This is a genomic window from Bradyrhizobium sp. (genome assembly GCF_047605465.1).
GTDB lineage: Bacteria > Pseudomonadota > Alphaproteobacteria > Rhizobiales > Xanthobacteraceae > Bradyrhizobium.
The window spans coordinates 1-104,545 of sequence record NZ_JASGFS010000019.1 but is presented as its reverse complement, the minus strand read 5'-3'; the positions used below and the strand labels follow the sequence as shown (position 1 = coordinate 104,545).

Here is a 104,545-nt window from a genome sequence, read left to right as displayed (position 1 = left end):
AGCCGCCCTGCACCAGGAATTCGAGCGCGTTGTCGAAGCAGGCGGTGTCCGACTGACCTTCGTAGGAGATCGGCCAGAGCCGGTTGATGTCCTTGCCGTAGAGCTCGGAGCTCACCGAGGCCTGACGCGCGGCCATCCAGTTGGTGTTGCCGCGCAGCGTGTTGATCTCGCCGTTATGCGCGATCATGCGGTAGGGATGCGCCAGCGACCAGGCCGGGAAGGTGTTGGTCGAGAAACGCTGATGCACCAGCGCGAGCGCGCTCTCGAAGTCCGCTTCGTGCAGGTCGGGATAGTACTTGCCGAGCTGGTCGGCGAGGAACATGCCCTTGTAGATCACCGTGCGGCACGACATCGAGCAGGGGTAATAGCCCGCAAGGCCGCGGTCGCGGCGTTGATAGATTGCCTGCGAGATCGACTTGCGCAGGATGTAGAGCCGGCGCTCGAACTCGTCCTCGGTCTTGGCGGTGCCGTTGCGGCCGATGAACACCTGCATGCAGGCGGGCTCGGTCGGCTTCACGGTGACGCCGAGCGAGGAATTGTCGGTCGGCACGTCGCGCCAGCCGAGCAGGGTCAGGCCTTCCGCCTTGATCTGGTCGGCGATGATGCTCTTGATGACGTTGCGCCAAGCGGTGTCGCGCGGCATGAACAGCGCGCCGATGGCGTATTCGCCGGGCGCGGGCAGCGTGAAGCCGAGCTCCTTGGCCTTGCGGCCGAAGAAGGCGTGCGGGATCTGCACCAGGATGCCTGCGCCGTCGCCGGCGCGCGGATCGGCGCCGACGGCGCCGCGATGTTCGAGGTTGCAGAGGATGTTGAGCGCGTCCGAGACGATCTCGTGCGACTTCTTGCCCTTGATGTTGGCGATGAAGCCGACGCCGCAGGAATCCTTTTCCAGGCTCGGATCGTACAGGCCTTCGGCCGCAGGGCGCGAATTGTGTTCCTGAATCGGATCGGTCGTTTTCGACGCGACCGTCGCCGACAGCTCTTCTGCCACGATCTTTGCGCGCTCGAATTGCGACCCGTTCATTGTTCCTGTCCTCTCCATGCGGCAAGCTGCCTCACCGCCATCTTCGGCGCACCTTCGGCGTCCCGCGGCACCCGCTTCTGGGCCACCGCTCGTCCTCTGCGAGCCGCATTTTCTTAAATTCAGGCCAAGGCGTTCTTCGTCCCCGAGAACGGCTTTTCCTGTTGCCTTCCTGGCGCTCGAGAGCACCAACTTTCGTTGCAATCCCTATGCCGGAACCGCAAGCAAAATTGAGACAGTCTTCCTGTCCTAACCATCACCTTGCCAAATTTTTGTCTAGCACACAAGCGCGCGCAAGTCCCGATTCCTGGAGTGTCAATCACCGCTATCCGCATGGCGCGCGGCCCCGCTTTTGAAGCAAACGCGCCCCGATCCGGCCCCGACGCCGCCGGAATCCCGCATGAAGCTTCGGTTTAGCCCTTCGAACGGCGCGCCACGCCACAAGAAGCGAAAGAGCGTGGATCGTTCGGGGGCCTGACAGGAGCGTGTCGACCATGAAGTTTTTCACAGGATGTGTCGCCGCCGCCGCGCTTGCGCTGGGGGCAACGGCTGCCGAGGCACAGGTGCTGGCGAATGGGGCCGCGCGAGGTCCCTATGTCGCGGTATCCGATTTCGACGGGCCATACGCGCCGCCAGAGGCGCTGCCGCCACCACCGCCGCCGCGTTACGGCTACGGCTATGGCTACGAAGAGCGGGGGCCGGCCCCGGCGCTGCTGCCGTCGACGGAAGTCTATGCCGTGCTTCGCGAAAACGGCTTCTCACCGCTCGGCATCCCGCGTCTTCGCGGCAGCGTTTACACGATCGCGGTGATCGATCGCCGCGGCGACGACGGCAGGCTCGTGATCGATGCGCGGGACGGCCGCATCCTGCGCTTCATGCCGGCCGCGGATGCCTACGGCATGGCCCCCGCCTATGAGGAGCGTGCGGTCTCGCCTTACGGTCCGCAGAGCGCGCTGCCGCCGCCGACCGTGGTCCGCGGTGGTCCGCCGCGACCGCCAGCTCCGATCCCGCATGTCGCCAGCCGTACCGTTCCGCTGCCCAAGGCGGCTCCGCAACGGGCCGAGACGCCGATGGCGGCGGTCCGACCGGCCCCGACGGAACAACGGCAGACCCAGGCGGCGCCGCAAGCCCAGCCTTCGCAACAGCAGGCGGCCGCCGTGCAGGCCAAGCCTGCCGAGGCCACGCCGCAGACCGCCGCGCCGACCGTCGGACAGGCGAGGCCGGCGCCGACGATCCTGCCGACCCAGGAGATGCCCGCAGCACAAGGGTTGGACTAACCGCCTCCCGGGGCCGTCCCGGCGAAGGTCAGGACGACATCGCGGAAGCCCTCGATCAAATACGAGGCGCGGTCCCGGACGACGGATCTTCGTCCAGCTTTTCCGTATCGCCGCCTTTGGCGGGGGCACGGCGGGAAGCACTGCCAACACGAAAAAGCGCCCCGGGGCACCGGGACGCTTTCGCAACTTGGTCGGGAATTATGCGCTTAGGCAGCCGCAGCCGAGTTCTCGATCACCTGAGCGCTCGGCGTGCCGGCGTTGATGGCGATCTGGCGCGGTTTCTTGGCCTCGGGAATCTCGCGCACGAGGTCGACGTGAAGCAGCCCGTTCTCGAGAGAAGCGTCCTTCACCTGCACGAAATCGGCAAGCTGGAAGGCGCGCTCGAAGGCACGCGCGGCGATGCCGCGATAGAGCACTTCGTTCTTGCTGTTCTCGTTGGCGACTTTCTCGCCCTTGATCGTCAGCGTGTTTTCCTTCGCGACGATGGAGAGCTCGTCCTTGGAGAAGCCGGAGACCGCAACGGTGATGCGGTAGGCGTTCTCGCCGGTACGCTCGATGTTGTAGGGGGGATAACCGGGGCTGCCGTCCGAACCGGCCTGATCGAGCAGGTTGAAGAGACGGTCGAAGCCGACGGTGGAACGATAGAAGGGAGTGAGATCGTAGCTACGCATGGTCAAGTCCTCCATTGAGCGACTGTTGGTAACCCGCCCGCCAATCGGGCCGGGCTTTCGTCTGTGTGCAGCCTGATGTTCCGGTTCCGAAACACTGGTAGCGGCCTGCACGAAGGTGATATGGGTGACACGAGACGGCGTTCAAGAGGGCGGCACTGGCGCCTTTTCGACGCTCCCGCCCCTTGATTTGCAGCACTTCGCGCCCAAGCACTCCAATCATGACGCTGGTCTCGATTCCGTCCAATCCCGTTCCCGAAAACGTCGTCAGCGGCACCATCAAGACTCCCGATGGCGCCGAGCTGCGCTTTGCGCGCTGGGCGCCTCCGGCGAACCGCAAGGGCACGGTGTGCGTCTTCACCGGGCGCAGCGAGCAGATCGAGAAATATTTCGAGACGGTGCGCGATCTGCGCGACCGCGGTTTTGCCGTGGCGATGATCGACTGGCGCGGGCAGGGCCATTCCTCGCGCCGGCTGCGCGATCCGCGCAAGGGCTATGTTCGGGACTTCGCCGACTTCGAGGTCGACGTCGAGACCTTCGTGCAGCAGGTGGTGCTGCCGGATTGTCCGCCGCCGTTCTTCGCGCTCGCCCATTCCATGGGCGGCGCGGTGATGCTGCGGGTTGCGCATGCCGGCAAGCGCTGGTTCGACCGCATGGTGTTGTCGGCGCCGATGATCGACCTGCCGGGCCGCTCCACCTCGTTTCCGGTGCGGGCGCTGCTCAAGACGATGCGCCTGCTCGGGCAGGGCGGCCGTTACGTGCCCGGCGGCAGCGACCGCATCACAGGCCTCGATCCCTTCATCAACAATCCCCTGACCAGCGATCCCGTGCGCTATGCACGCAATGCCGCGATCCTGGAGGAGGATCCGACGCTTGGGCTCGCCTCACCGACGGTTGCCTGGGCCGACAGCGCGTTCAGCGCGATGAACACCTTCAAGGGCATGAACTACCCGTCCCAGATCCGCCAGCCGATCCTGATGCTGGCGGCCTCCAACGACACCGTGGTCTCGACCGCGGCGATCGAGGAGTTCGCCTATCATCTGCGCGCTGGCTCGCATCTTGTCATCGCAGGCTCGAAGCACGAGATCCTCCAGGAGCAGGATCGCTACCGTAGCCAGTTCTGGGCCGCCTTCGACGCGTTCGTCCCGGGTACGCCGATGTTCAAGTGAGGGCGCTCCGTCGCCGCGGTCTGCGTCGTTGCGAGCGCAGCGAAGCAATCCATAATCCTTCCGCGAACGGCCTCTGGATTGTTTCGCGGAGCCGGTCATCGGGCCGCGCCGCGCGCGGGCCCGCTTACCATGACGGTGCGAGCGGATTCCGGCCTCACAGCGTCTTGAGATACTCGATCAGGTCGTAGCGCTCCTGCTCCTGGAGCACGCGGCCGATGGTGCCATCCTTGCCGGGGCCCGGCGTGCCATCGAAGGAGTGGCCGGCATTGCTGTTGCCGAACTGCTCGGTGCCGTCAGACGCGCGCGTCGAGAAGCGCGATTGCCCGGTCTTGCAACTCTCACCGTCGGTGACCGCGAAGCCGACCTGCTTCGGATCGTAATCGCGACCGCCGCCCATGCAGAATGATTTGGGACGCTCGGCCGCGGGACTCAGCATCCAGTAGAGCGAGGGCACCGATCCGTTATGCAGGTAGGGCGCGGTGGCCCAGACGCCATTGAGCGGCCGCGCGCGATACCAGGGCCCCGGCTCCTTCTTGTCGGGCGGTTGCGGACCGGCATTCGGGCAGTTCTTGCGCTCACCCCACCAGGCCTTCTGAACCTTCGCGGGGATCTTCGCATCGTCCATCGCCTTGCGGCTGACGATGTCGACGAGCACCATCAGCCCAAGCGCGTACGGCATGTCGGTCGAAGAGATGTCCGGCAGATTGCAATTCCACCACGTATTGAGATTCTGCGTCGGATCGAGCTTGAGAAAGCCCGGTACCTGAACCGTCCGCGTCGCCAATATGCTGGCCTGGGCGGGGTCGGTCCCCATGCCCTTGGCGCTCTTCTGGACTTCGTTCAGGAATTTGTCGTTGCCGATCGTCTCCCACCGGGACGAGGACCAGATGCTCTGGTCCGGAAACTCGGTGTCGAACACGGGATCATTGACCGGCCCGAGATGGCATTCGGTGCAGATCTGCGCATAGAGCTTGCGTCCGCGCTTGACGCGGTCGCCGTCGATCTTCCACGCGGCATCGCCGAAGATGTCCGAAGGCCATTTCGGCGATGTCAGTCCGGAGAGCTGCTTCTTCGGGTACGGCGCCGACCCTTTCAGCAGATCCTCGATCCAATTCAGATTCTTGATGTCCATCGACGAGCGAAACAGCGCGTCCTTGGGTGTGTTGTCCGACAGATTGAGCAGCGCGGTCACGCCCAGCGCTTCGCCTGCGTTGCGGATCAGTGGTTGTTCAATGGAGGCGTCATATTGCGCGAATTTGAGCCAGGGCACGGTCCAGATCGGAGGGAAGCTGACCGGCGCGTCCTTGGCATGGAGGTTCTTCTCGAAGCCGCTGAGCCCGCTCAGCGTCATGTCCTGGGAGAAGACCTGATTGCCGATGCGGTTGAGCGCGTCGAGGCGGCCATAACCTTCCTCGGTGTCCTGCTGCTGCTCGTCCCGCTTCGTCTTCTCGTTGAACCTCGTCTTGCCGGCGATGGTTTTCGCGTAGGTCTTCTCCCAGTCGACCAGGAATGTCTCGATCGTACGCAGCTTCTGCTTCAGCGCATCGCGATCGGCATCGCCGGCCGAGGGGCCTAGTACACGATCTGCGAAGCGCGTGAAGCGGCCCGGCACGATGAGAGTGTAGGCGATCGAGAGGCCCGTCGTGATCTCGAGCTTCCTGAGGTCGGTCATCGCCGGGCCGCCGTCGAAGCGGATGGCGATTCCTTTGTAGTGGATCTGGCCGGTGTGGCAGGCGGCGCAGGTCAGGCCGATCCGGTCCTCTCCGACCTTGCCGGTCGTGGGATCGGGCACGCCGGTCATGCGCGCAAAGCCGACGGGCAGGCCGTCGACGTTTTCGGCCTGGGGACCCCAATCGACCGGTGGATCCCACAGTCGCGCCGGCACCGGCTTCGTCTTGTCGTAGACATTGGCATAGCCGAACCGGCGCAGCGTGGCGTCGTCGGTGTTGATCGTCTGCGGACTGGGGATGAAGCCGAAGCGCTGCAGATGGTCGCTGTCATGCAGCATCCCGGGCTTTGCGAAGAAATGCAGCCGCGGCTGCTCCAGCGCCATGAACCAGCTATAGGGCACCGGGAAAGTTGCCGTGCCCTGACTGACGTGATGAAACCAGTGGCGGTCTTCCAGCGACCAGTTCTGTTCGAGCCAGTATGCCGCCCGGGGTTCGACCTGCTGCGGCAATGGCGGCGCCACGAGGTCCCCGAGGATGCCGGGCAGCATCGGCTGGAATTGATCGGGAAAGCGCAGCGCCACGACGCCGAAGACGAAGAGCGCGGCCACCAATCCGCCGATGGCGCGGAAGATCAGCGAGGGCGGTGTGACCGGCTGGCTGGCGACCCGCTGGGTGATCCTGTCCGGGAATTTGCGCTCGTTGAACAAGGTCCTCACCTCGGCGACGCTGAGATAGCGGTCATCACCCCGGCCCTTGCCCATGATCTTGAGCAGGACCGGCCATTCGAACTTCATCAGGATCGGGTAGTACCAGCGCGCTTGATGGCCGGCGCGCTTGAGGTTGTCGTCCATGAAGGTCTGGATTTGCGATGCGTCGAGGCCGATCTCGGTGCCGCCATCGGGATCGGCATGAGGGCCCCCGAAACCGGCGAGCCGCGCAATCTCGTCCTCGTTGACGTGTCCGTCGACGCCGAGGATGCGTGAGCCGGCCCCGAGCTTGTCGAGTGGACCTCCGCGCAGCCTGTCGAGCTGCGCCCCCCAGAAGATGCTTTGCAGGATGTGGCAGGCGCCGTTGGCGATCAGTGCGACGCCACGGACCTGGATGCGCGCCGAGACCTTCTTCAACCCGGTCTCGCCGCTCGCATTGGCGATGGTCTGCGACAACGCCCTGAGCGGAACGGTCCCGCCGTCGACGAAGCCTTCGCCGACCAGGCCGCGCAGGAACGGGCAGGGATTGTTCGGCGAGACTTCGATTGACGGGTCGAAGGGCTTCGAGGCGGGGTCGTGCATGGCCCAAAATCCTGAAAGAAACGGCGAATCTTGAAAAACCGAGGCGCCGATAGAGCGCAGAAAGTCCTAACAAACCGACAGCGAGGGCACTGGAAGCTATACTACTTCAACGTGTGATGAAGTGTGGTCGAATTCACTGCGGTGTCAATAAACACGGGGGTGAAGCCGGAGCGCGGGCTACCGGCCTTCAGGATTCTGCGGCGCGTTTGATGTCGCTCTGGACCAGGGTCAGCTTGCCGAGCGGCACGCCCGCTTTCAGCAATCCCTCGCGGTAATGGTCGACGTCTTCGGACCGCTTCCAGTGGAAATTGCGCAAGTGGCGGTCGACGTTAAGGGTCGGGTAGTTGCCCATGAGCACGATGGTCGCCTCGCTCGCCTCGTTGCTCCGTCCCAGTTGCGCTAGCGCCGCGGCGCGGATCGCAAGCGCCTGCATGTGGTTCGGGTTGATGTAGAGCTGCTCGCGGGCCCACGACAGCGTCGCGTCATATTGTCCCAAAAGGTAATGGCTGAACGCGTTCAGCGCCGCCCATTGGTAGCGGGGGTCGCTGTTGTCGCGCTGTGCCGCCATCGAGAACAGCTCGATCGCCTGCCGGTGCTCGCCGATCACGAAATGGCAGATGCCGAGCACGCCGCGCGCGCCCATGTCGTAGGGGTTGAGGGCGACGGCACGCTTGGCGGCGTCCATCGCAGCTTCGTAATGCCCTTCCATGCCGTGAACCCACGACAGGATCGAGAATGCAAAGGACGAGCGCGGATCGAGCCGCACGCTGGTCTCGGCGAGATTCATCGCCTCGGCCCACATCTCGCGGGTGCCCTTGATCCAGCCGAACTGGATGCTCTGGATCTGGATCGTGGCGAGATAGGCATGCGCGATCGACAGCTTCGGATCGAGCGTGATCGCTTCCCTGAACAGGGCGATGGCCGAGCTCAGGTCTTCCTTGGTCTGCCGGTAGTAGTGGGACAGTCCCTTGAGGAAGCGGTCCCAGGCCGTCACGTCGGTGGTGGGTCGTGCGGGCGCGGAGGCTTCGGCCCGGACGATCTCGGTCGCGATCGCCGCCGACAGGTTGGTCGTGATCTCGTCCTGCATGGCGAAGAGGTCGCCGATGTCGCGGTCGTAGCGGCCGGTCCAGAGCTGCTCGCCGGTCTCCGGTGCGATCAGCTCCGCCGTGACCCGGATCTTGCTGCCGGCGCGTCGCACCGAACCCTGTATCAGGTAGGTCGCGTCGATCTCGCGTGCGATCAGGCGGGTGCTGGCGTTCTTGCCCTTGAACGTAAAGGTCGAGTTGCGGCTCAGCACGCGATAGAAGGATTGCAGCGACAGCGCGTGGATCAGGTCCTCGGTCAGGCCGTCCGAGAAATATTCGTCCTGGGCGTCGCTGAGATTGGCGAAGGGCAGCACGCCGACGATCGCCGTCCGGTACGGCTGCGACAGCGTGGAAGCTTCTCTCAGTTCGGGCGCAAGCGTGGCCGCGCCCTCAGGCGTCCAGGTCCAGACCGGGACCGTATCCTTGATGTTCTTGAAGCGATGGTGGCCGGCATCGACCAGCGTCACGTTGAGATGCTTGCTCGCTTCCTTGTAGGCCTTGGCCGAGATCGCGAATCCGCCGGGGATCGCCACGGATTCGAGGCGGACGGCGATGTTGACGTCGTCTCCGAAAACCTCGTCCTCGTCGGCGATGACGTCGCCCATATGGATGCCGAGCCGGAACTGCATGGCGCGGTCGGCGGGTAGCTGGTGGTTGCGCTCCGCCATCAGCGTCTGCATCGCGATCGCGGCCTCGGTCGCGCCGACGATGGAGGGGAACTCCAGCAGGAAACCGTCGCCGGTGTTCTTCACGACCCGGCCGCCATGATTGAGGATGATGGGATGGATCGCGCTGCGATGGGCCTTGAAGGCGGCATGGGTGCCGGCCTCGTCGCTGCCCATCATGCGCGAATAGCCGGCGACATCGGCGCAGACGATGGCGGCCAGACGTCTTTCCATATCCATGGAGCTCCAAGGGGACAGGGACCGGCCACGGTGTGGCAGTCGCCGTGAATCCCGCATTTCAAGAACCCTGTCCTTATAGAGCAGATAGGCCCGCGCGGAAGTATGATCCGCAATGCAAATTCGAGGTAAATTCTACGCAATCCCTGCGGTGGACGGCGGAGCCGGGACCGATTAAGCGGAATTTGGAGCGCCCGATCGGGCGCCGAGGGCCCTGCTATGCTCGGTATTCACGAAATCTGGCTCTTCGTCCTCTCGGGCCTACTGCTCAACATCACGCCGGGACCGGACTCGGTCTACGTCATCGGCCGCAGCATGCAGATGGGCTGGCGAGGTGGCGCGGCGGCCGCGCTGGGTATCAGTTTCGGCTGCTTTTTCCATGTGGCGGGCGCAGCGATCGGTCTGTCGGCCCTGCTGATGGCCTCATCGACTGCCTTCTCGGTGGTGAAGCTGGTCGGCGCTGCCTATCTCGTCGTGACGGGGCTTCAGATGCTATGGACGCGGCCGGCGCTGGCGCTCGCGATCGACGAGCCGGTGCGGAGCTCGCTACGGCGCGTGTTCCTCCAGGGCGTCTTCACCAACGCGCTCAATCCCAAGGTCGCGCTGTTCTTCCTGGCCTTCCTGCCTCAATTCGTCGCAGCCGACTCGACCCACAAGCCGCTCGCCTTCCTCACGCTGGGCCTGATCTTCATCTGCACGGGAACGCTGTGGTGCCTGGTGCTGGCTGCGTTCGCGGCGAAGGCAGCGCACCGGCTTCGGAACTCGGAGGGCGCCATCGCCTGGGTCAACCGCGCGCTCGGCGGCCTCTTCATCTATCTCGGAATCCGCGTCGCCATGCTGGAGACGCGGTAACTCGTTCGAACGAATGATGGGGTCGCGCGGCTTGCCGATGAAAGCCGCGAGGGGGAGGTTTCTATGATTCGTGGAAGCTGTCTGTGCGGCGCCGTGCGTTTCGAGATCGACGCCGTGCGTGCGCTGACGCACTGCCACTGCGCCAATTGCCGCAAGCTGACCGGCGCGGCATTCGCCACCTATGCCCATGTCGATGCCGACAAATTTCGCTTCGTCGCCGGCGAGGACAAGACGGTGGCGTACGAATCCGCGCTGGGGAGCTTCCGCTATCGGTGCGGGACTTGCGGCTGCCTCACGCCTGGCAAGGCGAGCTACCTGCCGACGGTCAGCATTCCCGCCGGCCTGCTCGACGACGATCCGCAAGTCAGGCCGCGCCTCCACGTCTTCACCTCGTCGCGCGCGCCGTGGTGGACGATCCAGGATGACCTGCCCCAGCACGAAAGATGGGTGCCGGGCTACGCGCCGAAGTCGTAGGTCTTCAGACGAATTCCTTCGCCAGCGCGCTGCCGGCCAAATAGAGGCCGAGCAGGATCATCGCGATCAGGAACCAGCGGCGAAACGCTTCCGCCGGCATCCGCGCCCGCACCGATTGACCGATGAACATCCCGGCGAAGGCCATGGCCATCGCGATCGCGCCGGGAACGGCGTTGGCCGGGGTGAGCAGGCCGCTCGCGGTGAGGTTGAAGGCGAGCGCCAGCGTCGCCGTCGTGAAGAACACGCCGAGCGCCTGGACCAGTTCGTCCTTCTCCATGCCGATCGCCTGCATGAAGGGCATCGACGGGATCACCTGCACGCCGGTCGAGGCCGAGATTGCGCCGGTGATCACGCCCACCACGCCGCCGACCCATTTCTCGTTCTGCGGCGCGACGCGGAACTGGAATTTGCTGAGCCCGATGATGGCATAGATCACCAGGAGGATGCCGAGCACGACGGTGCCGTAGCGCGCATAGGGGCCGGTCAGCGCGCCGGCATTGAGCCAGCATCCGATCACGGTGCCGACCATCAGCGGCCAGAGCCGCCTCAGGATGTCGCGAAGATAAGGGCCGACGAAGGTCTGCCAGATATTGGTGACGATCGCCGGCACGATCACGATGGCGATCGCGCGACTAGGCGCCATGCTCACCGCGAGCAGGCCCATGGACACCGTCGGCAGGCCGAGCCCGACGACGCCCTTGACGAATCCGGCGATCAGGAAGACGGCGGCGATGAGGATGAGGAGTGGGTCGATCATGCCGCCACATTGACCGAAGCTGCGCTTCGGCACAATCTGAAGCTTCCGCACGCAGCCTTCGTTCCGAACGAAGGCTGAGGAGAACCCGGGAATGCGTTTCGACCTCGTCGACCTCCAGCTTTTCATTGCCGTCGCCGATCAGCGCAGCATCACGCGCGGCGCTGAGCGATCGCATCTGGCGCTGGCCTCGGCCAGCGCGCGCATCAAGGGCCTGGAAGAGGCCCTCGGCGTCGCCCTGCTCAAGCGCGGGCGCCGCGGCGTGGAATTGACCGCGGCGGGCGAGAGCCTGCTCGATCATGCCCGGCTCGTCATCCACCAGGTCGACGTCATGCGCGGCGATCTGGCGAGCTTCGCCAGCGGCGTGCGGGCGAGCGTGCATTTCCTCGCCAACACCTCGGGTCTGTCGGAGCATCTGCCGAAGGCGCTCGCCGCCTTCCTGCGCGAGCATCGTGACGTCGCCATCGATATCGAGGAACGCGAAAGCACCGACATTGCGGCGGCGATCCTCGCGGGGGCTGCCGATCTCGGCTTCGCTGCCGAGCATGCGTTGCCCGACCACATCGAGCGCTTCGTCTTCAGCGAGGATCGCCTGATGCTGGTGACGTCGCGCCGCGGTCCGTTCGCCGGCCGCCGCCAGATCGATTTCCAGGAGACGGGATCCTGCGAGTTCGTCGGGCTGACCAGCGCCACCGCGCTGCACATCCATATCTCGAAGCACGCCGCGCGGCTCGGCATGCGCCCGCATTACCGTGCGCGTCTGCGCGACTTCGACGCGATCTGCCAGATGGTCGCCGCCGATGTCGGTGTCGCGGTGGTGCCGGAATCCGCCGCCCGGCGTTGCGCCAAGCTGATGCCGCTGTCGATGATCCGTCTGCGCGATGCCTGGGCCAACCGCCGGTCGGTGATCTGTGCGCGGAGTTTCAAGTCGCTGCCGCGGCCGGCGAAAATGCTGGCGGAACATTTGAGGGGGGCCGCGGAGTGAAACGCGCCTCCCGACTGGTCATGCCGGCGAAAGCCTGGTCATGACATCCGGCAACGGCTGAGTGGCGCGCGTCGTCCGGGAGAACATCTTCGCTACTTCGCCGTCTCCACCCCGGCGTCCTTGATCACCTTCGCCCATTTCGCGGTTTCGTCCGCGATGAACTGGCGGAAGTGCTCCGGCTCGTCGCCGACCAGTGTCGCGCCTTGCGCGGCGAGCTTTTCCTTCACCGCCGGATCCGCCATCGCCTGCGTCGTCAGCCGGTGCAGCGCCGCGACGATGTCCTTCGGGGTCCCCTTGGGCGCCACCATGCCGTACCAGTTCTCGATGCGGAGGTCGGGAAAACCGGCCTCCGCCGTGGTCGGTACGTCGGGCGCAGTCGGCGCGCGCTCGGGCGATCCGACCGCGATGGCGCGCAGGGCGCCGGCCTTGATCTGCGGCAGCAGCACAGGAAGATCGAGAAAGGTCATCTGCACCTGCTGGCCGAGCAGATCGTTCACGGCCGGCGCGGCGCCGCGGTAGGGGACATGCACGATGTCGATCCGGGCCGTCAGCTTGAACAATTCGCCGGCCAGGTGCGGCAGGCTGCCGGGACCGGAGGAGGCGAAGTTGAGCTTTCCGGGCTGCGCCTTGGCCAGCGCGATCAGTTCGCCGATGGTCTTGGCGGGCACGTCGGTCGCCACCACGAGCATTTCCGGCACGGTTGCAACCAGGGTGACCGGCGTGAGGTCAGCCAGGGTGTCGTAGGCGACCTTCTCCATGCTCGGGCTGATCGCGAGCGCACCCGCGCTGGAGATCGCGATGGTGTAGCCATCGGGCGCGCTCTTGGCGACGGCATCGGTGCCGAGCACGCCGCCCTGTCCGCCGCGGTTGTCGATCAGGACCGGCTGACCGCCGAGCTCGGACATGCGCTGGCCGATGACGCGGGCGATGATGTCGTTGGGGCCGCCGGCCGGGAATGGCACCACCAGCCGGATCGGCTTGGCCGGGAAATTCTGCGCGGCAGCGACGGAGGGCAGAAGGAAGAGGATCGCGACAGTGAGCTTGCGCCAGTTTTTCATGCAAGCTCCTTGCATCGCCTATCCGTTGAGCAGCTTCAGCGCTTCTTCGTGAACGCGTGCATCTCCCGCGGCGATGATGCGGCCGCCCCCCTGGGCCGGCTTGCCTTCCCAGGTTGTGACGATACCGCCGGCACCGGTCACGATCGGGATCAGCGCGGCGATATCGTAGGGTTTCAGTTCGGTCTCGACCACGAGATCGACATGGCCGGCCGCGAGCATGCAGTAGGAGTAGCAGTCGCCGCCGTAGCGCGAGAGTCGCGCGCCCTGCTCGATGCGGCCGAAAATGGCGCGGTCGCTGTCGTTCATCAACAGGGGGCTGGTGGTATAGGTCGTCGCCTCGGCCAGCGAGGCGCAGCGGCGGACCTGGAGCCGGCGCTCGCCGGAGGGACCCTTGTAATTGGCCGAACCGTTATCTCCGGAAAAGCGCTCGCCGATGAAGGGCTGGTGCATCATGCCGAACACCGGGGTTCCCTTGTGCAGCAGCGCGATCAGCGTGCCCCATATAGGAAAACCGCCGATGAAGGATTTGGTGCCGTCGATGGGGTCGAGCACCCAGACATAGTCGGCGTCCTCTCGCTCGTTGCCGAATTCCTCGCCGACGATGCCATGCTGAGGAAAGTTGGCCTTGATCAGCCGCCGCATCACCGCTTCCGCGGCGCGGTCGGCTTCCGTGACGGGATCGAAATCCTTGGTCTTGCTCTTGTCGTCGATCGAGAGCGAGGTGCGGAAGAATGGCAGGATGGTTTCGCCGGAAGCGGTGGCGAGCCGGCCGATGAAGGCTGAGAAGTCGATCACCGTCACGGCGAATCCTCGAAGCGAAAGTCGTGTGAAGCTCGCACTTGCCTAGCTCAATTCGCCCCACGCGTGCAGCGCTGTCTTGAATTTGCACCCTGGTATTTTGAATCCCGGCGGGCCTGTCTGCAGCCAGTCATCTGCTGGCCAAATATCGATCATTGAGTTGAAAACTTCGTTCCGAATATGCCTTATTGGTATGCAAACGGCTATCAAGCCATTGAAATCCCTTATCAAAGAAAGTGAATCTAGGTTTCTCTGGAAGCAACCGAGCCCTGTGTTTTTTGCATGGGAAACGGCTCAAAAACCCTTGCACTTTGTGCGTCGCGGCCGCATATTGTTGCGGTGCGGTAGCGCTCTGCGTTACCGCTGCCCTCCTTGGGCGTTTCCTCCCTAGACTTGGGCCGCTTGTTCATTACGAGCGGCCCTTTTTTCTTGCCGTGTCAGTGGCGTGTCTTGGGAACCGTTTCTTTCGCGTCGCGCACGCGACAGCGGAATGTGAAAAATCGGCGCTCGATGCGCGCGCGGCTCTCAATCTCAATGAAGTTTGCGAGGCGGCCGGCTTCTATTCCGCCGCGGCCTGGAACGGGCCGAGATCGCCGAACGGTATCGTCGTTGCCAGTACGTCGGCGAGAACCCCGAAGTCCGAAGCAATCTGGCCGAAGCGCGGGCCGCGCTCGCGCCGCCGCTCATCCATGTAGACGGCGCGGTTGAGCTCGAGCTGCACCGCATGCAGGCCGCTGGCGGGATTGCCGTAATGTTCGGTGATGAAGCCGCCGGCATAGGGCTTGTTCCGGGCGATCGAATAGCCGAGGCCGCTCATGGTCTCCTCGACCCTATCGGGCAGGAGCGGCGTGCAACTCGTCCCGTAGCGGTCGCCGATCACGATGTCGGGGCGGCGCGGCTCGTCGCGCGAGACGCCGACCGACGGCATCGAATGGCAATCGACCAGCACCACGGTGCCGAACATCTGGTGCACCTTGTTGATCAGCCGGCGCAGCGCCCGGTGGTAGGGCTTGTAGAGCGTTTCGATCCGCGCCAGCGCATCGTCGACCAGGATACGGTCGCGGTAGATCTCCTGGCCGTCTCCGACCACGCGCGGGATGGTGCCGAGGCCGCCGGCAACCCGCATCGACCTCGTGTTGGCGAAGCTGGGCAGGCGTCCCGTGAACATCCGGGGATCCAGCTCGTAGGGTTCGCGATTGACGTCGACATAGGAGCGGGGAAAGTTGACCCGCACGGTCGGAAAGCCGCGATCGCCGAGATGGCCGATCAACTCGTCCATGAACGAATCTTCCGAACGGCGGAGCGTCGGCAGGTCGATCCGCGAGGCGGCCAGGAATTCGTCCGGATAGGTCGAGCCGGAATGGGGCGAGTTGAAGATGATCGGCGCGCGCCACGTGGCGGGCTCGACGATTTCGAAGGCTGGCGACACCTCGCCGTCAAACCGGGTCATCTTCTCAGGCTTCGTCCCTTAGCGCCGCAACATCTGGCAAGGCCCGGGTCGAATTGATTCGGCCGGTCGAGCCGCTTTTATGTGCGTTCATTGTCTGGAATCGCAACCATTCTGCCAAGCGAAAAAGTGTGATTGGCGCTGGAACATGTCTTAACCGTGCAGGCGCGGGGAGGGCCGCCCGCGGTGCGGCGCGATTGATTCGGGCCGCGTTCGGGTTCACAAAGGGCCGGCGGCCCACCGGCTCAAGGTAAAGATTTTCACCCGAAATTTACCCTCTGTCGGGCTAAGTGGCCTCTACTGCTGTCCTCTGAGGATTCGACGTTTCCCGCCATGCCAAAAATCCTGCTCGCCGAAGACGACAACGATATGCGCCGCTTCCTGGTCAAGGCGCTGGAAAATGCCGGTTTTCAGGTCTCGTCGCACGACAACGGCATGGCCGCCTACCAGCGCCTGCGGGAAGAGCCGTTCGAGATGCTGCTCACCGACATCGTGATGCCGGAGATGGACGGTATCGAGCTCGCCCGCCGCGCCTCGGAACTCGATCCCGACATCAAGATCATGTTCATCACGGGCTTTGCCGCGGTGGCCCTGAACTCGGATTCGGATGCCCCCAAGAATGCCAAAGTGTTGTCGAAACCCGTTCACCTGCGCGAATTGGTGAGCGAAGTGAACAAGATGCTGGCGGCGTAAATCGGCTCCCTTCCGTCCTTGCGCCGGGTCCCCTGAGCCGTTATAGGGACCCCACCGATGAAATGACCTCTAGGGCACGTAGCTCAGCGGGAGAGCACTACCTTGACATGGTAGGGGTCACAGGTTCGATCCCTGTCGTGCCCACCATCCTTCGCTTGCGATAGCAGAGAGAAGGATGCCGCGCCGAAGCCCAAGCGGCGAAGGCGGCCTAGACTGCAGCATTGCTGCGGCACACCAACCAGCCCGAAGCGCATCCGGCCTCGCTCGTAGAGCGTCGACCGGTATTCCTCGCCCTGCATAATGCCGCTGCGATGGCTCCGCGCGGAGCGTAGTGAGCAGGGCTCCCGTCGCAGGTGCGAAGGCGCGTCATCGTCTCAAGGTTGTTGCGCCGTCGGCGGTGTAGCCGGGATTGCGCTGTGCTCCATCCGGGCTACGATGCCGTTCACCAGTGCATCCGGGATTGAACAGGCCGGAATCGCGGTGCACGTGCCGGGCATCATGTTCATTTGCGCACAGCGATCCGGGCGAGGTGTGATGAGGCGGAAACTGGTGATCCGGGCCTTGCCCGCGATGGCGATGCTGGCGCTGATAGGGGCGCCATCGCGCGCCGGCATCATCGACTGGCAGGCGGAACTGCAGCGCTGCCGCGCGCTGCGTGAGAACGTGGCCCCGCTGCTCGAGGCCGGCGAGGGCATATCCGCAATCGCTCGGTCCAATGCGGCCGTCCGCCGCTGCATCTGGATCGAGCGGCGCGCCGTCCGCAAGAAAATCCCCGGCGCGGAGGCGTGGTAGCCCTCGGTCTCATATCCCGTGAAAGCTGCGGACTCTGTCAGCCGCGCGTATCGGCTCTCGCAAGCAGCAGGTCCTTCAACCCGGTCGGATAAAGGCTCGGTCAGCCCGCGACGTCGAGATCGGCGAGGTCGAACCAGCGGGCGACGATCTCCTCTCCGTTGTCCTCGCGAGAATCGATGCGATCCTGGCCATTGAACGCCCCGTCCGGAAACGCGACTTCGGCGATGAACATCACCTCGTGCCCGGTCGCTCCCTCATGCGTGAAGATGTTTTCCATCATCAGCGGCTCGCTCTTGATGGTGACGTCGATGCCGAGCTCCTCGTTGAATTCACGCTTCAAGGCGGCCTGCCAGCTCTCGCCGAACTCGATCTCGCCGCCGAGCGGGCGCACCCCCTTGATGCGGCCCGCATCGTCGCGCACCTCGGCGGCCAGCAGGCGGCCGGCCCGCCAGTGCAGGCCGATCGCGACAACCCGGATGCGGGCATGAGGGCGCCATGTGGTCATCAGGCACCGTTAGTCCGCTTCGAATACCTTCGCAATGAGGGGCGATCCGAGCGTGCGGAGATGAAAGTTACAGCCCAGCCCGCCAGAACGCGGTTTGCAGCGGAAGCTGATGCCGGATCATCGCCACGCCGTCGACGACCCTGAGGCCGCGCGCGGCACAGGCCTGCATGAACTCCGTGCGGCGGGCGGCGATGATGTCGAACACCGCGCAATCCTCCGGCAATTCCTTCGGATCCATCGGCAGCGCGTCGGTGGCGTGCAGGCCGAGCGAAGTAGCGTTGACGCAGAGCCCGGCGTCGTCGAAGCGCTGCGCGAGGCAGAGGTCGAGATCAGGGAATTGCGCGCGCAGCTTTGCCGCGAGCGCCTCGACCGGACCGGGCACTTCGTTGAGGATGCGCAGGCGCTTCAGCCCGGCCGCCGCCAGCGCGTGGCAGATCGCGCGGCCGGCCCCGCCGGCGCCGATCACGACGGTGCGGCGGTGGGGATCGAAAACGCCGGCCTCGCGCGCCGCATTCAGGAAACCGCCGCCGTCGAAGGACTCGCCGACGAGCCTGCCGTCCGCCTCGATCCGGATGGTGTTGACCACGCCTTCGAACTTCGCGGCCGGTCCCACCTCGTCGCAGAGTTCGAAGGCTGCGGGCTTGTGCGGCATGGTCAGGTTGAATCCGGCAGTGCTCGACGATTTCGCCAAGGTCCGGATCGTCTCGGCGAGGTGCTTCGGCGCCACGTCCATCGGCACCATGTGCCAGTCGAGATCCTGCGCTGCGAAATAGGGCGTGTAGTGGCGTGGTGCCCCGACATGTCCGGCGGGATGGGCGAAGATGAAGACGATTCGGGAGGCACCGGTCGGAAGCGTCATGACATCACCCCTTCACCGCGCCGGCGGTGAGCCCGGAGACGAGATAGCGGCGCACCGCGAGCGAGAAGATCAGCACCGGCGCCATCACCAGCGAGCCGCCGGCGGCGATCTTGCCCCATTCCCAGCCCTCGTAGTTCATGAAATTCACGACGGCGACCGGTGCGGTGCGTGCGTTGGTGCGGGTCAGGATCAGCGCGAAGAAGAAGTCGTTCCAGGCGTAGAGAAAGCAGAGGATCGCGGTCGCCGCGATGCCCGGCGTCACCATCGGCAGCACGATCTTGGTGAACACGGTGCGCGTCCGGGCGCCGTCGACGAGGGCGGCTTCTTCCAGCGAGACCGGGATCGTGTCGAAGAACGGCTGCATCATCCAGATCACCAGCGGCAGGTTGAAGCTGGTGTAGACCAGAACGAGGCCCGTGATGGTGTCGAGCAGCCCGATCCAGCGGTAGAACAGGAAGAACGGGATCGTGAAGGCGATCGGCGGCGCCATGCGCGTCACCAGGATCGCAAAGGACAGGCCGTGCTTGCCGCGCCCGGTCCAGCGCGACAGCGCGTAGGCCGCGGGGATTCCGAACAGCAGCGCAAACGCGGTGGAGAGCGAGGCGCTGAGCAGGCTGTTGACGAAGGACGCCGAAAACGCGCTGTGCCAGAGCGAGACGTAGTTCTCCAGCGTCGGCGTGAAGATCAGCGGCGGCGGGAATTGCAGGATCTGGTCGTTGGTCTTGAAGCTCATCTGCAGCAGCCACAGGAACGGCGAGAGCAGGATGAGCAGCGTGATCGCAATCGCGACCAGGCGGCCGGGCGTGGCCTTGCGCGTCGAATATCCGTTCATGCCAGCGCCTCCCGGCGGCGGCCCATCCAGACGAGGCCGAGGCTGATGCCGGCAACGAGCAGCAGCATCACCACGGTGACCGCGCTGGAATAGCCGACCTCGTTGGTGTCGAAGGCGAGGAGATAGGCATAGTAGTTGGTGACCTCGGTCACCGTGCCGGGGCCGCCGCCGGTGAGCAGGAAGATCAGCGGGAATGCCTTGACGCTGTCGATCAGGCGGAACATGCCGGATATGACGAGGATCGGCGTGATGAAGGGCAGCGTGACGTACCAGAATATCTGCAGCTTGCTGGCGCCGTCGACGAGGGCGGCTTCCGTATATTCGTCGGGAATGGTCTGCAGTGCCGCCAGCACCATCAGGAAGGTGAAGGGCAACCACTCCCAGGTGTCGGCGATGACGATCGACGTCAGGGCGAAGTCGACACTCGACGTCAGCGCTGGCAGAGTGAAGTGCAGCGCCTGTGCGGCGTAGTAGAGCGGGCTGATGTCGGGCGCATAGATCAGCTTCCAGATCACCGCGACCACGATCGGCGGCAACACCATCGGAATCAGGAAGAAGGTGCGCGCGAATTCGACGAAGCGCGACGGCACGTTCAGGAGCAGCGCGAGCAGCATGCCGAACAGCACCTGGAACAGCACGCTCGACACCGAGAGCTTGGCCTGCACCCACAGCGAATTGACGAAGCGGGGATCGCCCGGAAGCAGGCCGTAGTTGCGCAACGGCGCGCTGAAATCGGTGGCCGAGCCCGGCGTCGTCAACTGGAACGGCGTGAGACTGGTCACGACGAGATAGATCGCCGGCAGCACCGCCACCGCGAATAGGACGACCAGGCTCGGCGTGAGCGCGAAGGCGATGAACCTGCGGCGCTCCCCGTCGATTCCGCTCTCGCTCAAAGCTGCGTCCCGGCGCGGCGGAGCGCGGCGATGGCCTGGTCCTGCGCCGCGTTCATGGCGTCCTTGGCGGGGAGCTGGCCGGTTGCGACCTGCTCGAAGGCCTTGTTGAGGACGTCGCCGACGATCGGGAATTCCTTCGACGTGCGATAGGCCATGTAGTTCTCCCCCTTGCCCGGAAGCTCCAGCACCTCGAGATAGAGCGCACCGAGGTCCTGTCCGTTCACCGTGTTCAGCTTGCGGTAGTCGTCGCTGGTGATGATCGAGCGCCGGCAGACCGAGGAGTGACCGTGCTCCCTGACGAGCCGCACCGAGATTTCGGGGCTGAGCGCCCATTTGATGAACTCCCAGGCCGCCTTCCTGTTCTTGGCGTTCTTGGGGATGCCGAGCCCCTGGCTGTTCGAGGCCGGATAGTCGTGGACGGGACCGGCGGGCGAGCGCACCACGCGCGAAGTGTCCTTCACCTTGCTTTCGTCGGAGAGCAGGATCGGCGTCACCCAGGCGCTGGAATGGATGAAGATGTTCGAGCGGCCGTTCAGCATCGACTGTCGCGCCTGGTCTTCGGTGTAGGTCAAGACGCCCTTCGGCGCGCTCTTCAGCAGGTTCGCATAGAATTCGACGCCCTGGATCGCTTCGGGCGTATTCAGCGCCGGCATGACGTCGCCGGGTGGATTCTTGAAGATGTTGCCGCCGAAGCCCTGGATGTAAGGCGGTAGGTTCCAGTTGTGGAGAAACCACGACACGATTCCGTTGACGCCATCGGTGCCGTTGATCTCGGCGCAGACCTGCTGGAGCTCGGCGAAGGTCTTCGGAATCTTCAGCCCCTTCTTCTCCATCAGGTCCATGCGCGACAGCCCCATCAGCATCGCGCCGCCTTCCCAGGCAAAGCCGTAGGTCGCGCCCTTGGCGTCGCGATAGGGGACTTGCGCGCCGTCGACGAAGTCCTTTGGATTCCACTCGGTCGGCGTCAGGTTGGGGTCGGCGGTGAACTCGTCGAGATTGGCGAGCAGGCCAGCCGCGATCCAGCGGGTGGCAAGCGTGAAGGTGACGTTGACGAAATCATAGGCCGAACCGCCCGAGGACAGTTCGAGATTGGCCTGCTGGTTGTAGACGGGCAAGGCCGAGAGCTGGAGGTCGACCTTCATGCCGGTCTTGTCCTCGAACTCGGGAATGTATTTTTGCAGCAGCGTGAAGAAGCGGTGCTGGAACGAGGCGCCGTGCAGGGTGACGCCGGCGAACGGCTTGGTCTGCGCGATCAGAGGCGCCGGGAATGCCGTGAGCGCCGCGGTGGCGGCCGTGGCCTCGAGCAATCTGCGTCGCGTGATCGACGTGCGGATCGTATGCGCGGATTTGTCCGCCTGGTTCTTCATGTTGACCTCCCTCAAAACGACTTGCCGGCTTCAACGCGTCCGTCTGGTGCGGGCGCTCTCATCCTCGGCGTCTTTCTTTTTCTGGCGCGACAGGGCCGAGACGATGTTCTGTTCGGTGAGATCCATCAGCCGGTGCATGGCCTGGCGCGCACCGTCGGGATTGCGCGCCCAGATATCGTCCAGCACTGCGCGATGGTAGGGCAGGCTCTTGCGCGGTGCGCCCGGATTGGTGGTCGACAGGTTGAACGACATGCGCAGGGCGGCCGCGACCGTCGCGCCGAACGCGATCAGGAAGTCGTTGCCGGTGGCGATCAGGATGCCGCGATGGAACTGCAGATCGGGTTCGGCATAGGCGCGGCGGTCCATGCCGGCTGCGTCCATGCCGCGATAGGCCCGCTCGATCCGCGCAAAATCCTCGTCCGTGCCGCGTTCCGCACAGATCGCGCAGGCCTCCGGCTCGACGATCCTGCGAACCTCCATGATCTGCTTGGCGAATTCCTGCGTCGGCAACGCCGACAATGTCCAGTTCAGCAGCTCCTCGTCGAGCATGTTCCAGTCGAAGCGGGCCCGCACATGCGTGCCTGCCTTCTGCTTCGAGGCGATCAGGCCTTTGGCCTTCAGCAGCGAGAGTGCCTCGCGGATCGAGGCGCGGCTGACATCGAAGCGGGAGGCAAGCTCGATCTCGCGCGGCAGCGTCGTGCCCTCGCGCCACACGCCGGTCAGGATCAGCCGCGCCACCTCGCGGGCCACGAGGGCGCTCGACTGCGGATTGTCCTTGCTGCCGGCCGTCGCCACGTTCATCGAACCCATGCTGCAAAATGTCTGATTTATTTCAGGTGACAACGAGAAATCTAACTAAAACAATGCTGATTGTACTGACGGTTCGCGGTTTGACAAGAATTATTATGTCAGACATATTTTCTCTTATGCCAACGCCGCGTAGGACAAAGCCATCGTGACAAAGCCCCATATCGTCCTGGTCATGACCGACCAGCAGCGTTTCGACACGATCGCGGCGACGGGGCATCCGTATATGAAGACGCCGAATCTCGATCGCCTCGTGCGCGAGGGCGTCTATTTCGACAATTGCTTCATCAACGCGCCGAGCTGCGTGCCCTCGCGCGCGGCGCTGTTCTCCGGCCTTTATCCCCACGCCTCGGGTGTGCTGAAGAACGGCCAGCACTGGCAGAAGACGTGGGTGAACAACCTCGCGGACGCCGGCTATCACTGCGTCAATGTCGGCAAGATGCACACCATTCCCTATGACGCGAAGGCGGGCTTCCACGAACGCTTCGTGGTCGAGAACAAGGATCGTTTCTTCGAGGGGCGCTGGTTCGCGGATGAACTCGACAAGGCCTTTGCCGCGCACAAGCTGACCAAACCGTCGCGCGCCGGCTATCGCAGCCTGCCGGACTACGGCGACAGGATGGGCGCTTTCACCTGGGAGATGCCGAAATCGCTGCATCCGGACGTCTTCGTCGCCGAGACCGCGATGTGGTGGCTCGAGACCCGGCCGAAGCCGGAGGCGCTGTTCATGCAGATCGGCCTTCCCGGACCGCATCCGCCCTATGATCCGCTGCCGGAATATCTGGAGCATTATCTCGGGCGCAACGACCTGCCGGTGCCGCAGCCGACCGCGGCCGAGATCGAGGGGCTGCCGGCCTATCTGAAGGAGAAGCGCCGCCACGACACCGAGGTGGACCACGATGCGGTGTCATGGAAGCTCGCGCCCACGCACGAAGAGATGCGGCGCCTGCGCGCGCATTATTACGCCAACGTCGCCATGATCGACGAGCAGATCGGCCGCCTGCTGCAGACGCTGGAAGACAGGGACTATCTGGACAATTGCGTTCTCGTCTTCATGTCGGACCATGGCGACAATCTCGGCGAGCATGGTCTCAGCCAGAAATGGTCGATGTATGAGCCCGTCACGCGCGTGCCGCTGCTGGTCTGGTCGCCGAAGCGGTTCACCGGTGGCCGGCGCGTCCGCGGGAAGTGCCAGCTGTTCGATCTCGGCCCGACCATTCTGGATCTCGCCGGCGCCCAGCATCCCAAGCCATTCCAGGCCAGCAGCCTGCTGCCGGCGTTAAAAAGCGAGGAATGGGCCGGCCGTGGCTTCGTATTCAGCGAGCAGGCCGGTGATGTCGCCATGACCGGGGCAAGGCTGATTACCATGGTGCGTGACGACAGGTGGAAGGTCGTGTTCATCCATGGCGCCGAAGACGGGCAGCTCTTCGATCTCAAGACCGACCCGCTCGAGCAGCATAATCTTTGGGGCGTGGCCGAGCACGCCGGCGAGATCAGCCGCCTCAAGGACGCCTTCATCGACTGGCGCCAGAACAGCCTGCTCGAGACGATGGACCTGAACGCGGCAGCGCGGTAGGTGGCTGCTCTTCACCTCGCTCCATTGCGGGGAGAGGTTGGGTTGCACGGAAGATGCAATCCGGGTAAAGGGAACTCTTGACGAGCCCACCCGCCGCCGTGCTCTAGCCCGCCCGCGGCTTGCGTGTCGTCGCTGCTTTCACCAGTGCGCGCTGTTCGGTGGCGACGAGATCGAACGGCTCCATCGTCCGCTCGGCCCGTGCCAGCACGACCGCGCCTTCGCAGGCCGAGATCAGCATCGCGGCCAGCGCAGGCGCGCGCGCCGCGGGGATCCCGCCGAGTGCGAGCAATTCTCCAAGCGCGCCGCGCCATTGCCGAAACACCTGCGCCGCGCTTTCCAGCAGGTTCGGCGTATCGGCACCGACGGTGACCGCGACCACGGCGCAGCCCGCGCCGAAGTCCGAGGCTTTGAGGATATCGCGCCACATCGCAATGAAGGCGTCCGCGACTTCAGGCGCGGGGCGGCCGCGCAATTGCTCGATCCGTTCGAGCGACCGCGCGCTGACCCAGGCGACCGCCGCCATCACCAGTTCCTCCTTGCCGCCGGGGAAGTGGTGATAGAGCGAGCCGCGCGGTGCGCCGGAGGCCTCCAGCACCTCGGTGAAGGAGGTGCCCTGAAGTCCCTTCATGGCGAGCAGCACGCCGGTGCGCTCGATCATCTTCTGTCTGATCTCACCAGCCAATCGACGAAATCCTCTTGACTATGATGACCATCATATTCGAATATGATGGTCGTCATAGTTCGTTGTGCAGGAGACGCATCCCGTGCCCATGATCGATATCTACGCGGCCGCAGGCACTTTCGGTGATCCGCATCAGCTCGCCATCGATGCCGCCGCGACCGTGAAGTCCGTCGAGCAAGTGCCCGATATCCCGATGTTCCGCAAGAACACGGCCGCCTTTGTGCACGAACTCCCCGGCAAGGCCGTGGCCAATGTCGACGGCGAGGGCAATTACGTGCGGGTGCAGGTCCTGACCAATGCTGGCGCGCTCGATCGCGACAAGCAGGTAGCGGTGGTCCGGCAGCTCACCGATCTCGTCGCGAGAGCGGCGGGCGATCCGTCGCTCATCAACCGGACCTGGGTTCTGCTGACCGAAGCGGCCCCCGGCGGGTGGGGCCTGTGGGGGCATGCTCATACCAATGAGGAGTTGGTCGGCGCCGCGCGGGCCGAGATCGCAAAGCTGAAGCAATAGGCTGGGTTAGCTTACCAGGTATCGCTTCACCGCCGCTTCATCCCACGCCATGCCGTTGCCGGGCTCGTCGCCCGGCAGCGCAAAGCCGTCCTTGATGGTCAGCCGCGTGGCAAGCACTGCATCGGCCCAGTCGACATATTCCAGCCAATGCGCGGTCGGCGTCACACAGAGCAGGTGCGCGCTGACCTCCGAGAACAGGTGCGTCGACATCTCGATGCCCGCGGCGTGCGCCAGTGAAGCGGCCCGCAGCCAGCCGGTGACGCCGCCGATGCGCTGCACGTCCGGCATCACGTAGTCGCAGGCTTCCGCCGACAACGCCGACTGCATCGCGAAGGCGCCGTCGAAGTTCTCGCCGATCTGGACCGGGGTGCGGAGCGCGTCGGCGATCCGGGCGCAGCCCGCGTAGTCGTCGTGGCGTATCGGCTCCTCGATCCACAGCAGCCCCTCGTCGTCGAGCATCTCGCCGCAGCGGATCGCCTCGGTGACCGTCAGCGCCTGATTGTAGTCGCACATCAGCGTGACCTGGTCGCCGACGGCCTTTCTCACTGCGCGCACGACCGCCAGATCCTCCCGCGACTCGGGGCGGCCGAGGCGGATCTTGGCGGCCTGAAAGCCTTCGGCCAGCAGCTTGTGGGCCTCGTCCACCGCGGCGCCTGCCGGCATGATGCCGAGGCCCTTCGAGTTGTAGGCCCGGACCGGCTTCGGCGCGCCGCCCAGCAGCCGTGCCAGCGGCAGGCCCCGTGCGCGCGCCAGCGCGTCCCAGGCCGCCATGTCGATGCCGGCTTGCGCCAGCCGTTGCAGGCCGGCAAGGCCGAGCAATGTGAAATGTCGGGCCAGCTTGCGCTCGATCTCGAACGGCAGCAGTTCGTCACCGGACAGCAGCTCTGACATTTCCGCGACCATCGCGGTCAGCGGCTTCAGGGCCGAAGGCGTGATCGCGAACAGATAGGCATGTCCCCGCACGCCCTGGTCGGTTTCGCAGTCGATCAGCACGAGCGGTGCCCTGGCGACCGCCCCGGTCGATGTCTGGAGCGGCAGGTTCATCGGCACGATCACGGGTCGCGCATTGAAGCGCTTGATGCGGATGGCCTCGGTCATTCGGATGATCTCCCGGCGGAGCAGATGTGGTTTTGTGTCGATCTTAAACATTCGTCATGAAACGAAAAGGCTGCCTGCAGCGACTCCCCTAGAATGGGGTTGCGCCGGCCCGCGTTTGCGGGCTCTGTGCCGCCGCATGCTGTGCCGTGAAGTCCCTCAACTTTGTGACAAAGACGCACACAACGGAGCCGAAGAGTGAAACAAGAGATCTCCGAACAACAGCGCAAGAGCGGCATCCTGACGGGGGCGGTGATCGCCTTCCTCCTGCTCGCTCTGCCGCTTGCGGTATGGCTCGATCTGACCGAGCTGAGCAAGACGGCGCTGCGCCGGCAGGCCATTGATCTCAACTCGGTCATCACCAGCGTGCGCAGCTATTACGCGACCAATGTGGTGGGGAGGGTGCTGGCCAACCCGAACGGGACGACCAAGGTTGTCCATAACTACGAATCCGTTCCCGGCGCGATCCCGATCCCGGCGACCTTGTCGCTCGAGCTCGGGCGGGTGATCGGGGCGCAGCAGGAGAACATCACCTACCGCTTCGTCTCGGATTTCCCCTTCCAGAACCGCGCCCCGCACCAGCTCGACCCGTTCGAAAAGAATGCGCTAGATGCGCTGCGCAAGGACCCCGAGCAGAAGATCGTCGATACCGAGACTTCCCTGTTTTCCGACAAGGTCCGTCTGGTCGCGCCCGTCACGATGGGACCGGCCTGCGTGAGCTGTCACAACAGCCACCCCGAAAGCCCCAAGAAGGACTGGAAGGTCGGCGATGTCAGGGGCATCCAGGAGGTGATCGTCGCGCAGCCGATCGCCGCCAACATCTTCTCGTTCAAGTTCCTGCTGGCCTATTTCGTGATCGCCGCCGGAAGCGGGCTTGCGTTCCTCTCGCTGCAGCGCCGACAGGCCACTCGCATCAAGAGCATGAACAAGGAGCTCGAATCCGCCAACGATTTCCTCGCCTCGCTCTCGATGAAGATCTCGCGCTACATCCCGCCCCAGGTCTACAAGAGCATCTTCAGCGGCCAGAAGGACGTCACCATCCACACCGAGCGGAAGAAGCTCACGATCTTCTTCTCCGACATCCAGAACTTCACCGCGACCACCGAACGACTCCAGCCCGAACTCCTGACTCAGCTCTTGAACGAATATTTCACGGAGATGTCGGCGATCGCGCATGAACATGGCGGCACGGTCGACAAGTTCATCGGCGACGCCATGCTGATCTTCTTCGGCGACCCCGAGACCAAGGGCGACCGCGCCGACGCGGAAGCCTGCCTCCAGATGGCCTGGCGCATGCAGCATCGCCTCACCGAGCTCAATGCCAAGTGGCGTGCCTCCGGCATCGAGCAGCCGTTCCGCTCGCGCATGGGCATCAATTCCGGCTATTGCAATGTCGGCAATTTCGGCAGCACCGACCGCATGGACTACACCATCATCGGCGCGGAAGCGAACCTCGCGGCCCGCCTGCAATCCATCGCCGAGCCCGGCGGCATCGTGCTGAGCTACGAGACCTTCGCGCTGGTCAGCGACATCGTTCGCGCGCACGCATTGCCGGCGATCACGATGAAAGGGATCAGCCGCGAGGTCATTCCCTATTCGGTGGATGCGTTGAACGACGCGACGGAGAGAAACGGTGTGATCACCGAGCGCGCGCCCGGCCTCGAGCTCTACCTCGATCCGGCGCTGGTGCAATCCGGCGATGCCGCGCGGGTGCGCTCATTGCTGGAAAGCGCGTTGGCCTCGCTGAAGCCCGCCTGAGGCGGCTCATCGATTGGCGCCTTCGGTGAACGCGGTTTCGATCACGTCGCCGAATGGTTGCCAGGAGCGGCCATCGAACTGGACGAGCCGCATCTGCTTGATCGGCAGGTAGTTGTTCGGCGAGGTGTTCATCCTGATGCTGGGCAGCGCAACGGAAGGCTTGTAGTTCTTGAGCGAAGCCGCCTGACGCATGATGTTCTCGTGCGACAGGTCGTCGCCGCATTGCTTCAGCACCTGGGTCAGTGCCTCCGCCGCGGCGTAGCCGTAGAGTGCCGCGCTGTTGTTCGCGCTTTCGACCTGATAGAATTTGTCCATGAAGGCGAACCAGTCCTTCATGGCGGGGTCATCCTTCCAGGCCGGGTCGCTCGGGTCCTTCAGGAAGGCGGCCGAGATCACGCCGGCGGAATTCTCGAGGCCGGCAGGCGCCATCGCATTGGCGATCGAGGCGGAGGCGTCGTTCACGATGAAGACGGGGTGCCAGTTGAGCGACGCCGCCAGCTTGATCACCTTGGAGGCCGTCGACGGCACGCCGAGAAAGACGAAGATATCGGCGTCCGCGCGCTTGAGGACCGAGACGTGCCCTTCGAGATGCTCGTCGCCGATGTCGAAGGCGATGTCGACGAGGACGTGACGGTTCAGGTCGCCGAGGCCTTCCTGGATGCCCCTGTAGAGCGTGCGGCCGAATTCGTCGTTCTGCCAGAGCACGACGATCTTCTTCCGCGGATAATAGGCCTGGATGTAATTGGCATAGATGCGCCCCTCCGACCGGAATGGTGGTTGCCAGCCCATGGTCCAGGGAAACGTCTGGGCCTGGCTGAGCTGCTCGTCGCCGGAGGCGACGAAGAGTTGCGGGATCTTCTTCTCGTTCAGATACCAGCGCGCGGCGAGATTGCCCGGCGTGCCGAACGATCCGAACATCAGATGAACGTCTTCCTTTTCGACGAGGTTGCGGGTCTGCTCCAGCGCAGCTGCCGGATCGGAATTGTCGTCGCGCGTGATGAAGCGGATCTTGCGGCCGTTGATGCCGCCGCGCGCGTTGATCATGTCGAAATAGGCGGCCTCCGCCTGGCCGATGGCGCCGAATTCCGACAGCGGCCCCGAATACGGCATGACATTGCCGATACGGATTTCCTTGTCGCTCGCCGGTTGTTCGGTGTGTTGCTCGGACATCGCGCCCAGCGACGCCAGAGCGATCATCGCAACGAACAGCATCCTGCCGATGACGCGCATATTCGCCACCTTGTCGTTGGCCCCCATCGAGGGCGGGTCGAGCCGCACCAGGGCCGCTGATCTAGGTCAATCGTTTGTCAATCCTGTGGCTTGGCTGCCTGCGACCGCGCCGGCGGAAACGGCAGGCGATTTGACGCGCTGCAGCAGCTCTGGTTGCGCACCGCTATGGCAGGCCGCGAGCCTCGAGCTGGTGCACCAGCAGCAGCGTCGGCTCGGCGAGGCTGTCGCCCGAACCATCGAGGCCGAAGGCGGCGGCGATGCCGTCGCGGTTGCGCAGGAGCGAGGCGCGCGGGCAGTGGCCGGCGCCGCAGAGCGTCTTCTTCAGGGTCTCGCCCTGCGCCACGATGCTCGCAGGATCGTCCGCGGCCCAGGCCAGCACGATCGGCACGTCGACATTGAGAATGCCGGGAAAGACCGACCGCTTGTCGTATTGGCTGGTGTCGTTGCCGAGATACGCCTTCACGCTGTCACTGGCGTCCTTGCCGGCACGATAGATCCCGGACACCAGCACCACAGCGGCGACGTCGGCGCGGTCGGCCTGGAGCTCGGGATGCGCCAGCAGGGTGGCGACGTGAAAGGCGCCGGCGCCGTAACCCACCGCGACGATCTCGCGGGCATCGCCGTTGAACAGGTCGATGTTGCCGTGAATCCAGGACAGTGCGGCCGCCACATCGGTCGCGCCGGTCGGCCAGGTCGCGGCGGGCGCCAGGCGATAGTTGACACGCACCCCGATCATGTCGTTGCGCGCGGCAAAGCACATCACCTGGTCCTGGATTTCGCGGGACAGGTCCGGGGCCGCGCGGTCGCCGGTGAAGGTGTCGCCTGCCACGAACAGCAGCACTGGCCGCGGCGTATCCGCCTTGGCAGAGCTGGTGGCGACATCGAGCACGTTGACCTCGCTCTCGCCGTAGCGCAGGCCGCGCGAGAAGGCGACCTGTTCGCACAGCCTCGCGGTGCCGCCCGCAGTCGTGTCGGAATCGGTGAGGCCGACAGGCACAAGGTCGGACGGCGAAGGCAGCCGCGTCGGCACAGGGCCATGCGCGAAGGCTGTCGTGACAGTCAAAAGAAAGAAAAATGCGAGATAATTCTTCATGTTGGTGTCGAGTCTCGCGCGCCTGACATGGGCTCGCTCGCTGCGGCCTGTCCGTTCAAGCCGGCTTATTAGTTGGTTTGCCTTGAGGCGATTTCACGGCACTTTCGGCGGCCTCTGCGGCCCGGTCAATTCCCCGGCTGGAAATTGCAATCCGCCCCGCTGCCGTCCTTGCGCCTGATGGCGTTGGGATCGATCGTGCAGCTCAGCTTGCTCAGGCTTTCGAAATTCGATCCTGCCGCGCCGTCGGGCGGAACGCCGGCCAGCGCTTGGGTGGCGAAAATCTCGTTGGCCGTGGAGCCGTTGACGGATTTGACCTTCTTGCCGAAGGTGATCTCGCAGTTGCGGGTTGTGATGTCGACATTGCCGGTGCGGCAGACGATCCTGTCGGCGGTCACCACGATCGGCTTCTTGTAGGGGATGTCGTTGTTGGCGGCGAACAGCATCGCCACCGCCTTCTTTTCCGCGCCCGACAGGACCGGCGACAGCGGCGCGATCACGCCGGCGAGCGCCAGTGCTGTCGCGCCCGAGACCTTTGCCGGTGTCGCACCGGAAGCCCCGGAGACCGTCGTGACAACAAGGGCGCAGGTGAGGACGAATTGACCGGACTTCATCTTGCCTCCAGGGGTCGCCAGTCTCAGGCCGCTTTCTTCCGCTTTGCGACCTTCTTCGTCGTCTTCTTGGCCTTCTTCTTCTTCGCCGCCTTCTGTGCGGCGAGATAGGCCTCTACCTTCCTCGAGGAATGTCCGGCGGCGGCGACGGCAACCCTCAGCTTCGCGGGCGTGATCTTGAACTTCTTGGACCAGTAGCGGACCTCATAGGCCTCGCCCAGCGCGATCCGGCTCTTGTCGGCAGCGCGATGCTTTTGCAGCTTGATGTATGCCTCGACCTTCCTCGCGGAGTGGCCGACCTTCTTGACGGCGTATTTCAGCTTGGCCGGCGTGACCTTGAACTTCTTCGACCAATAGGCGACTTCATATTTTTCAGTCAGCGCGATCAGTGCGCGGTCCGCGCCGCCGCGCTTTGTCTTGTCGTCGGCCATGTTTCCCTCCTGCCGTGACACGGTCAGTCTAGCACGCAATCCGATTTGGAAAGCAACCCTGTCCAATCTGCCCGTGGACGTCTGGTTGCGGTGCGGGCGAGCGAAGTCGTGTCGTTCCTCGCGTTCGACCGGCCCCGCGATCCCTCGCGCTTCCGTGATGGAACATTATGGCGCCCCGTGCGACTTACATATGACGCGGGGAGAAACGCGCGAGGCTGTCATGGCAGAGAAGCATACCGCAGACCCGGCAGAGATCATGCGGGCCACCGGTCATCCCGAGCTGGAATACGCCGCGGGCTGGACCATCGCAGGCCTGGTGACCATCGTGACCATCGTCGCGGCGTGGGTGTTCGCGATCTAGGGTGTGATCCGGAAAAGTGTGAAATGCTCCGCCCGAGCGCGATCGTCAGGTCGCGCCTCAGCCCGTCGGGAATTGCAGTTCGAAGGCGGCGCCTTCCGCGGTCGGCGAAAGGTTGATCGCGCCGCCGTGGCTGGCCATCACCGCGCGCGCGATGGCCAGGCCCATGCCGGTCCCACCCTGGTCCCGGCGGGTGGTGAAGAAGGCATCGAAGATCCTGTCGCGGTTCGCGACCGAGATCGGCTCTCCGTCATTTGTGACCGTCAGCCGCAACATCGTCCGCTCGTCCACCGCCTCCAGCCTGATCGTCCTGGCCTTGTGCCGGATGGCGTTGTCGACGAGATGCGACAGCACGATCAGCGCCTTTTCGCGAGACATGCGGATCGAACGATCGAGGTTGCCGCCGGCTGAGATCGCGCTTTCCGGGAACCGGCTCTTGAGGTCGGCGATCACGGGCGCAAGCTCCGTGCGCTCGTTTTGCGGCAGACTTTCGGCACGGGCCAGTTCACGCAGCCGCTGCACCATTTCTTCCAGCCGCTGGGTATCGGACAGGATGTTGGCGACGAACGTCGTCTGCTCGGCCGGTGTCAGGCTCTCCGATCTGCCCTGAAGCGAATCCTGCAGCAATTCCGCGGCGCCCTTGATCGAGGTGAGGGGCGATTTGAGCTCGTGGGTGAGGTGCGCCGAAAATGTCGCGATATAGTCCGAGCGTCGCGCCAGTTGCCCCGCCGTGCCGAGGAAGCTGTGCGAGAGTTGAGCGAACTCGCGCGTGCCGTAATGTCGAAGCGGCCTAAAGGCTTCCCGGTCGCCGCGTCCGATCCGCCCGGCCCGATCGATCAGCTCGCGCATCGGCAGCGTGATGGTGCGCGAGAACACCAGTCCGACGAGGACCGTGCCGAGGATGACGGCGAGCCCCGCCAGCACGAACTTGGCGCGCTCCTGGTAGAGATGATCGAAGATGTTGCTCGGTGTCCGCGTGGTGTAGATCACGCCGGCGACACGGTTGCCGACGATCACGGGCATGGCCGAGAACACGTGCACGCCGAGGCCGCGGCTGAACGAATAGATCGGGGGCGGCGGCTTGTTCGGCACGCGGTTGCGCAAGGTGGCCCGGTACTGCCCGTGCAGCGCGTCGGCGACCTCTTCGATATGGGCGAGCGATTGCCCGACCTCCTGCCGCCCCGCGATCACCACGCCTTGCGGATCGAGGATCCGAAAGCCTGCCAGCGTTACCTTCTGTGTGTCGCGGATGATCGGAGCGAGCTTCGCGCCGATCTCGACATAGGCCTGCTGCGCCGGCTGGGGCGCTGCTTGCGCGTCGGGCCGCCGCCGCAACAGGTCGTCGGCGGTGAGATCAAGCGCGGGACGGATCGGCGTGAACTGGTCGCCGGGATCAGGCAGCACGCCGGGCGGCACCTCGGTCCCGAGGGTCAGGCCGCTGCCGAGCCGGGCTTCGACCTCCTGCGCATAGATCGTCGCGAGCACACGGCTCTGCGCGATCAGTTCGGCCTGGGTCTGGCGGATGAGCTGGTTGTCGTAGAGTCGGAAGAAGAACAGGCCGACCAGCGGCAGCAGCGCGACGGTGGTCAGCACCGCGAAGATCACGAGCCCGAGCGACGGCCGCCATTTGTCGGGTGCGGCGCTCATGCCTCTTTCTCGCAGCGGCCGAGCTTGAAGCCGACGCCATGAATGGTCTCGATCACGTTGTCGCAGGCCAGCGTCGCGAGCTTGGCGCGAATGTTGCGGATGTGGCTGTCGATGGTGCGGTCGGAGACCTGGATATTGAGCTGATAAGCCGCCCGCATCAACTGCTCCCGGTTGAAGACCGATGTCGGACGGGTCAGCAATGCGCGCAGGATACCGAACTCGATCGCGGTCAGCTTCAGCGGCGTGCCGGCAAAGGATGCCACGTGCTGCTCGGGATCGATCAGCAGGCGGCCCTGCGACAGCGACGCCGGTCCCGCCTTCGCCTCGCCGTTACGGGGAGCGAGGCGGCGCAGGATGACGTTGACCCGTGCCACCAGCTCGCGCGGGCTGAACGGCTTCGTCACATAATCGTCGCCGCCGATCTCCAGGCCGAGCACGCGGTCGATCTCCTCGTCTCGCGCAGACAGGAACAGGATCGGTACGTCGGAGCTCTTGCGCACCTCGCGGCAGACATCGAGGCCATCGAGTTCCGGCATGCCGACGTCGAGCACGATTAGATCGGGCGCATCGGCGGCAAAGCGGCCCAGCGCCTCCCTGCCGTCGCGCGCCTCGATCACGTCCATTCCGGCCTTCCTCAGTGCGACGCGGATGACTTCGCGGATGTGGCCCTCGTCGTCGACGATGAGAATGCGATGCGCCAAGACTGTCTCCGCTTCCTCGTCAGTCCGATGGCTGGTTGCCGGACTGAGTCTTAGCCTCGGGCAGCCAGCCGGTGCTCGAGCCGCCAGCTCCGAAGGCCCCAGCTGCGCCAGGCCAGATCCTGACGATGCTGTTCTACAAGGCGGTCGCGGCGGGACACAAGGCAGGTCTCGTCGGCGCGGAGCGCGATGACCTTGTCAAGCGCCGGCAGCGCCTGTGGTCCGAGCGAGAGCAGGTAATCGGCATCGATCTGCGCGCCTCGGCCCGTCATCTCGCGGCTGTGGGCCACATTGTAGTCGGCGATGAACGCGTCGAAGTTCACGAGCGAGGCGCAATAGAGCGAAATCGTCAACGCGATCAGATTGGCGCCGACGAGCCATCGGTTGGAGCGATCGAGCAGGATGCGCACCATGATGAGGATGAGGCCCAGTGCCACCAGCCCCATCCAGATGAACGCCGCGATCCGCCAATAGGTCAGCATGTAGATGTCGACGTAGAGATCGAGGCGGAGGATGGAGGAGGCGACGAGCAGGACATTCTGCCCCACCCAGAGATAGACCAGCGGCCTGATCACCCCGGATTTCTCGGCGGCTCCGCCCGGACGCATGGCGGCCAGGACGAACGCGGCGGCGAGCAACGCGGTAGCGATCAGCGGATAGGCGCCGCGATGGGCGTATTCGGCGTAGGTGACGTTGGCAGGCAGCGCCACATGGCCCCAGAGATAGAGTCCGTCGAGCACGGATTGTGCGGCGAACAGCAGATTGAAGAGGATCAGCGAACGCAGAATGGTGGAAGGGCCGAGGAATTCGGCGGGTACGAACGGCGCCGGCGGTTCCGGCTCGCCGAGATCAACGGTAGCTGGCGGGACGACGGTCCGGCGGCGCCATCGCACGTGAATGAACGGCCAGACCAGCGCCAGAATCGCCGTCCAGAACAGCACGCGCCGGATGCTGACATAGTCGAGGATGATGTTTGGATTGAGCAGGGACACCCATTGCTCGATCACGGGATTGGCGGCGGCGAACAGGGCGACGAACACCGTACCCAGCACGGCCGGCAGAAGCCAAAGCGCGATGGCGCGGCTGAAAGCCGAGACGTTGAAGAGCTGCAGGGCGTCGGGAAAGAACCGGAAGGGCCCGAACAGGACGAAGTTGCGGAGCGCGCGCGCCCGGTCCGCAAGCCCCGTCGTCTCCGGATTGGTCGTGACCAGCAGGGCGATGGCGAGCGCCGCAACAAGGATCAGGAACGAGAGCGTGTTGAGCTCCTCGATGGCCGGAACGAGGCCGAGGCCGAGCACGATCCCACCGGTCACCGCGCGACGCCCATTCAGCGTCGCGCGGTTGGCGAGCAGCGAGGCGGTTGCGATCGCGATGGCGAAGATGACCACGGCCAGCCCGATCCGCCGGCCGTAGAACAGCCAGTCGGCGAACGCGGCAAGCGCCAGGGCCATCGCGAGTTTGACGGACAGCGCGGAATGTCTGATCGGCCGGATGTCCGTCGTTGTCGTCGAAGCCAGGCTCGTCATGTCAAGAAGACCTCCGTGAATGGTGACGTCACGAAGTCTGAGCGACGGTTGTGCAGAAGCCGGGGTCATCGTCTGCACGACTTCAGCAGTTTCGTGCAGATTCCGTGCAGATGCCGGTTTGCCGCTCGCGCGGCATCGCAGGCTTTGATAGGTGCGAAACGTCCATCGGATCGCACGTGTCGCATTCCATGCAAATCATCCGCCATCTCGGTCTCATCCTGCTCTGGCTGGTCGCGCCTGTTGCTGCTCTCGCGGCGGCCAACAAGAACGATCCTTATCTCGTCGCGATGCGTGGCGCCGGAAACGTCGTGCTTGTCGTCACAGGCGCCGTGATCGTCATTGTCCTGCTCTGCCGTGGGCACTGGCGCCGCACAGCGGGTAAGCAGCTCATCCTCCTGTGGTGCCTGACGCCGCTGCTGATGTCGGCGGCGCATCTGCGGTTCGAGCTGCGCAAGCGCGATGTTCTCGGCGCGAGCTTGTCCGAGGCTCGCCTGCTCGGGCCGCATTTCATGGTCGGCTATTCGTCCTTTCCCGAGGTCGCACGCCTCGCCGGGCAAGGCTTGATCGGCGGCGTCTACGTCACGCGGCACAACATCCGGGGTCGCGGCGTCGATGCGCTGCGTGCCGAGATTGCGGCGCTTCAGGACAAGCGGCGCGCCGCGGGCCTGCCGCCCTTGATAGTGGCCGCGGATCAGGAAGGCGGCATCGTCGGACATCTGTCGCCGCCGCTGACGAAGGTGCCGGCGCTGGCGACGCTCACCGGGCTTGCCTCCGACGTCCAGCAGGCCAGAGCCGAGGAGTTCGGTCGCATCCACGGTCGCGAACTTGCCGATCTCGGGGTCAACCTGAACCTCGCGCCCGTGCTCGACCTCAAGCCGCCGTCGCGGCGCAATCGTCTCGACTTCCACACGTTGATCGGCCAGCGCGCGATCGCCGCCGATCCCGCCGTCGTCGGCGCGATCGCGGGCGCCTATGTCCGGGGCCTGGAAGAAACCGGTGTCGGCGCAACGCTCAAGCATTTCCCCGGCATCGGCCGCGTGCGCACCGATACGCATCATTTCAGCGCCGATCTCGATGCATCTGTCGAGGAGCTGGAGGCTTCGGACTGGCGTCCGTTCCGCGCGGTGCTGTCGCAGTCGCGCAGCGCGCTCATGGTCGGCCATGTCACGCTCACGGCGGTCGATCGCGACCGCCCGGCGTCGCATTCGAAAGATGTCGTCGAAGGGATCATTCGCGACAAGTGGAACTACCAGGGTGTGGTGATGACCGACGACCTCGTGATGGGCGCGATCTATCAGCACGACGTCTGCAAGGCCGTGGTCGAGGCGATCAACGCCGGTGTCGATCTGCTGCTGGTGGCTTATGACGGCGCACAGTTCTATCGGATCTTTGCCTGCGCGCTGGACGGTGCGCGGCAAGGCAAGCTCGATGCGGCGATGTTGCGCGCGAGCGCGCTGCGACTGGAGCGTGCAGTTCCTGCCGACTGAGCGTTGGAGCGGCAGCGCGTGGCCGGTATGGCCGGACCGGGCGCATTGGCCAGTGACTGTCGCGGCCCGAGCCGGCATTGCCGATTGTGATTTCAGCGTAGGTGCGATATGGCTCTCGCGCTTTCCAGAGGCGGAGATGAGCTTTGTCGAAACAATCCCTGCGTGAGGAGGCCGAGCGCCTGATCCGCGAATCGATGGAAAAGAAGACCATCGTCGTCAAGCAGGGCACGACCCGCATCGAGGCGGTCTGCGGCAAATGCGGCGCGCCGAACCGGGTCCAGGCGGAAAAGGGCCAGACCCGCGTCAAGTTCGCCTGCAAGCAGTGCGGGCATCAGCAAGAGACGCTGTAGGGGGTTGCGACGACACCCTCGCCCCTTGCGGGAGAGGGCGGCTGCGCGAAGCGAAGCCGGGGGTTCTCTCCGCGAGTTACGCTGCCAGTCATTTTCGCGGATGATACCCCTCGTCCGGCGCGCTCAGGAGTGCAATTACGCTCCAAGCCGCGCCACCTTCTCCCGCTAGGGAGAAGGGAAACGATCTACTTGCCCTTTACGAACGTCGCGAACGCATCCGCGTAGTCCGGGTGCCAGCGTGACAGCGGCGGCCGGTTCTCGACGATGTCGCCTGCGGCCCACTGCATGCGCTTCTCGTCGAGCGCGCGGGGCACGTCGTTGTCCGGGCACAGGATGTAGAAGTCGCCGGCCTCCAGTCGTGCCAGCATGAAGTCGACGGTCTGTTCCGGCGTCCAGGCGCCGGCGGGCTTCTCGCTGCGTCCCTTCGCGGTCAGCCCGGTGAAGACGAAACCGGGGATCAGCAGATGCGCGGTGATCAGGCAATCCTTCGTGTTGCGCAGTTCGTGCTGAAGCGCTTCCGTGAAGGCCTTCACACCGGCCTTCGAGACGTTGTAGGCGGGATCGCCGGGCGGCGTGGTGATGCCCTGTTTCGAGCCGGTGTTGATGATGAGGCCGGGTTTTCCGCGCGCGATCATTCCTGGCGCGAAGATGCGCGAGCCGTGGATGATGCCCCACATGTTGACGCCGATGACGCGCTGCCAATTGTCGGGCTCGCCGAACAGCGTGCTGCCGGGCTGGATGCCGGCATTGTTCATGAGAATATCGGTCCGGCCGAAACGGTCGCGCACGTCATGCTCCAGCTTCGTCACGCTCCCGGCCTCGCTGACGTCGACCGCGGAGGTCATCACATTTGCGGCGCTCGCGACGGATGACAGCTTTGTCGCGGCGTCGGCCAGCCTGTCCTGATCGACATCGGCGATGCATATCTTCAGGCCCGCGCGCGCGAAGGCCATGGCGGCCGCAAATCCGATGCCCGATGCACCACCGGTGATCACGGCGACATTGTCCTTGACGATGGCAGGGTGCGACATTGTGCTCTCCGGAGCAGGGGCTGCGTGTGATCGAGCTATAACATGACGGCCGTCGGACCCTGCACAAGTCGGCATGGGAGGTCTTCGTTCCACGCCGCCTTTACGCCCCTCCGGCAGCGCTGTATTCTGGTTGACCTAACGATCCCGCCCAGATCGAACCAATCAACGACCTCACAGGGAGTGCAGCCATGGCTGTGTCGCAGGCTATTCCGATCACGCGCCATCCGTTCGCCAACGGGTCCTACAAGCAGATGCTGATCGACGGGAAATGGGTCGATGCTGCCTCAGGCAAGCGCTTCGAGACCCACAACCCCGCCACCGGCGAGCTGCTCGCCACCGTCGCGGAGGGCGACAAGGAAGACATCGATCGCGCGGTTGCGGCCGCCCGTCGCGCCTTCGAAGGTCCGTGGAGCAAGGTCAAGCCGTTCGAGCGGCAGAACCTGCTCCTGAAGCTCGCCGACCTCGTCGAGAAGAATTTCGACGAATTGTCGCAGCTCGATACGCTCGACATGGGCGCGCCGCTCAGCCGCACCCGGGCCTATCGCCTGCGGGCCGTCGGCATGCTGCGTTACTACGCCGGCCAGACCACCGCGATCCACGGCGAAACCATCGAGAACTCGCTGCCGGGCGAGATCTTCTCCTACACGCTGAAGGAGCCCGTCGGCGTCGTCGGAGCCATCATTCCCTGGAACGGCCCGCTCACGGCGACGCTCTGGAAGATCGGCCCCGCCATCGCGACCGGCTGCACCGTGGTGCTCAAGCCCGCCGAAGAGGCGCCGCTGACGTCGCTCCGCATCGCCGAGCTGGCGATCGAAGCCGGCATCCCGCCCGGCGTCGTCAACGTCGTGCCCGGCTATGGCGAGACCGCGGGTGCTGCGCTTGCCTCGCATCATGACGTCGACAAGGTCGCCTTCACCGGTTCGCACGTCACGGGCCAGTCGATCATCCGTGCATCGGCCGGCAACTTGAAGCGCGTCTCGCTTGAACTCGGCGGCAAGTCGCCGGACATCGTGTTCGCCGATGCCGATCTCGACGCCGCCGTGCCCGGCGCCGCGATGGCGGTGTTTGCGAACTCGGGACAGATCTGCAGTGCGGGCACGCGCTTGTTCGTCGAGCAGTCGATCTACGAGGAGTTCGTCGGCCGCGTCGCCGAGTTCGGCAAGAAGCTGCAGGTCGGCAACGGCCTCGATCCCAACACCCAGATCGGGCCTCTGGTGTCCGCGCAGCAACTCGAGCGCGTCACCGGCTATCTCGACATCGGCCAGAAGGAAGGCGCGAAGGCGCTGGTCGGCGGCGGCCGCGTCACCGAAGGCGCGCTGTCGAAGGGCTTCTTCGTGTCGCCGACGGTGTTCGCAGGCGTCCAGGACAACATGCGGATCGCGCAGGAGGAGATTTTCGGTCCCGTCATCTCCGCCATCGCGTTCAAGGACATGGACGAACTGGTCAAGCGCGCCAACAACACCACGTTCGGCCTCGGCTCCGGCTTGTGGACGCGTGACGTCAGCAAGGCCCATGCGGTCGCCAAGAGCCTGCGGGCCGGCTCGGTGTGGGTGAACTGCTACCAGGCCATGGACCCGGCCGTGCCGTTCGGAGGCTACAAGATGAGCGGCTACGGCCGCGAGTCCGGCAAGCAGCATGTCGAGGAGTATCTCAACGTGAAGGCGGTCTGGATCAAGACGGCTTGAGGCCTGCTATCTCCGGCGTTCCGCCTGAGGGAATATCTGCTTTTGTAGGGGCGGCGCCTTTTCCGGTGGCCGCCCCTCGCTATATGATCCCTGTCCTTCCTTCGAAAATCCGGGGCCAGCATGAAATTTCCGGCGTTGTTTCAACCGTTGCAGGTTGGTCCGTACAAGCTTGCGCATCGTGTCGCGATGGCGCCGTTGACTCGCATGCGCGCCGAGCGCGACAGCTTTTCGCCGCGGCCGCTCAACGCCGAATATTACGGCCAGCGCGCGACGCGGGGCGGGCTGATCATCGCCGAGGCCTCGCCGGTGCTTTCGCACGGCCGCGGCAACCCGGCGACGCCGGGCATCTATTCGGAGGCGCAGATCGCCGGCTGGCGCAAGGTGGTCGACGCCGTGCACGCCAAGGGCGGCATCATCTTCCTCCAGCTCTGGCATGTCGGCCGCGTCTCCCATTCGTCGTATCACGGCGGCGCGCTACCGGTCTCTGCCTCGGCGATTGCAATCAAGGCCGAAGGCATGAAGGCGATGACCGCCGACGGCAAGATCGCCGACTACGAGACGCCGCGCGCGCTGGAGACCGAGGAGGTCGGGGGCATCGTCGAGGCGTTCCGGCAGGGCGCGAAGAATGCGCTCGCCGCGGGCTTCGACGGCGTCGAGATCCACGGCGCCAACGGCTATCTGCTCGAGCAATTCCTGCAGTCCCGCAGCAACCAGCGCACCGATCAATATGGCGGCCCGATCGAGAACCGCGCGCGGCTTCTGCTCGAAGTCACGCAGGCCGCGATCGACGTCTGGGGTGCCAACCGTGTCGGCGTGCGGCTGTCTCCGCACGGCATCGCCAATGATTCCGGCGAGGCCGATCCGATGCCGCTCTACACCCACGTCGTGAAGGCGCTCGACAAGCTCGGTCTCGCCTATCTGCACTTCATCGAGCCGCGCTCCAGCGGGGCGGGCCGTGCCGACGTCAACTGGCAGAACGTTCCGTCCGCGATGGTGTTGTTCCGTCCGCACTGGAGCGGCGTGCTGATGACCGCCGGCGGTTTCACCGGCGAGACCGCCAACGCGGCGATTGCTGACGGCCATGCCGACATCATCGCTTTCGGCCGCATCTTCATCTCAAATCCCGATCTGCCGCGGCGCCTGGAACACGACTACCCGATCACCCCGTACAACCGGGCGACGTTCTACAGTGGCGAGGAAAAGGGCTACACGGATTATCCGGTATATGACGAGCTGACGCCGGCGTAACGCCTCGCGTCAGCCGGCGCGATGCGCGGCATCGAACCGGAAATTCAATTCACGTTCCGGCTTGCGGTCCATTGGATTCCGGGCTTGCGACTTCGCCGCGCCCCGGAGCCAAATGAGTGTCGCTCGCGATGACGACGGGGAGAGCCACCATGGCCAAAGCTGCGGCCGCCGCCGGAACCGCCACCGGCCAATGCCTCTGCGGCGAGGTCATCTTCGAGATCGATGTTCCCGCGCGCTGGGCCTGGCACGATCATTCGGCGGCCAGCCGCCGTGCCCACGGCGCCGCCTACGCCACCTATGTCGGAAGCTGGAAGAAGCGCTTTCGCATCATCTCGGGCAAGGCCGCGCTCACCCGCTACGAGGACAAGGCAATGAAAACCGCGCGCAGCTTCTGCTCGCATTGCGGCACGCCTATCGCCTATGAGCGCCCGCGCGGCCCGCACATGGTCAACATTCCCCGCGCCCTGTTCAAGGAGCGCACCGGCCGCCAGCCGCTCTATCACATCGCGATCGAAGAGCTGCAGGAATGGGCCTATACGGGCGAACCGCTGGTGCCGCTGAAAGGCTTTCCCGGCGTGGTCTGGCAGCGCTCGAAAAAGAAGAAGCGCACGAGCGGCGAGGATCCGTTCGAGCTGGGACGCGAGGAGATCTAGCACGGCCGCCGCGTCCGGGCACGCGAGTGGGGCTTTCCTGTCCCGCGCAACGCAGCCATGACTGCGCTTCCTTGCGTGCCTCCGGCGACTTCGTCCATCATGCCACCGTCCTGCGCGGCAACATCCGCGAGGCCTGGAGGGAACATGAAGAACAAGATCACCGGCCGCTCCGCCTTTCTCGCGCTGCTCAAGGACGAGGGCATCACGCATCTGTTCGGCAATCCCGGCACCACCGAGCTGCCGATCATGCACGCGCTGAAGGATCATCCCGACCTCACCTATGTGATGGCGATGCAGGAGAGCCTCGTGGTCGCGATCGCGGATGGCTACAGCCGCGCCTCCGGAAAGCTCGTCGCCTGCAACGTCCATGTCGCGCCCGGCCTCGGCAACGCGATGGGCTCGCTCTACAACGCGCAATTCACGGGCACCCCGATGATCCTGACCGCCGGCCAGCAGGAGCAGGGCCACGGCCTGATGGAGCCGGTGCTCTACGGCCCGCTGGTGCGCATGGCCGAGCCGCTGGTGAAATGGGCCGTCGAGGTGACGCGGCTGGAAGACCTGCCACGCATCGTGCGCCGCGCCGCCAAGGTGGCGATGACGCCGCCGACCGGGCCAGTGTTCATCTCGCTGCCCGGCGACATCCTGAACAGCGAGGCGGGGATCGACCTCGGTCGGTCCACCCGCATCGACGCGCGCACGCGGCCCTCGGACGAGGCGCTCAGGGCTTTCGCGGCGCGACTGCTCAAGGCCGAGCGCCCCGTGATCGTCACCATGGACGAGGTCGTCAAGAGCGACGCGCTGAAGGAGGCGGCCGAACTCGCCGAACTGCTCGGGGCGGCGGCCTACCAGTCCTCGACGCCCTATGGCGCTCACTTCCTGTCCGAGAGCCCGAGCTTCGTCGGGACGCTTGCGCGCGTGCAGAAGGTCGCGCGCGACACGCTCGCGCCGTACGACCTGCTGATCGCGCTCGGCGGCGATCCCCTGCGGATGTCGGTCTATAGCGAGGTCGATGCGCTGCCCGAAGGTCTCGGCATCGTGCAGGTCGGCCTGGTCGATTGGGAAATCGCCAAGAACTACGGCGTCGAGATCGCGCTGAAGGCGGATTTGAAGGAGACGCTGCGCGCGCTGATCCCCGTGCTGAAGGAGATGGGTGGCGCGACATTGGCCCAACGCGCGAAGCAGCGTCTCGCAGAACTCGCGCCGAAGAACTGGACCGCGCGGCGCGCCGCGCTGGTCGAGCAGATCGGCAAGAGCGCCGGCCGCACGCCGATTGATCCGGATTTTCTCGTGCTGCAAATGGCCGAGGCGATGCCTGACAACGCCATCCTCGTCGACGAGGGCCTCACCTCCAGCCGCCAGATCTCGGCGTTGCATCCGCATCGCGACCGCTACGGTTATCACGGGCTCGCCTCCGGCGGCATCGGCTGGGGCCTGCCGGCGTCTGTCGGCGTCAGCATCGCCAATCCGGACCGGCCCGTGGTCTGCTTCTCCGGCGACGGCAGCGCGATGTACTCGATCCAGTCGTTGTGGACGGCCGCGCATCACAAGCTGCCGCTCAACGTCGTCATTGCCAACAACGGCGGCTACCGGATCATCAAGCAACGCCTGCTCGCCTTCCACGGCGACGACAATTACGTCGGCATGGACTTCGTCGATCCGCCGGTGGATTTCGCCGGCATGGCCAAGGCGCTGGGATGCGAGGCGATCAAGGTCAGCGACAGCCGCGAACTGAAGGCGACGCTTTCGTCCGCGTTCAGCCGGCCGGGAACGAAGCTGATCGAGGTGATAGTGGACGGCAGGGTGTAGCTCCGTCGGCCGCCGTCATTGCGAGCGCCGCGAAGCAATCCAGAACCCCGCGACGGTGGCAGTCTGAACTGCTTCGCGGAGCCTGTCATCGGGCCGCGCTTCGCGCGCACCCGTAGGATCGCAATGACGAGGAGGAGTCACCTCCGCATCGTCGTCCCGGCGAAGGCCGGGACCCATACCGCGTGATCCAGCGATTGCGGACGTCGCCAATCCCGATCGACTGTTTTTCGCCAAATTGCTTCGCGTGTGATCGGTCCCGCCTTCGCCGGGACGACACCCAGCGTGGCGCGAGGTTCGGTCTACCCCGTCCTTCCCACCCGATAGCCCGCCGCCGGATGCGGCGCGCCGAGCTTCGCGCGGCCCTGGCCGAACAGCTTCTCACGCAGCGTGCCCGGCGCATACTCCTGCTTGTACCGCCCGCGCCGGGTCAGTTCCGGCACCAGCATGTCGGCGATGTCCTCGAAATCACCGGGCGAGATCGCGAAGGCGACGTTGAGGCCGTCGACGTCGGTCTTCTCGAACCAATCCTCGATCTTGTCGGCGACGCTCTCGGGCGTGCCGACCACGACGGGGCCGGCACCGCCGACGCCGACATGCTCGATGACGTCGCGCACGGTCCAGACGCGATCGGGGTCGGCGCGGGTCACGTTGTCCATCGCGCTGCGGCCGGCGTCGTTCTGGACGTGGCGCACCTGCTGGTCGAGGTCGTAGCCGGAGAAGTCGACGCCGGTCCATCCCGACATCAGCGCCAGCGCGCCCTCGGGGCTGATGTGGCGGCGATAGTCGGCATATTTCGCCTGCGCTTCGGCTTCGGTCCGGCCGAGGATGATCGTCATCATCGAGAACATCAGGATCTCGGCCGGGTTGCGTCCGAGCGCCGCGGCCTCCTGCCGGATCGCGGAGACGCGTGGCGCGATCACCTTGGCCGATGGCCCCGACATGAATACGCATTCGGCGTGCTTCGCCGCGAACTGCCGCCCGCGCGGCGACGTGCCGGCCTGGTACAGGACGGGCGTTCGCTGCGGCGACGGCTCGCTCAGGTGGATCGTGTTGTTGATGCGGTAGTTCGCGCCCTCATGGTTGACGCGATGGACTTTCGCCGGGTCGGTGAAGATGCCGCGCTTGCGATCCCGCAGCACCGCGTCGTCCTCCCAGCTTCCTTCCCAGAGCTTGTAGACCACTTCCATATATTCGTCGGCGATGTCGTAGCGGTCGTCATGCCCGGTCTGCTTGTCCTTGCCGGCGCCGCGCGCGGCGCTGTCGAGATAGCCGGTGACGACGTTCCACCCGATGCGTCCCTCGGTCAGGTGATCGAGCGTCGACATCCGTCGCGCGAACGGGTAGGGCGGTTCGAAGGAGAGATTGCTGGTAGCGCCGAAGCCGAGATTCTGCGTCACCGCTGCCATCGCGGAGAGCAGCAGCAGCGGCTCGTTCGACGGTGTCTGTGCTGCGTTGCGCAAGGCCGCATCGGGGCTGTTGCCATAGACGTCGTAGACGCCGAGCACGTCGGCCAGGAACAGCCCGTCGAAGCGCCCGCGTTCCAGCGTCTTGGCCAGATCGATCCAGTAGGGCAGGCGATTATATTCGGACGTGCGGTCGCGCGGATGGGTCCACAGGCCCGGTGACTGGTGCGCGACGCAATTCATCGCAAAGGCGTTGAGCCTGATCTGTTTGGGCATGGTGGTCCCCCGGCGCGCTGTCCTGAGCATTTTTCGGATGATAGACGTGCGCCCGAACTTGGCGGAGTTCTTGCATACGGCTTATTGTGTACGGCAATCGCACATGGCTTGTTGCATATGGCCTGGCGTTGGCAAGGCCAAAATCAGAGGCCGTTCCGCCCTTGGCAAGCCAATCTCAAGAGAGCAAGAACGAAATCGCAAGAACGATCGAAGTCCCCGCCACTTTCGACAGTCCGGAAAGGCCATTACGCTGACCCGGTTCGAGACCTTGAAAACGAAGCCATGACCAGAGCCGACGCCATCGCCCATGCCCGCACCGATTTCGCATCCGGCGCGTTCCTGACCGAGCTTGCCCGCCGCGTCGCCTATCGGACCGAAAGCCAGAATCCGTCGCGCGGCGCGGAACTGCGCGCCTATCTGGAACAGGAGATGCGGCCCGCTTTCGCGGCGCTCGGCTTCGAGAGCCGCTTGGTCGAGTCCCCGAGCGGCAAGGCGCCGTTCCTGTTCGCCGAGCATCACGAGGGCGCCTCGCTGCCGACCGTGCTGATCTACGGCCATGGCGACGTGGTCGACGGCATGGAGGGTGAGTGGCGCGAGGGCCGCGATCCCTGGCGCACCATGGCGGCAGGCAATCGGCTCTATGGCCGCGGGACCGCCGACAACAAGGGCCAGCACAGCATCAACATGGCCGCGCTCCGCGCGGTGCGCGAGGCCCGCAGGGGCAAGCTCGGCTTCAATGCGAAATTCATCGTCGAGATGGGCGAGGAGATCGGCTCGCCCGATCTCGGCAAGGTCTGCGATCTCCATCGCGAGGCGCTGAAGGCCGATCTGTTCATGGCCTCCGACGGGCCTCGTCTGTCGGCGGACCGGCCGACCCTGTTCCTCGGCTGCCGTGGCGGTATCCGCATCCATCTCGATGTCAATTTACGCGACGGCGGGCACCATTCCGGCAATTGGGGCGGCGTGCTCGCCAATCCCGCGACCATTCTGGTCAATGCGATCGCCACGCTGGTCGACGGTCGCGGCCGTCTCCAGCTCGATGCCCTGAAACCGCCGCGGCTGACCAACCAGATCCGCAGCTATCTCGCCGACGTGCAGGTGGTGCCGACCGAGGACGAACCGGCGCTCGCGGAGAATTGGGGTGAGGAGGGGCTGTCGGCGGCCGAACGGCTCTATGCCTGGAACACGCTCGAAGTGCTGGCGATGTCGTCGGGCAATATCGAGAAGCCGGCAAACGCCATTCCCGGCCACGCCAATGCCGTGCTGCAGCTGCGCTATGTGGTCGGCACCCGGATCGACGGCCTGATCGAGGCGATCCGCGCGCATCTGGTCGAGAGGGGCTTTCCGATGGTCGAGGTGCGGGCGGCGCAGAGCTTTGCCGCCTCGCGCACCGATTTCGACAGCCCCTGGATCAAATGGGCGGCGGATTCGGTCCGAAACACGACCGGCAAGGCGCCGGCGGTTCTGCCGAATTTCGGCGGCTCGCTGCCCAACGATGTCTTTTCCGAGGTTCTGGGCCTGCCGACGATCTGGGTCCCGCACTCCTATCCCGGCTGCTCCCAGCATGCGCCCAATGAGCACATCCTGCTGCCATTGACCGAAGAGGCCTTGACGATCATGGCCGGGCTGTTCTGGGATTTCGGGGAGCTGCCGCGGCCGTTAACCTGAGCCGCGTGCCAGTCGAAAGTTACATTCTATTCCGGCCCGATTTGTGCTTGCATCCAGCGGCACCATCCTAAAAGGGGAAGAAAACGTGAAATATTTCGGTAGCATCGGCCTCGCGCTTGCCGCGACCTTCGCCGTCAGCCAGGCCAGTGCCGAGGAGCTGACCGGTACGCTGAAGAACATCAAGGACACCGGCGCCATCACGCTCGGTTTCCGCGACTCCTCGATCCCGTTCTCCTATCTCGACGACAACCAGAAGCCCGTCGGGTTCGCGATGGACATCTGCTACAAGATCGTCGACGCCGTGAAGAAGGAGCTCAAGCTCGACAAGCTCGAGGTCAAGCTCAACCCGGTCACCTCGGCGACCCGCATCCCGCTGATGGCCAACGGTACCATCGACCTCGAATGCGGTTCGACCACCAACAATGCCGAGCGCCAGAAGCAGGTCGCCTTCACCAACACCCACTTCCTGACCGCGAGCCGCTACGTCTTCAAGAAGTCGAGCGGCCTGAAGTCGATCGACGACCTCAAGGGCAAGACCGTGGTCTCGACCGCCGGAACCACCAACATCAAGCAGCTGACCGAGGCCAACGTCGAGAAGAAGCTCGGCGCCAACATCATCCCGGCCAAGGACCACGCCGAGGCCTTCCTGATGGTCGAGACCGACCGCGCGGTCGCCTTCGTCATGGACGACATCCTGCTCGCCAGCCTCGTCGCCGGCTCCAAGTCGCCGTCCGATTACACGATCTCCAAGGACGCGTTCTCCAAGCCCGAGCCTTACGGCATCATGCTGCGCAAGGATGACGCCCCCTTCAAGAAGGTGGTCGATGCGGCGACCGCCGCGCTCTACACCTCGGGCGAGGGCCAGAAGATCTACGACAAGTGGTTCACCCAGAAGATCCCGCCGAAGGGCCTGAACCTCAACACCCCGATCTCCGACGAGCTGAAGAACGAGTTCGCCAAGCCCTCGGACTCGCCGAACCCGGACGACTATAAGTAAATCCCGATCCTGGGGATCAGGACCGATGTCCGGCCACTCTTGACACCAGAGTGGCCGGACATTTGCATGAACGTCTACGACATCCATGATTGGCGCGTTCGCGCGAGGGACACGTGAACTACCACTGGAACTGGGGAATATTCTTCGAGCCGAACCCGATGGGGACCGGCACCTATCTCGACCTGTTGTTGTCGGGCCTGGTGTTGACCATCAAGACGGCGTTGCTGGCCTGGATCATCGCACTGATCTTCGGTTCGGTCGTGGGCGTCATGCGCACGCTGCCGTCGCGGGGCGCCTATTGGTTCGGCTTCTGCTGGGTCGAGTTCTTCCGCAACATGCCGCTGCTGGTGCAGCTCTTCCTGTGGTTCTTCGTGCTGCCGGAACTGCTGCCGAAATCCGCCGGCCTGTGGCTGAAGCAACTGCCGAATGCGCCGTTCTGGACGGCGGCGATCGGCATCGGCTTCTTCATGTCGGCGCGCGTCGCCGTGCAATTGCAGGCGGGCATCGGCTCCCTGCCGCGCGGGCAAAAGATGGCGGCGACCGCGCTCGGGCTGACCACCGTGCAGGGCTATCGTTACGTGCTGCTGCCGATGGCGTTCCGCATCATCCTGCCGCCTTTGACCTCCGAGTTCCTCAACACCATCAAGAACACCGCGGTCGCCATCACGATCGGCCTGATCGAGCTGACGGGGCAGGCGCGGTCGATGCAGGAGTTCTCGTTCCAGGTGTTCGAGGCTTTCACGGCCGCGACCGTCCTCTATCTCCTGGTCAACGCCGTCGTCGTGATTGCGATGCGCTTCCTCGAGCGCTACGTCGCGATCCCCGGCTACATCACGGGGAAATAGCGCGATGCTCGCCAATTTCGATTTCGACGTCATCCGCCGCGCGTTGCCCTATCTGTTCTACGAGGGCATGACGTTCACGCTGACGCTGACGGCGCTCTCCGCGCTCGGCGGCCTGATCTTCGGTACGGCGATCGCCCTGATGCGGCTGTCCGGCTACAAGACCCTCGGGCGTATCGCCGGCCTCTATGTCGACTTCATGCGCTCGCTGCCGCTGGTGCTGGTCATCTTCTGGTTCTACTTCCTGGTGCCCTATATCGGGCAGTGGCTGACCGGCGCCTCGCGACCGATCAGCGTCGGCGCGTTCGCCTCCTCGCTCATCACCTTCATCATGTTCGAGGCCGCCTACTTCTCCGAGATCATGCGCGCCGGCATCCAGTCGATCTCGCGGGGCCAGCCGGCCGCCGCGAGCGCGCTCGGCCTCACCTACGCCCAGACCATGCGCTACGTCGTGCTGCCGCAGGCTTTCCGCAACATGCTGCCGGTGCTGCTCACGCAGACCATCGTTCTGTTTCAGGACACCTCGCTGGTCTACGTGCTGTCGATCCCGGACTTCCTGGGTGCGGCCAGCAAGGTCGCGCAACGCGACGGGCGCCTCGTCGAAATGTATCTCTTTGCCGCCGTCGTCTATTTCACCATCTCCTGTATCGCGTCGTTTGGCGTTCGCCGCCTGCAGTCGCGCATCGCCATCCTTCGCTAGGGTCGACCATGATTGAAATCAGCCACGTCGATAAATGGTACAGCCCGACTTTCCAGGTGCTGACCGATTGCACCACCAACGTCGCCAAGGGTGAGGTGGTGGTGGTGTGCGGTCCCTCCGGTTCGGGCAAGTCGACGCTGATCAAGTGCGTCAACGCGCTCGAGCCCTTCCAGAAGGGCGACATCACGATCGACGGCGTCAAGGTCAACAATCCGAAGACCAACCTGCCGAAGCTGCGTTCGCGCGTCGGCATGGTGTTCCAGCACTTCGAGCTGTTCCCGCACCTCAAGATCATCGACAATCTCTGCCTCGCGCAGGAGAAGGTGCTCGGCCGGCCGCACGACAAGGCGCTGACCAAGGGCATGCAGTTGCTCGAACGCGTCGGCCTGAAGGACCATGCGCAGAAATTCCCCGCGCAGCTTTCCGGCGGCCAGCAGCAGCGCGTCGCCATCGCGCGCGCGCTCGCCATGGACCCCATCGCGATGCTGTTCGACGAGCCGACCTCGGCGCTCGATCCCGAGATGATCAGCGAAGTGCTCGACGTCATGGTCGACCTCGCCCGTGAGGGCATGACCATGATGGTCGTGACCCACGAGATGGGCTTTGCCCGCAAGGTCGCCAACCGCGTGATCTTCATGGACCGCGGCGAGATCGTCGAGGACGCCCCGAAGGACGACTTTTTCGGCAAGCCGCGCAGCGACCGCGCGCAGAAGTTCCTGTCGAAGATCCTGTCGCATTGATTTCTGCATCCCCCGGCGCGCGCGTAGCGCGAGCCCGGAATCCATACTCCCGATGATGGGTATGGATTCCGGGCTCGCGACTGCGTCGTGCCCCGGAATGTCGAAACAAGGGGATGATCGCTCTCCCCAAATGACGTATAAGCGCGCCAAATTCCCCTTTCCGGCCAGGAGACCTGCCTTGGATTCGATCGCCTACGTCAACGGCTCATTCGTTCCGCTCTCGGACGCCAAAGTCTCGATCCTCGACCGCGGCTTCCTGTTCGCTGACGGTATCTACGAGGTTTCGGCGGTGCTCGACGGCAAGCTGGTCGACAACGCCTCGCATCTGGCGCGGCTGGAGCGTTCGGTCGGCGAGATCAAGCTGAAGCTGCCGGAGACGGTCGAGCGCATCACCGAGATCCAGAAGGACCTGATCGCGCGCAACAAGGTCGTCAACGGCCTCGTCTATCTCCAGGTCACGCGCGGCGCCGACAAGGGCCGCGATTTCGCGTTCCCCAAGGGCGACGTCCAGTCGAGCCTGGTGATGTTCACCTCCGAGAAGGACATCATCAACGCCGCCTCGGCCAAGACCGGCATCAACGTGATCACGGTGCCCGACATCCGCTGGGAGCGGCGCGACATCAAGAGCGTGGCACTGCTGGCGCAGGTGCTGGCGAAGCAGGCGGCGGCCGAGGCCGGAGCCGGCGAAGCCTGGATGCTGGAAGACGGTTACGTTACCGAGGGCGGCTCGTCCTCGGCGTTCATCCTCACCAAGGACGACGTCATCGTGACCCGCAAGAACTCCAACGCGATCCTGCCGGGCTGCACCCGCAAGGCCGTGGTGGCGCTTGCCGAAGAACGCCAGCTCCGCGTCGAGGAACGTTCCTTTACCGTCGCCGAGGCGCTCGCGGCGAAGGAAGCCTTTGCCACGTCGGCATCCCTGTTCGTGCAGCCCGTGGTCGCGATCGACGGCAAGAAGATCGGCGACGGCAAGCCCGGCCCGATGGCGACGCGCCTGCGGGAAATCTACGTGGAGTTCGCGAAGGCGACGGGGGTCTAGGCCAATTGCGCGGCCATCGTAGGTGGGACAAGGGCGCTCTTGCGCCGTGCCCACCCTGCGAGATCGCGCGTGAGGAACGTGTCCTAACCTACGCTGCCGATACCCGCACCTTCACCGGATGAACCGCCCGGAAGGCGATCGCGAGTCTGTTCCAGGCGTTGATGGTTGCGATCAGCATGGTCAAATTCACCGTCTCCTCCTCGGAGAACTGGGCGCGGACCTGCTCGTAGACATCGTCGGGCGCGCGCGTTTCCGAGATCAGCGTCACCGACTCCGTCCAGGCCAGCGCTGCGCGCTCGCGCTCGGTATAGAGCGGGGATTCGCGCCAGGCATTCAGCAGATAGATGCGCTGCTCGGTCTCGCCGCGCTTGCGGGCGTCCTCGGTGTGCATGTTGATGCAGAAGGCGCAGCCGTTGATCTCCGAAGCGCGGATCTTGACGAGCTCGATCAGCGACTTCTCCAACCCCGTCGACTGGACCTGCGCTTCCAGCGCGGTCAGTGCCTTCAGCGTGTCGGGCGCGGCCTGGTAGAAATTCATACGGGGCTTCATGGTCGTTCTCCTCGGCTCTCGGGTTGATGTCAGTGGGCTCCGCCGGCCGACGCCTGGCCGGGCTTCTTCAGGAACATGGCGGCGACGAAAGCGACGATGAGCGTCATGCCGAGCAGGTAGAAGGTGTCGCTGAACGCGAGAATGAAGGCCTGCTTCTGCACGATATGGCCGATCGCGACATAGGCGCGATGAGCTGCGTCGGCACGGTCGAGGACGCCGTGATTGATGAAGTACTGCGTGAGTTGCTCCAGCCGCGTGCGGGTGGCCTGCTCGAACACCGAGACCGACTGCATCAGCACGTTGGAGTGATACTGCTCGCGCTTGGTCAGCACGGTCTGCAGCAGCGCGATGCCGACGGCGCCGCCGAGATTGCGCATCATGTTGAACAGGCCGGACGCCGAGCCCGCGTTCTCCGGCTCGATGCCGGCGGTCGCGACCGCGGACAACGGCGCCATGACGAGCGCCTGGCCGATCGCGCGGACGACGTTCGGCCACAGCAGCTGGTCGGCGGCGTAGTCGCCGGTCATGTAGATGTTCATGAAGTTCGAGACCGCGAACAGGACGAAGCCGACGCCGATCATGATCCGCGCATCGAACTTCTGCATCAGGCGCGGCACCAGCGGGATCAGCACGAGTTGCGGCAGTCCGGTCCAGGCCAGGACCATGCCGATCTGCTCGGCATTGTAGCCCTGAATGCGCGACAGGTATTGCGGCAGGATGAACACCGAGCCGTAGAGCGCGACGCCGAGCAGGAAGTTCGCGAGCATGCCGAAGCCGAAATTGCGGCGAACCAGCAGGCGCAGGTTCAACAGCGGCTTCTTCACCGTGAGCTCGATGATCAGGAAGACGGTCAGGGCAACGACGGCGATGACCGAGAGCTTGACGATGAAGGGCGAACCGAACCAGTCGTCCTTGTTGCCTTCCTCCAGCACGGTCTGGAGCGCGGACAGACCGATCGCCATGGTGATGATGCCGGCCCAGTCGCCCTCGCGCAGCAGCGACAGCTTCATCGGCTTGGCGTCGAGCGCGTACCAGAGCATGCCGACCATGATCGCGCCGGGGACGAGGTTGACGTAGAAGATGTACTGCCAGCCGAAATTCTCGGTGAGATAGCCGCCGATGGTCGGGCCGATCGCCGGGGCGAAGGTTGCCGACAGCGCGAACAGCGCCAGGCCGACCGGCTGCTTTGCGCGCGGCAAGAGCGTGATGATGAGCGTGAAGGCCATCGGGATCAGCACGCCGCCGGTGAAACCCTGCACCGCGCGGAGCACGATCATCTGCGGCAGGTCCTGCGCCAGCGCGCAGGCGGCGGACAGCACCAGGAACAGGATCGCATTGGTGAGGAGATAGATGCGGATCGAGAATACCTGCGCGAGCCAGCCGGACAGGGGGATCACCACGATCTCGGCGATCAGATAGGAAGTGGAGATCCAACCGCCGTCGTCGATGCCGGCGCCGATCGCGCCCTGGATGTCGGCGAGCGAGGCGTTGACGATCTGGATGTTCAGCACCGCCATGAACGCGCCGAGCGTCGCGCCGATCACGGCGATCCAGGTCTTGGCCGATACGGCCGGGGAGGCGGGAACTGCGGAAGGAGCGGGAATGCTCGTGGCAGCGGCGTTCAGGGTCGGTTGGAGCGTGCTCATGGAAGCCTCGTCTCGGATGCGGAGACAGGATGCGTTGGGCGGATGGTTTCGATAATCGAGGAAGTCCGGGAAGGATCGTCCGGCAAGACTTGATAATCTTGCCGCAAGCCTTCCTCAGCTTCAGCCGCCGTTCGGGCGGGGCGTGTTCTCGGCAAGACGCTTGGCCGTCTCGCGTTCGGCCAGCACCGTCGCCTTGGTGTCGACGGTCGGGATCGCCGACATGCCGGGCCGCAGCAGGCCTGTGAGGTTATGGTCGTCGAGCACGATCTTCACCGGAACGCGCTGCACGATTTTGGTGAAATTGCCGGTGGCGTTGTCGGGCGGCAGCAGCGCGAATTCGAGTCCGCTCGCCGGCGACAGGCTGTCGACATGGCCGCGCAGGGTCTCGTTGCGGAAGCTGTCGATGCGCAACTCGACGGGCTGGCCGGCGCGCACATGCGTGAGCTGCGTCTCCTTGAAGTTCGCGACCACATAGACCGCATCCAGCGGCACCACCGCCATCAATTGTGTGCCGGCCTGCACGAACTGACCGACGCGCAGCGAGCGGGCGCCGACCGTGCCGTCGACCGGCGCGGTGATCTCGGTGTAGGACAAATTGAGCTGAGCCTGCTCGGCGACCGCGCGGGCACGCTCGCGCTGGGCCGTCGCCTGGGCGCGCTGGGTGGTGAGCACGTCGACCTTGCGCTGCGCGGCCACGAGGCCGGACTTCGCATGCTGCAATTGCGCGGTGCTGGCGCGGAGCGCCGCGTCGGTCTGCTGCGCGCGCTGGATGGTGCCCGAGCCCGACTTCATCAGCTCGTCGTAGCGCGCGCGCTCTTCCTGCGCGAATTTCAGGTTGGCATCGGCGGCGGAGACGTCGGCCGTGCTTTGCTCGATGATCGGCTGCTGCAGTTCGAGCTGGGCATCGATGTTGCGCACCGAGGCGTCCGCTGCGGCGACGTCGGCGCGGGCCTGATCGAGCGCGGCCTTGAAGTCGCGATCGTCGATCTTCGCCAGCGCCTGGCCGGCGCGAACCTTCTCGTTGTCGCCGACGAGCACCTGCGCGATGTAGCCCGAGACCTTGGGCGCGATGATCGTGGAATCGGCCTTCACATAAGCGTCATCGGTGGATTCGAGATAACGCCCGGTCGTCAGGTAGCTGTAGCCGAAGTCGCCGGCCACGGCGACGCCGAGCGCGAGCGCCAGTCCCAGGGCAGCCCGCTTGATTGCCTGCCGGGACGGGCGGAGGCCGATTTTTTCATTCGTTTCAGTGACATAAGAAGCGTTCGACATGACATCCTCGGAATTCCCAGACGTCCCGTTCCGGAGGGGCGCGCTGTTGATGCTCGGAAGATGCGCTATCCCGGCCGTTGTGATAATCCCTGAAGAACTGGAAGCATTATCCCGCATGAGCGGATAATCGGAGCTCCGAGATGGACCGCTTTACCAGCCTCACGGCCTTCGTCCGGGTGGTCGAGAACGGCGGCTTTTCCGCCGCCGCCCGCCGCCTCAACATGTCGACCACCATGGTGAGCAATCATGTCCAGGCGCTGGAGGACAGGCTCGGCGTGCGGCTGCTCAATCGCACCACGCGCAAGGTCAGCCTCACCGAAGTCGGCAAGGCCTACTACGACCGCTCGACGCAGATCCTCGCCGATCTCGAACAGGCCGACGACATTGCCGGCGAACTGCAATCGGTGCCACGGGGAACGCTGCGCATCCACGTGGCGACCCATATGGTGCCGTTCGTCGCGGGCGTGGTGGCCAAGCTCCTGTCGACCTATCCGGAGGTCAAGATCGACTTGCGCATGGGCGAGGCCAATGTCGACCTGATCGAGGAGGGCTACGACGTCGCCCTGCGCATGACACCGCCACCGGACTCCAGTCTCATCGTCCGCAGCCTCGCCACCTGGCGGCACGTGCTGTGCTGCTCGCACGATTACCTTGAGAAGCACGGCCGGCTGCTGCAACTCGCCGAGCTCACCGGGCACAATTGCGGCCGCCATCTGAACTATCCCTTCGGCGACGAGTGGCGCTTCCTCGATCGCAAGGGCGCGCCGGCCTCGGTGCGGATCTCGGGCAATCTCGTCACCAACAGCGGCGAGGCGCTGCGGCGGATGGTGCTGGAGGGCTCGGGCATCGGCCTCCTGGCGGGCTTCCTGGTGCAGGATGATCTCGACGCCGGTCGTCTGATGCGCCTGCTGCCGGAATACCGGCCGGTCGAGATGTCGATGAACGCGGTCTATCCGCATCGCCATCATTTGTCGGCGAAAGTGCGAACCTTCATCGACATGCTCGTGCACGACAGCGCCGAGCAGCAGAAGCTGATCAATCCCTATTCCTGACGGCAGCCGTTCTGAAGCCGCCATCCCTTTCGGCGGCGTTCGATCACTTGTCCGGCATTGCACCGCAACAGCGGAGAATGTTCCTGTGAAGGCAACGATCCGGTTCCTATTTCGTTAGGGAACAGGCGGTCATCCCGCTTGCCGGTCGGACGTCGGAGGACATGATGTGGATCCTGCTGTTGCTGCCTTATGTCGGTCTGCTCTGGGTCCCCTTCTATAATTTCGCCGAGCCCTCGTTGTTCGGCTTTCCCTTCTTCTACTGGTACCAGCTCGCCTGGGTGCCGATCTCCTCGCTGCTGATCTGGCTGGTCTGGCGCAGCCGCGCGCCCGACGAAACGCCGTGAGGAGCGTGCGATGACCAATCAGATCGACTGGGTCGCGCTGGCGATTTTCGTCTTCTTCTTTGCGCTTGTCACCGTGATGGGGTTCGTTGCGGCACGATGGAAGACCGGCGAGGTCGGTGCGCATCTCGACGAGTGGGGATTGGGCGGCCGTCAGTTCGGGACCTGGATCACCTGGTTCCTGGTCGGAGGCGATTTCTACACCGCCTACACCGTGATCGCGGTGCCGGCGCTGGTCTATGCGGTCGGCGCCTACGGTTTCTTCGCGTTGCCCTACACCATCATAGTATATCCCTTCGTGTTCGCGGTGATGCCGGTGCTGTGGAAACGCGCGCATGCCGCCGGCCATGTCACGGCCGCCGACGTCGTTTACGCCACCTATGATTCCAGGATTCTCGAACTGGCTGTCGCGCTTACCGGCATCGTCGCGACCATGCCCTACATCGCGCTGCAGCTCATCGGCATGGAGGTCGTCATCAAGGCGATGGGCCTGTCCGGTGAGCTGCCGATCGTCGCGGCCTTCGTCATCCTGGCGCTCTACACCTACAGCTCGGGCCTGCGCGCGCCGGCGCTGATCGCCTTCGTCAAGGACATCATGATCTACATCGTGGTGCTGGTGGCGGTGGTCGTGGTGCCGGCCAGGCTCGGCGGCTACGGCGCGGTCTTCTCCGCGGCGAACGATGCCTTCGTCGCGAAGGGCGGCAATACCGGGCTATTGCTCAAGCCCGAGCAGATGCTGGCCTATGCGACGCTGGCCCTGGGCTCGGCCTTGGCCGCCTTCATGTATCCGCACACGCTGACCGGCGTCTTCGCGTCGAAATCGGCCGATACGATCCGCAAGAATGCGATCCTGCTGCCGGCCTACACGCTGCTGCTCGGATTGATCGCGCTGCTCGGCTACATGGCTTATGCCGCGCAGATCAAGGTCGCATCGCCCAACGACGTCGTGCCGACGCTGTTCAAGACGCTGTTCCCGTCCTGGTTCGCGGGCTTTGCCTTCGCCGCGATCGGAATCGGCGCGCTGGTGCCGGCGGCGGTGATGAGCATCGGCGCGGCCAATCTGTTCACCCGCAATGTCTGGAAGTCCTATGTCGATCCCGGCATCAGCCATGCCGGCGAAGCCTCCGTCGCGAAGATCACCTCGCTGGTGGTGAAGGTCGGCGCGCTCGCCTTCATCCTGTTCCTGCCGACGCAATATGCGCTCGATCTTCAATTGCTCGGGGGCCTCTGGATTCTCCAGACGCTGCCCGCGCTGGTGTTCGGCCTCTATACGCGCTGGTTCCGGGCCGAGAGCCTGCTGCTCGGATGGGCCGTCGGTATCTGCTGGGGTTCGTGGACGGCGTGGAGCAACGGCTTGAAGCCGCTCGCCAGCATCACCTTCGGCGGTGCCGCTCACACGTTCTATGTCGGTCTCGGCGCGCTGGCACTGAACATCGTGGTCGCCGTCGTCGCGACCTTCGTGGTGAGCTGGATTTCACCCGACGCCAAGCGCAGCGTGACGGCGGGTCCCTGAATCGGCGGGGTCGGGCGATGAGGCCAGCCGTGCCTTCAGGCGCTCGACCTCGGCCAAGACGGTGTGGATGGCCTCGTCCTTCACCGGGCCGTAGCCGCGAATGTCCATCGGGGCTTTGGCCATGGCCACGAGATCCGGCAGGCGTTCGCTGCTGATGCCGTCCAGCATTCCTGCGATCAAGCCATCATACCAAGCAATCAGGTCACGCTCCCTGCGCCGCTCGGCGGTGTAGCCGAACGGATCGAAACGCGTACCGCGCAGCACCTTGAGCCGCGCGAGCACAGAGAGCGGCGCCTGGATCCACTGGCCGAAGGCGCGCTTGCGCGGCCGCCCCCGCGCATCTTTCCGGGACGGCAGGAACGGCGGCGCGAGATGATATCGGACGGAGAAATCACCGTCGAACTCGCGCTTCAGCGTGTCGAGGAAGCCGGTCTCCATATGCAGGCGCGCCACCTCGTATTCGTCCTTGTAGGCCATCAGCTTGAACAGGGCGCGCGCGACCGCCTCGGTGAGGGCGGTGCTGTTCAGGGTAGCCTCTGCGTCGTGGACCTTGGCGACGGTCGTCCGGTAGCGCGCCGCATAGGCTTCGTCCTGATAGGCAGTCAGGAAATCGGCACGGCGGCCGACAAGCTGGTCGAGCGTCTCGGCCTTCCGCGCCTCGTCCACCTTCGGCAGGAAATCCGGCTCGGTCGCGGCGATCCGGCCCCAGGCGAATGCCTGCTTGTTGAGCTCGACGGCGACGCCGTTCAGTTCGATCGCGCGCAGCAGTGCCGACAGCGAGACCGGCACCAGTCCGTTCTGCCAGGCAAAGCCGAGCATGATGATGTTGGCATAGACGGCGTCACCAAGCATCCGCTCGGCGAGCGCATTGGCGTTGATCGTGTCGAGATTGCCCGAACCGATCACACGCCCGATCGCGCGCAGGCGGGCGGGCGAGGCGAGATCGGCGTCGCGGAAGCGGACGACGTCGCCCGTGGGCATCTCCGCCGTGTTGATCGCCGCGCGCATGCCGTGGCGATATGTGCCCGAGGCCTTCGGCGAGGAGCTGACCACGAGATCGCAGCCGATCAGCGCATCGGCCGCGCCCTGGTCGATGCGGACCTGGTGCAGCGACTCCGGGCGCGGCGCCAGGCGGATGTAGCTGAGCACCGGCCCGAACTTCTGCGCGAAGCCGGTGAAGTCCAGCACCGAGACGCCGCGGCGTTCGAGATGCGCGGCCATGCCGATCAGCGCACCGACCGTGATCACGCCGGTGCCGCCGACACCGGTCACCAGCAGGTCGTAGGGACGCTCGAGCGACGGGATGGCGGGCAGCGGCAGCGTCGCCGCGTGGCCGGCCGCGTCGACCTGGCTCGCCGACTTTCGCCGGCGCGCCGCGCCCTCGACGGTGACGAAGCTGGGGCAGAAGCCGTTGAGGCAGGAGAAATCCTTGTTGCAGGACGACAGGTTGATCTGGCGCTTGCGGCCGAACGGCGTCTCCTTCGGCTCGACGCTGAGGCAATTGGATTCGACCGAGCAGTCGCCGCAGCCTTCGCAGACGAGATCGTTGATATAGGCGAAGCGCTTGGGATCGGCGATCTGCCCGCGCTTGCGCCGCCGCCGCTTCTCGGTGGCGCAGGTCTGCTGGTAGATGAGGACCGAGACGCCCGCCACGTCGCGCAGATCGCGCTGCACGGCATCCATCTCCTCGCGCGGATGGATGGTGACGCCGGCCGGCAGGTCCGCCGGCGAGAATTGCGACGGCTCGTCTGACACCAGCGCGATGCGCGCGACGCCCTCGGCGCGCACGCTGTGCGCGATCGCGTGAACGCTGACGGGACCGTCGACCGGCTGGCCGCCAGTCATCGCAACGGCATCGTTGAACAGGATCTTGTAGGTGATGTTGGCCTTCGCCGCGATCGCCTGCCGGATCGCCATGGACCCCGAATGATAATAGGTGCCTTCGCCGAGATTCTGGAAGACGTGCCTGCGGCCGGTGAAGCGCGATGACGCCGCCCAGTTCACGCCTTCGCCGCCCATCTGGATCAGCGAGGAGGTCTCGCGGTCCATCCAGCTCGCCATGAAGTGGCAGCCGATACCGGCGAGCGCCTTGGAGCCCTCCGGCACCTTCGTCGACGTGTTGTGCGGGCATCCCGAGCAGAAATAGGGCGTGCGTGCCGTGCCGCCGACATCGATCGCGCGTTCGGCGTCCGGCAGCAGCGCGGCCGCGCGCGAGGCAAGGTCGAGGCCCGGAAACATCGGATCGAGCCGCCGCGCCAGCACGCCGGCGAGTGCGCGCGGCGACAATTCGCCGGTCCAGGAGATCAGGCGCGCCCCGGTCTCGTCGTGCTTGCCGACCATGCGCTCGGGCTTCGCGCCCGGATAGTCGTAGAAATATTCCTTGAACTGGCTCTCGATGATGCCGCGCTTCTCCTCGACGACGAGGATCTCGCGCTTGCCCTTCACGAAGTCCATGGCGTCGTGCAGCGCGAGCGGCCAGACCATGCCGACCTTGTAGACGTCGATGCCGATGCGACGGCAGGCGGCCTCGTCCAGGCCCATCAGCCGCAGCGCCTCCATCAGGTCGAGATGCGCCTTGCCCGTCGTGACGATGCCGTAGCGCGCGCCCGGAATGTCGTAGATGTGACGATCGATCGGGTTGGCCTTCGCGAAGGCATAGACCGCGTGCTTCTTGGCCTCGAGCCGCTCCTCGATCTGCGGGCCGGGCAGGTCGGGCCAGCGATAGTGCAGGCCGCCGGGCGGCGGCGAATAGTCGGGTGTGTTGAACAGGCGCGGGGAACGCAGCGCGACGGATGCGCCGGATTCCACGATCTCCGAGATCGCCTTGAAGCCGACCCACATGCCGGAGAAACGGCTCAGCGCGTAACCATACTCGCCGAACGCGAGATACTCGCCGACATCGGCCGGATGCAGCGTCGGCATGAACCAGCTCATGAAGGCGACGTCGGACTGGTGCGGCATCGAGGAGGAGACGCAGCCGTGGTCGTCGCCGGCCACCACCAGCACGCCGCCATGCGGCGAGGAGCCGTAGGCGTTACCATGCTTCAGCGCATCGCCGGAGCGGTCGACGCCCGGGCCCTTGCCGTACCAGAGCCCGAATACGCCGTCGACCTCACGATCCCCCTGCGTCTCCACCTGCTGCGAGCCGAGCACGGCGGTTGCGGCGAGGTCCTCGTTGACGGCGGGGAGGAATTCGATGCGGTCGCGCGCCAGCCGCTCCTTGATGCGCCACAGTTCGAGATCGATGCCGCCGAGCGGCGACCCGCGATAGCCGGAGATGAAGCCCGCGGTGCTGAGGCCGCGAGCACGGTCGCGCCGCGCCTGGTCGAGCGCGATGCGGACGATCGCCTGCGTCCCCGTCAGGAAGACGCGTCCCTCGTCGCGGTCGTAGCGGTCGGAAAGTTCGTAGCTGTCGAGTGACGGAATGGCGTCCATCCGGACCTCCCGCATCATCCCTGCCGAATGGGAGAAGGGTAGGCCCGGGCGGCCGGTAGGTCTTACCTATCTTTCCTGATTATAGCGTCATTCTGGTAGAATTACCCGCTTTTGTGCTACCATCGGTACGATATCTCATTTTGGTCAAGCTCATGATCGAAGATCAGGACGCACGGATTCTCGCTCATCTCCAGAAGGATGGCCGCGCCACCAATCAGCAGCTTGCGGATGAGGTCGGCATGTCGACGTCGGCGTGCTGGCGTCGGGTCCGCGGGCTGGAGGAGAGCGGTGTCATCCAGGGCTATGCGGCTCTCGTCGCGCGCGAGCAGGCGGGCTTTGCGATGTCCGCCATTCTCCATGTCTCGCTGGAGCGGCACGACGCGAAATTCGTCGACGAGTTCGTCGCGCGGGTGACCGGGCGGCGCGAGGTGCTGGAGTGCTTTGCGACCACCGGGGATGCAGACTACCATCTGCGCGTCGTCGTGCAGGATATGGTGGCCTACAACAAATTCCTCGACGAATTCATGTTCCGCATTCCCGGCATCCGCTATGTCCGCAGCAATGTGGTGCTGAAGGAGATCAAGACGAGCGTGGCGCTGCCGTTCTGATCTTGGTGATATTTCGCGAGCTTTTGAGCGGTCGCGCTACGGTCTGGAATCGCAACCACGAATCCCGGCCATTCGGGCATTCCTGAAGGCATTGAAATCGGCGCAGGCCGAAGCAATCCTGGGGGACTGAGGCGCAGGGCTTCGAGACGCGCGTGCGACGACTACGGCTCCCGCACAAACCGGTTGCGCAGCGTGCCGATGCCGTTGATGTCGATCTCGACGACGTCGCCGTGCCGGATGTCCGGTGAGGCGCCGTCCGTGCCCATCCAGATCACGTCCCCCGGCCATAGCGTGAAATACTTCGTCAGTTCGACCAGGAACGGGACGACGCCGAAGATCATGTCGTTGGTGCGGAAGCGGTTGGTCTCGGTGCCGTTGACCCTGACGACCGTTTCCATTTCGGCGAGGTCGGCCTCGGTCTCGATCCACGGTCCCATCGGCTTGAACGTGTCGGCATTCTTCGACCGCCACAGGCCGCGGTCGGCCTTCTGCCAGGTCCGTTCGCTGACGTCGTTGCCGATGGTGTAGCCGAACACGCAATCCATCGCGTTCCGTTCGGTGAGATGCTTGACCTTCTTGCCGATGACGACCACGAGCTCGCCCTCGTAATGGATCTTCTCCGTCGCAAAGGACGGGATCACGACGTCCTCGTCGTGCGCGATCAGCGCGTTCTGGGCGCGGTAACCGATCTCGGGGCGGTCGGGCACGGCCGGGACCTCGCCGCGCTTGTCGGCGGCTTCCTTCAGATGCTTCAGGTAGTTCAGGCCGACGCAATAGAAGGTGCGGGGGACCAGCGGCAGCTCGATCTTGACCTGCGATAGCGGGTGCTTGCGCGAGGTGCGTTGCCATTCGCCGAAGGGATCGCCGTCGACCGCGACGATCTGGTCGCCTTCGAGGATTCCCCAACTCGTCTTGCTCGATGCCGTGAATTTCAGCCAGCGCATGTCATGTCCCTGTCGTCATTCCGCAGCGTCGCGCGGCTGCGCCTTCCAGGCGCCGGCGGTGGGCCGCTTGAGCCCGAGATTCTCGCGCAGCGTCTTGCCGCGATAGTCCTTGTGAAACAGGCCGCGCCGCTGCAATTCCGGTACGACATGGCGCACGAAATCGGCATAGGAGCCGGGCACGTAGGTCGCGGCGATGACGAAGCCGTCGCAGCCGCGCTCGACGAACATCTCTTCGAATTTGTCCGCGATCTCCTTGGGGCCGCCGACCATCGCGTCCTGGACCTGGCCGCGTCCGGAGAAGGTGACGAAGTCGCGTGCGGTCGGATTGGCCTTGCCCGAGTTCTTCAGCACGCCGTCGCGGATGCCCAGAATGCCCTGCATGCCCTTCAGTTCCTCCGTCGTCAGCGGCTCGTCGAGATCCTTGGCGGCGAAATCATGGTTGAGGGCTTCGGCGAGCAGCGACAGCGCGTCGATCTGGAGCGGCAGCTTGTTGATCAGGGCCATCCTGTCCTCGGCCTCCGCCTTTGTCGCCGCGCAGACCGGCGTCATCAGGTTGCAGAGGAACATCTGGTCGGGATCGCGGCCGGCCTTGGCCGCCGCGTTGCGCACGGCGGCATAGCCCTCCTTCGCGCCCGCGAGGTTGCGTGCCGCGGTGAAGATCACCTCGCCCCACCGCCCGGCAAAGCGCTGGCCGCGGCCCGAGGCGCCGGCCTGGATGATGACGGGATGGCCCTGGTCCGAGCGCGGCACCGTGAACGGCCCGCGCGACTTGAAGAATTCGCCCTTGTGGTCGAGCCGCTTCACCTTGGCCGGATCGGCGAAGCGGCCGCTGGTCTTGTCCATGATGAGCGCGCCGTCTTCCCAGGTGTCCCAGTGGCCGAGCACGACCTCCATGAATTCGTCGGCGCGGTCGTAGCGGGCGTCATGCTCGGGATGCGAATCCCGGCCCATGTTGAAAGCTTCGCCGTCGTTGAGCGAGGTGACGACGTTCCAGCCGGCGCGTCCGCCCGACATCAGGTCGAGGGTCGCGAAGCGGCGCGCGACGTCGAAGGGTTCGAAATAGGTGGTCGAGCAGGTCGCGCCCAAGCCGAGCTTCTCGGTGACCATGCCCATCGTGGTCAGGACGATCAGCGGATCCATCTTCACGCAGCGGATGCCGTATTCGACGGTATGGGCGTGGTCGTTGCCGTAGCGATCTGGCATCGCCAGGCGATCGTCGAAGAACGCCATGTGAAACTTGCCGGCCTCGAGGATCCTGGCGATCTCCTGATAGTAATCCGCCGACATCGAATCGTCGCGCGAGTCCGGGTGCCGCCACGAGCTCGGCAAATTGGTGCAGTTTTGCGCCTGGAGGAAGCCGACCAGTACCATCTGCCGCGTCATGCTGCTGTTCTCCATATGCGTTCAGGCGAGGTCGAGCACCGTTTCGAGGCGGTACTCGCGGGCCAGCGCGCGCAGCTTGTCCCAGGTCGCATCCTCGATCTCGATGCCGTCGCGAAGCCGCTGCTGCTCGCGCAGGCCTTCGATCTCGCCGGGATAGAAGACGCCCTTGCTGCCCTCGGACGGGGGCGTCGATTTCAGGTACTGCGCGAATTCGGCGACCTCGCGCTTGAACTCCTTCAGCGGACGGAATGCGGCGACGTTGAACACTGCCATGAAGCATCCGTCATTGTGCCGGCCGGTCGGCTCGACGCCGAAGCCGAGGCCCGTGAGCAGGCCGCAGAGCACCTCGACCATGGCCGCGAGCCCGCTGCCCTTGTAGCCCTCGGTGCCGCCGAGCGGCAGCAGCGCGCCGCCCTTGCGGTACTGCGTCGGGTCTGTGGTATGGCGGCCCTCGCCGTCGATGATCCATCCGGTCGGGATCTCCTCGCCGCGCGCGACCGCGAGCTGGATCTTGCCGGCCGCGACTGCCGACGTCGCCATATCCAGGTAGAACGGCGCGGCGAGATCGGACGGCACCGCGATCGAGATCGGGTTGGTGCCGAGCCGCGCTTCCTTGCCGCCGAACGGTGCCACATGCTTCGGCGAGCGGCCCGAATCCGCCGTCGCGATCCCGATCATCCCTTCGCGCATCGCCATCAGCGGATAGGCGGCTAGCCGCCCGACATGGCTCTGCCGGAACACGGTGCATGCGGCGACGTTCGCCGTCTTCGCCTTCTCGATCGTCAGCGCCATCGCCTTGGCGTTGACGTGGAAGCCGAAGCCCCACTGGCCGTCGATCACGGTCGTGGTCGCCGATTCCTGCACGATCGACCATTTGGCGCCGGGAACGATGTGCCCCGCCTTGATACGGTCGATGTAGGTCGGGATCGCGATCACGCCGTGGGAATCGTGCCCGGCGAGATTGGCGTTGACGCAGCCGGTCGCGACGGCGTCGGCTTCCTCCTCGGAGGCTCCTGCGGCATGGAGCAGTGCTGCGCCGATGCGGGTGAGACGGTCGGCCTTGACGATCGGCATGGCGTTCCCTCGGTCGTCGCCCTTCATGGGCGTTGGTTGTTGCGGCCATCGTCTCAAAGCGGAGCGCCGATATCAATCTCCCGTAAACCAATCCTGCGCTGCAAATTCGCAGATGGGCCGTGCCCTTGCCGGGCACCTGCGGCGCGAACATCCCGCGCGGCGGGATTCCCGACAGTTTGCCGTCGTCCGTTCGCAGCTCGTTCACTTTGATTGACGATCTGCCGGGGGCAATAACGACCACTTAGGCGATCGTCGCCCATAACGGCATCGGGATAAAAAGGCAGAAATGCCCGGGAGTTGAGACCGTGCAGACGACCCTCGCGCGCACCTTTGCGGCGTTGAGCGCCATCAATGAAGCGATCCTTTACGCGAAATCGCCAAGCGAGCTGTACCAGAAGGTCTGCGACGCCGGGTTTTCGAGCGGAGACTTCCTGGCCGTCGCCGTGTTCCTGGTGGAGCCGGACGGCTGCGGGCTTCGCTTCGCGGCCGGATGCGGTGAGGACGTCGCCCGGCTGCGTGCGATCGACATCACCATCGAGGAAGGCACGCCGCAAGGATCCGGCGTCGGCGGAGAGGCGTTCCGCACCCAGCGCCTGTGCATCAGCAACGATTTCCTGAACGACCGCCGCTCGCTGGCGTGGCGCGATGGCGTGGTCAAGAGCGGCGTGGGAGCCGCGGCCGCGCTGCCGTTGATCTGCAACGGCCGCAGCGTCGGCGTGCTGTTCGTCACCCGCAGCGAAGCCGGCTCGCTCGACGACGAGATGGTGTCGCTGTTCGGGCGCATGTCGGCCAATATCTCCTACGCGCTGGAGAACTTCGAGCGTGAAGCGGCACGCGTGACCGGGGAAACGGCGATGCGGCGGCTGAACCGCATGTTCGGCGCCATCAGCGCGACCAACGAAGCCATCCTGCACGCCAAGACCGACCTGGAATTGTACCAGCGCGTCTGCGATACCGCCGTTTATTGCGGCAACTCGCTCGCCACCTTCATCCTGCTGCGCGAGCCGGGCTCTCACTGGCTGATCCCTGCGGCTGCTGCCGGACAGAACCTCGATCTGATCCACCAGGCGCGCTATTCGATCGACGCGGACGATCCACACGGCAAGGGCATCGCCGGCGAGGTGTTCCGGACGCAGAAGCTGATCGTCGACGAGGACTTCGTCGGTCGCATCAAGGGTACGGTGTGGGAACAGGCCGGCCCCCACGCCGGCAAGGCGGCCTGCATGGTCGCGCCGCTGACCAAGCGCGGTGAAAGCGTCGGCGTGCTGTTCTCCTTCGTCAGCAAGTCCTGGGCGAAGGATGACGATGTCGTGGCGCTGCTGCTGCGCATGACCGAGAACGTCTCCTTCGCGCTCGAGAATTTCGACCGCGAAGCGGAGAAGGCCAGGATCGCCGAGGAGGAGGATCGCCTTGCGCGCATGTATGCCGCGCTCAGCGCCACCAACGAGGCGATCCTTCGGGCGCGATCGCGCAATGAGCTGTTCGATCTCGTCTGCGAGGCGACCGTGCAGGGGGCCAAGTTCGCCTCGACCTCGATCGCGCTTGCCGATCACGAGGCCGGACTGCTTCGCGTGATCGCGAGCTACGGCCCGAACGAGAAGGAGGTTCGCGGGTTCAGGCTCGCGATATCCGACCAGGATCCGGACGGGCGCGGGCTGACCGGCACTGCGTTCCGCACCCGGCAGCCGGTCGTCAGCAACGATTTCTGGTCTGACGAACGCATGAAGATCTGGCACGCCTCCGCGCGGCGAGCCGGCATCGCTTCCGCGGCGGCGCTGCCGCTGTTCAACGGCGACCGGGTCGAAGGCGTCTTCCTGTTCCATTCGTTTCAGCGCGATACGTTCACCCCGGAGTTCGTCGAGCTGCTGCAGCGGCTGCAGGCGAACGTCGCCTTTGCCCTGGAGAATTTCGACCGCGCGGAAGAGAAGGCCCGTGCCGACAGGCAGCGCGGCCGCCTGAGCGGCATGTTCGAAGCGTTGAGCGCGACCAACGAAGCCATCATGCGCGCCAAGACGCGCGAGGAGCTGTTCGAGGTCGCATGTCAGGCAGCCGTGCTCGGCGACATGTTTGCCTCGGCGACGATCGGCATCCTCGATCAGGATCGCAGCTGCGTTCGCGTCGTTGCAGTGAAGGGGCGGCTCCAGGACCGCATGGTCGGACGCACCGCGATCGTCTCCGCCGATCATCCGCAGGGGCAGGGGATCATCGGGATATCTCTGCGCACCCGCCGTCCCTGCGTCATGAACGACTATCTGCGCGACCCGCGATCGGAGCACTGGCGCCTCCAGGCGACCGAGGACGGCACGCGCGCGGCCGCGAGCTTCCCGCTGCTGCGTGCCGGTCTCGAACCCATCGGCATCCTGCTCTTCCTGGCATCGGATGAAGATGCCTTCACGCCCGATCTGGTCGAATTGCTCGGGCGCCTCGCCGAGAACGTCTCCTTCGCCCTCGACAATTTCGACCGCGCCGAAGAGAAGGCGCGCACCGAGGAACAGAAGGAGCGCGTGACGCGCATGTTCGCGGCGCTGAGCGCGACCAACGAAGCGATCATGCGGGCAAAGTCCCGCTCCGAACTATACGAGCTGGTGTGCCGGGCCGCCTCGACCGGCGGCAAGTTCACGTCCACCACCATCGTTCTTGCGGTCGCCGACAGCGATCTGCTCAAAATCGCCGCTGCGGCCGGACCTGCGGCCGACACCACGCGCAACGTCAGGCTCTCGATCGACGCCACGCGTCCCGAGGGCAGGGGCATGGCGGGAACGGCGTTCCGGACCCGGCAGCCCTGCATCAGCAATGATTATCTCAACGATCATCGCGTCAGCGCCTTTCATGCCATCGTCCGCAAGGACGGGGCGCGGTCGGGCGCGGCTTTCCCGCTGATCGTTCACGACCAGCCGGTCGGCGTCATGATCTACATGTCGGCCGAACGCGACACCTTCACCGGCGAGTTCGTCGAGCTGCTGCAGCGATTGGCCGACAACGTCTCCTTCGCGCTCGAGAATTTCGATCGCGCCGACGAGAAGAAGAAGGCAGATGAGCGGATCGAATATCTCGCCTCGTATGATAGCCTGACCAACCTGCCGAACCGCGAAACCTTCAACGGCCTGCTGCGCGAGGCGATCGACGCGGCGCAGCGTCATGATCGCCGCTTTGCGGTGCTGTTCATCGATCTCGACCGCTTCAAGGTCATCAACGATTCGCTCGGCCACGAGGCCGGCGACCTGCTCCTGCTCGAGGTCGCGGACCGGTTGCGTGGCGCCTTGCGGGTGAGCGACGTGGTGGCGCGCCTCGGCGGCGACGAGTTCGTGGTGATTCTCGACCGGTGTGGCGAGATCGACGATGTTCAGCGCATCGCGACCGAATTGCTCAGCGTACTGGCCGAGCCGATGGAACTGGCCGGCCATGAGTGCCACACCACCGCTTCGATCGGTGTCGCGATGTACCCGGCCAACGGCGCCGACGCGCAGACCCTGACCAAGAACGCCGACATGGCGATGTACCTCGCCAAGGAGGACGGCAAGAACGGCTATCGCTTCTTCTCCAAGGAAGTGAAGACGCAGTCGATTGAGCGCCTGTCGCTCGAAAGCGCGCTGCGTCGGGCGCTCGAGCGCGAGCAGTTCTCGCTGCACTACCAGCCCAAGGTGGACATGGAGACCGGCCAGATCACGGGTGTGGAGGCGCTTCTGCGCTGGGCGCATCCGGATCTCGGCAATGTCTCGCCCGCGCAGTTCATCCCGCTCGCCGAGGAGACCGGACTGATCGTTCCGATCGGGCGCTGGGTGCTGAAGGAGGCCTGCGCGCAGGCGATGAACTGGCAGCGCCGCGGCCTGCTGCCGCTGTCGATGGCCGTCAACCTGTCGCCGCGCCAGTTCGCCGACGAGCATCTGTTGCAGGACGTCGACGAGGCGCTGGTGGCCAGCGGCATGTCGCCGGTGCTGCTCCAGCTCGAAGTCACCGAGAGCATGATGATGCGCAACGTCGGCCGCGCCCTGAAGGTGCTCGACGCGATCCAGAGCCGCGGCATTCGTCTTGCCATCGACGATTTCGGCACCGGCTATTCGTCGATGTCGCTGATGAAGCATTTCCCGATCGACACCATCAAGATCGACCGTTCCTTCGTGCGCGACCTGCCGCAGGATTCGGAGGATCAGGCCATCGCGCAGGCGATCATCAGCATGGGCAAGGCGCTCGGCATGACCGTCGTCGCGGAAGGCGTGGAGAACGCCGAGCAGGAGAGGTTCCTGCGCACCCATGGCTGCGACGAGATGCAGGGCTTCCTGATCTCGAGGCCGCTGCCGCCGCACCAGATGGCCGAATTGCTGCGGCCGATGGTGCTGTCCGTGGCGCCGCCGCTCCAGCCCGAGCCGAACCAGGGCGCCGGCGAAGACAGGGCGTCAGGGTTGAAACGCGCCGTCGTCTGACGGCTGCGCGTGCAGGTCGCGGACGTCGTGATCGCCGCTCTCGGCCTTGTTTGGAAAATCCTGCGGTCCGGTCAACGACGTCTGCTCGACGAACAGCGCGAGAAGCGCGCGTGCACCCTCCGCGAAACTCGCCCCGTCGTTCAAGTCGAGCGCGCGACACCAGGCGTGCTGCATCGGCGCATGGTCGTCGACCAGCGCCATGGCGGGACCCCACCACCAAGCGGGCGCCGGCGAGCGCTCGCCGTCCGGCACGACGTGCCAGCGGGCGAACTCCTCGATCACGCGCTCGAATTCCAGGCGTGCCGCCTGATTCATCCGGTTCGTGCTCCCTGCGTCCGCGCCCGACGGCAGGCCGACGCGCGGACGTGATCGTGGCCTGGGCTTTCCATAATTCGGCCCGCGCAATCGGCCGAGCCACGCATGTCCGACAGCATCGCCGGTGATGCGGAAAATGCGGGCGCTGGACAGGTGCCAGCGCCGGCGGAACGGCTCATTCTACCCGTCGGGACGCCGGACGGGAAGGCGCGGGCGCGGCGGTTGCCTAACGCGACCTTAGCGGATGCGCCTTCTGGTGCCAGGCCCACGCGGTCTTGATCACGGTGGGCAGGTCGGAGTGGCGGGGCACGAAGTCCAGCACCTTGCGCGCGGCCGAGGGGTCGGCGACCAGATAGGTCGGATCGCCGGCGCGGCGCGGCTTGACGGTGTGCGGCACCTCGCGCCCGGTCTCCTGCCGGATCGCGGTCAGGATCTCGCGGACCGAAAAGCCCGCGCCGGTGCCGAGATTGAAGCTGCCGCCGGCATGTCCTTGCTCGAGCAGCTTCAGCGCCGCCACATGCGCCGCGGCGAGATCGGTGACATGGATATAGTCGCGGATCGCCGTGCCGTCCGGCGTCTCGTAGTCGTCGCCGAACACGGCGAATTCGACATGCCCCTGCAACGCCATCATGGCGCGGGGAATGAGATGGGTTTCATTGTCGCGCAGTTCGCCGATGCCGCCGGCCGGGTCGGCGCCGCTCGCGTTGAAATAGCGCAGGCAGAAGGCGCCGAAACCGTAGGCCGCGCGGTAGTCGGCCAGCATACGCTCGATCATCCATTTCGATGCGCCATAGGGGTTGATCGGCGCGCAGGGAAAATCTTCCGGCAGCTCCTTGGAATCGGCATTGCCGTAGACGGCGCCGGTCGAGGAGAACACGATGCGGCGGCAGCCCGCGTCTCGCATGGCCTGCAACAGCGACAGCGTGCCCTGCACGTTGTTCACGTAATATTTCTGCGGATCCGTCATGGATTCGCCGACAAGGCTCGCCGCCGCGAAATGCATCACGGCCGTGACCTTGTGATCGGCGAAGGCGCGCGCGAGCGTCGCGCCGTCGAGCAGATCGCCGGTCACCAGCGGACCGGCGACGAAATTGCGATGACCTGTCGAGAGATTGTCATAAACCACGGGCTGGTAGCCGGCAGCGGTCAGGGCCCGGCAGGCGTGCGAGCCAATATAGCCTGCGCCTCCCGTGACGAGGACAGTCGGTCGGTCGGTCATGTCGATTGCTCTACGTTTCTCAGCGATTGAAGGGCCGGTGGCGGCTGAAGAGAAGATAGAGCGCGCGGGGGTTGGTGGTCAAATAACGCCAGAGCAGCCGACGCGGCTCCAGCCAGGTCCGCCACGCCCATTCGAGCCCGAACTTCTGCATCCATTTCGGCGCGCGAGAGCGGCTGCCCGACAGGAAGTTGAAGAGGCCGCCCGACGTCTTGATGACGCCGACATTGCTCAGCAACGGCGTGAACTCCTCGACGAAGGCCTGCTCATACGGCACGCCGAGCGCGACCCAGAGATAGTCCGGTGCGAGCGCGTTGATCTCCTCGACCTTGGCGCGCATGGCCTCGCCACGCAGATAGCCGTGGCTGTGTCCGACGATCTTGAGGTTCGGATACATCTTCTGGACGTTCTCGACCGCGGCGGTGTTCTCTTCCTCGCTGGCGCCGAACATGTAGAAGGTGCGTCCCGCGACCTCAGCCTTGCGCGCGACGATGTGGAACAGGTCGGTGGTCGCGACGCGCTCCGGCAGCGGGAACCACGACTGCAGCCTCGATACGGCGACCAGCGGCTGGCCGTCGGCATTGATCAGGTCGGCGGCGCGGAACAGGCGCTCGGTTTGCGGCTCGGTCGAGCAGCGCGCCAGCACCTCGCCATTGGCCGACGTCAGGAAAAGCGGGCGGCCGATGCGATGACGCGGATCGGTCGCCTCGATCATGAAGTCGGCGGTGGCTTCGAGGTCGAGCGCGGCCATGCGCAGGCCGCCGACGGTGATCCGCGGCACATCGGCTGTCGCGGCCCGTCCTTCGGGATTGACGCGGCGCTCAAGCATATTGTTTGCCTCGCTGGCGCGTTTCGGTTGCCGGATCGAGCTCGTTGAGCACGACGCCCACGAGCTTGCGCTCGGCGCCGCCGAGCGCGGTCAGGATCTCTTCCATGCTCTCGTTGATGTCGCGGCTGGTCGGCAGCACCGCCACGAGAGCATCGGCGCCATCGAGCAGCTTGCGGCCGGCCGCGGAGAGCGGCATCGCGGGGCCGTCGAGGATGACGAGGTCGTGGCCGCCGGCGGTGCGCGCCTGCGCCACCGTCTTGCCGACGGCATCCGCGGCCTTGCCGGCATCGCCGGCCACCAGCGGCAGAACGGAAATGCCGTTCACCGTCTTGATCTCGCGCGCGGCCTTGCTGCCGGCCGAGAGCCAGCCGAGCTTGCCGGGATTGCTTTTGCCGGGATGATCGACCTTGCGCGAGAGCGCGTGCGCCTGATGGTCGGCATCGATCATCAGCACGCGGCTGCCGTCGCGCGCTGCCGCGAGCGCGAAATTCAGTGCGGTCACGCTTCGCTCGGCCGTCTCGCCGGCACCGACGAACGCGATCACGGGCATCGCCTTGCCGGCCGCATGCCGCGTCACGGCGGCACGCATGTCGCGCAAGGCGTTCAGCAGGCTGGTCAGCGGGAAGCCCGAACGCAGCGTCGGCCAGCCGATCCGGGTGAGGTCGACGCCGTTGCCGGTCGCCAGGATGGCACCGAGCGTGCGGATGACATCCGCCTCCTGAAGGCGCGCGATCACGGGCTTTTCGACCAAAGCAAGCGGCGGAGGAGGAGGCGCGGCTGCTTCGGGGACAGGCTTCGCGATCTCGGGCGCAGGCGCACGTTGGCGGCGCGTCGGTTCGGGCGCTCCGGCGAACAGATGTTCCGCCGCGACGAACCAGCTCGATGCGGCGAGTGCGCCGAAGATGAAGCCGATCATGGCGAACAGGCTCATCCCGGGCGGGAACGAACGTCGCTGCGGCACGGTGGCCTCGCCGATGACGCGGGCCGCCGAGGTGTTCAGGCTTTCCTGCTCCTCGGTCTCGCGAGAGCGCTTGAGGAAGGATTGATAGACGTCGCGGCTGGCATCGGCCTCGCGCTCGAGCTCGCGCAGGCGCACGGCCGCCTGGCTGAGCTGGACGCTCTGCCGCTTCTGCGCTTCCAGCGCCCGGTTCAGCGAAGCCTCGTAGTCGCGGGCGCGCGTGAGGTCGTTTTTGGCGGACTGGGCGAAGCGGTCGATCTCCTCGCTGATCGTGCGCTTGAGATCCTCGACCTGCTTCTCCGTCTGGCGCAGCGCCGGGTGCCGCGGTCCGAGTTCGGCCGTCTGTTCCGCATATTTCTTGCGGGCATCGGCATATTGCGCGCGCAGATTGGCGATGGTCGGCGATTGCAGCGCTTCGGGGATCGCGCCCGCATCCGCCGCGGTACGCCGGCTCGCCTCGATCTGGTCGAGCCGGGCCTGCGTGTCCATCGTCGCGGCGCGGGCCGCGGCGAGGCGCTGGTTGCTGGCGGACAGCTGCTGGTCGCTGATCAGCGTATCCTGGGTGCCGACGAAGTTGTTCTGGGCCTTGTAGGTCGCGAGCGCGGTCTCGGCGTTGCGCAGCCGCTCGCGCAACTCCTTCAGGCGGCTGGACAGATCGGCAGTCGCGCGCCGCGCCGCGAGGGCCTGCGAGTTGCGCGATTCCGTGAGATAGGTGTTGGTCAGCGTGTTGGCGAGCATCGCTGCCTTCGCCGGATTCGTCGACCAGACCTCGATGTCGACGATGAAGCTCTTCTCGGTCTTGCGGATCGTGATGTGCTTGTTGAGCGCATCCAGGGCGGCGAGCTGCACTTCCTTCCTGTCTTCGGCGGACGGAGCGGAGGGATGCAGGCCGATCAGACCCAGCAGCGACGACATCAGACCCCTGACCTCGCCGCCGCCACCGAATTCGGGATCCTTGTCGAGATTGGCCTGCTGGATGACCTGCAGCAGCACGCTGTTGGACGTGATCAGGCGGGCCTGGCTCTCCACCACCATGGCCATGCCGGAGACGTCCTGCGCGCGCGGTGTGAGCTCGCGATCGACGAGCTGGAGTTCGCGCGGGTCGACATAGAGCTGAGCGGTGGCGGTGTAGCGGGGCGTCAGGCTCTTGCCGATGACCACCGCGAGCGTCGCGCCGAGAAGTGCGGCGGCCGCGATCGCGACCTTGCGCCGCCAGAGCAAGTTGACGAGCTCGAGCACGTTGAAGCCGGTCTGGGACCTCTGTTGCGGCGCCTCAGGCCTGGCCCGATCTATCGGCTGGTTGTAGTCAAGCATGATCCCCAGCTTTCATTCCAACGTTCGCGGGCTGAGGGGTTAGTCTCCGCTTCACGCCACGCACCAGCGATGTAGGTGCGGAACCAACGCAACAGGGAAAATTAACCATACTCACTGGGGGACTATTCACCGAAATGGCAAACAAAGCGTTTAAGCGCGCATTGCCATTCGCCGCGCACAACGCCTGTCTCTCGGGGATTAACGGTTCGTTACCACGCCTCCCGGCCCGCACGCGGATATCCGGCAGCGCATTGTCGCAACGCGCTCCGCATTCCGCGTTCGGTAGCGCGGCCGTCATGGTTCCAGGCGTTTTCTCAGGATGATGTGATAGTCGCCGCGGCGCACGTCTGTGCCGCGCGGAAGTACGGCGTTCATCACGGCGGCGCCGGCATCGACGAGGGCCGACAGCAACGGCTTGCGCTCGCGCATCTCGGGATAACGCGGGCTCTCGACCTCGCGGCGGTAGATCGTTTCGAGGCCGTTGGCGGCCGCGAAGGTTTCGAGCTTGGACAGCGTCACCAGCGGATGGAAGAACGTCGGAAACGGCGCCTCGCCGGGCAGTCCGGCGGTCTTGATGCCGCGGATGTGCCGGTAGAACCAGACATGGAACCAGTGCGGGGAATACTTGGTCACGACACCGGACAGCGAGCGCGGATTGGGCGCGCCGATCAGGATCATGCCGCCGGGCTTCAGCGCGTCGCGGAAGTTCAGGAGCGCGGCCTGGACGTCGGGCAGATGCTCGATCACGTTGTAGCAGATCACAACATCGAAGCCGTTCGGTTCAAAGCGATAGGTCTGCACGTCGCCGAGGATCGCCTCCTGGGCGTAAGTGTTGTTGCGAACCTGATCCTCGTCGATGTCGACGACGGTGACATGGCTGCGGTTGAGCACATCCATCGGCAGGAAGCTGCTGGAGCCGCCGCCGGCCTCATAGGTCGCGAGCCGCCCCTGCGGCAACTCGCGGCGCAGCACCTCGTGGATGGCAAGTAGGCTGTCGCGCGCTTCGCCGGGCACCAGATCGAGCAGCGCCTGCGTATGTGCCGGTCCTGCGGGCGCGGAGGTCTCGATGGCCGTTGCGAAATCGATCGTGGCTGGCTTGTTCATGGTCTTGACCGCACTTGTTCGACGCAAATTACAGGAAGTCGGTGATGTGCCCTAGGAGCAAATCCGATGCCGAGCCACGCCACTGGTCGCAGTGCTTACGATCGGGTTAACGCGCATATGCATTAACTAGCCGATCGCGCTATCGCGCCGCCGCGCGGCTGTGGACTGCAAATTGCAATAGCATGCGCTGCAGAGTTTTTAGGGAAAACACGCGAAAGCGGTTAAGCGCTTGGTGGTAGCCTGGATCATCGGGAACATCGGCGGCCCGGCGCGGTCTTGCCGGTCGGCCGGCCGTTCATTTCGGGACGCATCCGTCCCATGCTGCTGTGCCGCGCCGGGACGGCGTCGGCGCATGCGATCGACGCAGGCCTTTTTCAATCAATCTCGGGCATCGATAACGCCATGACGCTCATTCCGACAGACTTGTCCGCCAGCAGGATCATGGACATCGTGCGCGATCCCAACCGGGAGGTCGCCGCGAGCTCGCGCGTGCTCGATCTGTCGGTCGGTATCGTCGTCTGCATTCCCTGTTTCCGCCGCCCGCAGCATCTGCGGCTGACGCTGGAATCGGTCGTCAATCAGCGCACGTCGAGATCCTTCGCGGTGGTCATGGTCGAGAACGACGGCGCGCGGCGCGAGAGTGCGCCGGTGGCCACCGAGTTTCTCGTATCCGGCAAGCTCCAGGGCATCTGCATCGTCGAGAAGCGGCAAGGCAATTGCCAGGCGATCAACGCCGCGTTCGAAACGGCGCAAACGCTGTTTCCGGCGGCGACGCGCTTCCTGATGATCGACGACGACGAGATCGCTTCGCCCGACTGGCTCGAACTGATGGTGCGCACCGCGGAGGCGACGGGTGCGGATGTCGTCGGCGGGCCGGTGCTCCCGATTTTCGACGACGACAGCAAGCCGTGGCTCGCGCGTCATCCCGCCTTCTGTCCTGCCTACGACTACACCGGCGCGGTGCCGATGATCTATGGCTGCGGCAACTGCCTGATCACGCGCGCGGCGTTCGACCGGCTCGGCACTCCGGCTTTCGATCTGCGCTTCAATTTCCTCGGCGGCGGCGACACCGATTTCTTCCTGCGCTGCCGCGATGCCGGCATGACCTCCCACTGGACGGCGGAAGCGGTCATCACCGAGACCGTGCCGGAAAGCCGCACCAGCCTCGGCTGGATCGCGCGCCGCGGCCTGCGGATCGGCGCGACGAACTTCCGCGTGCAGTACAAGGCCGCGCAGAACGGTGCGTCGCGCGCTCGCGTGTTCGCGCAGACCCTGGGGCGATTGCCGCTGTCGCTGGTTCGCGCCGCCCGGCTGCTGACGACCTCGAAGGCCGTCGTCGCGATGCATCCGGTGATGGTGGCGCTCGGCGCTGCGCTTGCCGCGTTCGGCCTCGAGCCGAAGCCCTACGAGGCTTCGAAGATCGTGTCCTGATCCGCCTGCCGCCGGAGCCTAGATTCCAAGGTAGGACAGGACGATCTTGGCCGCGGATCGCGGCAGCGATGTGAGCGAGCGGCGCCCGATCATGCCGAGATAGGCGAGGGCGTCGCGATATCTGCCGAAGCGAACCGCCTGCGTCGCCGCGTAGGTCACGAGATGGATTTCGGCCGCCTGCCGCAGCTGTGGCACCGCGCTCTCCGGCAATTTGGCCAGGATCATGTCGTCGCTGAAGACGCGCGCGACCGCCGGAAAGAAATCCTGCGGCGTGCGCACGGTCGCGCTCATGGTGTTGGACGCGTGCAGGCGATAGTCGAGCAGAATCGCCGGGACGAATGCGAATGAGCCGATCGCGGCGAGACGGCACCAGCAATGCCAGTCCTCGCAATATCGGAGCGAGATGTCGAAGCCGCCGGTTGAGCGGAAGGCGTCGGCCCGGACCAGCATGATGCCGCCGTTGACGATGAAATTGCCGGCGACGAGCTGCTGCAACACCTGTCCGGACGGCTTGCGGCGGCCCTTCAGGAGATCGCGCCGGCCGATCGCGCGTCCGTCCTGATCGATTGTGTTGTAGTCGCCGTAGACCAGAACCGCGCGCGGCGCGGCGCGGGCAGCCTCGATCAGCGTCGCCACCGCGCCCTGACGCAGGCGATCGTCGGCATCGAGGAAAACGAGCCAGTCGCCGCGTGCGGTGCGGGCGCCGAGATTGCGCGCGGCCGACACGCCGGTTGAATCGTTCGTCATCAGGTGCAGGCGCGGGTCGCCGATCGCGCGGACGATCGCAATGGTGTCGTCGCTCGAACCGTCGTCGACGACGATGATGTCGGTGACGTCGCCCTGCATCAGCGCGCTGCCGATCGCCTCGCCGATATAGGCGGCGGCGTTTTTGGCGGGAATGATGACGGAGACCGCCATGTCCGAAGCCGCGGCCGACGAGGCACGCGCATTGTCTGCCACCGGTGCGGCGGACGATGAATCGAGAATGTCGTCGGCGGTGGTCACGTCCGGCTCCGGTGATCTTAACGCTGTGTTAACCAGGCCGCGTGTCGAAGCTGGCGGCACCGGCGATCGCGGTCTTGGCTGCCGCGGATGATAGCCACATAACGCTCAAATCGTTGCTGCGAAGGCCGGCGCGGCGCCGGTTTCGTAGATTAGCGTTAAACCTGTGGCGCTAAGCCTGTCGGTGATTTCGGCAGATACGACACCCGGTCCCGTGCGGGAATGCGGGGGCTGACCGCCGCGGATGGACCCTGTGCGCGCAAAGACCTTCGACTACGATCCCGACGACATGGTTCTCAACCTCTTCTACGAGGACAAGGACGACCGTTGGTTCCGCGGGGACCGGCATCTGCGGCGCATGGTGCGCAGGATGCTGCTCGGCGAGCCGCGCATGAGTGGACAGTTGCGCGTGTTCCTCAATCTCTGCGCCGGGCTCGACCGGCTCGGCATCCGCTACCGCGTCAACGACTATCGCTACATCGAACAGCACCCCGAAGAGCTGGCCTGCATCATCGGCCGGACGTTCCTGCTCGACAAGTTCGCGTGGAAGAATCCGATCCTGCTCGGCGTCGCCGCTCACAATCATCCGCTCGACGACCCCGACCTGTTCAAGCGGCTTCCGGTCAGGAAGGTCGTGGTGCCGGGCCCATGGTACGCCGAGATGTACCGCCCGCACTGGCCTGACACGGAAGCCTGGCCGGTCGGCATCGACACGGATCTGTGGGCGCCGTCGCGTCCGGCGGACAAGACCGTCGACGTCCTGCTCTACGACAAGGTCAATTGGGACCGGGAACGCCATCTGCCGGAGCTGGTCGAGCCGGTCCGGGAGCGGCTTCTCGCGGAGGGCCGCTCGTTCGTCGAATTGCGCTACGGCAGCTACAGGGAAGAAGACTATCAGGCGGCACTCGCGCGCTGCCGCGCGATGATCTTTCTGTGCCAGAACGAAAGCCAGGGCATCGCCTATCAGCAGGCCTTGTCCTGCAATGTGCCCGTCTTCGCCTGGGATCCCGGCGGTCCGTGGCCGGATCCCGACTATTTCCCGCACCGGGTCAGGTTCGAGCCGGTGTCGTCGGTGCCCTATTGGGACGACCGCTGCGGCCTCAAGTTCGCCGACCGTGCGGAATTCGAGTCGCGCTGGGCCGATTTCTGGACCGGATGCGAGACGAAGGCGTTCGACCCGCGCGGCTATGTGCTGGACAATCTGACGCTGGAGCAGCGGGCGCTGCAATATTACGAGATCGCGCGCAGCGTCGCGCGCGCGCACGCGGTGTCCGCCGAGTCCGGCATGCTGGTTGACGGATGGTTAACGGGGATGGGCTAGAACCGGGACTTCCCCCGCGTCCCCTATCGGCCTTCAGGCATGGATCGCAGCGCCGCAGACATGATCGACGTCGAGCACCGGTCGCTGGGCCAGATGCTCCGCGCCGTGCTGGCGAAGCTGAACGTCGTGAGCGCGGCGCGCTGCCTCATCGCCTTCATCGCCCTGCTGCTGATCTTCGTGACGCTCGAGCCCTATCCGGACCTGCGCAATCCCGACGTCACCAACGTCGTCAGTGGACGCATGGCGCTGACCTATGTCTCGTTCGGGCTGCTTGCCGCGGCGGCTGTGCTGTTCGCCGTCGCCACCGATGGACCGTCGCTGAAGACCCTGATCACGCCGCTGCATCTCTGCCTCGTGGGCTGGATGCTGATCAACGTGCTCCTCTCCGAGAGCCGCGAAATCTCGATCCAGCGCTTCGTGCTGGCGGCGAGCGTCACCTCGCTGGCCGTCCTGTTTCCGCTGCTGCCGCCGACGCAGAGGAGCTTCAATCTGTGTCTCGGCGGCGCGGCGCTGGTACTGTTGGCGCTGTGCTATCTCGGCGTCTTCCTCGCTCCGCAATATTCGATCCATACCGCGCTCGACATCACCGAGCCGCAGCTCGCCGGTGACTGGCGCGGCACCTTCCAGCACAAGAACGTCGCCTCGCCGGTGATGACGATCCTGGTCTATGTCGGCGTCTATCTGAGCACGGTCGGATCGTTCGTGATGGGGCCCGCGATCGCCGTCCTGGCCGGCGTCTTCCTGATCTTCACCGGCGGCAAGACGTCGTCGGTGCTTTGCCTCGCCATCTTCGCCTTGGCGTCGCTGGTTTACGCGATACGGAGCCTCTGGCTGAAGCGGATCATCTGCTTCGCGCCGCTGATCGTGATGAACCTGCTGACGGTCGGCAGTGCCATCAGCCCCGCGCTGGGGACGATTACGCGGCTGCTTCCGGTCGATCCGACCTTCACCGGCCGTTCCGACATCTGGGAGTTCGCGCTCGCGGCCGTTGCCGAGAAACCGATCATCGGCCACGGCTATGCGGCGTTCTGGGACGACGTGACCGAGCGGCAGACGGCCAAGGGCGCGGAGTGGGCCGTGACCGCCGCGCACAGCCACAACAGTTACCTCGACCTCGCGATCACCATCGGTATCCCCGGGCTCCTGCTCGTCGTCCTGATCTTCGTCTGGACACCGCTGCGGAATTTCCAGACGGCGCAGGCCGAGAGTCGCAGCGGCGCTCTCGCGAGATTGTTCCTGACGATCTGGCTGTTCGGCCTCTACTATGGAACGACGGAGACGTTTCTGCTCGAACGGCAGAACCCCATCTGGTTCCTGTTCGCACTTGCCGTTGCCGGGCTGCATTTCCTGGCGCGGTTTCAATGCGTCGCGCAGGTGGAACCGGATCGCTGACCGGTTGCCGCGGTCGCGTTTCATATCGGGACATGCAGGCCCGCTGACGGTATCGGCTTAACGATAAGCTGCGACGTAACTTGTGGTCTGCGGCAAAACATAATCTACCTTGAAACGTTCAGTAACTGTATGCCTTTGCGGATGGCTTTTCTCAGCCTCGAGCAACTAGATGATCGGGTATCCAGCGCGTCGGGAATCACCGTTGATTTCGTGCGTGACTGGCGGCTGGCCGCATCGCGCCTGAACGCCGGGCATCGCACCGCGTTCCAACATGGTTACTGGCTCGGCGCCTGGTATGAGGCGTTTCGCGACGTCGCGCCGCTGATCGCCGTGATCTCCGATGCCGGCACCGGCAGGGACATCGCGCTGGTGCCGATGATCAGCCACGTCAGACGCGGTATCCGAATCGTCGAATTCGCCGATCTCGACGTGTCCGACAACAACGCGCCGATCCTGGCCGGCGATGCAGGCATCGATACGTCCGCTGCGCGCGCGATCAGTGCCGCGCTGATCGAGGCGCTGCGTGCCGCGCCCGATCGTTTCGATCTCCTGCGCCTGAAGAAGATGCCGTCCTATGTGGGCGGCAGGTTGAATCCGCTGGTGTCGCTCGGCCGCACCGGCTCCTGCTCGCTCAACGGCAATCTCGTGCTGACCGGCGACGATTACGCAGCCTATCAGGCCTCGATCAGGCGCATGCAGATGCCGCGCTGCTGGCGCGTCTTCAGCCGGTCCGCCGGTGCGCGGTTCGAGATCGCCACCGATGCCGGACGCGCGCGCGAACTGCTCGATGTGATGGACGTCCAGCAGCAGGAGCGCATGAGGCAGCTCGGCTCCAGGTTCGTCCTCAACGACGACGCTCACGCTCGGTTCTACCGCGAGGTGGCACGCCGGGGTGTGGCCGAAGGCTATGCCGTCGTGTCGGCGCTCGTGTGCGACGAGGGCATCGTCGCCACCACGCTCGGGGTCTGCTACGGCGCGACCTATTTCCTGCTGCGCATCAGCCACGCCGGCAAGGCCTGGTCGAACTGCTCTCCGGGGCTGCTCGTGACCGAGCGCACCATGGCGGCGCTGCATGCGCGCGGTGTACGCCGTTTCGACCTCAGCATCGGCAATCACGACTACAAGCGCCGCTTCGGCGCCGAGCCGGTCCCGCTGACCGATGTCAGCGTCGCGCTGTCCTGGCGTGGTCTGCCCTTTGTCCTGCGTGACCATGCCGCGCAGGGCCTGCGTCGCCATCCCAGGCTCTCCGCCTTCGTCACCCGGGCCATCGGCAAGGGTTCGCGCTGACGCCGCGGCCGCGGGGCTTCATTCGATTCCTGCATCCGCCGTGCTATCGTCTTCGCGTCCCGGAGGCGACATGGAAGACCGTTCGGAGAAATATCGCGCGTTCTTCGCCCAGCTGATCTGCGCTGCGGCCAGAACCACCGATCCCCGTATCGAGGAGGCCTTTCGCACGGTCAGGCGCGAGCCTTTCGCCGGGCCGGGCCCGTGGTCGATCTCCCTCGGCGGACATCCCTATGTCACGACGCCGGATGACGATCCCGCCTTCGTCTATCAGAACACGCTGCTGGCGCTGGACTCGAAGCGCGGCCTCAACATCGGGATGCCCGGCGCGCATGCCTATTGGCTCGGCGGCTGCGGCGTCAGGCAGGGCGAGACCGTGCTCCAGATCGGTGCGGGCAGCGGCTATTACACGGCCATTCTCGCTCATCTCGTCGGACCGGCCGGCCGCGTCTACGCCTACGAGATCGACGAGGGCCTGGCATCGCTCGCGCGCGAGAACCTGAAGGAGATCACGCAGGTCGAGCTGCGCGAACGTTCGGGCGTCGGGCTTCCCCTGCCGGATGCGGACCTGATCTATGTCTGCGCGGGCGCGGCCCAGCCGGCGAGGGAGTGGCTCGATGCATTGCGGCCCGGCGGACGGCTGGTATTCCCCCTGGCGCCCGAGGGCGTGCTCGGCGGCATGTTGATGATCACGCGCCCCGAGCAGGGTGCGCTCTGGCCGGCGAAGTTTCTGGGGCGGGCCCAGTTCATCGGCTGCGCGGGACTGCAGGACGAGGATGCCGCCCGGCGGTTGACCGAGGCCTTCGCCAAGGGATGGGAGCAGGTGCGGTCGTTTCGGCGAGAGGACGCGCCGGACGAGACGTGCTGGTTCGCCGGCGACGGCTGGTGGCTTTCGACCACGCCCGCGGCCGCGCCGGCCGATCCCGTTCCACCGTCCGCCGACATCACGCAGCCCTAGCCGCGCGCGGTCGCCGTCGTGTCGTCGGCGCAGTGAAGCCGTCCGCGCGACGCACGGAACAGGCCGCGGCAATACCAGCGCCGCGCCAGCGCCTGGACGGGCGCGCGGATCGCCTGCGCGATCAACAGAATCTCCAAAGTCATGCAGGACGCGCCTCGCTCAATGGACGCGGACGGCATTGCCGGGAATGCCGCCCGCATCGCATCCAGTGATCCGTGACTCAGCCTTGCACCTCAGCCATGAAGCTTAGCCATGAAGCTTCTTGGCGGTCTCCGCGATCTGTCGCCCCTGATAGCGCGCACCCGCGAGCTCGTTGGCGCTGGGCTGGCGGCTGCCGTCGCCGCCGGCGATCGTGGTGGCGCCGTAGGGCGCGCCGCCGGTGACTTCGTCCAGCTTCATCTGGCCGGCGAAGCCGTAGTTCATGCCGACCACGACCATGCCGAAATGCAGGAGGTTGGTGATGATCGAGAACAGCGTCGTCTCCTGGCCGCCATGCTGGGTCGCGGTCGAGGTGAAGGCGCCGCCGACCTTGCCGTTCAGCGCGCCTTTGGCCCAGAGGCCGCCGGCCTGGTCGAGGAAGTTGGCCATCTGCGAGGCCATCCGGCCGAAGCGGGTGCCGGTGCCGACGATGATCGCGTCGTAATTCGCGAGATCCTCGATCTTCGCGATCGGCGCGGCCTGGTCGACCTTGTAGTACGAGGCCTTGGCAACGTCGGCCGGCACGAGCTCGGGCACGCGCTTGACGTCGACGGTGGCGCCGGCCTCGCGTGCGCCCTCCGCGACGGCGTTCGCCATCGTTTCGATATGGCCGTAGGCGGAATAATACAGGACGAGAACTTTGGTCATGATGGTCTCCGTGGATTTGGATTCGATGGGGAAGCTGCTGAGTCATGCCCGGCCTTGTCCCGGGCATCCGCGTTCCTTGCTCGTGGATGGCCGGGGCAAGCCCGGCCATGACGGACGTCTTCGTTATGCCGCGTCGACGAGCACGAGCTCGGAGTCTTCGAGCGCGGTGATCTTGAGCCGTTCCTCGTCGCGGATCGCGGCGCCGTCGCGGGCATTGACGCGGACACCGTTGATCTCGACGGCGCCCGCCGCCGGCACTAGGTAGAGGTGACGTGACTTTTGCGCCGAATATTCGGCGGTCTCGCCCGCCTTCAGCGTGGTCGCGAGCACCCGGGCGTCGGCGCGGATCGGCAGTGCGTCCGTGTCGTTCTCGTCGCCGCTCGCGATGGTGACGAGCTTGCCCGAGCGGTTCGCCTTGGGGAACGGCTTCGAGCCCCAGGTCGGCTGGCCACCGCGCGCCTGCGGTTCGATCCAGATCTGGAAGATCCGCGTGCTCGTCGGCTCGAGATTGTATTCGGAGTGGCGGATGCCGCTGCCGGCGCTCATCACCTGCACGTCGCCCGCCTCGGTCCGGCCCTTGTTGCCGAGACTGTCCTGGTGCGTGATCGCGCCTTCGCGCACATAGGTGATGATCTCCATGTTGGCATGGGGGTGGGCGGGAAAGCCCGTGTTCGGCGCGATCTCATCGTCATTCCAAACTCGCAGCGCGCCGTGGCCCATGTTGTTCGGGTCGTAATGGCTCGCGAAGGAGAAATGGTGCTTGGCCTTGAGCCAACCGTGATCGGCGCCGCCGAGCTTTGCGAAAGGTCTGAGTTCGATCATGTGCGTGGTCCTTTGCTTGAAGAGCGGACGTCTCAGGCGCCGAAGCCGCCGTCGACGTTGAGCACCGTGCCGGTGACGAAGGAGGCTTCCGGACTCGCCAGGAAGACGACGCCGGCGGCGACTTCCTCCGGTCGGCCGAAGCGCTGCAGCGCGTGCTGCTTGCGCTGCGTCTCGGCGAACTCGCCGGCGTCCTTCGGATTCATGTCTGTGTCGATCGAGCCGGGCTGCACGACGTTTACCGTGATGCCGCGCGGTCCGAGGTCGCGCGCCGCGCCCTTGGTGTAGCCGACGACGGCGGCCTTGGTGGCGACGTAGTCGGCAAGGCCCGGAAACGAGGCGCGGTCCGCGAGCATCGAGCCGACGGTGACGATACGGCCGCCTTCGCCCATCAACTGCGAGGCGGCGCGGATCGCTGCGATCACGCCGTGCACGTTGATCGCATCCTGGCGGGCGAACGTGTCGATGTCGGCATTGGCGTCGTCGATCGCGCCGCCTGCGGCGACGCCGGCGTTGTTGACGAGGATGTCGAGATGGCCGAATTCCCTTGCGACGTCCTGCACCAGTTGCGTGACGTCCCTGGCGGACGCCTGATCCGCCTTGAAGGCGCGCGCCTTGACGCCCTTGGCCTTCAATTCGGCGACGACCGCTTCGGCCTTTTCGGGCGAGGCGACGTAGCTGATGGCGACGTCGGCGCCTTCATCGGCGAGAGCGCGGGCGGAGGCTGCGCCGATGCCGCGCGAACCGCCGGTGACGAGAGCGACCTTTCCTGAGAGCTTCCTGGTCATTGGATTTCTCCATTCCCTGAAATTGCGATGACCCTTGGATAAGCCCCGGCCTGTGGTATAGAAATAGAAACTGTCGAAACACATTGTTTCCTTAAATATCCTGATCGGACCGCTCCAGATGGCAAAACTCCCGGATTTCGAAGCGCTGGCGATTTTCGCGAAAGTCGTGGAATTACGGTCGTTTGCGGCTGCCGCGGGCGAGCTGGCGATGTCCAAGGCGACGGTGTCCAAGGCGGTCACGCGGCTGGAGGAGCGGCTCGGCGCGCGGCTGTTCAACCGCACCTCTCGCCGGCTCGCGCTGACCGATGCCGGGCACAAGCTCGCGGAACGGGCGGCGCGCCTGCTGGCGGACGGCGAGGCCGCCGAGAACGAGGCGCTGGCGCAATCGGTGGCGCCGCGCGGGCTGGTCCGGCTCGCGGTCCCCATGACGTTCGGGCTGAAGGCGGTGGCGCCGCTATTGCCTGAGTTTCTGGAAACCTATCCCGAGGTCTCGGTCGATCTGCACCTGAGCGATGCGACGGTGGATCTGATCGGCGAGGGTTTCGACATGGCGGTGCGGATCGCGCGCCTGCCGGATTCCTCCCTGATCGCGCGGCGACTGTTCACCATGCCGCGCTACACCGTCGCCGCGCCGTCCTATCTCAAGCGCCACGGCCGGCCGACGCATCCGATGCATCTGGCCGAGCACAAATGCTTCAGCTACGCCTATCTGTCGACGCCCAACGTCTGGCATTATACCAACGCGGCGGGTGATCAGGCGAGCGTGCGTCCCGGCGGACAGCTCCGCGTCAACAACGGCGAAGCCGTGATGCCGTCGCTGATCGCAGGGCTCGGCATCGCCGAGCTCCCCGAATTCATCGTCGGCGATGCCATTTCCTCCGGAGAGGTCGAGATCATCCTGAAGGACTGGAAGCAGGCCGAAGGCGCCGTGCATCTGGTGACCCCGCCCGGCGGCCCGCGCCCCGCGCGCGTCGAGGTGCTCGGCGATTTCCTGGCGGAGAAGCTGCCGGGTACATGCAGGCGCGCGAGAAAAAGAAAAGCGGTCGCCGGTGCAAAATGATCGGGGGTCTCCTTGTGCTGGTCGTCGAGCGGTGACGAGGTCGCAGCGAAGGGAAGGCGTCATCGAGCGGGCGGCTTCAACCAGCCTCGTCATTGCGCACGTAGCGAAGCAACCCGGAGTGTGTCCGCGGGATTCTGGATAGCTTCGCAGCGCTCGCAATGACGGAATTCCGCGACGACGGAATCCAGCCTACTGCACCTTCACGCCGTCGCTTGCGACGATGCGCAGGGAAGGCTTCAGCGTCTCTTCCAGCTTCGTCTTCATCTCGTGCACGCGCGGATCGGTCGAGCGCGCCGCGCAGACGGCGTATTGATGGACCGATTGCACCAGGGCGCGCCGTGCTTCCGGCGTTCGCGTCACGTCGGGTTCTGAAAGCCGCAACACGATCGTTGCGAGATTCACCAGCACCTCGTCCAGCGCGATGTCGATGGTCCCGAGTTTTCCCATGGCACACTCCCTGGGAAGGGAACGGTGGCTTTCGGGATGCGTTCCGGACCGGGTTGAACATGGATAACGTCGCGTAAAGTCCGGCATGTCCGCACCGCCCGTTTCGTTCGATCGCGAGCCGGTGCGGCGAGTGATGCGAATACGAATCCGCTCGTAACGATGCTTGTTGCCTGGTCACTCCTCAGGAAGTGCCGCCGTCCTGCGAATTCGTCACGGCGCACGGCGTGCCTCTGCCCTGGTCAAGACGATCGTCATGGAGGTGTAAGGCTGGTTCCGGCCGCGCCTTCACATTTTGTTGTTGGTCCAGAACCGCCTCCCGCCTCATTGATTGATGAGAGTTTGGGAGAATTGGAAGGATCGAAACATGCGAGCAGAGCGGATTGCGCTGGGTGTGGCGCTTGCGGTCGGCGGCATCGTCGCGCAGGGCGCGGCGTTCGCGGAGGAAAATCGCGGCACGATGGAACAGCAGATGGCCTGTACGCCCGACGTCTGGCGCCTGTGCAGCGACCAGATTCCGGACGTCAACCGCATCGTGGCGTGCCTGCAGCAGAACACGCCGCAACTCTCCAGCGCCTGTCGCGCGGTGTTCCAGTCCAACAACCAGACGCAGCCGCAGCAACAAGTGCCGCGCAACCGCATCGCGCCGCCTCCGCCGCGCTACAATTCCGCGCCGCCGCCACCGCAGCAGATGCAGCCGCGGCCCTACGACGATGAGGACGATTAGCGCCGGCGAGCGCGTGGTCCGGACGGTTGCGCAAAGCGTGACCAAGGCGCGCCGATGTCAGCGCTAGCCCCTGCGGTCCGACTCCGATCGACGTCCGAGCACCATCCGCAAGGCGGCACCGCAGAGAAGGACCGCGACCGGCCAATGGAACCAGATCTTGTGCGCGCCGCTGAACAGATTGATCAGAATCAGGAAGACTGAGATCGTGAGGGCCGCTGCAACCGGACGGGGCAGCTTCGCCAGCCAATCCGCGACGAAATTCCTCGACGACGACGGCGCGTGTCGGTCGCCGATCTCGGGCGCACCCGCTGTCCCTCGGGACGCCGTGCCTCCGTCGGCCGCAAAGCTCGCTCGCGGGGTGGCTTGGCCACCCAATTGGCCACCCAGGGTCAACCGGTAGCTGGTCAGCGGAGCGATGTTCTTCATGGGCCGCTGGCCGAGACAGTCGAAGCCGACGGACAGTTTATTGTGCACCTGATCGTAGACGGAGCTCGAGATCACGACCCCGCCGGGGTCGGCGAGTTCTTGCAGCCGCGAGGCGATGTTGACCCCGTCCCCATAGATGTCGGTGCCGTCCACCATCACGTCGCCGAGGTTGATGCCGATGCGAAACCGCATCGGGTTTGCCTGGGGCGAATCCGAATCCTGGTTGGAAATTTCCTGCTGGATCTCGACCGCGCATTGAACGGCCTCGACGACGCTGGCGAACTCGGCGATCACGGCATCGCCCCAGGTATTCACGATGCGGCCGTCATGACGCTCGACCAGCCGTGCAATGGCGGTGCGGTAGCGGCGGAGCGTCTCCAGCGTTCCGGTCTCGTCCGCCTCCATCAGACGAGAATAGCCGTAGACGTCGGCGCACAGCACCGTGGTCAGTCGGCGTTTCACCTTGTCGTCGGTCATCGGCGCCATGCTAGCCTCCCTGATCGGCAAATGCATCAGGCATCAGGGTGGTATCAAGCCTTACGGCCTGACCTCGCAGACATCGACCCATTCGGCGGCGACGAGTTCGGCCATGCGTTCGGGCGTGATGCGCACGGCGCTGTGGGTCGATCCCGCGGCGGGCACCACCACGTCGAATGCCTTCAGCGAGACGTCGCAATAGACCGGTAGCGGCGACTTCAGCCCGAACGGGCAGACGCCGCCGACCTCGTGGCCGGTGATCTCGGCGACCTCTTCCAGCCCCAGCATCTTCGGCTTGCCACCGAACTGCGCCTTGATCTTCTTGTTGTCCATGCGCGAGGTGCCGGCGGCAACGATCAGGATCACGCGCTCGCCGATCCGCAGCGACAGCGTCTTGGCGATCCGCCCGGGCTCGACGCCATAGGCTTCGGCGGCCAGCGTCACGGTCGCGGAGCTGATCGGGGATTCGAGAACGGCGATGTCGGGGGCTTTCTCGGCGAAGAAGGCGCGAACGGATTCCAGGCTCATTCCAGTCAGCTCATTCCAGACTTACGGGCGGGCGGCGATGCTCAAGTGATGCTCAGGCGATCCTCATGCGATTTCTGGCAACTCCGAGAGCGAACGAACGCGATGATCCGGCGCGAAGCCGAGCTCGTCCATCTGGGTGCGGATCGCCTTGAACATCGTCAGCGGTGCCACGAGTTCGTTCTCGACGCAAGCCAGCGCCATGGCCTCGGGCATGACCCGCTCGATCCAGGCGACGTTCAGCCCGAACGCCTTCGCGCCGGCCACGTCCCAGGGATTGGAGGACACGAACAGAACCTCGTTGGGCGGAGTGCCGAGCCCAGGGCCGATCAACTCATACGCGTCCGGGCTCGGCTTGAAGACTTTCCTGGCATCGACGCTGATGGTGGCATCGAGCAGGCGGTCGAGGCCGGAATTGCGAACGAGCGCGTCGAGCATGTCCGGGCTGCCGTTGGAGAGGATGGCGAGCTTGCGTGGTTTCAGCGCGGCCAGCGTGGCGGCCGCATCCGGATAGAGGTCGAGGTGCAGATATGTCTCGATCACGCGCTCGAACGCATCGCGCTCGTAGGAAAGCCCGAGCACGCGCAGTGTGTAGGCGAGGGAGTCGCGCGTGACGGCAGCAAAATCCCGGTAGTGTCGCATCAGCGAGCGCAGCCAGGTGTATTCGAGCTGCTTGATCCGCCACACCTGCGTGATGATCTCGCCATAGCCCGGAAATACATCTTCGGTGGTCTCCGCGACCGACTGGATGTCGTAGAGCGTTCTGTAGGCGTCGAAGACGACGGCTTTGCTGCTCATGGCTGTCCTTCCGGGCTCTTGCGGTCAAATGCGCCCCTCTTACGGGGAGTGCGCATGATCGTCAGCCTATCAAAGCACAGCGAAGGTCTGCCACTGCAAGCGTGATCGGCAGCTTCTGATCCAAGGCGGACATCAACCGGATCACAGCCGAATCGGCCTTCTGTCGCGTGGACCCTTGGTCGCGGTCGCGGCCTATATGTCCAACTCGCCGTCGCGAAGCTTTCGGTCACGCTCCGAAATTTCAGCCTCGCTGGCAGGAAATATCATTGCCATGCCCTCGGTCGCGGCCCGCTTCTGAACGTCGTCGACGAATGCGTGCAGCTTGTCGTGATACTCCCGGAACGCGGCGGCGTGGTCGGCGCCATGTCGCCCCAATGCTTCCGCAAGCCGTCCTGCGCCGATGATCGCCATGGAGCCGCCCATGCCTGCCACCGGAGACACGCAATACCCGGCGTCTCCTACCAGCACGATCCGTCCTTTCGACCATGTCGGCATCCGAATCTGGTTGATCCTGTCGAAATAGAAATCGTCGTCGGTACCCATCAGGTCCAAAGCGGCCGGCACCTTCCAGCCCAGGCCGTCGAAATGGTCGTGAATCATGACGCGCTGTTGCGCGCGGTTGCGATAGTCGTATTCGATTTCGCTTTCCGTACGGAACGCAAAGGCGATGTCGGTGCGGTCGTCGTAGCCGTTCAACATCGTCGTCAGACCGGGCACGCTGTATACCTGCGATACATTGGGCGGCAAAAGTCCGGTCTCCGGCACGACCTTCAGGTAGACGTAGCCTCCCATGAAATAAGTGAAGTTCTTCTCGTCCCCGAACACCAGCTTTCTGGTGTTGGAGCGATTGCCGTCGCAGCCAATCACGAGCGCGAAGGCATGCCGTGACCCATCGTCGAGCGTGACGGTGACGCCACCAGGGCCATCCTCGAGTTGCTTGATCGACCGGCCGAACCGAAACTCAACCAACCCATCGACCCCGGCGAAAAGGATGTCCAACAGATCATCGCGGTGTATTTCGAAGCGCGCAGGCGGCGCAGCATCCGGGCCGGCCTCTGCGCCGAAGCCGCCGAGCGTGTGATCCTGGGCGTCCTTGCATTCAAACGCTCGCGGGGGAAGCGACTTGGCCCGAACAGCTTCGAACATGCCCATTCGTTCGAGAATGGTGATGGTCTCGCCTTCGATGTCGACCGGCGTTCCGCCCTTGCGAAGTCCGGGTGCGAGCTCGACAACCGTGACCCGGTAGCCCAAGCGGTTGAGCCAGAAAGCCGTTGCCAGGCCCGCGAAGCTAGCGCCAGAAACCAAAACGGGGGCGCCGGCGGGCCGGGTGTGTTTTCGGTCGGAATCAGGGGGGCTCAGCATACGCGGCACCACGGCGACACGAGAGTTGAAGTATATCAAGTACCAATATATACTAAGTACACAAATTGGCAAGGGCTGATGGGGGACATGGACAACCGGCGGAATCGAAAGCGCTTGGCCACGCGCCAGAGCATTTCAGACGCGGCAACGCGACTGTTTCTGGAAAGGGGCTTCGACGCCGTGACGATCGACGAAATTGCTGCCGCCGCTGACGTAGGGCGCATGACGGTCTTCAATCATTTTCCACGCAAGGAGGACATGTTCTTCGACCGCGAGGAAGAAATCCAAGCTTTGGCCTTCGAAGCCGTTCGCGGACGCAGGCCCGGCGTTTCACCGATCGAAGCGTCCCGAATGCTCGCGCATGACCTCGTCACGCGGGATCATGAATTCATGCTGCTGTCTGACGAGACGAGGCGGTTCATCAGGACAGCAATGAACAGCGACGCGCTCAAGGCGCGGGCACGCGAAATGCGAGACGATTTCACCCGCGCGCTGGCGATTGTGCTGGCCGAGACCAGCAACCAACCGACGGGCGATCCGAACGCTCATCTGGCAGCCGGATTGATCGTATCCGTTTGGGACGTCGCCTTCAGCGAAGCCCAGAAGATCTTTGATCGCACGCAGGATGCAGGCGAGGCAAAGCGCTGCTTCGTCGCGATCATCGACCGCGGTATCGCAGGCGCCGCGGTAGCGCTCGCTGAGACTGCTTACGCGTGATGCGGCGGCATCGGCAGAATGTCCGCGTCTGGCCCGAAGCGGACATGACCCGGATGCCCGGCTAACGTCAGCGTCTGGCCCACAGCCGAACGCGCGATGTCACTTTGGCTCTATGCGGGTCGTTCCCGGAGGACCATGTCCCACGACCTGGATGACCGCTTCCTGCTCCTTTGTCAGCACGAAATGGGGCTGGTTGGCTGGCTCCGTCCAAATGCTCCCGGCAGGAAGCATTCTCGTTGCATTCTCGTCGAGGCGGTCACCGTAGCCCATGTACAACGTTCCGGACACGACCGTGACGACCCTGTCATCTGGGTGAGAGTGCGGTTGGATTTTCGTATTGGGTGGGAATTTCGTTCAGTTGACGTAGATGCCTTCCTTGCCATCGTCACCCAGGATGTTGGTGCGCGCGTTTCCTCTTCTGGCCACAGGGTGCGCTTGTGACTCATTGCGGAAATGCCGCGAAACCTAACTCTCCGTTCCGTCAAGAGTGGCTCAAGCTAGGAATAGCGTGCCCGCGAATACGATTGGCAACGCCAGCATGGCAGCGGGGATAGATAGCATGTAGGCCTCGCCGCAATTTCCCCCGGCTCCCCCTCCGTGACAGAATATCGTCGGAGAAAAGAGGATGAATGCACAAACACAGGCTGTCACGACCAGCGATAGCAAGAGTTTCGCTATGAGACCGCGTTCTACGAAACGAGTTCGCTGCACCGGCGCAACACTGTAACGGTTCGCGTCACCGCTCCCTCGGGCCGCGCCATAACCGCCGAGTGCGCCAAAAAGGAGAGCTGCGAATGCCGATAGGATGCTCAATGAGATCGAACTGATCGTATGTGGCGGCCGACCGACAATGGCGGAGTGGAACAGAGCATACAGTTCTGCAATGAGAATGAAACTGGCTGAAAGCGCGCCGTGAAGAACAGGTCTGCATTCAGCGATACGGCCAGCAACAAAGCCCGAAATCAGCGAGGACAGGATAACCGACAGGCAAGCCATAAGTATCGTGGCGCCAGTGGGCACTCGAAGCGCAATCATCACGTATGCCGACGCGGTAACAATCAGCACGGGCAAAACGAGGTTGATTATGTTCGAGATGACAAATGCTTTAATTGAACTGGTACGCAACATAACTGTCTCACCTTCGAGGCGCTGACGATCTATTGGCCCACTGATATCCTTTCCTACCTTAGATTGACGATCTGTAACAATCTGCCTCAAAAAGCGAACGATCGATATGTCCGAGGGTGGCTCCAAGCAGGCATAAACCGGGTGCCGGCTAACGTCAGCCTCCGATTCGAAACGGACCACGGTTGCCTTCGCTAGCCTGTGGTATAGAAGAAGCTCGCGGGTGCTCACTGCAAGGGGCAGTGACAGGTTAAGCGATGGTCGGGCCGCCACGCGGTGCCCGTGCGCCCGTGAGTGATCAGCAACCAAGCACAAGCAATTCCGCAGTTCAGCGAGCGCTCGCAACGCTCCAACATTTTCTGCATGTCGAGGCCACGAGCGGGATCGTGCTGCTATTCGCTGCAGCCGCTGCATTGTTGTGGGTCAACTCGCCCGCTTCCCATTCTTATCACGGCCTCTGGAACTTGCCGGTTCCGCTCCGCCTGGGCGAGTTCGAATTCGTGAGGTCGCTGCATTTCTGGATCAACGACGCGCTGATGACCGTCTTCTTTCTTGTCGTCGGCATGGAGATACGCCGCGAAATCCACGAAGGCGCACTCAGCCGGTTCGATCAGGCCCTTTTACCGGTGTTGGCGGCCTGCGGCGGGGTGATCGTACCCGCGCTGGTCTATCTGAGTTTCAACAGCGTCGCGGGTCAAAGCCACGGTTGGGCGATCCCGACCGCGACGGACATCGCCTTCGCGGTCGGCGTGCTTGCCCTGCTGGGCCGGTCAGTCCCATCCAATGTGCGGATTTTTCTGCTGGCGCTCGCTATCATCGACGACATCATCGCGGTTCTGATCATCGCGATGTTTTATAGCGGCGGGATACAACCCGGCGGCTTCGTCGTCGCAGCAATCGGGGTCCTTTCGGCATTCGGGCTGCAACGGCTCGGTTTTCGCTCCGCGCTGATGTACCTCGTGCCGGCCTTCATTGTCTGGGCCGGCTTCCTCATCGCTGGCGTACATCCAACACTTGCAGGCGTCGTGCTCGGCCTGATCACGCCAGTCCGCCCGTCTGGAGCAGAGACCGTGCCTCCCGTCATCCGGGTTGAGGCAGCTCTCCATCCTTGGGTCGCCTATGCCATCATGCCGCTGTTTGCGCTTGCGAATGCTGGCGTCGATCTCAGGAGCATCGAGTTTGCTGGCGAAGCAAAGTTTGTCGCGCTGGGCATCGGACTCGCGCTTTGCGCAGGAAAGCCAATCGGCGTCATCGGGGCGACCTGGCTCGCCGTACGGTCGGGAGTCTGCCGATTGGCAGACGGCGTCTCTTGGTCCGGCATCTGCCTTATCGGGCTTTTGGCTGGCGTGGGCTTCACCATGTCCATCTTCATCGCCATGCTCGCGTTCACGGATGAGAAGCTGTTGGACGCCGCAAAGTTCGGCGTGTTGCTTGGCTCGCTGATTTCAGTGACGCTCGGCATAGGATGGGGCGCGGAATACGCTCAGCGACAACGAAAAGCTCGATCATGAAGACTCCCGCTTATGCCCGAAGCGGCCTCGGGAGACTTCAGCCTTCTCGCCGCTGGCGTGGCCTTCTTCCCCATGTCGGCTTCTGGCCCGAAGCTAACTCTACGGAGTCATTGGCCGAATATCCGCTTTTGACCCGAAGCGACGATTTCAAGCTGACGGCGACCGTCGGTGAGTATCCGGCGTGTAGACTATTTTGGGCGTGGCAAGTTGAGCCCAGCCGCTGAGTGATTGGTTGTGCGATGCTGCTACCGAAGAAATTGCGGAACCATAGGATTTGAAATGTCCCGATTGTATTGGATCGAGTGCCGCGCACCTGGCCGGATAGCGATCATGGCGCGCCCTCGCGCAAACGAGTGGCTGGAATCGGAGGTCAACGAATGGAAAGAAGCCCGCGTTGATCTGGTGGTGAGCCTTCTCGAGCCGGACGAGATCTCAGAGCTTGAGCTGCAGCATGAAGGTTCTGTTTGCCGCTCTGCCGGTATTTGCTTTGTTTCCTTTCCGATCCCAGATCGTGGCTTGCCAAGCTCTCTACAGAAGGCTGCGCAGATCGCTCGCTTGTTGGCTGACGGGTTGCGCGATGGTCATTCTATCGCAATCCATTGTCGGGCGGGGATTGGTCGCTCGTCGGTAATTGCGGCCTGCGCCCTAATCTCGTTTGGCATCGAAGCCGGCGACGCGCTTGATCTGATTAGGGCTTCGCGGGGCTTGATCGTTCCGGATACCGATCAGCAGCGCGATTTCATAATGGCCTTCGAAAAGGAGGAGAGCAGTGAGATGCCGCGCAGGCAATAAGCCAATGCCTTTTCGCTTTTGGCCCGTAACGGACATGTCCTGCAGTCCATCGTGAGCGCCCGTTTTATGAGTATACGCCCTAGTCCGTTAGGTCTGATTGATGCCTGATGCCCTTGGGTCAATTCGACAGCACCATCTCACGACCAAGGGTATGCTGGCTGCCGATGGCAGCCTTTAACCCACTCCTGACATCGAGGACGAGCCGGTGCCACTCGGCCGAGTATGAAAAGAACCATCCAACTGAAGCCCGCGACCGCGGCGTACTACCGGTTTGCGCGCGATCTGTACCTGTCGACGATGCGCCCCTACACCGGTTGTTTTGAGCGTTCTCAAAAACAATCCCGCAAGGCGACTTTACGAACGATCGGGGTTTTCGGTGGTCGGCGACACCGGCGTGAAGTACGAGATGAAGCTGGACATCTGATTTCGGCTTCCGGCCCGAGGCGGACATAATTCAGCCGGCGTTTCAACGCTTGTTCCCACCTTCAACGCTGGGGGGCTTACTTGCGCAAGGCATTTTGGTCTTTGGCTGTCGTGCTGTCTTGCCTGGCTCGTCCCGCCGACGCCGCTGGTATCCAGCTCTTCAACCACGGCCCGGACCTGACCGGCGCGATCTGGTATCCGTGCGAGGCCAAACCGAAAGATGTGGAGCCCGGCGATCTCGGGATGGCCGTCGACTATGGTCTCGTCGGTGCGAAGGATTGTCCCGTCACCAGGGCAAAGCTGCCGCTGATCATCGTCTCTCACGGTTATGTCGGATGGTTCGGCGGACACCATGACACGGCAGCTGCGCTGGCGGATGCCGGATTCGTCGTCGCGGCAATCAATCATCCGGGCGACAACGTGAACGATTCCTCCAGAAAGGACGATCTGTCGTCCTTCGTGTCGCGTCCGACGGACATGGTCCGTCTGCTCGATTTCATGCTGAAGGACTGGAAGGACAGGACCGTCGTCGATCCCGCCAAAATCGGACTGTTTGGATTCTCGAAGGGAGGCTACACCGGTCTGGCCCTGATCGGTGCGGCGCCGGACTTCGGCCGTTATGCGCGCGGCTGCACGGATGCGTCGACATTCTGCGAACAACTCAGGAGCGGCGACATTCCAGCCTTGGCGCAGGATGCGCGCATTCGCGCCGCTGTGATCGTCGATCCGATACCGGGATTCTTCACGCGATCCAATCTGGCCGCGATCAGGATTCCCGTGCAGTTCTGGCGAGCGGAGGTCGGAATCGGGATTCTGGATCCGGAGGGCACGGCGCGGGTGGCCCGTGCGCTGCCGGGAAAGCCCGATGTTCACAACGTACCCGCCGGCCACTTTGCGTTCCTGGCGCCGTGCTCGCCCCAACTCAGGGCCGCGCTGCCTCGCATCTGCACCGACACGCCCGCGGAATTCAACAGGTCGGCGTTTCATCGCGAATTCAACGACAGCGTTGCGCGGTTCTTCCATGAGCGACTGGCCGAAGGCAACTGACGGTTACCGCCAACGCTGTGACGGAGAAGCCGGCATCTGGCCCATCGCCGACGTTGCGGCTCGCCCTGTACAGGTCTGTTTCGCAAGGGGGCGAACGCGAATTGCGCGCGTACGCCTTCCGACGCGAGGGCTTCGATCGACATGATCGAAGCCTTCGACGTGTCCGCCTAGATTCCCAGAATCTTGCGCGCGTTGGCCTTGAGCACCTTCGGCCGGATCTCGTCGCGGATGTCGATCTTGGCGAAGTCCGACAGCCAGCGGTCCGGCGTGATCACCGGCCAGTCCGAGCCGAACAGCATCTTGTCCTGCAGGATCGAGTTGATGTAGCGCACCAGGATCGGTGGAAAGTATTTCGGCGACCAGCCCGAGAGGTCGATGTAGACGTTCGGCTTGTGGGTCGCGACCGACAGCGCCTCTTCCTGCCAGGGGAAGGACGGGTGGGCGAGGATGATCTTGAGATCCGGGAAATCCGCCGCGACGTCGTCCATGTACATCGGGTTGGAATATTTCAGCCGCATGCCCATGCCGCCGGGCATGCCCGAGCCGACGCCGGTCTGTCCGGTGTGGAACAGCGCGATCGCGCCGCCATTGTTGATCTCTTCGTAGAGCGGATAGGCCATGCGGTCGTTGGCGTAGAAGCCCTGCATGGTCGGGTGGAATTTGAAGCCGCGGACGCCGTATTCCTCGATCAACTTGCGCGCCTCGCGCGCGCCGAGCTTGCCCTTGTGCGGGTCGATCGAGACGAAGGGGATGAGGACGTCGAGATGGTCGGAGGCCGCCTCGATCATCTCGTAATTGTTGTAGCGGCGGAAGCCGGTCTCGCGCTCGGCGTCGACCGGGAAGATCACCGCGGCGATGTTTTTCGAGCGGTAATAGGCCGCGGTTTCTGGCACGGTCGGCGGATGCTTGTGCGGCGACTTGAAATAGTCCGCCATCTGCGCCTGGAAGTCGTCATAGCCATCGTCGGGATGGGTGCCGCAGGGCTCCTCGGCATGGGTATGGATGTCGATCGCGACGACGTCGTCGATGTTGGGCAGCTTTAGCTTCGGCATTGGTTTCCTCCCGGCCGGTTGCCAAATTGATTATATGATATAACGAATTTGGCAAGGCGTCGCGGCCGGCAAAACCGCAGCCGGCCGACGTATTTGCCGCGCCCGGCCGAGCATGGGATGGATCGGGCCGATCCGGCCGCTTCTACTGTGCATGGGGTTGTTTTCTCGAAATTGCCGGTTCGGAACCGGGCGGTTAACATTGACATCCGGTCCCGCCATGCCTTAAGAACCGGCCCATCCCGGGCGGTCGGTCCGCCAGCGGGAAAGATCTCATTTTGCCATATTCGCGCGTGCCGAAACGGTAGTGCCGAACACGGCCTTTCGAACGTTCAGGATTCTGCCATGAAGGTCCGTAACTCGCTGAAATCGCTGCGCGGTCGCCATCGCGCCAACCGCCTGGTCCGCCGCAAGGGCCGGGTCTATGTGATCAACAAGGTGCAGCGCCGCTTCAAGGCTCGCCAGGGCTAAGCCTGCCCTCGCGGACGCCTCGCGCGCGCCCCGAAACATCACGGTCTCACACGACTTTGACGCCGCCTTTGCTTTGCAAGGGCGGCTTTGCGCGTTTAGACTTTGACCATGGCAGTGAGATTCCCTCATCCGCGTACCCTGTGTCTGGCCCTCGTGCTGGGCATCGCCGGTCTCGCTCCGGCGCTGGCGCAGGATGATCCGCCGACCCCGCCCGGCAAGCAGCAGAAGAAGCTGCCTGAGGCGCCGGCGAAGCTGCCCAAGGTCGACCGCACCAAGAATCTCGATTTCCTGTTCGGGGCGCTGAAGGCCGCTCCCGACGACGTCAGCGCCAAGCATGTCGAGGCGCGGATCTGGGCCATCTGGATCCAGACCCCGAGCGACACCGCGGCGCTGCTGATGGCGCGGGCCAAGGCCGCCACCGACGCGCAGAAGGTCGACGTCGCGATCAAGCTGCTGGATGCCGTCATCAAGCTGCGGCCGGACTATATCGAGGCCTGGAACCGGCGCGCGACGCTCTATTACATGCAGAACGATTACGGCCGTTCGCTCGCCGACATCCAGCAGGTGCTGATCCGCGAGCCCCGCCATTTCGGCGCGCTCGCCGGGCTCGGCATGATCATGCAGGAGGTCGGCGATGACAAGCGTGCGCTCGACGCCTATCGCAAGGCGCTCGCCGTCAATCCGCATCTCGACAAGATCCCGGAGCAGGTCAAGGCGCTGACCGAGAAGGTCGAGGGGCGCGACATCTAGGGCGCGATCCGGAACGGCGTGCAGCGTTTCCCGCGGGGGCGTGCCCGCGCAGGTCAGGGACAAATCGAGCATTTCTCGAGCGATCGCGGCGTCCGCGCATTAACTACGATCGCACGCGCCGCGCCGCAGGGGGTATTGCAGGTGCGGCCGCGGGTTTACCTGCATTGCAGGAGCAAAAGCCATGAAGCGTTTGATCTTTGCAGGTGCATTGCTGCTCGCCTCGGGAACGGCCAGCCTGGCTGACGGGCTGTTCTGGGTTGTCGGCAACCGCGCCTCCGGAAAATGCGACATCGTCACCAGCAACCCCGTGATCGACGGCGACATCTGGTTCGGCGACGGGCCCTACAAATCCAAGGCCGATGCCAAGCTTGCCCGTTCGAACATCCGCGCCTGTCCGGCGGTCCCCCCGGATGACGAGAAGGACGAGGACAGCACGAACTAGAGCGATTTCGGGCGAGGTGGGTACCGGGTCGCGGCGCGAAGACGCGCCAGGACAGGAAGCCTCAGCCCCGTTCCGATTCCGTCGGAACGGAGCCGGCGCTAGTGCAGGATGTTGCTGCCGCGCTCGGTGATGCTGCGATCGGCCGCTGCGGCGTAGGCCTTGGCCAGCTCCGCCTCGAGATGCTCGTTGATCAGCAGCAGCGCCCGCACGGCACCGCGCAGGTCGCCGTTGCAACTGGCGACGATCTCGTCGATCGCGGTGTCGTTCGATCTCAGGCTCATCGAAAATCCTCCGGTTCAAATCAGGACATATCCTGCCGGCCTTTCCTGCACCCCGTGGGGTTGCGAGGAGGATCGGCGCCCACCCGCATCTAGAAGGCCGAACCGACCGTGGCGATTATATGGAAGCTGCCATGACGACCGCATGAAGCCGCTCCGGGGCCGGCTCGCCGTAGGATGAGATCGTTGATTTCATTGGATTTTCCTGTCCGGAATTGTGCACATATCCACAGCCCCGGCATTTCGTGTGGAGGCGGGCGGCCGTGCCGGGCGAAACTGCGGGGGACAAGACCCGTAGCTGCCATGTGTCCAGAATCACCCGGACCCTCTCCATGATCGTGATCTCAGTGGCGATGGCGCTGGCCGCGCTGGCGCTCCTCACGCGGGTCGGTGTCTGGGCCATCGAACGCGCCTTTCCACCGCAGGGCCGGATGATCGCGGTCCCCGGCGCGACGCTTCATCTCGTCGATCTCGGACCGCGCGATGCCGGATTGCCGATCGTGATGTTGCATGGCGCAAGCTCCAACCTCGAAGCGATGCGCCGTCCGCTCGGCGATCTCCTCGCCAGAAATCATCGCGTCATCCTGATCGACCGTCCCGGCCATGGCTGGAGCACGCGCGCGCGACCACAGGATTCGACGCCGGAGATTCAGGCGCGGATGATCGACGAGGCGCTCGGCGAGCTCGGGATCGCGCGCGGGATCTTCGTCGTGCATTCCTGGAGCGGAGCGCTCGGCGCCCGGCTTGCGCTGGACCATTCGCGCCGCGTCGCCGGTCTCGTGATGCTGGCGCCGGTGACGCATCCCTGGCGCGGGGGCGTCGGACGCTACAACGAGATCATCGCAACGCCGGTGATCGGCCCGCTGCTGGCCTACACCATCACGCTGCCGCTCGGCTATCTCCTGACCGAGTCCGGAGCGCGCAATGTCTTCCTGCCGCAGGCGATGCCCGACGGCTTCGTCAAAGATTCCGCGACGCCGCTGTTGCTGCGTCCGCGCGAGTTCATCGCCAATGCCCATGATCTGGTGACGCTCAAAGCGTCGGTCGCCGCGCAGGTCTCGCGCTACGGCGACATCGACGTGCCGGTCACGATCATCGCCGGCGAGCCCGACAAGACCGTGTCGACCGACATTCATGCGCGGCCGTTCGCCGCCGCCGTGCCGCATGCCAGGCTGATCGTGCTGCCCGGGCTCGGCCACATGGTGCAGAACGCCGAGCCGGATCTCGTGAAGACCGAGATCGAGACGATGATCCGCGAACTGGCTCCGGCAAAGGCGGCCGCCGACTAGCAGCCGCCGTTCGCGCGCCTATTGCTTGATCTTCCCGTCCTTGTCGAACTGCGACACGTAGGTCCAGAGATTGTTGATCTCCGTCTCGTTCTTGATGCCGGCGAATGCCATCTTGGTGCCGGGGATCTTGGCCTTCGGGTCCTTGATGTATTCCTTGAACTGGGCCTCGTTCCAGGTGATGCCGGAATTCTTGTTCGCGTCCGAATAATTGTAATCCGGCGCGGTGCCGGACTTGCGGCCGTCGAGACCGTTGAGCTCGGGACCGACCTTGTTCTTGGCGCCTTCGCCGATCGCGTGGCAGGCCAGGCATTTGTTGAACGACGACTTGCCGGCCGCGGCATCCTGCGCCATCGCGGCGGGTGCGGCGGCAGTCACGGTGAGGATCATCAGTGCGCCAAAGATCGATTTTGTCATCGGGTGCTCTTCGTCTCTTCCCTGGTGGGTCTACCCTGTTCAGTGTCTTGCCTTGTCGGCAGTCATCGAACCTGCCGGTTTTGGCAGGCCTGCTCGGCTTGGACAAGCCACGAAAGCATGACAGGTTTCACGACTTCCTACTTGTCCCAGAGCGAACTCGCCCGAGATCGTGGGTCCGGCTTTCGGACAGCCTACCCAAACCGCCGCGGACGTGGTTGATTTGCCGGGACAAATCGACCGTTCGCCGGAGCCGGAAGGATATGCCATGGCCATCATGATGCCTGCGAGCGATCAGGCGGTACTCGCGCGCCGCGCGGAGATCGTCGCTGCGTTGCGCGCGATCGTGCCGGGCGAAGGCGTGATCGACAGCGCCGCCGAGATGCGGGCCTATGAATCCGACGGGCTGACGGCCTATCGGCAGCCGCCGATGGTGGTCGTGTTGCCGGATACGACCGAGCAGGTTTCGCTGGTCCTGAAATATTGTGCCGGACAGGGCATCAAGGTGGTGCCGCGCGGCTCCGGCACCTCGCTGTCGGGCGGCGCACTGCCGCTCGAGGACGGTGTGCTGCTCGGCCTTGGCAAGTTCAAGCGCATCCGCGAGATCGATTTCGACAACCGCGCCGTCGTCACCGAACCCGGCGTCACCAATCTCGCCATCAGCCAGGCGGTCGCGCATGCCGGTTTCTATTACGCGCCCGATCCGTCTTCGCAGATCGCCTGCTCGATCGGCGGCAACGTCGCGGAGAATTCCGGCGGCGTCCACTGCCTGAAATACGGCATGACCACCAACAACGTGCTGGGTTGCGAGATCGTCCTGATGAGCGGCGAGATCCTGCGCATCGGCGGCAAGTCGCCGGAAAATTCCGGCTACGACCTCATGGGCGTGATCACCGGCTCCGAGGGCCTGCTCGGCGTCATCACCGAGATCACCGTGCGCATCCTGCAGAAACCGGAGACGGCGCGCGCGCTGATGGTCGGTTTCGCGGAAGTCGAGGCGGCCGGCGAATGCGTTGCCCGCATCATCGGCGCCGGCATCATCCCCGGCGGCATGGAGATGATGGACAAGCCGGCGATCCACGCCGCGGAGGCCTTCGTCCATGCCGGCTATCCGCTCGACGTCGAGGCGCTCCTCATCATCGAGCTCGATGGCCCGTCGGTCGAGGTCGACGAGCTGATCACGCGCGTCGAGGCGATCGCGAACGGCTGCGGATCGACCACCTGCCAGATCTCGACCTCGGAGGCCGAGCGCAATCTGTTCTGGGCCGGACGCAAGGCTGCGTTTCCCGCTGTCGGCCGTATCTCGCCCGACTATCTCTGCATGGACGGCACCATTCCGCGCGGCGCGCTCCCGAAGGCCCTGGCGCGCATCCGCGAGCTGTCGGAGAAATACCAGCTCGGCTGCGCCAACGTGTTCCACGCCGGCGACGGCAATCTGCACCCGCTGATCCTCTACGATGCCAACAAGCCCGGCGAGATCGAGCGCGCCGAGGCGTTCGGCGCCGACATCCTGCGCGCCTGCGTCGAGTTCGGCGGCGTGCTCACCGGCGAGCACGGCGTCGGCATCGAGAAGCGCGATCTCATGCCGGACATGTTCAGCGAGATCGATCTCAATCAGCAGCAGCGGCTGAAATGCGCCTTCGACTCGCAAGGCCTGCTCAACCCCGGAAAGGTGTTTCCGACCCTGCACCGCTGCGCCGAACTCGGCCGCATGCACGTCCATGCGGGCAAGCTCGCCTTTCCGGATATTCCGCGGTTCTGAGGATCTCGGGGCGGGGCGGTTTCGGCCGTCGATGCCCGACCCGTCGCGGCTCGTTTCGCGGTGCGTCAAGGCGACGTCTCGCGAGGCTCCCAGCGCGGCGCGAATTGATTTTCGCCGGAAATTTGGCTACCGCCTTTTCCCGTGGATACGCTCAAGGTCAGAGACGCCAAAGACGTCGAAGCGGTGGTGCGCGCGGCGATTGCCAACGAGCAGCCGCTCGAGATCATCGGTCACGGCACCAAGCGCGGCATCGGCCACGCGATGGCAACCAATGCCGTGCTCGACCTCTCGGCGCTGAGCGCCGTGACCTCCTACGAACCCAATGAGCTGATCGTCACGCTCCAGGCCGGCGCGCCGCTCGCGGACGTGCTGTCGCTGATCGATTCCAAGAACCAGCAATTCGCCTTCGAGCCGATGAACACCGCGCCGCTGCTCGGCACGCCGGCGCTCGGGACCATCGGCGGCATGATCGCGGCCGGGCTCGCCGGCCCGCGGCGCATCAAGGCGGGCGGGGCCCGGGATCACCTGCTGGGGGCGCACGCCGTCTCTGGTTTCGGGGACAGCTTCAAGACCGGCGGCAAGGTGGTGAAGAACGTCACCGGCTACGATCTCTGCAAGCTGCTGAGCGGTTCCTGGGGCACGCTGTCGGTCATGACCGAGGTCACGCTGAAGGTAATGCCGAAGCCGGAGGCGGAGCGAACGCTGTTGCTCCGCGGGCTCGACGATGCCGCCGCCAACAAGGCGATGACGGCAGCGCTCGGCTCGCCCTTCGACGTCTCCGCCGCCGCGCATCTGCCGAAATCGGCGTTCCGGGCCAAGACCGGCGGCCTCGGCGACATCGCAAGCCAGGGCGAGGCGATGACTGTGCTGCGCCTCGAGGGCATCACGGCCTCCGCCGCCCATCGCGCCGGCTCGCTCCGCGAATTGCTAGCCCCATTCGGAACCGCAACGCTCGTCGAGGATGATGCCTCCGCCGGCCTGTGGGCCACGATCCGCGACGTGCTGCCGTTCGCGGCCAACGGCGCGCTGGGGGCCTGGCCGGTCTGGCGGATCATCTGCCCGCCGGCGTCGGGCGCGGCGCTCGCCACGCAATTGGCGCGCGAGAGCGGCGGTGACGTGATCTACGACTGGGGCGGCGGATTGATCTGGGCAGCGCTGCCGCCGAAGCCGGACGCGCATGCCCCGGCCGTACGCCAGCGCGCGAACGCCGTCGGCGGGCACGCCACGCTGATCCGGGCGGGCGAAGAGGTCAGGCGCAACGTCGATGTGTTTCATCCCCAGGCCGCGGGCGTGGCCGCCCTGGGCGAGCGGGTCCGCGCCAGTTTCGATCCGAAGACCATCCTCAACCGGGGACGGCTGACGCGGAGCGCTGCGGCATGAAGACCGAATTCTCACTCGCCCAGCTCGCCGATCCCGACATCGCGGAAGCCGACAAGATCCTGCGGGCCTGCGTCCATTGCGGCTTCTGCACCGCGACCTGTCCGACCTATGTGCTGCTCGGCGACGAG

96 protein-coding genes, 1 tRNA gene and 2 pseudogenes are annotated in these 104,545 nt (G+C 64.8%); 47 read left to right on the top strand and 52 right to left on the bottom strand.

Translation table 11 applies throughout. The features are described 5' to 3' along the window. Window positions 1-1,024 (bottom strand): annotated as a pseudogene (locus QM712_RS17285) (glutamate synthase subunit alpha); the annotation flags it as partial. 491 nt (window positions 1,025-1,515) lie between these two features. Between QM712_RS17285 and QM712_RS17280 the strand changes: the two are divergent. Further along, the gene (locus tag QM712_RS17280) at window positions 1,516-2,298 is read left to right on the top strand and encodes a hypothetical protein (protein WP_415024324.1); all 783 of its coding nucleotides are present in this window, start codon (window positions 1,516-1,518) and stop codon (window positions 2,296-2,298) included. Window positions 2,299-2,504: 206 nt separating this feature from the next. Here QM712_RS17280 and QM712_RS17275 read toward each other — a convergent pair whose 3' ends face one another. Next, the gene (locus tag QM712_RS17275; protein ID WP_415024323.1) at window positions 2,505-2,969 is read right to left on the bottom strand and encodes an Hsp20 family protein; all 465 of its coding nucleotides are present in this window, start codon (window positions 2,967-2,969) and stop codon (window positions 2,505-2,507) included. 218 nt (window positions 2,970-3,187) lie between these two features. Here QM712_RS17275 and QM712_RS17270 point away from each other — a divergent pair, with 218 nt between their 5' ends. Beyond that, the gene (locus tag QM712_RS17270) at window positions 3,188-4,135 is read left to right on the top strand and encodes an alpha/beta fold hydrolase (RefSeq protein ID WP_415024322.1); all 948 of its coding nucleotides are present in this window, start codon (window positions 3,188-3,190) and stop codon (window positions 4,133-4,135) included. 154 nt (window positions 4,136-4,289) lie between these two features. Here QM712_RS17270 and QM712_RS17265 read toward each other — a convergent pair whose 3' ends face one another. Together QM712_RS17265 and QM712_RS17260 are read right to left on the bottom strand one after the other, a co-directional pair. Beyond that, window positions 4,290-7,094, bottom strand: coding sequence for a di-heme-cytochrome C peroxidase (locus QM712_RS17265; RefSeq protein WP_415024321.1), 2,805 nt, complete (start codon window positions 7,092-7,094; stop codon window positions 4,290-4,292). Between the two features lie 187 nt (window positions 7,095-7,281). After that, window positions 7,282-9,078: an adenylate/guanylate cyclase domain-containing protein gene (locus QM712_RS17260; protein WP_415024320.1), complete on the bottom strand. Its 1,797-nt coding sequence runs from the start codon at window positions 9,076-9,078 to the stop codon at window positions 7,282-7,284. A 222-nt stretch (window positions 9,079-9,300) separates the two neighbouring features. Here QM712_RS17260 and QM712_RS17255 point away from each other — a divergent pair, with 222 nt between their 5' ends. Together QM712_RS17255 and QM712_RS17250 are read left to right on the top strand one after the other, a co-directional pair. After that, window positions 9,301-9,933 (top strand): LysE family translocator, encoded by a 633-nt coding sequence (locus QM712_RS17255; RefSeq protein ID WP_415024319.1) that lies wholly within the window; start codon window positions 9,301-9,303, stop codon window positions 9,931-9,933. A 63-nt stretch (window positions 9,934-9,996) separates the two neighbouring features. After that, window positions 9,997-10,407 (top strand): GFA family protein, encoded by a 411-nt coding sequence (locus tag QM712_RS17250; RefSeq protein ID WP_415024318.1) that lies wholly within the window; start codon window positions 9,997-9,999, stop codon window positions 10,405-10,407. 4 nt (window positions 10,408-10,411) lie between these two features. Here the strand turns inward: QM712_RS17250 and QM712_RS17245 are convergent, their stop codons facing one another. Next, window positions 10,412-11,164, bottom strand: coding sequence for a sulfite exporter TauE/SafE family protein (locus tag QM712_RS17245; RefSeq protein WP_415024317.1), 753 nt, complete (start codon window positions 11,162-11,164; stop codon window positions 10,412-10,414). Window positions 11,165-11,255: 91 nt separating this feature from the next. Between QM712_RS17245 and QM712_RS17240 the strand changes: the two genes are divergently transcribed. Further along, on the top strand, window positions 11,256-12,146 hold the full coding sequence (locus QM712_RS17240) for a LysR family transcriptional regulator (protein WP_415024316.1): 891 nt from the start codon (window positions 11,256-11,258) through the stop codon (window positions 12,144-12,146). A 92-nt stretch (window positions 12,147-12,238) separates the two neighbouring features. On the opposite strand, the gene QM712_RS17235 is transcribed toward QM712_RS17240, so the two are convergent. The 3 genes from QM712_RS17235 to QM712_RS17225 all read right to left on the bottom strand — a co-directional run bounded on the left by QM712_RS17235 (window position 12,239) and on the right by QM712_RS17225 (window position 15,452). Continuing rightward, a complete protein-coding gene (locus QM712_RS17235) occupies window positions 12,239-13,204 on the bottom strand; it encodes a Bug family tripartite tricarboxylate transporter substrate binding protein (RefSeq protein WP_415024315.1) in 966 nt (321 codons plus the stop codon). An 18-nt stretch (window positions 13,205-13,222) separates the two neighbouring features. Further along, on the bottom strand, window positions 13,223-14,005 hold the full coding sequence (gene hisN, locus QM712_RS17230; protein WP_415024314.1) for a histidinol-phosphatase: 783 nt from the start codon (window positions 14,003-14,005) through the stop codon (window positions 13,223-13,225). A 556-nt stretch (window positions 14,006-14,561) separates the two neighbouring features. Further along, a complete protein-coding gene (locus tag QM712_RS17225; RefSeq protein WP_415024313.1) occupies window positions 14,562-15,452 on the bottom strand; it encodes an N-formylglutamate amidohydrolase in 891 nt (296 codons plus the stop codon). A gap of 330 nt (window positions 15,453-15,782) precedes the next feature. Between QM712_RS17225 and cpdR the strand changes: the two genes are divergently transcribed. From cpdR to QM712_RS17210, 3 genes are all read left to right on the top strand, one after another. Beyond that, complete coding sequence (gene cpdR, locus QM712_RS17220; protein ID WP_007597092.1) at window positions 15,783-16,142, top strand: cell cycle two-component system response regulator CpdR; 360 nt, start codon at window positions 15,783-15,785, stop codon at window positions 16,140-16,142. A gap of 72 nt (window positions 16,143-16,214) precedes the next feature. Continuing rightward, window positions 16,215-16,289: transfer RNA gene (locus tag QM712_RS17215), tRNA-Val, on the top strand. Window positions 16,290-16,712: 423 nt separating this feature from the next. Then, window positions 16,713-16,934, top strand: coding sequence for a hypothetical protein (locus QM712_RS17210; RefSeq protein ID WP_415024330.1), 222 nt, complete (start codon window positions 16,713-16,715; stop codon window positions 16,932-16,934). Window positions 16,935-17,034: 100 nt separating this feature from the next. Here QM712_RS17210 and QM712_RS17205 read toward each other — a convergent pair whose 3' ends face one another. The 6 genes from QM712_RS17205 to QM712_RS17180 all read right to left on the bottom strand — a co-directional run bounded on the left by QM712_RS17205 (window position 17,035) and on the right by QM712_RS17180 (window position 22,191). Next, a complete protein-coding gene (locus QM712_RS17205; RefSeq protein ID WP_415024312.1) occupies window positions 17,035-17,439 on the bottom strand; it encodes an NUDIX hydrolase in 405 nt (134 codons plus the stop codon). A 67-nt stretch (window positions 17,440-17,506) separates the two neighbouring features. Continuing rightward, window positions 17,507-18,298, bottom strand: coding sequence for a shikimate dehydrogenase family protein (locus QM712_RS17200; protein WP_415024311.1), 792 nt, complete (start codon window positions 18,296-18,298; stop codon window positions 17,507-17,509). Between the two features lie 4 nt (window positions 18,299-18,302). Continuing rightward, entirely contained in the window at window positions 18,303-19,130 is an 828-nt protein-coding gene (locus tag QM712_RS17195) for a carbohydrate ABC transporter permease (RefSeq protein ID WP_415024310.1), read from the bottom strand. Continuing rightward, window positions 19,127-20,023, bottom strand: coding sequence for a carbohydrate ABC transporter permease (locus QM712_RS17190; RefSeq protein WP_415024309.1), 897 nt, complete (start codon window positions 20,021-20,023; stop codon window positions 19,127-19,129). The genes QM712_RS17195 and QM712_RS17190 overlap by 4 nt, the downstream gene beginning before the upstream one ends. Next, window positions 20,020-21,390, bottom strand: coding sequence for an ABC transporter substrate-binding protein (locus QM712_RS17185; protein WP_415024308.1), 1,371 nt, complete (start codon window positions 21,388-21,390; stop codon window positions 20,020-20,022). The genes QM712_RS17190 and QM712_RS17185 overlap by 4 nt, the downstream gene beginning before the upstream one ends. A 30-nt stretch (window positions 21,391-21,420) precedes the next feature. After that, window positions 21,421-22,191: a FadR/GntR family transcriptional regulator gene (locus tag QM712_RS17180; RefSeq protein ID WP_415024307.1), complete on the bottom strand. Its 771-nt coding sequence runs from the start codon at window positions 22,189-22,191 to the stop codon at window positions 21,421-21,423. 154 nt (window positions 22,192-22,345) lie between these two features. Here QM712_RS17180 and QM712_RS17175 point away from each other — a divergent pair, with 154 nt between their 5' ends. Further along, entirely contained in the window at window positions 22,346-23,773 is a 1,428-nt protein-coding gene (locus tag QM712_RS17175; protein WP_415024306.1) for a sulfatase, read from the top strand. 103 nt (window positions 23,774-23,876) lie between these two features. Here the strand turns inward: QM712_RS17175 and QM712_RS17170 are convergent, their stop codons facing one another. After that, entirely contained in the window at window positions 23,877-24,455 is a 579-nt protein-coding gene (locus QM712_RS17170) for a TetR/AcrR family transcriptional regulator (RefSeq protein WP_415024305.1), read from the bottom strand. 82 nt (window positions 24,456-24,537) lie between these two features. Here QM712_RS17170 and QM712_RS17165 point away from each other — a divergent pair, with 82 nt between their 5' ends. Next, window positions 24,538-24,966, top strand: a complete 429-nt coding sequence (locus tag QM712_RS17165; RefSeq protein ID WP_415024304.1) for a tautomerase family protein — start codon at window positions 24,538-24,540, stop codon at window positions 24,964-24,966. A gap of 6 nt (window positions 24,967-24,972) precedes the next feature. Here the strand turns inward: QM712_RS17165 and QM712_RS17160 are convergent, their stop codons facing one another. Beyond that, window positions 24,973-26,064: an enolase C-terminal domain-like protein gene (locus QM712_RS17160; protein WP_415024303.1), complete on the bottom strand. Its 1,092-nt coding sequence runs from the start codon at window positions 26,062-26,064 to the stop codon at window positions 24,973-24,975. A 195-nt stretch (window positions 26,065-26,259) separates the two neighbouring features. On the opposite strand from QM712_RS17160, the gene QM712_RS17155 reads away from it, so the two are divergent. Next, window positions 26,260-27,819 carry an adenylate/guanylate cyclase domain-containing protein gene (locus tag QM712_RS17155; RefSeq protein WP_415024302.1) on the top strand — a complete coding sequence of 520 codons (1,560 nt, stop codon included), beginning with the start codon at window positions 26,260-26,262 and terminating at the stop codon, window positions 27,817-27,819. 6 nt (window positions 27,820-27,825) lie between these two features. Here QM712_RS17155 and QM712_RS17150 read toward each other — a convergent pair whose 3' ends face one another. The 4 genes from QM712_RS17150 to QM712_RS17135 form a co-directional block, all read right to left on the bottom strand. Then, window positions 27,826-29,049, bottom strand: a complete 1,224-nt coding sequence (locus tag QM712_RS17150; protein WP_415024329.1) for an ABC transporter substrate-binding protein — start codon at window positions 29,047-29,049, stop codon at window positions 27,826-27,828. Between the two features lie 163 nt (window positions 29,050-29,212). Beyond that, on the bottom strand, window positions 29,213-30,142 hold the full coding sequence (locus QM712_RS17145; protein ID WP_415024301.1) for an alpha/beta hydrolase: 930 nt from the start codon (window positions 30,140-30,142) through the stop codon (window positions 29,213-29,215). A 125-nt stretch (window positions 30,143-30,267) separates the two neighbouring features. Further along, window positions 30,268-30,753, bottom strand: coding sequence for a hypothetical protein (locus QM712_RS17140; RefSeq protein ID WP_415024300.1), 486 nt, complete (start codon window positions 30,751-30,753; stop codon window positions 30,268-30,270). A 23-nt stretch (window positions 30,754-30,776) separates the two neighbouring features. Next, window positions 30,777-31,181, bottom strand: a complete 405-nt coding sequence (locus QM712_RS17135) for a DUF3606 domain-containing protein (RefSeq protein WP_415024299.1) — start codon at window positions 31,179-31,181, stop codon at window positions 30,777-30,779. 220 nt (window positions 31,182-31,401) lie between these two features. Between QM712_RS17135 and QM712_RS17130 the strand changes: the two genes are divergently transcribed. Beyond that, window positions 31,402-31,542 (top strand): hypothetical protein, encoded by a 141-nt coding sequence (locus QM712_RS17130; RefSeq protein WP_415024298.1) that lies wholly within the window; start codon window positions 31,402-31,404, stop codon window positions 31,540-31,542. Between the two features lie 57 nt (window positions 31,543-31,599). Here QM712_RS17130 and QM712_RS17125 read toward each other — a convergent pair whose 3' ends face one another. The 3 genes from QM712_RS17125 to QM712_RS17115 are packed head-to-tail and all read right to left on the bottom strand — an operon-like array spanning window position 31,600 to window position 35,410. Further along, window positions 31,600-33,186 carry an ATP-binding protein gene (locus QM712_RS17125; protein ID WP_415024297.1) on the bottom strand — a complete coding sequence of 529 codons (1,587 nt, stop codon included), beginning with the start codon at window positions 33,184-33,186 and terminating at the stop codon, window positions 31,600-31,602. Then, window positions 33,183-33,887: a response regulator gene (locus QM712_RS17120; RefSeq protein ID WP_415024296.1), complete on the bottom strand. Its 705-nt coding sequence runs from the start codon at window positions 33,885-33,887 to the stop codon at window positions 33,183-33,185. Before QM712_RS17120 ends, QM712_RS17125 begins: the two co-directional genes overlap by 4 nt. A gap of 50 nt (window positions 33,888-33,937) precedes the next feature. Continuing rightward, the gene (locus tag QM712_RS17115) at window positions 33,938-35,410 is read right to left on the bottom strand and encodes a DUF4173 domain-containing protein (RefSeq protein WP_415024295.1); all 1,473 of its coding nucleotides are present in this window, start codon (window positions 35,408-35,410) and stop codon (window positions 33,938-33,940) included. Between the two features lie 188 nt (window positions 35,411-35,598). On the opposite strand from QM712_RS17115, the gene QM712_RS17110 reads away from it, so the two are divergent. Beyond that, the gene (locus QM712_RS17110) at window positions 35,599-36,897 is read left to right on the top strand and encodes a glycoside hydrolase family 3 N-terminal domain-containing protein (protein WP_415024294.1); all 1,299 of its coding nucleotides are present in this window, start codon (window positions 35,599-35,601) and stop codon (window positions 36,895-36,897) included. A 143-nt stretch (window positions 36,898-37,040) separates the two neighbouring features. Continuing rightward, a complete protein-coding gene (locus QM712_RS17105) occupies window positions 37,041-37,247 on the top strand; it encodes a hypothetical protein (protein ID WP_415024293.1) in 207 nt (68 codons plus the stop codon). A gap of 185 nt (window positions 37,248-37,432) precedes the next feature. Here QM712_RS17105 and QM712_RS17100 read toward each other — a convergent pair whose 3' ends face one another. After that, window positions 37,433-38,278 carry an SDR family NAD(P)-dependent oxidoreductase gene (locus QM712_RS17100; RefSeq protein ID WP_415024292.1) on the bottom strand — a complete coding sequence of 282 codons (846 nt, stop codon included), beginning with the start codon at window positions 38,276-38,278 and terminating at the stop codon, window positions 37,433-37,435. 188 nt (window positions 38,279-38,466) lie between these two features. On the opposite strand from QM712_RS17100, the gene QM712_RS17095 reads away from it, so the two are divergent. From QM712_RS17095 to QM712_RS17080, 4 genes are all read left to right on the top strand, one after another. Then, window positions 38,467-39,963 carry an aldehyde dehydrogenase family protein gene (locus QM712_RS17095; RefSeq protein WP_415024291.1) on the top strand — a complete coding sequence of 499 codons (1,497 nt, stop codon included), beginning with the start codon at window positions 38,467-38,469 and terminating at the stop codon, window positions 39,961-39,963. A gap of 120 nt (window positions 39,964-40,083) precedes the next feature. Further along, window positions 40,084-41,211: an alkene reductase gene (locus QM712_RS17090; protein WP_415024290.1), complete on the top strand. Its 1,128-nt coding sequence runs from the start codon at window positions 40,084-40,086 to the stop codon at window positions 41,209-41,211. 149 nt (window positions 41,212-41,360) lie between these two features. Further along, window positions 41,361-41,864, top strand: coding sequence for a GFA family protein (locus QM712_RS17085; RefSeq protein WP_415024289.1), 504 nt, complete (start codon window positions 41,361-41,363; stop codon window positions 41,862-41,864). Window positions 41,865-42,008: 144 nt separating this feature from the next. Continuing rightward, a complete protein-coding gene (locus QM712_RS17080) occupies window positions 42,009-43,670 on the top strand; it encodes a thiamine pyrophosphate-binding protein (RefSeq protein ID WP_415024288.1) in 1,662 nt (553 codons plus the stop codon). A gap of 299 nt (window positions 43,671-43,969) precedes the next feature. On the opposite strand, the gene QM712_RS17075 is transcribed toward QM712_RS17080, so the two are convergent. Beyond that, window positions 43,970-45,349 (bottom strand): LLM class flavin-dependent oxidoreductase, encoded by a 1,380-nt coding sequence (locus QM712_RS17075; protein WP_415024287.1) that lies wholly within the window; start codon window positions 45,347-45,349, stop codon window positions 43,970-43,972. A gap of 282 nt (window positions 45,350-45,631) precedes the next feature. On the opposite strand from QM712_RS17075, the gene QM712_RS17070 reads away from it, so the two are divergent. From QM712_RS17070 to QM712_RS17045, 6 genes are all read left to right on the top strand, one after another. Continuing rightward, window positions 45,632-47,017, top strand: coding sequence for a M20 family metallopeptidase (locus QM712_RS17070; RefSeq protein WP_415024286.1), 1,386 nt, complete (start codon window positions 45,632-45,634; stop codon window positions 47,015-47,017). An 85-nt stretch (window positions 47,018-47,102) separates the two neighbouring features. Continuing rightward, the gene (locus QM712_RS17065) at window positions 47,103-48,014 is read left to right on the top strand and encodes an amino acid ABC transporter substrate-binding protein (protein WP_415024285.1); all 912 of its coding nucleotides are present in this window, start codon (window positions 47,103-47,105) and stop codon (window positions 48,012-48,014) included. A 113-nt stretch (window positions 48,015-48,127) separates the two neighbouring features. Next, on the top strand, window positions 48,128-48,859 hold the full coding sequence (locus tag QM712_RS17060) for an amino acid ABC transporter permease (RefSeq protein ID WP_415024284.1): 732 nt from the start codon (window positions 48,128-48,130) through the stop codon (window positions 48,857-48,859). A 4-nt stretch (window positions 48,860-48,863) separates the two neighbouring features. Continuing rightward, window positions 48,864-49,556 carry an amino acid ABC transporter permease gene (locus tag QM712_RS17055; RefSeq protein ID WP_415024283.1) on the top strand — a complete coding sequence of 231 codons (693 nt, stop codon included), beginning with the start codon at window positions 48,864-48,866 and terminating at the stop codon, window positions 49,554-49,556. An 8-nt stretch (window positions 49,557-49,564) separates the two neighbouring features. Then, on the top strand, window positions 49,565-50,296 hold the full coding sequence (locus QM712_RS17050; RefSeq protein WP_415024282.1) for an amino acid ABC transporter ATP-binding protein: 732 nt from the start codon (window positions 49,565-49,567) through the stop codon (window positions 50,294-50,296). 178 nt (window positions 50,297-50,474) lie between these two features. Then, a complete protein-coding gene (locus QM712_RS17045) occupies window positions 50,475-51,335 on the top strand; it encodes a D-amino-acid transaminase (protein WP_415024281.1) in 861 nt (286 codons plus the stop codon). 88 nt (window positions 51,336-51,423) lie between these two features. Here QM712_RS17045 and QM712_RS17040 read toward each other — a convergent pair whose 3' ends face one another. The 3 genes from QM712_RS17040 to QM712_RS17030 all read right to left on the bottom strand — a co-directional run bounded on the left by QM712_RS17040 (window position 51,424) and on the right by QM712_RS17030 (window position 54,803). Further along, window positions 51,424-51,885: a carboxymuconolactone decarboxylase family protein gene (locus QM712_RS17040; protein ID WP_415024280.1), complete on the bottom strand. Its 462-nt coding sequence runs from the start codon at window positions 51,883-51,885 to the stop codon at window positions 51,424-51,426. Between the two features lie 29 nt (window positions 51,886-51,914). Then, entirely contained in the window at window positions 51,915-53,531 is a 1,617-nt protein-coding gene (locus tag QM712_RS17035) for an MDR family MFS transporter (protein WP_415024279.1), read from the bottom strand. Between the two features lie 120 nt (window positions 53,532-53,651). Beyond that, on the bottom strand, window positions 53,652-54,803 hold the full coding sequence (locus QM712_RS17030; RefSeq protein ID WP_415024278.1) for an HlyD family secretion protein: 1,152 nt from the start codon (window positions 54,801-54,803) through the stop codon (window positions 53,652-53,654). Window positions 54,804-54,943: 140 nt separating this feature from the next. Between QM712_RS17030 and QM712_RS17025 the strand changes: the two genes are divergently transcribed. The 3 genes from QM712_RS17025 (at window position 54,944) to mctP (ending at window position 57,709) form a co-directional block, all read left to right on the top strand. Further along, entirely contained in the window at window positions 54,944-55,855 is a 912-nt protein-coding gene (locus QM712_RS17025; RefSeq protein WP_415024277.1) for a LysR family transcriptional regulator, read from the top strand. A gap of 164 nt (window positions 55,856-56,019) precedes the next feature. After that, window positions 56,020-56,199 (top strand): DUF3311 domain-containing protein, encoded by a 180-nt coding sequence (locus QM712_RS17020; protein WP_415024328.1) that lies wholly within the window; start codon window positions 56,020-56,022, stop codon window positions 56,197-56,199. A 10-nt stretch (window positions 56,200-56,209) separates the two neighbouring features. Continuing rightward, window positions 56,210-57,709: a monocarboxylate uptake permease MctP gene (gene mctP / locus QM712_RS17015; protein ID WP_415024276.1), complete on the top strand. Its 1,500-nt coding sequence runs from the start codon at window positions 56,210-56,212 to the stop codon at window positions 57,707-57,709. On the opposite strand, the gene QM712_RS17010 is transcribed toward mctP, so the two are convergent. Next, entirely contained in the window at window positions 57,671-61,144 is a 3,474-nt protein-coding gene (locus QM712_RS17010; protein WP_415024275.1) for an indolepyruvate ferredoxin oxidoreductase family protein, read from the bottom strand. The genes mctP and QM712_RS17010 overlap by 39 nt on opposite strands. Before the next feature lie 152 nt (window positions 61,145-61,296). Between QM712_RS17010 and QM712_RS17005 the strand changes: the two genes are divergently transcribed. Further along, entirely contained in the window at window positions 61,297-61,752 is a 456-nt protein-coding gene (locus QM712_RS17005) for an Lrp/AsnC family transcriptional regulator (protein ID WP_415024274.1), read from the top strand. 161 nt (window positions 61,753-61,913) lie between these two features. On the opposite strand, the gene QM712_RS17000 is transcribed toward QM712_RS17005, so the two are convergent. The 3 genes from QM712_RS17000 to QM712_RS16990 are packed head-to-tail and all read right to left on the bottom strand — an operon-like array spanning window position 61,914 to window position 65,153. Continuing rightward, the gene (locus QM712_RS17000) at window positions 61,914-62,696 is read right to left on the bottom strand and encodes a fumarylacetoacetate hydrolase family protein (protein ID WP_415024273.1); all 783 of its coding nucleotides are present in this window, start codon (window positions 62,694-62,696) and stop codon (window positions 61,914-61,916) included. 15 nt (window positions 62,697-62,711) lie between these two features. Beyond that, complete coding sequence (locus QM712_RS16995; protein ID WP_415024272.1) at window positions 62,712-64,079, bottom strand: LLM class flavin-dependent oxidoreductase; 1,368 nt, start codon at window positions 64,077-64,079, stop codon at window positions 62,712-62,714. 21 nt (window positions 64,080-64,100) lie between these two features. Beyond that, the gene (locus QM712_RS16990) at window positions 64,101-65,153 is read right to left on the bottom strand and encodes an Ldh family oxidoreductase (protein ID WP_415024271.1); all 1,053 of its coding nucleotides are present in this window, start codon (window positions 65,151-65,153) and stop codon (window positions 64,101-64,103) included. A gap of 305 nt (window positions 65,154-65,458) precedes the next feature. On the opposite strand from QM712_RS16990, the gene QM712_RS16985 reads away from it, so the two are divergent. Further along, window positions 65,459-69,574 (top strand): GAF domain-containing protein, encoded by a 4,116-nt coding sequence (locus QM712_RS16985; protein WP_415024270.1) that lies wholly within the window; start codon window positions 65,459-65,461, stop codon window positions 69,572-69,574. Here the strand turns inward: QM712_RS16985 and QM712_RS16980 are convergent. The 5 genes from QM712_RS16980 to QM712_RS16960 all read right to left on the bottom strand — a co-directional run bounded on the left by QM712_RS16980 (window position 69,548) and on the right by QM712_RS16960 (window position 75,310). Further along, entirely contained in the window at window positions 69,548-69,889 is a 342-nt protein-coding gene (locus QM712_RS16980; RefSeq protein ID WP_415024269.1) for a hypothetical protein, read from the bottom strand. The two genes, QM712_RS16985 and QM712_RS16980, sit on opposite strands and share 27 nt — an antisense overlap. Window positions 69,890-70,115: 226 nt before the next feature. After that, window positions 70,116-71,108, bottom strand: a complete 993-nt coding sequence (galE, locus tag QM712_RS16975; protein ID WP_415024268.1) for a UDP-glucose 4-epimerase GalE — start codon at window positions 71,106-71,108, stop codon at window positions 70,116-70,118. Window positions 71,109-71,127: 19 nt separating this feature from the next. Then, window positions 71,128-71,934 (bottom strand): WecB/TagA/CpsF family glycosyltransferase, encoded by an 807-nt coding sequence (locus tag QM712_RS16970; RefSeq protein ID WP_415024267.1) that lies wholly within the window; start codon window positions 71,932-71,934, stop codon window positions 71,128-71,130. Next, window positions 71,927-74,206, bottom strand: coding sequence for an exopolysaccharide transport family protein (locus tag QM712_RS16965; RefSeq protein WP_415024266.1), 2,280 nt, complete (start codon window positions 74,204-74,206; stop codon window positions 71,927-71,929). Before QM712_RS16965 ends, QM712_RS16970 begins: the two co-directional genes overlap by 8 nt. Before the next feature lie 294 nt (window positions 74,207-74,500). Further along, window positions 74,501-75,310, bottom strand: a complete 810-nt coding sequence (locus QM712_RS16960) for a class I SAM-dependent methyltransferase (RefSeq protein WP_415024265.1) — start codon at window positions 75,308-75,310, stop codon at window positions 74,501-74,503. Window positions 75,311-75,712: 402 nt separating this feature from the next. Between QM712_RS16960 and QM712_RS16955 the strand changes: the two genes are divergently transcribed. After that, complete coding sequence (locus tag QM712_RS16955; protein WP_415024264.1) at window positions 75,713-76,741, top strand: glycosyltransferase family 2 protein; 1,029 nt, start codon at window positions 75,713-75,715, stop codon at window positions 76,739-76,741. Window positions 76,742-76,759: 18 nt separating this feature from the next. Here QM712_RS16955 and QM712_RS16950 read toward each other — a convergent pair whose 3' ends face one another. Next, window positions 76,760-77,746 carry a glycosyltransferase gene (locus QM712_RS16950; protein ID WP_415024327.1) on the bottom strand — a complete coding sequence of 329 codons (987 nt, stop codon included), beginning with the start codon at window positions 77,744-77,746 and terminating at the stop codon, window positions 76,760-76,762. A 250-nt stretch (window positions 77,747-77,996) separates the two neighbouring features. Here QM712_RS16950 and QM712_RS16945 point away from each other — a divergent pair, with 250 nt between their 5' ends. The 4 genes from QM712_RS16945 to QM712_RS16930 all read left to right on the top strand — a co-directional run bounded on the left by QM712_RS16945 (window position 77,997) and on the right by QM712_RS16930 (window position 82,698). Further along, entirely contained in the window at window positions 77,997-79,064 is a 1,068-nt protein-coding gene (locus QM712_RS16945) for a glycosyltransferase (RefSeq protein WP_415024263.1), read from the top strand. A 39-nt stretch (window positions 79,065-79,103) separates the two neighbouring features. After that, the gene (locus QM712_RS16940; protein WP_415024262.1) at window positions 79,104-80,456 is read left to right on the top strand and encodes an O-antigen ligase family protein; all 1,353 of its coding nucleotides are present in this window, start codon (window positions 79,104-79,106) and stop codon (window positions 80,454-80,456) included. Between the two features lie 141 nt (window positions 80,457-80,597). Next, window positions 80,598-81,743, top strand: coding sequence for a GNAT family N-acetyltransferase (locus QM712_RS16935; protein ID WP_415024261.1), 1,146 nt, complete (start codon window positions 80,598-80,600; stop codon window positions 81,741-81,743). Between the two features lie 70 nt (window positions 81,744-81,813). Further along, window positions 81,814-82,698, top strand: coding sequence for a protein-L-isoaspartate O-methyltransferase family protein (locus QM712_RS16930; RefSeq protein WP_415024260.1), 885 nt, complete (start codon window positions 81,814-81,816; stop codon window positions 82,696-82,698). On the opposite strand, the gene QM712_RS16925 is transcribed toward QM712_RS16930, so the two are convergent. From QM712_RS16925 to QM712_RS16910, 4 genes are all read right to left on the bottom strand, one after another. Continuing rightward, on the bottom strand, window positions 82,695-82,841 hold the full coding sequence (locus QM712_RS16925) for a hypothetical protein (protein WP_415024259.1): 147 nt from the start codon (window positions 82,839-82,841) through the stop codon (window positions 82,695-82,697). The genes QM712_RS16930 and QM712_RS16925 overlap by 4 nt on opposite strands. 103 nt (window positions 82,842-82,944) lie before the next feature. After that, window positions 82,945-83,544: an NAD(P)H:quinone oxidoreductase gene (gene wrbA / locus QM712_RS16920; protein WP_415024258.1), complete on the bottom strand. Its 600-nt coding sequence runs from the start codon at window positions 83,542-83,544 to the stop codon at window positions 82,945-82,947. 123 nt (window positions 83,545-83,667) lie between these two features. Beyond that, a complete protein-coding gene (locus tag QM712_RS16915; RefSeq protein ID WP_415024257.1) occupies window positions 83,668-84,366 on the bottom strand; it encodes a pirin family protein in 699 nt (232 codons plus the stop codon). A gap of 32 nt (window positions 84,367-84,398) precedes the next feature. Beyond that, the gene (locus QM712_RS16910; RefSeq protein WP_415024256.1) at window positions 84,399-85,151 is read right to left on the bottom strand and encodes an SDR family NAD(P)-dependent oxidoreductase; all 753 of its coding nucleotides are present in this window, start codon (window positions 85,149-85,151) and stop codon (window positions 84,399-84,401) included. Between the two features lie 118 nt (window positions 85,152-85,269). Between QM712_RS16910 and QM712_RS16905 the strand changes: the two genes are divergently transcribed. Beyond that, entirely contained in the window at window positions 85,270-86,211 is a 942-nt protein-coding gene (locus tag QM712_RS16905) for a LysR family transcriptional regulator (RefSeq protein ID WP_415024255.1), read from the top strand. A 189-nt stretch (window positions 86,212-86,400) separates the two neighbouring features. Here QM712_RS16905 and QM712_RS16900 read toward each other — a convergent pair whose 3' ends face one another. Continuing rightward, a complete protein-coding gene (locus tag QM712_RS16900) occupies window positions 86,401-86,658 on the bottom strand; it encodes a hypothetical protein (RefSeq protein ID WP_415024254.1) in 258 nt (85 codons plus the stop codon). 364 nt (window positions 86,659-87,022) lie between these two features. Here QM712_RS16900 and QM712_RS16895 point away from each other — a divergent pair, with 364 nt between their 5' ends. Then, window positions 87,023-87,382 (top strand): hypothetical protein, encoded by a 360-nt coding sequence (locus tag QM712_RS16895; RefSeq protein WP_415024253.1) that lies wholly within the window; start codon window positions 87,023-87,025, stop codon window positions 87,380-87,382. Between the two features lie 63 nt (window positions 87,383-87,445). Here QM712_RS16895 and QM712_RS16890 read toward each other — a convergent pair whose 3' ends face one another. From QM712_RS16890 to QM712_RS16875, 4 genes are all read right to left on the bottom strand, one after another. Beyond that, the gene (locus QM712_RS16890) at window positions 87,446-88,285 is read right to left on the bottom strand and encodes an adenylate/guanylate cyclase domain-containing protein (protein ID WP_415024326.1); all 840 of its coding nucleotides are present in this window, start codon (window positions 88,283-88,285) and stop codon (window positions 87,446-87,448) included. A gap of 60 nt (window positions 88,286-88,345) precedes the next feature. Then, a complete protein-coding gene (locus tag QM712_RS16885; protein ID WP_415024252.1) occupies window positions 88,346-88,813 on the bottom strand; it encodes a YbaK/EbsC family protein in 468 nt (155 codons plus the stop codon). A 63-nt stretch (window positions 88,814-88,876) separates the two neighbouring features. Further along, window positions 88,877-89,608, bottom strand: coding sequence for a haloacid dehalogenase type II (locus QM712_RS16880; RefSeq protein ID WP_415024251.1), 732 nt, complete (start codon window positions 89,606-89,608; stop codon window positions 88,877-88,879). 192 nt (window positions 89,609-89,800) lie between these two features. Then, window positions 89,801-90,970 carry an FAD-dependent monooxygenase gene (locus QM712_RS16875; RefSeq protein ID WP_415024250.1) on the bottom strand — a complete coding sequence of 390 codons (1,170 nt, stop codon included), beginning with the start codon at window positions 90,968-90,970 and terminating at the stop codon, window positions 89,801-89,803. Window positions 90,971-91,084: 114 nt separating this feature from the next. Here QM712_RS16875 and QM712_RS16870 point away from each other — a divergent pair, with 114 nt between their 5' ends. After that, window positions 91,085-91,687 (top strand): TetR/AcrR family transcriptional regulator, encoded by a 603-nt coding sequence (locus QM712_RS16870; RefSeq protein ID WP_415024249.1) that lies wholly within the window; start codon window positions 91,085-91,087, stop codon window positions 91,685-91,687. Between the two features lie 99 nt (window positions 91,688-91,786). Here the strand turns inward: QM712_RS16870 and QM712_RS16865 are convergent, their stop codons facing one another. After that, window positions 91,787-92,017, bottom strand: a complete 231-nt coding sequence (locus QM712_RS16865; RefSeq protein ID WP_415024325.1) for a cupin domain-containing protein — start codon at window positions 92,015-92,017, stop codon at window positions 91,787-91,789. Window positions 92,018-92,179: 162 nt separating this feature from the next. Beyond that, entirely contained in the window at window positions 92,180-92,815 is a 636-nt protein-coding gene (locus QM712_RS16860; protein WP_415024248.1) for a hypothetical protein, read from the bottom strand. Between the two features lie 254 nt (window positions 92,816-93,069). Between QM712_RS16860 and nhaA the strand changes: the two genes are divergently transcribed. The 3 genes from nhaA (at window position 93,070) to QM712_RS16845 (ending at window position 96,585) form a co-directional block, all read left to right on the top strand. Next, a complete protein-coding gene (nhaA, locus tag QM712_RS16855) occupies window positions 93,070-94,323 on the top strand; it encodes a Na+/H+ antiporter NhaA (protein WP_415024247.1) in 1,254 nt (417 codons plus the stop codon). A 279-nt stretch (window positions 94,324-94,602) separates the two neighbouring features. Beyond that, window positions 94,603-95,115 carry a dual specificity protein phosphatase family protein gene (locus QM712_RS16850; protein WP_415024246.1) on the top strand — a complete coding sequence of 171 codons (513 nt, stop codon included), beginning with the start codon at window positions 94,603-94,605 and terminating at the stop codon, window positions 95,113-95,115. A 504-nt stretch (window positions 95,116-95,619) separates the two neighbouring features. Further along, the gene (locus tag QM712_RS16845; protein WP_415024245.1) at window positions 95,620-96,585 is read left to right on the top strand and encodes an alpha/beta hydrolase family protein; all 966 of its coding nucleotides are present in this window, start codon (window positions 95,620-95,622) and stop codon (window positions 96,583-96,585) included. Between the two features lie 167 nt (window positions 96,586-96,752). On the opposite strand, the gene QM712_RS16840 is transcribed toward QM712_RS16845, so the two are convergent. Then, the gene (locus tag QM712_RS16840; RefSeq protein ID WP_415024244.1) at window positions 96,753-97,637 is read right to left on the bottom strand and encodes an amidohydrolase family protein; all 885 of its coding nucleotides are present in this window, start codon (window positions 97,635-97,637) and stop codon (window positions 96,753-96,755) included. A gap of 342 nt (window positions 97,638-97,979) precedes the next feature. Here QM712_RS16840 and ykgO point away from each other — a divergent pair, with 342 nt between their 5' ends. The 3 genes from ykgO (at window position 97,980) to QM712_RS16825 (ending at window position 99,297) form a co-directional block, all read left to right on the top strand. Further along, window positions 97,980-98,105 (top strand): type B 50S ribosomal protein L36, encoded by a 126-nt coding sequence (gene ykgO / locus QM712_RS16835; RefSeq protein ID WP_006611362.1) that lies wholly within the window; start codon window positions 97,980-97,982, stop codon window positions 98,103-98,105. A 108-nt stretch (window positions 98,106-98,213) separates the two neighbouring features. Then, window positions 98,214-98,855: a tetratricopeptide repeat protein gene (locus QM712_RS16830; RefSeq protein ID WP_415024243.1), complete on the top strand. Its 642-nt coding sequence runs from the start codon at window positions 98,214-98,216 to the stop codon at window positions 98,853-98,855. A gap of 181 nt (window positions 98,856-99,036) precedes the next feature. Beyond that, on the top strand, window positions 99,037-99,297 hold the full coding sequence (locus tag QM712_RS16825) for a hypothetical protein (RefSeq protein WP_415024242.1): 261 nt from the start codon (window positions 99,037-99,039) through the stop codon (window positions 99,295-99,297). Between the two features lie 98 nt (window positions 99,298-99,395). On the opposite strand, the gene QM712_RS16820 is transcribed toward QM712_RS16825, so the two are convergent. Next, window positions 99,396-99,578 (bottom strand): hypothetical protein, encoded by a 183-nt coding sequence (locus QM712_RS16820; RefSeq protein WP_415024241.1) that lies wholly within the window; start codon window positions 99,576-99,578, stop codon window positions 99,396-99,398. A 329-nt stretch (window positions 99,579-99,907) separates the two neighbouring features. Here QM712_RS16820 and QM712_RS16815 point away from each other — a divergent pair, with 329 nt between their 5' ends. Beyond that, window positions 99,908-100,864 (top strand): alpha/beta fold hydrolase, encoded by a 957-nt coding sequence (locus QM712_RS16815; protein WP_415024240.1) that lies wholly within the window; start codon window positions 99,908-99,910, stop codon window positions 100,862-100,864. 18 nt (window positions 100,865-100,882) lie between these two features. Here QM712_RS16815 and cycA read toward each other — a convergent pair whose 3' ends face one another. Then, window positions 100,883-101,278: a cytochrome c-550 CycA gene (cycA, locus tag QM712_RS16810; RefSeq protein WP_415024239.1), complete on the bottom strand. Its 396-nt coding sequence runs from the start codon at window positions 101,276-101,278 to the stop codon at window positions 100,883-100,885. A 265-nt stretch (window positions 101,279-101,543) separates the two neighbouring features. Here cycA and QM712_RS16805 point away from each other — a divergent pair, with 265 nt between their 5' ends. The 3 genes and pseudogenes from QM712_RS16805 to QM712_RS16795 form a co-directional block, all read left to right on the top strand. Then, a complete protein-coding gene (locus tag QM712_RS16805; RefSeq protein ID WP_415024238.1) occupies window positions 101,544-103,037 on the top strand; it encodes an FAD-linked oxidase C-terminal domain-containing protein in 1,494 nt (497 codons plus the stop codon). Between the two features lie 141 nt (window positions 103,038-103,178). Continuing rightward, complete coding sequence (locus QM712_RS16800) at window positions 103,179-104,417, top strand: FAD-binding protein (RefSeq protein WP_415024237.1); 1,239 nt, start codon at window positions 103,179-103,181, stop codon at window positions 104,415-104,417. After that, a pseudogene (locus tag QM712_RS16795) lies at window positions 104,414-104,545 on the top strand (glycolate oxidase iron-sulfur subunit); the annotation flags it as partial. The gene QM712_RS16800 and the pseudogene QM712_RS16795, both read left to right, overlap by 4 nt.

Bases quoted from the DNA above. Each gene is read 5' to 3' on its own strand.
- QM712_RS17080 (WP_415024288.1), top strand. From the start codon at position 42,009: ATGAAGAACAAGATCACCGGCCGCTCCGCCTTTCTCGCGCTGCTCAAG.
- QM712_RS17090 (WP_415024290.1), top strand. From the start codon at position 40,084: ATGAAATTTCCGGCGTTGTTTCAACCGTTGCAGGTTGGTCCGTACAAG.
- QM712_RS16875 (WP_415024250.1), bottom strand. From the start codon at position 90,970: ATGCTGAGCCCCCCTGATTCCGACCGAAAACACACCCGGCCCGCCGGC.
- QM712_RS17210 (WP_415024330.1), top strand. From the start codon at position 16,713: ATGGCGATGCTGGCGCTGATAGGGGCGCCATCGCGCGCCGGCATCATC.
- QM712_RS17240 (WP_415024316.1), top strand. From the start codon at position 11,256: ATGCGTTTCGACCTCGTCGACCTCCAGCTTTTCATTGCCGTCGCCGAT.
- QM712_RS16970 (WP_415024267.1), bottom strand. From the start codon at position 71,934: ATGCTTGAGCGCCGCGTCAATCCCGAAGGACGGGCCGCGACAGCCGAT.
- QM712_RS16980 (WP_415024269.1), bottom strand. From the start codon at position 69,889: ATGAATCAGGCGGCACGCCTGGAATTCGAGCGCGTGATCGAGGAGTTC.
- QM712_RS17145 (WP_415024301.1), bottom strand. From the start codon at position 30,142: ATGAAGAATTATCTCGCATTTTTCTTTCTTTTGACTGTCACGACAGCC.
- QM712_RS17270 (WP_415024322.1), top strand. From the start codon at position 3,188: ATGACGCTGGTCTCGATTCCGTCCAATCCCGTTCCCGAAAACGTCGTC.
- QM712_RS16805 (WP_415024238.1), top strand. From the start codon at position 101,544: ATGGCCATCATGATGCCTGCGAGCGATCAGGCGGTACTCGCGCGCCGC.
- QM712_RS16905 (WP_415024255.1), top strand. From the start codon at position 85,270: ATGGCAAAACTCCCGGATTTCGAAGCGCTGGCGATTTTCGCGAAAGTC.
- QM712_RS17075 (WP_415024287.1), bottom strand. From the start codon at position 45,349: ATGCCCAAACAGATCAGGCTCAACGCCTTTGCGATGAATTGCGTCGCG.
- QM712_RS16995 (WP_415024272.1), bottom strand. From the start codon at position 64,079: ATGACGCGGCAGATGGTACTGGTCGGCTTCCTCCAGGCGCAAAACTGC.
- cpdR (WP_007597092.1), top strand. From the start codon at position 15,783: ATGCCAAAAATCCTGCTCGCCGAAGACGACAACGATATGCGCCGCTTC.
- QM712_RS16960 (WP_415024265.1), bottom strand. From the start codon at position 75,310: ATGAACAAGCCAGCCACGATCGATTTCGCAACGGCCATCGAGACCTCC.
- QM712_RS16900 (WP_415024254.1), bottom strand. From the start codon at position 86,658: ATGGGAAAACTCGGGACCATCGACATCGCGCTGGACGAGGTGCTGGTG.
- QM712_RS16925 (WP_415024259.1), bottom strand. From the start codon at position 82,841: ATGACTTTGGAGATTCTGTTGATCGCGCAGGCGATCCGCGCGCCCGTC.
- QM712_RS16830 (WP_415024243.1), top strand. From the start codon at position 98,214: ATGGCAGTGAGATTCCCTCATCCGCGTACCCTGTGTCTGGCCCTCGTG.
- QM712_RS17185 (WP_415024308.1), bottom strand. From the start codon at position 21,390: ATGAAGAACCAGGCGGACAAATCCGCGCATACGATCCGCACGTCGATC.
- QM712_RS17205 (WP_415024312.1), bottom strand. From the start codon at position 17,439: ATGACCACATGGCGCCCTCATGCCCGCATCCGGGTTGTCGCGATCGGC.
- QM712_RS16860 (WP_415024248.1), bottom strand. From the start codon at position 92,815: ATGTTGCGTACCAGTTCAATTAAAGCATTTGTCATCTCGAACATAATC.
- QM712_RS17095 (WP_415024291.1), top strand. From the start codon at position 38,467: ATGGCTGTGTCGCAGGCTATTCCGATCACGCGCCATCCGTTCGCCAAC.
- QM712_RS16910 (WP_415024256.1), bottom strand. From the start codon at position 85,151: ATGACCAGGAAGCTCTCAGGAAAGGTCGCTCTCGTCACCGGCGGTTCG.
- QM712_RS17255 (WP_415024319.1), top strand. From the start codon at position 9,301: ATGCTCGGTATTCACGAAATCTGGCTCTTCGTCCTCTCGGGCCTACTG.
- QM712_RS17250 (WP_415024318.1), top strand. From the start codon at position 9,997: ATGATTCGTGGAAGCTGTCTGTGCGGCGCCGTGCGTTTCGAGATCGAC.
- QM712_RS17130 (WP_415024298.1), top strand. From the start codon at position 31,402: ATGGCAGAGAAGCATACCGCAGACCCGGCAGAGATCATGCGGGCCACC.
- nhaA (WP_415024247.1), top strand. From the start codon at position 93,070: ATGGTCGGGCCGCCACGCGGTGCCCGTGCGCCCGTGAGTGATCAGCAA.
- mctP (WP_415024276.1), top strand. From the start codon at position 56,210: ATGACCAATCAGATCGACTGGGTCGCGCTGGCGATTTTCGTCTTCTTC.
- QM712_RS17200 (WP_415024311.1), bottom strand. From the start codon at position 18,298: ATGACGCTTCCGACCGGTGCCTCCCGAATCGTCTTCATCTTCGCCCAT.
- QM712_RS16930 (WP_415024260.1), top strand. From the start codon at position 81,814: ATGGAAGACCGTTCGGAGAAATATCGCGCGTTCTTCGCCCAGCTGATC.
- QM712_RS17265 (WP_415024321.1), bottom strand. From the start codon at position 7,094: ATGCACGACCCCGCCTCGAAGCCCTTCGACCCGTCAATCGAAGTCTCG.
- QM712_RS16825 (WP_415024242.1), top strand. From the start codon at position 99,037: ATGAAGCGTTTGATCTTTGCAGGTGCATTGCTGCTCGCCTCGGGAACG.
- QM712_RS16965 (WP_415024266.1), bottom strand. From the start codon at position 74,206: ATGCTTGACTACAACCAGCCGATAGATCGGGCCAGGCCTGAGGCGCCG.
- QM712_RS17280 (WP_415024324.1), top strand. From the start codon at position 1,516: ATGAAGTTTTTCACAGGATGTGTCGCCGCCGCCGCGCTTGCGCTGGGG.
- ykgO (WP_006611362.1), top strand. From the start codon at position 97,980: ATGAAGGTCCGTAACTCGCTGAAATCGCTGCGCGGTCGCCATCGCGCC.
- wrbA (WP_415024258.1), bottom strand. From the start codon at position 83,544: ATGACCAAAGTTCTCGTCCTGTATTATTCCGCCTACGGCCATATCGAA.
- QM712_RS16955 (WP_415024264.1), top strand. From the start codon at position 75,713: ATGACGCTCATTCCGACAGACTTGTCCGCCAGCAGGATCATGGACATC.
- QM712_RS16880 (WP_415024251.1), bottom strand. From the start codon at position 89,608: ATGAGCAGCAAAGCCGTCGTCTTCGACGCCTACAGAACGCTCTACGAC.
- QM712_RS16820 (WP_415024241.1), bottom strand. From the start codon at position 99,578: ATGAGCCTGAGATCGAACGACACCGCGATCGACGAGATCGTCGCCAGT.
- QM712_RS16840 (WP_415024244.1), bottom strand. From the start codon at position 97,637: ATGCCGAAGCTAAAGCTGCCCAACATCGACGACGTCGTCGCGATCGAC.
- QM712_RS17245 (WP_415024317.1), bottom strand. From the start codon at position 11,164: ATGATCGACCCACTCCTCATCCTCATCGCCGCCGTCTTCCTGATCGCC.
- QM712_RS17085 (WP_415024289.1), top strand. From the start codon at position 41,361: ATGGCCAAAGCTGCGGCCGCCGCCGGAACCGCCACCGGCCAATGCCTC.
- QM712_RS17135 (WP_415024299.1), bottom strand. From the start codon at position 31,181: ATGGCCGACGACAAGACAAAGCGCGGCGGCGCGGACCGCGCACTGATC.
- QM712_RS16915 (WP_415024257.1), bottom strand. From the start codon at position 84,366: ATGATCGAACTCAGACCTTTCGCAAAGCTCGGCGGCGCCGATCACGGT.
- QM712_RS17040 (WP_415024280.1), bottom strand. From the start codon at position 51,885: ATGAAGCCCCGTATGAATTTCTACCAGGCCGCGCCCGACACGCTGAAG.
- QM712_RS16935 (WP_415024261.1), top strand. From the start codon at position 80,598: ATGGCTTTTCTCAGCCTCGAGCAACTAGATGATCGGGTATCCAGCGCG.
- QM712_RS17195 (WP_415024310.1), bottom strand. From the start codon at position 19,130: ATGAACGGATATTCGACGCGCAAGGCCACGCCCGGCCGCCTGGTCGCG.
- QM712_RS16850 (WP_415024246.1), top strand. From the start codon at position 94,603: ATGTCCCGATTGTATTGGATCGAGTGCCGCGCACCTGGCCGGATAGCG.
- QM712_RS17140 (WP_415024300.1), bottom strand. From the start codon at position 30,753: ATGAAGTCCGGTCAATTCGTCCTCACCTGCGCCCTTGTTGTCACGACG.
- QM712_RS17030 (WP_415024278.1), bottom strand. From the start codon at position 54,803: ATGTCGAACGCTTCTTATGTCACTGAAACGAATGAAAAAATCGGCCTC.
- galE (WP_415024268.1), bottom strand. From the start codon at position 71,108: ATGACCGACCGACCGACTGTCCTCGTCACGGGAGGCGCAGGCTATATT.
- QM712_RS17160 (WP_415024303.1), bottom strand. From the start codon at position 26,064: ATGACCGAGGCCATCCGCATCAAGCGCTTCAATGCGCGACCCGTGATC.
- QM712_RS16895 (WP_415024253.1), top strand. From the start codon at position 87,023: ATGCGAGCAGAGCGGATTGCGCTGGGTGTGGCGCTTGCGGTCGGCGGC.
- QM712_RS16815 (WP_415024240.1), top strand. From the start codon at position 99,908: ATGATCGTGATCTCAGTGGCGATGGCGCTGGCCGCGCTGGCGCTCCTC.
- QM712_RS17180 (WP_415024307.1), bottom strand. From the start codon at position 22,191: ATGAACGTGGCGACGGCCGGCAGCAAGGACAATCCGCAGTCGAGCGCC.
- QM712_RS17225 (WP_415024313.1), bottom strand. From the start codon at position 15,452: ATGACCCGGTTTGACGGCGAGGTGTCGCCAGCCTTCGAAATCGTCGAG.
- QM712_RS17110 (WP_415024294.1), top strand. From the start codon at position 35,599: ATGCAAATCATCCGCCATCTCGGTCTCATCCTGCTCTGGCTGGTCGCG.
- QM712_RS17235 (WP_415024315.1), bottom strand. From the start codon at position 13,204: ATGAAAAACTGGCGCAAGCTCACTGTCGCGATCCTCTTCCTTCTGCCC.
- QM712_RS16885 (WP_415024252.1), bottom strand. From the start codon at position 88,813: ATGAGCCTGGAATCCGTTCGCGCCTTCTTCGCCGAGAAAGCCCCCGAC.
- QM712_RS17020 (WP_415024328.1), top strand. From the start codon at position 56,020: ATGTGGATCCTGCTGTTGCTGCCTTATGTCGGTCTGCTCTGGGTCCCC.
- QM712_RS16940 (WP_415024262.1), top strand. From the start codon at position 79,104: ATGGATCGCAGCGCCGCAGACATGATCGACGTCGAGCACCGGTCGCTG.
- QM712_RS17035 (WP_415024279.1), bottom strand. From the start codon at position 53,531: ATGAGCACGCTCCAACCGACCCTGAACGCCGCTGCCACGAGCATTCCC.
- QM712_RS17000 (WP_415024273.1), bottom strand. From the start codon at position 62,696: ATGCGCTGGCTGAAATTCACGGCATCGAGCAAGACGAGTTGGGGAATC.
- QM712_RS17070 (WP_415024286.1), top strand. From the start codon at position 45,632: ATGACCAGAGCCGACGCCATCGCCCATGCCCGCACCGATTTCGCATCC.
- QM712_RS17125 (WP_415024297.1), bottom strand. From the start codon at position 33,186: ATGAGCGCCGCACCCGACAAATGGCGGCCGTCGCTCGGGCTCGTGATC.
- QM712_RS16990 (WP_415024271.1), bottom strand. From the start codon at position 65,153: ATGCCGATCGTCAAGGCCGACCGTCTCACCCGCATCGGCGCAGCACTG.
- cycA (WP_415024239.1), bottom strand. From the start codon at position 101,278: ATGACAAAATCGATCTTTGGCGCACTGATGATCCTCACCGTGACTGCC.
- QM712_RS17115 (WP_415024295.1), bottom strand. From the start codon at position 35,410: ATGACGAGCCTGGCTTCGACGACAACGACGGACATCCGGCCGATCAGA.
- QM712_RS17100 (WP_415024292.1), bottom strand. From the start codon at position 38,278: ATGTCGCACCCTGCCATCGTCAAGGACAATGTCGCCGTGATCACCGGT.
- QM712_RS17055 (WP_415024283.1), top strand. From the start codon at position 48,864: ATGCTCGCCAATTTCGATTTCGACGTCATCCGCCGCGCGTTGCCCTAT.
- QM712_RS17005 (WP_415024274.1), top strand. From the start codon at position 61,297: ATGATCGAAGATCAGGACGCACGGATTCTCGCTCATCTCCAGAAGGAT.
- QM712_RS16890 (WP_415024326.1), bottom strand. From the start codon at position 88,285: ATGACCGACGACAAGGTGAAACGCCGACTGACCACGGTGCTGTGCGCC.
- QM712_RS17275 (WP_415024323.1), bottom strand. From the start codon at position 2,969: ATGCGTAGCTACGATCTCACTCCCTTCTATCGTTCCACCGTCGGCTTC.
- QM712_RS17050 (WP_415024282.1), top strand. From the start codon at position 49,565: ATGATTGAAATCAGCCACGTCGATAAATGGTACAGCCCGACTTTCCAG.
- QM712_RS17260 (WP_415024320.1), bottom strand. From the start codon at position 9,078: ATGGAAAGACGTCTGGCCGCCATCGTCTGCGCCGATGTCGCCGGCTAT.
- QM712_RS17010 (WP_415024275.1), bottom strand. From the start codon at position 61,144: ATGGACGCCATTCCGTCACTCGACAGCTACGAACTTTCCGACCGCTAC.
- QM712_RS17150 (WP_415024329.1), bottom strand. From the start codon at position 29,049: ATGCGCGTCATCGGCAGGATGCTGTTCGTTGCGATGATCGCTCTGGCG.
- QM712_RS17025 (WP_415024277.1), top strand. From the start codon at position 54,944: ATGGACCGCTTTACCAGCCTCACGGCCTTCGTCCGGGTGGTCGAGAAC.